84 protein-coding genes, 1 tRNA gene and 2 pseudogenes (1 of these 87 running past the window's edge) are annotated in these 99561 nt (G+C 71.6%); 59 read left to right on the top strand and 28 right to left on the bottom strand.

Annotated elements, in window-relative coordinates:
* The first annotated feature begins 538 nt into the window (after positions 1 to 538).
* The 4 genes from IEZ20_RS13065 to IEZ20_RS13055 all read left to right on the top strand — a co-directional run bounded on the left by IEZ20_RS13065 (position 539) and on the right by IEZ20_RS13055 (position 2602).
* On the top strand, positions 539 to 742 hold the full coding sequence (locus tag IEZ20_RS13065; protein WP_133917065.1) for a cold-shock protein: 204 nt from the start codon (positions 539 to 541) through the stop codon (positions 740 to 742).
* 268 nt (positions 743 to 1010) lie between these two features.
* Positions 1011 to 1247 (top strand): hypothetical protein, encoded by a 237-nt coding sequence (locus tag IEZ20_RS40595; RefSeq protein WP_308434661.1) that lies wholly within the window; start codon positions 1011 to 1013, stop codon positions 1245 to 1247.
* A complete protein-coding gene (locus tag IEZ20_RS13060; RefSeq protein WP_308434660.1) occupies positions 1237 to 1812 on the top strand; it encodes an ornithine cyclodeaminase family protein in 576 nt (191 codons plus the stop codon). The genes IEZ20_RS40595 and IEZ20_RS13060 overlap by 11 nt, the downstream gene beginning before the upstream one ends.
* Positions 1793 to 2602: a DUF4238 domain-containing protein gene (locus IEZ20_RS13055; protein ID WP_189297787.1), complete on the top strand. Its 810-nt coding sequence runs from the start codon at positions 1793 to 1795 to the stop codon at positions 2600 to 2602. Before IEZ20_RS13060 ends, IEZ20_RS13055 begins: the two co-directional genes overlap by 20 nt.
* Before the next feature lie 150 nt (positions 2603 to 2752).
* Here IEZ20_RS13055 and IEZ20_RS13050 read toward each other — a convergent pair whose 3' ends face one another.
* Both IEZ20_RS13050 and IEZ20_RS13045 read right to left on the bottom strand, forming a co-directional pair.
* Positions 2753 to 4234, bottom strand: coding sequence for an NADH-ubiquinone oxidoreductase-F iron-sulfur binding region domain-containing protein (locus IEZ20_RS13050; RefSeq protein WP_229896046.1), 1482 nt, complete (start codon positions 4232 to 4234; stop codon positions 2753 to 2755).
* Positions 4231 to 5061 carry a hypothetical protein gene (locus tag IEZ20_RS13045; protein WP_189297786.1) on the bottom strand — a complete coding sequence of 277 codons (831 nt, stop codon included), beginning with the start codon at positions 5059 to 5061 and terminating at the stop codon, positions 4231 to 4233. The genes IEZ20_RS13050 and IEZ20_RS13045 overlap by 4 nt, the downstream gene beginning before the upstream one ends.
* A gap of 816 nt (positions 5062 to 5877) precedes the next feature.
* Between IEZ20_RS13045 and IEZ20_RS13040 the strand changes: the two genes are divergently transcribed.
* The 7 genes and pseudogenes from IEZ20_RS13040 to IEZ20_RS40880 form a co-directional block, all read left to right on the top strand.
* The gene (locus IEZ20_RS13040; RefSeq protein WP_189297785.1) at positions 5878 to 6456 is read left to right on the top strand and encodes a TetR/AcrR family transcriptional regulator; all 579 of its coding nucleotides are present in this window, start codon (positions 5878 to 5880) and stop codon (positions 6454 to 6456) included.
* A 120-nt stretch (positions 6457 to 6576) separates the two neighbouring features.
* Positions 6577 to 7509, top strand: coding sequence for an MBL fold metallo-hydrolase (locus IEZ20_RS13035; RefSeq protein WP_189297784.1), 933 nt, complete (start codon positions 6577 to 6579; stop codon positions 7507 to 7509).
* Positions 7510 to 7696: 187 nt separating this feature from the next.
* A complete protein-coding gene (locus IEZ20_RS13030) occupies positions 7697 to 7906 on the top strand; it encodes a hypothetical protein (RefSeq protein ID WP_189297783.1) in 210 nt (69 codons plus the stop codon).
* Positions 7893 to 9284: an amidase gene (locus tag IEZ20_RS13025; protein WP_189297782.1), complete on the top strand. Its 1392-nt coding sequence runs from the start codon at positions 7893 to 7895 to the stop codon at positions 9282 to 9284. Before IEZ20_RS13030 ends, IEZ20_RS13025 begins: the two co-directional genes overlap by 14 nt.
* Before the next feature lie 169 nt (positions 9285 to 9453).
* On the top strand, positions 9454 to 10005 hold the full coding sequence (locus IEZ20_RS13020; protein WP_229896045.1) for a hypothetical protein: 552 nt from the start codon (positions 9454 to 9456) through the stop codon (positions 10003 to 10005).
* 51 nt (positions 10006 to 10056) lie between these two features.
* Positions 10057 to 10794: a YcnI family protein gene (locus IEZ20_RS13015; protein ID WP_189297780.1), complete on the top strand. Its 738-nt coding sequence runs from the start codon at positions 10057 to 10059 to the stop codon at positions 10792 to 10794.
* A 200-nt stretch (positions 10795 to 10994) separates the two neighbouring features.
* A pseudogene (locus IEZ20_RS40880) lies at positions 10995 to 11135 on the top strand (cobalamin biosynthesis bifunctional protein CbiET); the annotation flags it as partial.
* A gap of 119 nt (positions 11136 to 11254) precedes the next feature.
* Here IEZ20_RS40880 and metX read toward each other — a convergent pair.
* Both metX and IEZ20_RS13005 read right to left on the bottom strand, forming a co-directional pair.
* A complete protein-coding gene (gene metX, locus IEZ20_RS13010; RefSeq protein WP_189297835.1) occupies positions 11255 to 12400 on the bottom strand; it encodes a homoserine O-acetyltransferase MetX in 1146 nt (381 codons plus the stop codon).
* Positions 12397 to 13758 carry a bifunctional o-acetylhomoserine/o-acetylserine sulfhydrylase gene (locus tag IEZ20_RS13005; protein WP_189297779.1) on the bottom strand — a complete coding sequence of 454 codons (1362 nt, stop codon included), beginning with the start codon at positions 13756 to 13758 and terminating at the stop codon, positions 12397 to 12399. The genes metX and IEZ20_RS13005 overlap by 4 nt, the downstream gene beginning before the upstream one ends.
* Before the next feature lie 538 nt (positions 13759 to 14296).
* Between IEZ20_RS13005 and IEZ20_RS13000 the strand changes: the two genes are divergently transcribed.
* The 20 genes from IEZ20_RS13000 (at position 14297) to IEZ20_RS12905 (ending at position 38102) form a co-directional block, all read left to right on the top strand.
* Positions 14297 to 15325, top strand: a complete 1029-nt coding sequence (locus tag IEZ20_RS13000; protein WP_189297776.1) for an isopenicillin N synthase family dioxygenase — start codon at positions 14297 to 14299, stop codon at positions 15323 to 15325.
* A complete protein-coding gene (locus tag IEZ20_RS12995) occupies positions 15322 to 16620 on the top strand; it encodes an O-acetylhomoserine aminocarboxypropyltransferase/cysteine synthase family protein (protein WP_189297775.1) in 1299 nt (432 codons plus the stop codon). Before IEZ20_RS13000 ends, IEZ20_RS12995 begins: the two co-directional genes overlap by 4 nt.
* A gap of 35 nt (positions 16621 to 16655) precedes the next feature.
* The gene (locus tag IEZ20_RS12990; RefSeq protein WP_189297772.1) at positions 16656 to 18209 is read left to right on the top strand and encodes an ABC transporter substrate-binding protein; all 1554 of its coding nucleotides are present in this window, start codon (positions 16656 to 16658) and stop codon (positions 18207 to 18209) included.
* A 7-nt stretch (positions 18210 to 18216) separates the two neighbouring features.
* Positions 18217 to 19167 (top strand): ABC transporter permease, encoded by a 951-nt coding sequence (locus IEZ20_RS12985; protein ID WP_189297770.1) that lies wholly within the window; start codon positions 18217 to 18219, stop codon positions 19165 to 19167.
* Positions 19164 to 20006 (top strand): ABC transporter permease, encoded by an 843-nt coding sequence (locus IEZ20_RS12980; protein ID WP_189297769.1) that lies wholly within the window; start codon positions 19164 to 19166, stop codon positions 20004 to 20006. The genes IEZ20_RS12985 and IEZ20_RS12980 overlap by 4 nt, the downstream gene beginning before the upstream one ends.
* Positions 20003 to 20791, top strand: a complete 789-nt coding sequence (locus IEZ20_RS12975) for an ATP-binding cassette domain-containing protein (RefSeq protein WP_189297767.1) — start codon at positions 20003 to 20005, stop codon at positions 20789 to 20791. The genes IEZ20_RS12980 and IEZ20_RS12975 overlap by 4 nt, the downstream gene beginning before the upstream one ends.
* Positions 20788 to 21564: an ATP-binding cassette domain-containing protein gene (locus IEZ20_RS12970; protein ID WP_189297765.1), complete on the top strand. Its 777-nt coding sequence runs from the start codon at positions 20788 to 20790 to the stop codon at positions 21562 to 21564. Before IEZ20_RS12975 ends, IEZ20_RS12970 begins: the two co-directional genes overlap by 4 nt.
* Before the next feature lie 11 nt (positions 21565 to 21575).
* A complete protein-coding gene (locus tag IEZ20_RS12965) occupies positions 21576 to 22922 on the top strand; it encodes an LLM class flavin-dependent oxidoreductase (RefSeq protein WP_189297763.1) in 1347 nt (448 codons plus the stop codon).
* Positions 22919 to 24244: an LLM class flavin-dependent oxidoreductase gene (locus IEZ20_RS12960; RefSeq protein WP_189297761.1), complete on the top strand. Its 1326-nt coding sequence runs from the start codon at positions 22919 to 22921 to the stop codon at positions 24242 to 24244. The genes IEZ20_RS12965 and IEZ20_RS12960 overlap by 4 nt, the downstream gene beginning before the upstream one ends.
* A gap of 1 nt (position 24245) precedes the next feature.
* Complete coding sequence (locus tag IEZ20_RS12955) at positions 24246 to 25715, top strand: MFS transporter (protein ID WP_189297759.1); 1470 nt, start codon at positions 24246 to 24248, stop codon at positions 25713 to 25715.
* Positions 25716 to 26036: 321 nt separating this feature from the next.
* Complete coding sequence (locus IEZ20_RS12950) at positions 26037 to 26765, top strand: hypothetical protein (protein ID WP_189297757.1); 729 nt, start codon at positions 26037 to 26039, stop codon at positions 26763 to 26765.
* A gap of 199 nt (positions 26766 to 26964) precedes the next feature.
* Complete coding sequence (locus IEZ20_RS12945; RefSeq protein WP_189297755.1) at positions 26965 to 27579, top strand: sigma-70 family RNA polymerase sigma factor; 615 nt, start codon at positions 26965 to 26967, stop codon at positions 27577 to 27579.
* 203 nt (positions 27580 to 27782) lie between these two features.
* A complete protein-coding gene (locus IEZ20_RS12940) occupies positions 27783 to 28862 on the top strand; it encodes an ABC transporter substrate-binding protein (protein ID WP_189297753.1) in 1080 nt (359 codons plus the stop codon).
* Between the two features lie 2 nt (positions 28863 to 28864).
* Positions 28865 to 29935 carry a FecCD family ABC transporter permease gene (locus IEZ20_RS12935; RefSeq protein ID WP_189297751.1) on the top strand — a complete coding sequence of 357 codons (1071 nt, stop codon included), beginning with the start codon at positions 28865 to 28867 and terminating at the stop codon, positions 29933 to 29935.
* Positions 29932 to 30741 carry an ABC transporter ATP-binding protein gene (locus tag IEZ20_RS12930; RefSeq protein WP_189297749.1) on the top strand — a complete coding sequence of 270 codons (810 nt, stop codon included), beginning with the start codon at positions 29932 to 29934 and terminating at the stop codon, positions 30739 to 30741. Before IEZ20_RS12935 ends, IEZ20_RS12930 begins: the two co-directional genes overlap by 4 nt.
* Positions 30742 to 30895: 154 nt before the next feature.
* Positions 30896 to 32314 carry an MFS transporter gene (locus IEZ20_RS12925; RefSeq protein WP_229896044.1) on the top strand — a complete coding sequence of 473 codons (1419 nt, stop codon included), beginning with the start codon at positions 30896 to 30898 and terminating at the stop codon, positions 32312 to 32314.
* A gap of 16 nt (positions 32315 to 32330) precedes the next feature.
* Complete coding sequence (gene asnB / locus IEZ20_RS12920; protein ID WP_189297747.1) at positions 32331 to 34157, top strand: asparagine synthase (glutamine-hydrolyzing); 1827 nt, start codon at positions 32331 to 32333, stop codon at positions 34155 to 34157.
* 11 nt (positions 34158 to 34168) lie between these two features.
* Positions 34169 to 35431 carry a cytochrome P450 family protein gene (locus tag IEZ20_RS12915; RefSeq protein WP_189297745.1) on the top strand — a complete coding sequence of 421 codons (1263 nt, stop codon included), beginning with the start codon at positions 34169 to 34171 and terminating at the stop codon, positions 35429 to 35431.
* A 140-nt stretch (positions 35432 to 35571) separates the two neighbouring features.
* Positions 35572 to 36510: an L-tyrosine/L-tryptophan isonitrile synthase family protein gene (locus tag IEZ20_RS12910; protein WP_189297743.1), complete on the top strand. Its 939-nt coding sequence runs from the start codon at positions 35572 to 35574 to the stop codon at positions 36508 to 36510.
* 389 nt (positions 36511 to 36899) lie between these two features.
* Positions 36900 to 38102: a PP2C family protein-serine/threonine phosphatase gene (locus IEZ20_RS12905; RefSeq protein WP_189297741.1), complete on the top strand. Its 1203-nt coding sequence runs from the start codon at positions 36900 to 36902 to the stop codon at positions 38100 to 38102.
* 171 nt (positions 38103 to 38273) lie between these two features.
* On the opposite strand, the gene IEZ20_RS12900 is transcribed toward IEZ20_RS12905, so the two are convergent.
* On the bottom strand, positions 38274 to 40490 hold the full coding sequence (locus IEZ20_RS12900; protein ID WP_189297739.1) for a GAF domain-containing SpoIIE family protein phosphatase: 2217 nt from the start codon (positions 40488 to 40490) through the stop codon (positions 38274 to 38276).
* 6 nt (positions 40491 to 40496) lie between these two features.
* The gene (locus IEZ20_RS12895) at positions 40497 to 40898 is read right to left on the bottom strand and encodes an STAS domain-containing protein (protein WP_189297737.1); all 402 of its coding nucleotides are present in this window, start codon (positions 40896 to 40898) and stop codon (positions 40497 to 40499) included.
* A gap of 222 nt (positions 40899 to 41120) precedes the next feature.
* Here IEZ20_RS12895 and IEZ20_RS12890 point away from each other — a divergent pair, with 222 nt between their 5' ends.
* Positions 41121 to 41963 (top strand): RNA polymerase sigma factor SigF, encoded by an 843-nt coding sequence (locus IEZ20_RS12890; protein WP_189297735.1) that lies wholly within the window; start codon positions 41121 to 41123, stop codon positions 41961 to 41963.
* Between the two features lie 314 nt (positions 41964 to 42277).
* On the opposite strand, the gene IEZ20_RS12885 is transcribed toward IEZ20_RS12890, so the two are convergent.
* A complete protein-coding gene (locus tag IEZ20_RS12885; RefSeq protein WP_189297733.1) occupies positions 42278 to 42451 on the bottom strand; it encodes a CsbD family protein in 174 nt (57 codons plus the stop codon).
* A 139-nt stretch (positions 42452 to 42590) separates the two neighbouring features.
* On the opposite strand from IEZ20_RS12885, the gene IEZ20_RS12880 reads away from it, so the two are divergent.
* On the top strand, positions 42591 to 42761 hold the full coding sequence (locus IEZ20_RS12880; RefSeq protein ID WP_189297732.1) for a hydrophobic protein: 171 nt from the start codon (positions 42591 to 42593) through the stop codon (positions 42759 to 42761).
* Between the two features lie 163 nt (positions 42762 to 42924).
* Here the strand turns inward: IEZ20_RS12880 and IEZ20_RS12875 are convergent, their stop codons facing one another.
* A complete protein-coding gene (locus IEZ20_RS12875) occupies positions 42925 to 43503 on the bottom strand; it encodes a P-loop nucleotide/nucleoside kinase family protein (protein WP_189297730.1) in 579 nt (192 codons plus the stop codon).
* Between the two features lie 4 nt (positions 43504 to 43507).
* Positions 43508 to 44434: a LysR family transcriptional regulator gene (locus IEZ20_RS12870; protein ID WP_189297728.1), complete on the bottom strand. Its 927-nt coding sequence runs from the start codon at positions 44432 to 44434 to the stop codon at positions 43508 to 43510.
* 137 nt (positions 44435 to 44571) lie between these two features.
* Between IEZ20_RS12870 and IEZ20_RS40700 the strand changes: the two genes are divergently transcribed.
* From IEZ20_RS40700 to IEZ20_RS12850, 5 genes are all read left to right on the top strand, one after another.
* Complete coding sequence (locus IEZ20_RS40700; protein WP_373303926.1) at positions 44572 to 44652, top strand: putative leader peptide; 81 nt, start codon at positions 44572 to 44574, stop codon at positions 44650 to 44652.
* A 174-nt stretch (positions 44653 to 44826) separates the two neighbouring features.
* Entirely contained in the window at positions 44827 to 45963 is a 1137-nt protein-coding gene (gene sfnG / locus IEZ20_RS12865; protein WP_189297725.1) for a dimethylsulfone monooxygenase SfnG, read from the top strand.
* A 41-nt stretch (positions 45964 to 46004) separates the two neighbouring features.
* A complete protein-coding gene (ssuE, locus tag IEZ20_RS12860; protein WP_189297723.1) occupies positions 46005 to 46562 on the top strand; it encodes an NADPH-dependent FMN reductase in 558 nt (185 codons plus the stop codon).
* On the top strand, positions 46559 to 47755 hold the full coding sequence (locus IEZ20_RS12855) for an SfnB family sulfur acquisition oxidoreductase (RefSeq protein WP_189297721.1): 1197 nt from the start codon (positions 46559 to 46561) through the stop codon (positions 47753 to 47755). The genes ssuE and IEZ20_RS12855 overlap by 4 nt, the downstream gene beginning before the upstream one ends.
* A gap of 43 nt (positions 47756 to 47798) precedes the next feature.
* Entirely contained in the window at positions 47799 to 48968 is a 1170-nt protein-coding gene (locus tag IEZ20_RS12850; RefSeq protein ID WP_189297719.1) for an LLM class flavin-dependent oxidoreductase, read from the top strand.
* 61 nt (positions 48969 to 49029) lie between these two features.
* Here IEZ20_RS12850 and IEZ20_RS12845 read toward each other — a convergent pair whose 3' ends face one another.
* The 4 genes from IEZ20_RS12845 to IEZ20_RS12830 all read right to left on the bottom strand — a co-directional run bounded on the left by IEZ20_RS12845 (position 49030) and on the right by IEZ20_RS12830 (position 55106).
* The gene (locus IEZ20_RS12845) at positions 49030 to 50553 is read right to left on the bottom strand and encodes an MFS transporter (protein ID WP_189297717.1); all 1524 of its coding nucleotides are present in this window, start codon (positions 50551 to 50553) and stop codon (positions 49030 to 49032) included.
* 6 nt (positions 50554 to 50559) lie between these two features.
* Entirely contained in the window at positions 50560 to 51756 is a 1197-nt protein-coding gene (locus IEZ20_RS12840; RefSeq protein WP_189297715.1) for a type III PLP-dependent enzyme, read from the bottom strand.
* Positions 51753 to 53447 carry an IucA/IucC family protein gene (locus tag IEZ20_RS12835; RefSeq protein ID WP_189297713.1) on the bottom strand — a complete coding sequence of 565 codons (1695 nt, stop codon included), beginning with the start codon at positions 53445 to 53447 and terminating at the stop codon, positions 51753 to 51755. The genes IEZ20_RS12840 and IEZ20_RS12835 overlap by 4 nt, the downstream gene beginning before the upstream one ends.
* A gap of 72 nt (positions 53448 to 53519) precedes the next feature.
* Entirely contained in the window at positions 53520 to 55106 is a 1587-nt protein-coding gene (locus IEZ20_RS12830; RefSeq protein ID WP_189297712.1) for an IucA/IucC family protein, read from the bottom strand.
* A gap of 497 nt (positions 55107 to 55603) precedes the next feature.
* Between IEZ20_RS12830 and IEZ20_RS12825 the strand changes: the two genes are divergently transcribed.
* The 6 genes from IEZ20_RS12825 (at position 55604) to IEZ20_RS12800 (ending at position 62206) form a co-directional block, all read left to right on the top strand.
* Positions 55604 to 56362, top strand: coding sequence for a response regulator transcription factor (locus IEZ20_RS12825; RefSeq protein ID WP_189297710.1), 759 nt, complete (start codon positions 55604 to 55606; stop codon positions 56360 to 56362).
* Positions 56359 to 57849 carry a sensor histidine kinase gene (locus IEZ20_RS12820; protein WP_189297708.1) on the top strand — a complete coding sequence of 497 codons (1491 nt, stop codon included), beginning with the start codon at positions 56359 to 56361 and terminating at the stop codon, positions 57847 to 57849. Before IEZ20_RS12825 ends, IEZ20_RS12820 begins: the two co-directional genes overlap by 4 nt.
* Positions 57850 to 58079: 230 nt before the next feature.
* A complete protein-coding gene (locus tag IEZ20_RS12815; RefSeq protein ID WP_189297833.1) occupies positions 58080 to 58826 on the top strand; it encodes a response regulator transcription factor in 747 nt (248 codons plus the stop codon).
* Between the two features lie 154 nt (positions 58827 to 58980).
* Positions 58981 to 59634, top strand: coding sequence for a response regulator transcription factor (locus IEZ20_RS12810; RefSeq protein ID WP_189297706.1), 654 nt, complete (start codon positions 58981 to 58983; stop codon positions 59632 to 59634).
* Positions 59625 to 60893 (top strand): sensor histidine kinase, encoded by a 1269-nt coding sequence (locus IEZ20_RS12805; protein WP_189297705.1) that lies wholly within the window; start codon positions 59625 to 59627, stop codon positions 60891 to 60893. The genes IEZ20_RS12810 and IEZ20_RS12805 overlap by 10 nt, the downstream gene beginning before the upstream one ends.
* A gap of 38 nt (positions 60894 to 60931) precedes the next feature.
* Positions 60932 to 62206 (top strand): COG4705 family protein, encoded by a 1275-nt coding sequence (locus IEZ20_RS12800; RefSeq protein ID WP_189297703.1) that lies wholly within the window; start codon positions 60932 to 60934, stop codon positions 62204 to 62206.
* Positions 62207 to 62616: 410 nt separating this feature from the next.
* Here the strand turns inward: IEZ20_RS12800 and IEZ20_RS12795 are convergent.
* Positions 62617 to 62889, bottom strand: a pseudogene (locus tag IEZ20_RS12795) (winged helix-turn-helix domain-containing protein); the annotation flags it as partial.
* 79 nt (positions 62890 to 62968) lie between these two features.
* On the opposite strand from IEZ20_RS12795, the gene IEZ20_RS12790 reads away from it, so the two are divergent.
* Positions 62969 to 63042, top strand: a tRNA-Met gene (locus IEZ20_RS12790).
* A gap of 312 nt (positions 63043 to 63354) precedes the next feature.
* A complete protein-coding gene (locus IEZ20_RS12785) occupies positions 63355 to 64053 on the top strand; it encodes a hypothetical protein (protein WP_229896043.1) in 699 nt (232 codons plus the stop codon).
* 280 nt (positions 64054 to 64333) lie between these two features.
* Here IEZ20_RS12785 and IEZ20_RS12780 read toward each other — a convergent pair whose 3' ends face one another.
* Positions 64334 to 65083: a DUF4118 domain-containing protein gene (locus IEZ20_RS12780; RefSeq protein ID WP_189297701.1), complete on the bottom strand. Its 750-nt coding sequence runs from the start codon at positions 65081 to 65083 to the stop codon at positions 64334 to 64336.
* A 517-nt stretch (positions 65084 to 65600) separates the two neighbouring features.
* On the bottom strand, positions 65601 to 68258 hold the full coding sequence (mgtA, locus tag IEZ20_RS12775; protein ID WP_189297699.1) for a magnesium-translocating P-type ATPase: 2658 nt from the start codon (positions 68256 to 68258) through the stop codon (positions 65601 to 65603).
* Positions 68259 to 68894: 636 nt separating this feature from the next.
* Between mgtA and IEZ20_RS12770 the strand changes: the two genes are divergently transcribed.
* Positions 68895 to 69017, top strand: coding sequence for a hypothetical protein (locus tag IEZ20_RS12770; protein ID WP_444545257.1), 123 nt, complete (start codon positions 68895 to 68897; stop codon positions 69015 to 69017).
* 7 nt (positions 69018 to 69024) lie between these two features.
* Here IEZ20_RS12770 and IEZ20_RS12765 read toward each other — a convergent pair whose 3' ends face one another.
* Positions 69025 to 69645 carry a TetR family transcriptional regulator C-terminal domain-containing protein gene (locus IEZ20_RS12765; RefSeq protein WP_229896042.1) on the bottom strand — a complete coding sequence of 207 codons (621 nt, stop codon included), beginning with the start codon at positions 69643 to 69645 and terminating at the stop codon, positions 69025 to 69027.
* Between the two features lie 57 nt (positions 69646 to 69702).
* Between IEZ20_RS12765 and IEZ20_RS12760 the strand changes: the two genes are divergently transcribed.
* Both IEZ20_RS12760 and IEZ20_RS12755 read left to right on the top strand, forming a co-directional pair.
* A complete protein-coding gene (locus IEZ20_RS12760) occupies positions 69703 to 70152 on the top strand; it encodes an ester cyclase (protein ID WP_229896041.1) in 450 nt (149 codons plus the stop codon).
* The gene (locus IEZ20_RS12755) at positions 70149 to 70643 is read left to right on the top strand and encodes a DUF3237 domain-containing protein (protein WP_189297696.1); all 495 of its coding nucleotides are present in this window, start codon (positions 70149 to 70151) and stop codon (positions 70641 to 70643) included. The genes IEZ20_RS12760 and IEZ20_RS12755 overlap by 4 nt, the downstream gene beginning before the upstream one ends.
* Before the next feature lie 257 nt (positions 70644 to 70900).
* Here IEZ20_RS12755 and IEZ20_RS12750 read toward each other — a convergent pair whose 3' ends face one another.
* Positions 70901 to 71896, bottom strand: coding sequence for a hypothetical protein (locus tag IEZ20_RS12750; RefSeq protein WP_189297694.1), 996 nt, complete (start codon positions 71894 to 71896; stop codon positions 70901 to 70903).
* A 164-nt stretch (positions 71897 to 72060) separates the two neighbouring features.
* On the opposite strand from IEZ20_RS12750, the gene IEZ20_RS39645 reads away from it, so the two are divergent.
* Complete coding sequence (locus tag IEZ20_RS39645) at positions 72061 to 72369, top strand: hypothetical protein (protein WP_229896040.1); 309 nt, start codon at positions 72061 to 72063, stop codon at positions 72367 to 72369.
* A 168-nt stretch (positions 72370 to 72537) separates the two neighbouring features.
* Here IEZ20_RS39645 and IEZ20_RS12745 read toward each other — a convergent pair whose 3' ends face one another.
* From IEZ20_RS12745 to IEZ20_RS12725, 4 genes are all read right to left on the bottom strand, one after another.
* Positions 72538 to 74283, bottom strand: coding sequence for a RecQ family ATP-dependent DNA helicase (locus tag IEZ20_RS12745; RefSeq protein ID WP_268253044.1), 1746 nt, complete (start codon positions 74281 to 74283; stop codon positions 72538 to 72540).
* A gap of 160 nt (positions 74284 to 74443) precedes the next feature.
* Positions 74444 to 77377 (bottom strand): prolyl oligopeptidase family serine peptidase, encoded by a 2934-nt coding sequence (locus IEZ20_RS39640; RefSeq protein WP_229896039.1) that lies wholly within the window; start codon positions 77375 to 77377, stop codon positions 74444 to 74446.
* On the bottom strand, positions 77353 to 79134 hold the full coding sequence (locus IEZ20_RS12730; protein WP_189297692.1) for an N-acetylglutaminylglutamine amidotransferase: 1782 nt from the start codon (positions 79132 to 79134) through the stop codon (positions 77353 to 77355). The genes IEZ20_RS39640 and IEZ20_RS12730 overlap by 25 nt, the downstream gene beginning before the upstream one ends.
* A gap of 151 nt (positions 79135 to 79285) precedes the next feature.
* Entirely contained in the window at positions 79286 to 80473 is a 1188-nt protein-coding gene (locus IEZ20_RS12725; protein ID WP_189297690.1) for a carboxylate-amine ligase, read from the bottom strand.
* Positions 80474 to 80800: 327 nt separating this feature from the next.
* Here IEZ20_RS12725 and IEZ20_RS12720 point away from each other — a divergent pair, with 327 nt between their 5' ends.
* The 3 genes from IEZ20_RS12720 (at position 80801) to IEZ20_RS12710 (ending at position 82986) form a co-directional block, all read left to right on the top strand.
* Positions 80801 to 81079: a GlsB/YeaQ/YmgE family stress response membrane protein gene (locus tag IEZ20_RS12720; protein ID WP_189297688.1), complete on the top strand. Its 279-nt coding sequence runs from the start codon at positions 80801 to 80803 to the stop codon at positions 81077 to 81079.
* A gap of 283 nt (positions 81080 to 81362) precedes the next feature.
* On the top strand, positions 81363 to 82586 hold the full coding sequence (locus IEZ20_RS12715; RefSeq protein ID WP_189297829.1) for a PP2C family protein-serine/threonine phosphatase: 1224 nt from the start codon (positions 81363 to 81365) through the stop codon (positions 82584 to 82586).
* Positions 82587 to 82614: 28 nt separating this feature from the next.
* On the top strand, positions 82615 to 82986 hold the full coding sequence (locus IEZ20_RS12710; protein ID WP_189297686.1) for an STAS domain-containing protein: 372 nt from the start codon (positions 82615 to 82617) through the stop codon (positions 82984 to 82986).
* A gap of 108 nt (positions 82987 to 83094) precedes the next feature.
* On the opposite strand, the gene IEZ20_RS12705 is transcribed toward IEZ20_RS12710, so the two are convergent.
* From IEZ20_RS12705 to IEZ20_RS12695, 3 genes are all read right to left on the bottom strand, one after another.
* Positions 83095 to 85920, bottom strand: a complete 2826-nt coding sequence (locus tag IEZ20_RS12705; protein WP_189297684.1) for a SpoIIE family protein phosphatase — start codon at positions 85918 to 85920, stop codon at positions 83095 to 83097.
* A gap of 71 nt (positions 85921 to 85991) precedes the next feature.
* Positions 85992 to 86585 (bottom strand): DUF3291 domain-containing protein, encoded by a 594-nt coding sequence (locus tag IEZ20_RS12700; protein ID WP_189297682.1) that lies wholly within the window; start codon positions 86583 to 86585, stop codon positions 85992 to 85994.
* Between the two features lie 33 nt (positions 86586 to 86618).
* Entirely contained in the window at positions 86619 to 87335 is a 717-nt protein-coding gene (locus tag IEZ20_RS12695) for a helix-turn-helix transcriptional regulator (protein ID WP_189297680.1), read from the bottom strand.
* Positions 87336 to 87684: 349 nt separating this feature from the next.
* Between IEZ20_RS12695 and IEZ20_RS12690 the strand changes: the two genes are divergently transcribed.
* On the top strand, positions 87685 to 87885 hold the full coding sequence (locus tag IEZ20_RS12690; protein ID WP_189297678.1) for a hypothetical protein: 201 nt from the start codon (positions 87685 to 87687) through the stop codon (positions 87883 to 87885).
* 252 nt (positions 87886 to 88137) lie between these two features.
* A complete protein-coding gene (locus tag IEZ20_RS12685) occupies positions 88138 to 89625 on the top strand; it encodes a serine/threonine-protein kinase (RefSeq protein ID WP_189297676.1) in 1488 nt (495 codons plus the stop codon).
* Between the two features lie 373 nt (positions 89626 to 89998).
* Here the strand turns inward: IEZ20_RS12685 and IEZ20_RS12680 are convergent, their stop codons facing one another.
* Together IEZ20_RS12680 and IEZ20_RS12675 are read right to left on the bottom strand one after the other, a co-directional pair.
* Positions 89999 to 91279, bottom strand: a complete 1281-nt coding sequence (locus IEZ20_RS12680; protein WP_189297673.1) for a glycoside hydrolase family 6 protein — start codon at positions 91277 to 91279, stop codon at positions 89999 to 90001.
* A gap of 92 nt (positions 91280 to 91371) precedes the next feature.
* A complete protein-coding gene (locus IEZ20_RS12675; RefSeq protein WP_189297672.1) occupies positions 91372 to 92337 on the bottom strand; it encodes a glycoside hydrolase family 6 protein in 966 nt (321 codons plus the stop codon).
* Between the two features lie 424 nt (positions 92338 to 92761).
* On the opposite strand from IEZ20_RS12675, the gene IEZ20_RS12670 reads away from it, so the two are divergent.
* Entirely contained in the window at positions 92762 to 93775 is a 1014-nt protein-coding gene (locus tag IEZ20_RS12670) for a LacI family DNA-binding transcriptional regulator (RefSeq protein ID WP_189297670.1), read from the top strand.
* 77 nt (positions 93776 to 93852) lie between these two features.
* Here the strand turns inward: IEZ20_RS12670 and IEZ20_RS12665 are convergent, their stop codons facing one another.
* The gene (locus tag IEZ20_RS12665; RefSeq protein ID WP_506004955.1) at positions 93853 to 95493 is read right to left on the bottom strand and encodes a glycoside hydrolase family 43 protein; all 1641 of its coding nucleotides are present in this window, start codon (positions 95491 to 95493) and stop codon (positions 93853 to 93855) included.
* 400 nt (positions 95494 to 95893) lie between these two features.
* Here IEZ20_RS12665 and IEZ20_RS12660 point away from each other — a divergent pair, with 400 nt between their 5' ends.
* The 3 genes from IEZ20_RS12660 to IEZ20_RS12650 all read left to right on the top strand — a co-directional run.
* Positions 95894 to 97540 (top strand): glycoside hydrolase family 27 protein, encoded by a 1647-nt coding sequence (locus IEZ20_RS12660; RefSeq protein WP_189297666.1) that lies wholly within the window; start codon positions 95894 to 95896, stop codon positions 97538 to 97540.
* A 52-nt stretch (positions 97541 to 97592) separates the two neighbouring features.
* Positions 97593 to 99023 (top strand): glycoside hydrolase family 43 protein, encoded by a 1431-nt coding sequence (locus tag IEZ20_RS12655; RefSeq protein WP_229896037.1) that lies wholly within the window; start codon positions 97593 to 97595, stop codon positions 99021 to 99023.
* 97 nt (positions 99024 to 99120) lie between these two features.
* Positions 99121 to 99561: the 5' portion of a CE1 family esterase gene (locus IEZ20_RS12650; protein WP_189297664.1), read on the top strand. The gene runs 885 nt beyond the window's last position; 441 of the gene's 1326 nt are visible here — the first part of the coding sequence; it begins with the start codon at positions 99121 to 99123; its stop codon lies beyond the right edge, outside the window.

Below are 99561 nucleotides of genomic sequence, written 5' to 3'. Positions count from 1 at the left end.
CGGAAGGGCGGTTCCGGGGCTCGAAGGTGGTCGAAACGAGTGCTGTCCGGGACGCGCGGTTCGGGGTGATTCGACGGTGCGGTGCTGACTCCCGTGCTGGTTTGGTGCTGACCAAAAGCCCACGTCATCACCCGTGCTCACCCCTCCCGTGCTGACTTGGTGCTGACTACGCTCCGTTGAACTCGGAAATCTTGGGAGTGATCGGCTCAGGACCGTTGCGTGGTGGGTGACCGAACTGAGAGGCTGACCCGGCTCCGCCGCTCGGCTCTGCGCGCACCGGACGAGGCGCTGTGCGTGGTGCGCGTTCGTCCCAGCAGATGAGCACACGGAACAGACACGGCGCTGATGCTGCCGGGTGATCGCTGGCGGCTGCCGTCCTGCCGGTGTAGCGTCGTAATCGAGCAGTCGTGGTTCCGAAGTCCCGTTCGCCCGTGATCGCCATCACGGGCGTTCTTGCTGTTCAGCGCCTCTCCGGACCAAGGCGATCACCTCCCGGGTACGCAGGGCGCGTGCACGGTTTTCCTCCAGGGAGACAGCCATGGCCAAGGGCACTGTCAAGTGGTTCAACAGCGAGAAGGGCTTCGGCTTCATCGAGCAGGAGGGTGGCGGGCCTGACGTCTTTGCCCACTACTCCAACATCGCCAGCCAGGGCTACCGCGAGCTGCAAGAGGGCCAGAAGGTCGAGTTCGACGTCACCCAGGGCCAGAAGGGCCCGCAGGCGGAGAACATTCGCCCCGTCTGATTCGCTGTTTGGTGCGGCCCGGCGTCCCGACTGCGGGAGCGCCGGGCTTGGCGTATCCGGGGGTTGCCAGCGGCGGAGTGGGAAACCGGTCGGCGTCCTTGGCCGCCGCATCTCGATGTCTTTCGGTGTCGGTGTGCATGCCGATGTGCTGAGGCGCGTAGAGATGGATGTGCTCAGGAAGGCGGCGTGTCGGAGCCGAGGGGGCTGCCGTCAAAGCTTCCATGGAGCGGCCGTCGGCCGGATGACCGCGTTCCGGAGGTTGCGCCGCATGCTTGTTCTCGGGCGATCGCAGGTCGAGGCTCTGCTCGATGTGGACATACTGATCGATGTCTTGGCCGTGGCGATGGCAGACCTCAGTGCGGGCCGCGCGTCGGCACCCGACCGTGTCGCCGCCCTGGTGCCCGGGGTCGCGGCGACGCTGCCGCCGGTGACGGCGATGCGCGCCGCCGACGCGCAATGCCGGGACACGGCTGCCGACCCACCAGGCGCTGATCGTGGTGTTTGACCCGGACACCAGCGAGCCTGCGGCGTTGCTGGATGGTACGGCCGTCACCGCGGCGCGGACCGGCGCCAGTTCGGCGCTGTCCGCGCGGCTGCTGGCTCGCGAGGACGCTTCGGTGCTGGCAGTTCTGGGCACCGGGGTGCAGGCCCGGTCCCACGCCCGCGCCATGTGCCGGGTCCGCCCGATTCGCCAGATCCGCGTGGCCGGCCGGGACCCGGCGAAGGCAGCCGCCTTGGCCGACGAGTTGGCGTCCGTAGTGGAGACAGACGTCAGGACGGTGTCCACCTACGCCGAGGCGCTCGACGGCGCTGACATTGTCGCCGCGACCACCCACTCCCTCGAACCGGTGATCCGCCGCCCCTGGCTGGCGCCCGGGGTGCACATCACCTCAGCGGGGTACCACCCGGCCGGACGCGAGGTCGCCGATGCCACGGTCGCCCAGGCGCTGGTGTGCGCCGAATCGCGGCAGGCAACGCTTGCCCCTTTTCCGGCGGGCAGCAACGACCTGTTGATCCCGATCCGCGACCGGCCTGATCACGGCCGAGCACGTGTACGCGGAGCTGGGTGAACTCGTCACCGGCAGTGCACCGGGACGTGCTGCGCCGGACCAGATCACCCCCATGCAGGACAAGACCGGGCAGCGCGATGACACGATCGAGAACCTGTTGGCCGACCTCGAAGACCAGGCCGCGAGGGTGATCACGAAGATCATTGCCGAGCACTTGTGGCCGCTGCCCAGAGCCGACCGGGCGGTCCTGGGGGAGTGGGTCGCTGCCCAGTACGCGCGGATTCCGACGGTTCGTCAGGCGAACAACGAGATCGCCGACCAGCTCTTGAAGAAGGAGATCGCCATTGGCGGCAAATCCGAAGTCCGCCGTCGGATGGAGGCTCAGGGCGAGGCTCCGGCCTCGGACGAGGAGGTAAATGCCGCCTGGGCCGAGCTGAGCGACTTCTCCAGCTACTACGTCGAGCTGCCGGTCAATGACCACCTGCTCACCATGGGGCAGGCGATGGCCACCGCCTACAAGATGGTGATGGCCCGCTCGTGGCAGCTCTGCCGGTTCGAGCGCAAGACCCTACTGCTGCCCGATCACCCCGTCACCCTGCTCCGTGACGAAGATGAACCGGAGTGGAAGGGCGTCGGCCTCGCTAACTTTGCCGCGATCATGGTGCCCATCGACCGCCGGGCGGCCATCATCATGACGGCTCCCGATGGTCGGGATGGCGTATTCCCAGCCAGCGACGACGACCGGAGCGTCCTGACCTCTGATCCACATCGTCGCGTCTCACAGCGCGGAAACCCTTCCGCCGGGGGCGCACCCTCCGCTCCCTGGCACGCGGCTCACTTCGCCAGATGAAACAACGGTGTGCGGCCACGGCCATGTTCTTTCAGTCGTCCATTGCCTGGCGAAGACGTTTCGCGCGGGCCTCGTCGACCAGCGATCGGGGCCACGCCCGGCCTGCCACGGCGTCGGCGCCGACCATCACGAGGGGCTCACGGGGAGGCGTCACGCGCGATGGCGGAGACGCATGGCCAGGGCCGGGCACTGGTTGACGGCGCGGCGGGCGTCGTGCTGCTGCCATGGGGCGACCGGGATGGTGGTGGAGGTGGGGTAGCCGTGCGGGCCGAGCCGAATGAGGTCGGGGGCCAGCACCGCGCACAGACCGTGGCCGGTGCAGCGGGACCAGTCCACCTCCAGCCGGGCACCCTTCGCAGGCGGGAGGGGCAGTACGCCGCGCAAGGGACGGCCGCAGCCGGGGCCGGAGAGGTGGGCGTCGACGTCCTCGGCGAAGACGTCCAGCGCGGTGAGCAGGAAGCGGGCAGTGCCGTCCGGGTGGGAGCAGGCGCCACCGGCCTGGGCCGCGCGGATGGCCCGCCGGGCGTCCTCCAGCACCACGGGGTCGGCGGCACCGGCGGCCAGCAGGGCCAGGGCCTCGGCGGCAGCGGGCAGGCCGCTCTTGCATGGTCCGCACTGGCCGGCGGACTCGGCCGCCAGCCAGGCCGCGACCTGCGCGGTCTCCCCGAGCGGGCAGGTGTCGTCGGGGAGGGTGACGATCGCGCCCGCGCCGAGGGTGGCGCCGAGGCCGGCGAGGCCGGCGCGGGAGAGCGGCGCGTCGATGGCGTCCGACGGGTGCAGCCAGGCGCCGTGGTAGCCGCCCACCAGCACGCCGGCGCCCGGCTGGAGGCCGCAGGCGTCCAGTACGGGTCCCAGCCGGGTGCCGGCAGGGACCTCGACCACGAGCGGGCCGGCGCCCGGCCGGTTGACGGTGAGCAGGATCGTGCCGGGTTCGGCGGCGGTGCCGACGGCGGTGTAGGCGTCGGGGCCGAGCCGGGCCGCGATGGCGAGTTGGGCCCAGGTCTCGGCGTTGGAGAGCAGGGTCGGGCGGCGGCGCACCCCGCCCATTCCGCCGTCGGCCGCGCGGGCCTTCAGCGGCGCCGGTGCCACCGGCAGACCATTGACGCCGCGGATCAGGGCCCCGGATTCGCCGGAGACGAAGCGTTCGGGCAGGCATATGGTCCGGGCCTGGCAGGGAAGATCACGCTCGGCGAGGGCGGCCGGGACCGACATCTCGCCGGGGCTGCCCGCGGTGACGCCGATCACGATCTCCTCGGCGCCGAACGCGGCCGCGGCCAGGCAGGCGCCGTCCAGTACCAGATGCGGTGAGCGGGCGAGCAGCATCTTGTCCTTGGCGCTGGCGGGTTCGCCCTCCGCGCCGTTCACCACGATGACCGGCGGTGCTCCGGTGCGGTCGGCGGTGGCGAGCGTGGCCCGGGCCTTGCGGGCGAACGGGAAGCCGGCGCCACCGCGGCCGGTCAGGTGGACGGCTTCGGCCAGGGCGAGCAGACCGTCCCGGTCCGGTTGGAGGAGTGGCGGGTGGACACGCGTGTGGGCGGCGAGGTCCAGGCGCTGGTGACGGTCCAGGCCGGCAGTCAGCCGGGCCGGATCCAGCCGGCGCACCTCGGGCAGCTCCAACGGGGCCCTCTTCACTCGCTGCTCCCCGGTCGGGCCAGGGAGAGCGGCCTGGGCGCTGGTCTCGCGGTGTGCTTGGGCCGGCCGGGCACGCCGGCACTCCGCGCGGACCGGCGAGCCGCCGGCGGTGCTGTGGACCGGGCGGCCCAGGCGTTCGGGCGAACGCCGGTGGCGGACCGCGCGGCCAGGGCGGCCAGCGCTGCCGGGCGGACAGCAGCGGGCCGGTACGCCTTGGTGCCGCGCCGACGCCTGTTCAGACTCCGGTGGCGGCCGACGTAGGAAAGGGCACGGCCCAACAGTGCGAGCGCCACGAGGGCCCCGCACACCCCATAGCCCCAGAAGACCCATGCGTGCGCCTTGCGCCCCGCCGTCAGCCCGTGCGCCAGTGAGACCGGCCAGCAGACGTACGCCGTCGAGTGCAGCACCCGCCACAGCCAGGGGCGGCGGCCGGCGAACCGGCCGCGGAGCACGCCGGTAGCCGTGATCAGGACGAGCAGGTCGGCGGCGAGGGTGCCCAGGCTCACTGCGAGGGCGGCACCGCCGGTGAAGGGGACCACCGCCGTCTGCGGAGCGGCGTGCCGCTCGATGACCTTGACCGTGATGTGGATGGCCAAGAAGCCGAGCGCCGCGACAGCGCTTGCCCGGTGCACCGACTGCACGGCCACCCGCAGCCGAGGAGTCAGCACCAGCCGGTCGGTGGCGGCGAGCCCGCACGTGACCACGGCGGTCAGCGAAAGCAGGGTGAAGACACCGGCGAAGTAGTCCAGGAAGGCCATCATCCGGCCGGCCACTCCGGTCCACGCGACGCCGGTCGCAGGACGGGCGAGCAGGACGACGCTGGACATGGGGCACCTTCTTCCTTGCGCTCGGGTCACACCCGGCCCGTGGCGGGGCGGGATCGAGATTCCGAATGCCCACTCGGGAAAGGAGCCGCCGGGGAGCGTGGCACCGGAGGCACTGCACGACAAGGGCCATCGTTAGCCCGTAAACCGGCTTGATGGCAAAGGCCCCTGATACGGCCCACGACCGTAGCCAAGTGCGGCAGCGGCGCCGCTTTCTCAAGTGACACCTGGCATTCCGGAACCACGACCGTGCGTAGTAGACCCCGGGAGCGGCGTGACAAGGCTCACCGCGCGATAGCCATGGGCCGTGCCCAAGAGGCAGGCGATCGCCTGGCACAGGGGCCAGATCATCGGCCGGCTGCGTGACGCTCCCGCGGCGCGCACGACCCACCTGGTCCTCTGCGAACCGGACGCATCCACCGCCTTTCGCGACCAGATCCACCGGCGGCTGGGTTGCACGGCGATCGCAGGGCGACAATCTCCCTCAGATCTGGAGGCTCGGGCTCGCGCGGAGTCCGTGTCCGCTGATCCACCCGTACACGCCTCGTGATCGTCGCCTCCCAGGCGACGGGGCCCGGCGTCTCCCGCTCGGCCTGCAGCCAAGCCTCGCACGGTCATGCCGCAGCGACCATGAGGCAGTCGTCCGGGGCCAGTGGGCCGCCGTGGCCACGGTCAGGGGCCACCCGGCCTCGACCGTATGCTCCGAGCCGTGCCCCGGGTAATAGGGGGCCGCGTGCCACGGCCGGCGGTGCGGGAGGGCCACTCCGCTTCCGGCCGACCGTTCCGGCAGACGCAATTTCTTCGCATTAGGCTGTCCCCATGAGTGCCCGAGCGACCACACGCCCCGGTGGGCGCAGCGCCCGCGTCCAGCAGTCCGTGCACCAGGCGGTCCGTGATCTCGAGGCGGAGATGGGGCGGGACGCACTGACCGTGCCGCTGATCGCGGCCCGCGCGGGGGTCACGCCGTCCACTGTCTACCGCCGCTGGGGAGACCTGCGGGAACTGCTGTCCGACGTGGCTGTCGAGCGGCTGCGCCCGGATGCCCCGCCGGCCGACCACGGTGGCCTGCGCGCGGACCTGGAGGCGTGGACCGTGCAGTTCGCGGAGGAGATGTCCTCGACGGCGGGTCGCACGTACATCCGCGATGCCCTGCTGGGTGACCCCGGTCAGGGTAATGCGGCGCGCTGCTCCGACTACGCCGCCGAGCAATTGAAGGTCATCGCCGTACGCGCAGCCGGGCGCGGGGAGGCCGTGCCGGACCTGGAGACGCTGCTGGACGTCGTGGTCGCCCCGCTGATGTATCGGATCCTGTTCCGCCCCTCGGAGCTGTCCCAGGAGTACGTCGGCCGCTTGGTGGCGGCGGCGCTCGGTCGCGTCGGGTCCCCTTCGGGCACCTAAAAGCTAAGGGTTTGCGTTTTGAGGTGGCGCCACCCTAGAGTTCTTAATGCAAAGCATTCGCTTTAAGGCTCCCGTGTCACGCGCCGTCCGCGCACGGCCTGACCTGAAAGGGTCCCACCGATGAGCACCGCCACCCCTCGTCAGGCCACCCCCGCCACCAGCACGGGATGGAGCCTCGGCGACATCGTCGTACGCCGCGTCGACGAGATCGAGCTGCCTCGCGACACCGGAGCGTGGCTGCTGCCGGACGCCACCAGGGAGGTGCTGGACGAGGCGTCGTGGCTGCGGCCCGACTTCGCCGACGCCGATGTCCCGCGGCTGGCGAGCCACAGCTTCGCGGTGGAGGCAGGCGGGCTGCGGATCGTCGTGGACACCGGCATCGGCAACGGCAAGACCCGTGCCAACCCGGCCTGGAACGGTCTCGACACCGACTTCCCGGAGCGGTTGGCGACGGCCGGCTTCCCGCCCGAGTACGTGGACCTGGTGATCACCACGCACCTGCACACCGACCACGTCGGCTGGAACACCCGCCTCGCCGACGGGGACTGGGTCCCAGCCTTCCCCCACGCCCGCTACCTCACCAGCCGCACCGAATGGGACCACTGGGCCGCCACCGACCTGGACGAGGCCCGCGCCCAGATGTTCCGCGACTCCGTCCACCCGGTCCGGGAAGCCGGACAGTACGACCTCGTGGACGTGCCCGAGCAGGGACACGAGGTGGCGCCGGGCGTCCTCCTGGTCCCCGCCCCGGGCCACACTCCGGGGCAGGTCGCCGTCGAACTGCGCGGCAGCGACCGGCGGGCGCTGATCACCGGCGACAGCATCCACCACCCCGTGCAGCTGTCCCACCCCCACGTGCACAGCTGCGTCGACATCGACCCCGCCCAGGCGTTCCGCACCCGCGCCCGGCTGCTCGACGGCGTGGCGGACACCGACGCGCTGCTCCTGGGCACCCACTTCCCGCGGCCCACGGCCGGCACCGTCCGCCGGGAGCGCGGCCACTACCGGCTGCTCGCCGAGCACGGCGGCGAGATCCCGGCCGCCGAGGCCTGACCACACGACCGGTGCCCCGCGCACGGCGGTGTTCGGTGGCCCACGCGCGGACCACCGAACAGCCGCGCCACCGGACAGCCGCGCCACCGAGCAGCCGTGGCACCTGCGGTCGCCTGATGCCACTCCTTGGCCTTGAGCGCCTTCGAGTACTCCGCCGCCCCACCCTCGACCGGGAAAGAGAAGGTCCATGACCGCTGTCGAACTCACACCGCCGGAGGCCGCCCGCTGGGCCGCCCGCGCGGGGGTTGTGCTGCCCGCCGAACGCCACGCCGCGGTCGCCGCCGTCGCCAACCACATCCACGGCGTCGTCGCGGTCCTGCGCGAGCTGGACTTCGCGGACGTCCCGCCCGCCGCCGCCTACCGCGCCGGACAGGAGTCGCACGATGCAGCCGTATGAGCTGTCCCTCGCCGCCGCCGCGGACGCGATCCGTGCCCGGCGGCTCTCCCCCGTCGAACTGGTCGACTCCGTCCTCGATCGCATCGAGAAGGTGGAACCGCACCTCGGTGCCTACGTCACGGTCACCGCGGAGCAGGCACGCCGGGCGGCGAGCGAGGCCGAACACGAAGCGGCGCACGGCCGTTACCGGGGACCGCTGCACGGCATCCCGATGGGACTCAAGGATCTGATCGACGTCGGCGGGATGGCCACCACGGCCAGCTCCCGGGTGCGCGCCGGCCATCGCGCGACGGCGGACAGCACGGTCGCCGCGCGTCTGAACGCGGCCGGCGCGGTCCTGCTCGGCAAGACCCACACCCACGAGTTCGCGTTCGGCCTGACCACTCCGCAGACCCGCAACGCCTGGGACCGCGGCCGGGTCGCCGGTGGTTCCAGCGGCGGCTCCGCGGTCGCCGTCGCATCGGGCACCGCGACCTTCGCCCTGGGCACCGACACCGGCGGGTCGATCCGGGTGCCCGCCGCGCTCAACGGGGTCGTCGGGCTCAAACCGACCTACGGTCTCGTCCCCCGCCACGGCGTCACCTCCCTGTCCTGGTCGCTGGACCACGTCGGTCCGATCACCCGCACCGTCGAGGACGCCGCCTTGGTCCTGACCGCACTGGCCGGACACGATCCGCGCGACCCCGCCTCGTTGTCCGTGCCCGCCACGGACTACCGGCCCGGTCCCGGCACGGACTTGACGGGGCTGCGCATCGGCCTGCCGCGCACCTACTACTTCGACAACGTCGACCCGCGCGTGGAGACCGCCGTCCGGCACGCCATCGGGCAGCTGGAAACCCTGGGCGCACGACTCGTCGAGGTCGACATCCCGATGACCCGCTACATCCAGGCCACCCAGTGGGGTCTGATGGTGCCGGAGGCCGGGGCCTACCACGAGAACAGCCTGCGCACGGTCCCCGAGCTGTACCAGGAGGACGTCCGCATCCTCCTGGAGGCAAGCGAGTTGATGAGCGCCGGGGACTACGTACGCGCGCAACGCGCCCGCACGCTCATGCGCGCCGAGTGGACCCGGCTGCTGGATCAGGTCGACGTGATCGCCGCTCCGAGCGTGCCGATACCCGCGGTCGGCGCCGATGAGGCGACGGTCAGCTGGCCCGACGGCACGGTCGAGGGCGTCTCCGACACCTACGTGCGCCTCTCCGCCCCCGCCAACATCACCGGGGTGCCCGCCCTGACCGTTCCGGTCGGCCACGACTCGGTCGGCATGCCGATCGGCATGCAGCTGCTCGGCCGTCCCCTCGGCGAGCCCACGCTCCTGCGGGTCGGCCATGCCTACGAGCAGACGCAGCCGGCCCGGGAACTCGCCACGGTGGCCTGAGCGCGCCCGCCCTGACGCGGCCCGGTACCGGCAGCACGACGCGCTGCCGGACCGGAAGGGGGAGCGGACACGACTCGCGGGCGGAGGCGCGCATGCTCGGGCGGCAGGAAAGTTCCTCGCGGACGTGGCAGCATCTGTCGCCGTGAGTGTGTCCCCGGCAGTGCGGAGCGTGCGCGCCGCGGTGTTCGCCGCGCTCTGCGTGTTGCTCGCTGCCGGCGGGCATGCGCTCGCCACGGGCGCGGCCCCGTCGGTGTGGGTGCAGATCGCGGGTTCTGTGCCGGTATGTGCCGCCGGGTGTCTACTGGGGGGCCGCGAGCGGTCGCTGACCGGTATCGGTGGTGCGACGCTCGCCGCCCAGGGCGGGCTGCACCTCTTGTTCCACGCCGCCGGGCGGCATCACCCCGTGATGGTCATGCACGGTGTGCGGATGGCCCATGATCAAGCGCACCCGGTCACGCCTCACGCGACCGCCGCGCACGTCGGGGCTGCCCTCGTGCTCACCTGGTGGCTGCGGCAGGGAGAGGCCGCGCTGTGGTCGCTCCTGAGGCGGACGGGCGCCTTCGTTCCCGGCCTTGTCGCCTGGTGGCGGCTGGCCCGAGGGCCGGGGCGCGTTCCGGACGCGCCGTTCGTCCGGCAGCCCGGTGGGAAGTTCTGGTCACCGAGGATGGTGCGGCTGCGGTACGCCGTTCACCGGCGTGGACCGCCTGCGCGGACGGCGTAGCGCGACCGGACCCCGACCCACCCACCCCTCAGTACGGAGATCAGTCCACTCATGTCCCCGAACCGCACCACCCTGCGCCGTGCCGGCACCGTCACCGCCCTGACCGCCGCCGGGATCCTCGCCGCCGCCGGCGCCGCCTCCGCGCACGTCACCGTTCATCCCGACAGCTACGCCAAGGGAGCCACGGACGGTGTCCTGACCTTCCGCGTGCCCAACGAGGAGGACGGCGCGAGCACCACCAGGGTGCAGGTGTTCCTCCCCACCGACCACCCCGTCCTCGGCGTGCTCGTATCCCCGCAGGACGGCTGGACCGCGAAGGTCACCAACACCAAGCTCAAGACACCGGTCAAGACCGACGACGGGACCATCACCGACGCCGTCTCGGAGATCACCTGGACCGGCGGCAAGATCGACCCCGGCCACTACGAGGACTTCAACGTGGCGTTCGGCCGGCTGCCCGACGACACCGGCCGGCTGACCTTCAAGACCCTCCAGAGCTACTCCGACGGAAAGACCGTCCGCTGGATCGAGGAGCCGACCGGCGGCGAGGAGCCGGAGAACCCGGCGCCGGTCCTCGAGCTCACCGCCAAGGGCGCGGCGGAAGGCCGTACCGCGTCGGCGAGTTCTTCCGCACCCACGAAGAGCGCTGAGGACTCCGCGTCGGGCGCGTCCGACGATGCGACGGCACGGGGGCTGGGTGTCGCCGGTCTGGTCGTGGGCGTACTGGGCCTGGCTGCCGCCGCCTTCGCCGTAGCGCGCACGCGTTCCACGGGGGGCGGGGACGCGTAGCACGCGTGTTCGCCATGCGGCAGCACACGTCATGGTTCTCTGTTCTATGTCGGAACTCGGCCGTCGGCCCGCCTGACTTCCAGCGCGGGGCGGCTGAGACCGGTCGTCGCCGTACGACGGTTTCGCTGCTGCTTCTCGCCGACCGCCGCTGCCTTCCCGGCGGGCGGCGGTCGGGCCACCCCACAGAGGACCGACGTGCTCTCCGTGACGCCTCACGCGCAGCTGGTGGAGTTCTGCACGCGCACCCGCCCGACACGGTGGTCGTCGGGGGCGGACTCACCGCACCCGGCCTCATCGAAGCGTGCTGGGACGCGCTGCCCACCGGCGGACGGCCGGTCGCCCGGCCGGGTCGACATCGCCGTCTACGACGGCTCGCTGGAGGAGGGGTCCAGGGATCCGGCGCTGCCGCCGGAACTCGGCGGCTGAGTCGGTCGGCGGACCGGGAGCTCCCCGGACCCGCTCAGGGGACGAGCTCTCCCACGAGCGCGGCGACCTGCTCCACCTCGATGAGGAAGCCGTCGTGGCCGTAGGGGGATTCGATCAGCCGGAGGTCGTCGGCAGTGGGGATGCCCGACGCCAGTTCCGCCTGCTGGGACGGTGGATAGAGGCGGTCGGAGTCGACCCCGGCCACGAGCGTTCTGGCGGTCACCCGGCGCAGGGCGGCGCGCGGGCCGCCCCGGTCCCGGCCGATGTCGTGACTGTTCATGGCCTCGGACAGGACGACGTAGCTGCCCGCGTCGAAGCGGCGCACCAGCTTGGCGGCGTGATGGTCGAGATAGGACTCGACCTGGTACCGGCCGCCGCTCCAGGGGTCCTCCGTGCCCTGGGGCGTACGGCCGAAGCGTGCCTGAAGCTCCGGCTCGCTGCGGTAGGTGACGTGGGCGAGCCGTCGGGCCAGGCCGAGCCCGGTGTGCGGGCCGCGGCCGGTGTCGTGGTAGTGGCCCCCGTGCCAGTGCGGGTCGGAGCGGATGGCGTTCAGCTGGATGTTCGCCCAGGCGATCTGCTGGGCGCTCGCCGCGGCCGTGGTGGCGAGCAGCAGGAGCGCGCCGGTGCGCTCCGGATGCGCTACGGCCCATTCCAATGCCCGCATCCCGCCCATCGAGCCGCCGACCACCAGCGCCCACCGGTCGATACCCAGCGCGTCGGCCAAGCCGGCCTCGGCCGCCACCTGGTCGCGCTGTGTCAGGAAGGGGAAGTCGCCGCCCCAGCGGCGTCCCGCCGGGGTGAGCGACGACGGCCCGGTACTTCCTTGGCAGCCGCCGAGGACGTTCGGCGCCACAACGAACCAGCGGTCCGTGTCCAGGGCCCGTCCCGGTCCGACGAGTCCGTCCCACCAACCGGGGGTGGGGTGCCCGGGTCCGGCGGGTCCGACGACGTGGCTGTCCCCGGTGAGTGCGTGCAGCACGAGGACGGCGTTGGAGGCGTCCGGCGCGAGCCGTCCCCACGTCTCGAACGCCAGCCGCAGGACCGGAAGTTCACCGCCCGCCTCCAACGGAAGCGGCTTCTCGCGGACGTACCACTGGCGACGCCCGGGCGGGTCCCCCTCCCGCCAGGCCCCGGTGGCCGGCGGGAGGGGGACCTCGGAGGGCGTCAGTACGGTGTTCAGGACGCGCCCTTCGCCGCGCGGAACCCTGCCTCCAGGTCGGCCTTGAGGTCGGCGAGGTTCTCGATGCCGACCGACAGTCGCACCAGGCCGGGCGAGGTGCCCGTGGCTGCCAACTGCGCCTCGTCCAGCTGGCTGTGGGTGGTGGACGCCGGGTGGATGATGAGGCTGCGGACGTCGCCGATGTTGGCGAGATGGCTGAACAGCTCGACGGCGTCCACGAACCGCTTGCCCGCCTCGATGCCGTCCCGCAACTCGAACGAGACGATGGCACCGGCACCGCGCGGCAGGTACCTCTGCCCGGCCTCGTACCAGCGACTGGACGGCAGTCCCGGGTAGTGGACGGCGGCGACCTCGTCGCGCTGATCCAGCCACTCGGCCAGTGCCTGGGCGTTCGCGGAGTGCCGCTCGATGCGCAGACTCAGCGTCTCCACGCCCTGGAGCAGCAGGAACGCGGAGTGCGGGGAGAGCGCCGGGCCGAGATCGCGCAGCAGCTGCACCCGCAGCTTGATGGCGAAGGCGCCGGGGCCGAGGGCGGGCCAGTACTGCAGACCGTGGTAGCTGGGGTCGGGCTCGGTGAAGTCGGGGAAACGGTCGGCGTGGGCGCCGAAGTCGAAGGTGCCGCCGTCCACGACGACACCCGCGATCGCGGTGCCGTGACCACCCAGGAACTTGGTCGCCGAGTGCACGACGATGTCCGCGCCGTGCTCGATGGGCCGCAACAGGTAGGGAGTCGGAACCGTGTTGTCCACGATCAGCGGCACACCCGCCGCGTGCGCCACGTCCGCGACCGCCCGCACGTCCAGCACGTTGCCGCGCGGGTTGCCCAGCGTCTCCGCGAAGAGCGCCTTGGTGTTCGGCCGGATCGCCGCCCTCCAGGCCTCGGCGTCGTCCGGGTCGTCCACGAACGACACCTCGATGCCCAGCTTCGGCAGCGTGTGCCGGAACAGGTTGTACGTGCCGCCGTACAACGACGTGCTGGAGACGATGTGGTCGCCCGCGCTCGCCAGCGTCAGGATCGCCAGGGTCTCCGCCGCCTGCCCGGAGGACAGCGCCACCGCCGCGACCCCGCCCTCCAGCGCGGCGATCCGCTGCTCGAAGACGTCCTGGGTGGGGTTGTGGATGCGGGTGTAGATGTTGCCGGGCTCGGCGAGCGAGAACAGGTCGGCGGCGTGCTGGGTGTCCCGGAACACGAACGACGTCGTCTGGTAGATCGGCGTCGCCCGCGCCCCGGTCGTCGGGTCCGGCGCGGCACCCGCGTGAATCTGCTTGGTCTCGAAGGACCACGCGGAGGTGTCAGGTCCGGCGGAGGTTTCCTCGGGGGTGTGGCCGGCGGTCACGGAGTCGATGGGCTGGCTCATGGCGGTGCTCCCTGTGCGGAGGGTGGAGACGGGAAGACGCGAGGGAACCGCAACGCCGGCCGCCCCCCGGCGGAGGGCGGCGGTCAGCGCGAAGCGGTGAGAAAGATGCTGGTCAGAAGCCGGAGCGCGGCGTCAGCTCGCGGCGGAACAACCCGTGGTGGTGACACGCACGTAGTCCACGTGGCGGCGGGTCACGAGCACGGTCATGCAGCAAGGTAACCACAACGGCGGCGGTATCCACCAGCACAACGAGGGTGTCTCACGTTGCGGGATGCGTGGTGGACGCACCTTCCCGGGTGTGCTTTGATCCGGTCATGGAGACCACTGGCACGGCACACACGGTGCTGCTCGACCCGTTCTGGGTGAGCCGCCGCGCCGACCAGTTCGACCAGGTCTGTTGCTGATCGCCGTTTCCCGGCTCACGACCCGCGCCCTCTCTCTTTCTCTTTCCGTCTGATCCCGCTTCTGCCACTCAACGACCCACGTCGCCGGGCAGTTGTGAGGCGCAGTCGGCCTGCCGTGCCGCGAAGGAATCCCCATGGCCCAGCCCACAGCCCTGCCGGTCATCGACATCTCCCGCTTCCGCGCCCCGGACGCCGACCGTGACGCCTTCCTCGCCGACCTCCGTTCCGCCGCCCACGACGTCGGCTTCTTCTACGTCACCGGGCACGGCGTCCCCGCACCACTGCGCGACGAGGTGCTGAGCGCGGCCCGCGCCTTCTTCGCGCTGCCCGAGGAGCGGCGACTGGAGATCGAGAACCTCAACTCGCCCCAGTTCCGCGGCTATACGCGCACCGGAACCGAGTACACGGCGGGCAGCGCGGACTGGCGGGAGCAGATCGACATCGGGCCGGAACGGGAGGCGCTCGATGTCGGCCCGGACGATCCCGACTACCTGCGTCTGATCGGCCCCAACCAATGGCCCTCCGCACTACCGGAGCTGAAGGACACCGTGCTGCGCTGGCAGGCGGAGGCGCTACGGGTGAGCCGTGAGGTGCTGCGGGCCCTGGCGGCGGCGCTCGGACAGGACGAGGGCTACTTCGACCAGTGGTTCGACGACGACGCGGCCGTCCACGTGAAGATCGTGCACTATCCGCCGCGCGCCGCCGAGGACGCCGACCAGGGTGTGGGCGCGCACAAGGACTACGGCTATCTCGCGCTGCTCCAGCAGGACGAGGTGGGCGGGCTCCAGGTGCAGCGCGAGGACGGCGAGTGGCTCGACGCGGTCCCGGTACCCGACGCCTTCGTGTTCAACATCGGCGAGATGCTGGAGATCGCCACCCAGGGCTATCTGAAGGCCACGCAACACCGGGTCGTCAGCCCGCGGTCGGGCGTGCACCGCTACTCGATCCCCTTCTTCCTCGGCCCGCGCCTCGACGCGGTCGTCAAGCCGCTGAACCTCCCCGCGGAACTGGCGGCGCTGAGCCGTGGCGTCACCGACGACCCGGACAATCCGCTGCTCGCGGCCTTCGGCGAGAACGCGGTCGTCGGCTGGCTCCGTTCCCATCCACGGGTCGCCGAGCGCTGGTGGTCCGACGTCCTGGCGAAGCGGGAGGCACACCGATGACCCACTGGGCCTTCGAGACCCGGCAGGTGCACGCCGGAGCCGTCCCCGACCCGGCCACCGGCGCGCGAGCGGTGCCGATCCACCCGGCCACCAGCTACGTCTTCCGGGACACCGCGCACGCCGCCGCGGCCTTCGAACTGGCCGACCTGACCACCCACGCCTACACGCGGCTGTCGAACCCGACCACCGCCGTGGCCGAGGAGCGGATCGCCGCCCTGGAGGGCGGAACGGCGGCGGTGGCCGTGGCCAGCGGACAGGCCGCGACGAGCCTCGCCCTGCTCAACCTGGCGCGCGCGGGCGACCACCTCGTCGCCTCCTCGTCCCTGTACGGCGGCACCCGCACCCTTCTGGAGCACACGTTCGCCGACCTCGGCATCGACGTCACCTTCGTCGACGACCCGGACGACCTGGGTGCCTGGTACACGGCCGTACGCCCCACCACGAAGGCGTTCTTCGGGGAGACTCTCGGCAACCCGCGCGGCAACGTCCTCGACATCGAGGCGGTGGCCGGCATCGCCCATGAGACCGGCGTGCCGCTCGTCGTCGACAACACCGTGCTCACGCCGTACCTGCTACGGCCCTTCGAGCACGGTGCCGACATCGTCGTGCACTCCACCACCAAGTTCCTGTCCGGTCACGGCACCGGCATCGGCGGGGCCGTCGTGGACAGCGGCCGCTTCGACTTCGGTGCCGATCCCGACCGATGGCCGGGGCTGACCCGCCCGGATCCGACGTACAACGGGCTGTCGTTCTGGGATTCCTTCTCCGACCTCGGCCTCGCCTACGCGCTGCGGCTGCGCACCCGGCTGGTCCGGGATCTGGGGCCGGCCGTCTCGCCCTTCAACAGCTTCCTGCTCCTGCAGGGCCTGGAGACGCTCAGCCTGCGCATCGAACGGCACGTCTCCAACGCCCAGTCGCTGGCCGAGTGGCTGGAGCAGCAGCCGCAGGTCTCGCGGGTGCACTACCCCGGACTGTCCTCCAGCCCCTGGCACGTGCCGGCCAAACGGTATCTGCCGCGCGGCGCCGGGGCGGTCCTCGCCTTCGAACTGGCGGGCGGCCTGGAGGCGGGCCGGCGGTTCGTCGAAGGCGTCCGGCTGTTCAGCCATCTCGCCAACATCGGCGACGTACGCAGTCTCGTCATCCACCCCGCCTCCACCACCCACGCCCAGCTGGACGCCGGTCAGCAGGTCGCGGCCGGGGTCACGCCCGGCCTGGTGCGGCTGTCGGCCGGCCTGGAAGGCGTCGGCGATCTGATCGCCGACCTCGAAGCGGGCCTGCGGGCAGCCGTCGTATGAACCCCACCGCACGCACCCAGGGAGCACGATCCGCCATGCGCCGCACCACCGCCCTCCGGCTCGCCGCCACCGCAGTCCTCGCCGGCCTGGCCGCGACGGCGTGTGGCACCGGTTCGGCGGACGACCCCGCGAACGCCGGACAGACCAGCCAGGCCGCCGAGCCCGCCGCCATCGACACCGGCGCCACGGTCGACGTACGCCTCGTCCTGGAGCCGACCAGCCTCGACATCGCCTCCACGGCGGGCGCGGCCCTCGACCAGATCCTGCTCGACAACATCTACCAGGGCCTGCTGACCCGCGACGAGAACAACAAGATCGAGCCGAGCCTGGCAACCTCGTACGACACGTCGCCGGACGGGCTCACCTACACCTTCCGCCTCGCCAGGAACGCGACCTTCCACGACGGCACCGAGGTCACCGCGGCCGACGCCGTCTGGTCCTTGCAGCAGGTCACCGCGAAGGGCTCGAAGAACCCCGACGCGGCGGCGCTCGCCTCGGTCAAGAGCGTCTCCGCCTCCGACGACCACACCGTCGTCGTCACGCTCAAGCACCGTGACACAGGCTTCACCTGGGGTCTGACGGGCCGGGCGGGCGTCGTCTTCAAGAAGGGGACGGACTTCGCCTCCCTCGCCGGCAACGAGAACGGCACCGGGCCCTTCAAGCTGTCCGGCTGGAAGCGCGGTTCGTCCATCACCTTCGTCCGCAACGACGCCTACCGGGGGAAGAAGGCCAAGGTCGCCAAGGTCGTCTTCCACTACATCAAGGATGACAACGCGGCCAACAACGCCCAACAGACGGGGCAGACCGACATCGAGACCGCCGCGGACGCGACCCTGCTCCAACCGTTCTCCGACAAGAGCAAGTACACCGTGCTGCGCGGAGACACCACCGACAAGTTCACGCTCGCGTTCAACAACGCCTCCGGCCCGACCAAGGACGTGCGGGTACGGCGCGCCATCCGCCGGGCCGTCGACAACGCCGGTCTCATCAAGGCCCTCGGCGGCGCGGCCAAGCCGGTCGGCGGCCCCGTCCCGGCCACCGACCCCGGCTACGCGGACCTCACCGCGATCGACGCCTACGACCCGGACAGTGCCGAGAAGTTGCTCGAGCAGGCCGGTTACGGCAGCGGTCTGAAGCTCACCGTGCAGATCCCGAACATCTACCCGGCGGAGATCGGCGACTACCTCGCCTCCGAACTCAAGCAGGTGGGCGTCCAACTCACCGTGCGCCAAGTGGAGTTCCAGACCTGGCTCGACACCGTCTACACCAAGCACGACTACCAGCTCAGTCTCGTCGACCACGCGGAAGCCCGCGACCTGGACAACTTCGCCAACCCCGCCTACTACTTCGGCTACGACAACGCGAACGTCCGGAAGTGGTACGCCGCCGCCCAGACCGCCGCCGGCGACGCCGAGCGGGACGTCCTCCTGAAGAAGGCGGCCCGGCAGGTGGCCGAGGACGCCGCCGCCGACTGGCTGTTCGTCAACCAGACCCTCACCGTGGTCCGCAGCGGCGTCACCGGCGTGCCGCGCAACTTCACCAGCAACCGTTACGACCTCGCGGACCTCGCCGTGGCGAAGAAGAAGTGAGGCCCGCATGACCCTGTATGTGGTGCGCCGGGCCGCACTGCTGGTGGTGTCCCTGCTCGCCGCCAGCGTGCTGATCTTCCTGGTGCTACGGCTGCTGCCCGGCGACATCGCCCAGACCATCGGCGGCATCAAGGCCACGCCCGCTCAAGTCGCCGCCGTACGCCACGACTTGGGCCTGGACCGGCCGCTCGCCGCGCAGTACGCCGACTGGATCGGCGGAGTCGTCACCGGCGACTTCGGGCGGTCCGTCCTCGACGGTACGTCGGTGTCGGGGCAGCTCGCCGAGAAGTTCGCGGTGACCGGGCCGCTGGCCGTCGGCGCGGTCGTCCTCGCGCTCGCCTTCGCGGTGCCGTTGGGCATCGTCGCCGCCGTGCGCCGGGACTCGCGGCTCGGTGGCGCGGTGAACGCCCTCGGACAGTTCGGCATCGCGTTGCCGACCCTGTGGGTGGGGCTGCTGCTCGTCGTCGTGTTCGCCGTCCAGCTCCGCTGGCTGCCCGCGCAGGGGTTCCCCGTGGACGGCTGGGCCGAGCGGGGGCAGGCGCTGCGCAGCCTCGTCCTGCCCTGGCTGGCCCTGGCCCTCTCCGAGGGCGCCGTCCTGCTGCGGTTCGTGCGCTCCGCCGTACTGGAGGTCCTGCACCAGGACTGGCTGCGCACCGCCCGCGCCAAGGGCCACACACGCACCGGCGCGCTGGTGCGGCACGGGCTGCGCAACGCGGCGGTGCCCGTGGTGTCGGTGCTCGGCCTGCAGATCGCGGCGCTGGTCGCGGGGGCGGTCGTCGTGGAGCAGGTCTTCGTACTGCCCGGCGTCGGCCAGATGCTGATCACGGACGTCGGCAACCGGGACCTGGACAAGGTGCAGGGCGAGATCCTGCTGCTCACGGGGGCGGTGCTGGTCATCGGGTTCCTCGTGGACCTCGCGCACCGGCTGATCGACCCCCGGCTGCGGAGCGCCGTATGACCGTCTCCAGAGCGCTCCTGAAGAGCCGCAGCGGCTCGGCCGGCCTGGTCCTCGTCGGCCTTCTCCTCCTGTCCGCCCTGGTCTCCCTCGTCTGGACGCCGTACGACCCCACCCTCGCGCGTCCGCGGGACGGCTGGCTGCTGCCGTTCTCCGGCGGGCATGTCCTCGGCACCGACCGGCTGGGCCGCGACGAGCTGAGCCAGCTGCTGGCCGGCGCCCGCGGCACCCTGCTGACCGCCCTGCTCGCGGCGACGATCGCGGCCGTCGTCGGGCTCGCTCTGGCACTGGCGGCGGTGCTCGTGCCGCGCTGGATCGGTGCCGCCGTCGTCCAGCTCACGGACGTGCTGATCGCCTTCCCTGTCCTGTTGATCGCGATGATCCTCACCGCCGTGTACGGCGGCTCCACCTGGACCGTGGTCACCGCGGTCGGCGTCGGAGCGGGCGTCAACCTCGCCCGGGTCGCCCGCGCCGAGGCCGGACGGGTGCTGAACACCGACTACGTGCTGGCCGCGCACGCCGCCGGGTCCGGCACCTGGCGCACCGTCCGCAAGCACCTGCTGCCGAACATCGCGCCCACCCTCGTCGTGCAGCTCTCGCTGGTGCTGTCCGTGGCGGTGCTCGCCGAGGCGGCCCTGTCGTTCCTCGGGTTCGGCGCGCCGGCGCCCGCGGTCTCCTGGGGGCGCATGCTGCACGAGCAGCAGCAGTACATCGCGGCCCGCCCGCTGCTCGTCATCTGGCCGGGGCTCGCCGTGGCCGCCTCCGTGCTCGGGTTCAACCTGCTCGGGGACGGGCTGCGTGAGGCGGCCGACGCGCGCCTTCGCATCCGGGAGGCCCGATGAGCCTGCTGACGATCACCGACCTGAGCGTGCGGATCGGTGGTGCCACCGTCGTCGACGAGGTCGGCCTGGAACTCGCCCCCGGCGAACGGCTCGCGCTGATCGGCGAGTCCGGGTCCGGGAAGTCGCTCACCGCCCTCGCCGTGATGGGGCTGCTGCCGGACGGCGCCCGGGCCACCGGCAGCATCCGCCTCGGTGGCCGGGAACTGCTCGGCCTCGGCGACAGGGAGCTGTCCCGGCTGCGCGGCGAGCGCATGGCCATGGTCTTCCAGGAACCCATGAGCGCCCTCAACCCCTTGATGCGCATCGGGAAGCAGCTCGCCGAGCCCCTGCGGCTGCACCGCGGGCTGAACCGGCGCCAAGCCGCGACCGCCGCCGTCGAACTCGCCGCACAGGTGGGCCTGCCGGACCCGGACCTCATCGTCCGCTCCTGGCCGCACCAGCTCTCCGGCGGACAGCGTCAGCGAGTCGGCCTCGCGATGGCCCTCGCCACCCGCCCGGCGCTGCTCATCGCCGACGAACCCACCACCGCCCTCGATGTCACCGTCCAGGCCGACATGCTCAGGCTGCTCGACGAACTGGTCCACCAGCACGGCACCTCCCTGCTGTTCATCAGCCACGACCTCGCCGTCGTCACCCGACTGTGCTCACGAGCCGCCGTCCTCAAGGACGGACGGCTCGTCGAGGAAGGTGCCACCGGCACCCTCGTACGAACTCCCCAACACCCGTACACACAGCGGCTGGTGGCGGCCGCCCGTGCCACGGGAACCGAGGAGGTCACCCGATGACACAGCTCCTGAAGGGCACCGGCCTCAGCCGCACCTTCCGGTTGCCGCGCACCTCGCTGTTCACGCCTGCCGTTCACCGCCACGCCGTCCAGGACGTGTCGCTGGAGCTCCGGGAGGGCAACAGCCTCGGCATCGTGGGGGAGTCCGGCTCCGGCAAGTCGACCCTGGCCCGGCTCCTGCTCGCCCTGGACCGGCCCGACTCCGGAACAGTGCACTACCGCGGGCGCGAGGTGAAGCCGGGCAGGCTGCCCTGGTTCCGGCGCGAGGTGCAGGTCGTGCTGCAGGACCCGATGGGCTCCCTCGACCCGCGTGCCACTGTCCGCGACATCGTCGCCGAGCCGCTGGAGTGCCTCAGGCTGCCCGGCCCCCACGACGACCGGGTGGACGAACTCCTGCGCGCCGTCGGCCTGGACCCGTCCGTGCGCGGCCGGTATCCGCACGAGTTCTCCGGCGGACAGCGGCAGCGCATCGCCATCGCCCGCGCGCTCGCCCCCGGTCCGAAGGTCCTCGTCGGCGACGAACCGCTCAGCGCCCTCGACGTGTCGGTGCGCGCCCAGATCCTCGCGCTCCTCGACGACCTCGCGGAGGCCTACGGGCTGACGCTGCTGCTCGTCTCCCACGACATCGGCGTCGTACGGCGTCTGTGTACCGACGTGCTGGTGATGAAGGACGGCCGGGCCGTCGAACAAGGGCTGGCCGCATCCGTCCTCACCGACCCTCAACACCTTTACACACGTCGCCTGTTGGCCGCAGTACCCCGGCTGACCGCATGACCGGAGGCCGCATGACCGCAACCACCGAACGCCGGCTCGCCCTGGGGGCACTCGTCCACGGCTCCGGCGGCCACATCGCCGGCTGGCGGCACCCGGGCGCCCGCCCCGACGGGCAGCTCGACTTCGCCTTCCACGCCGACCTGGCCCGCACCCTCGAACGCGGACGGTTCGACGTGCTGTTCGTCGCCGACGTCGTCGCCGTCCGGGGCCACCAACTCGACTCGCTGTCCCGCACCGGCCGCGCCGAGCAGTTCGAACCGCTGACGCTGCTGGCCGCGCTGTCGCTGGTGACCGAGCACATCGGCCTGGCGGCGACGGCGGCCACGACCTACAACCACCCCTTCCACATCGCCCGCAAGTTCGCCTCCCTGGACCACCTCTCGGGCGGCCGCGCGGGCTGGAACGTGGTCACCTCCGTCGCACCCCTGGAGGCGGCGAACTTCGGCTACGACCGCCACCTCGCACACGAGCTGCGCTACCGCCGCGCGGATGAGTTCGTGCAGGTCGTGAAGGCGCTCTGGGACAGCTTCGACGACGAGGCGGTCGTACGGGACAAGGCGACCGGCCGCTACTACGACCCGGCCGGACTGCACACCCCGCACCACCGGGGCGAGTACTTCGCCGTCCGCGGGCCGCTGAACATCTCCCGCCCGCCGCAGGGCCATCCGGTGGTCTTCCAGGCCGGATCCTCCGAGACGGGACGGGAGTTCGCGGCCCGGCACGGGGAGGTCCTCTTCACGACGCAGCACGAACTGGGCGCCGCGCAGGCCTTCTACGCCGGCATCAAAGCACGGGCGGCCGCCCATGGCCGCGACCCCGCCCATGTGCTGGTCTGGCCGGGCCTCACCCCACTCGTCGCGCCCACGGAGACGGAGGCGCGGCGGCGGCTCGCCGAGCTTGAGGGCCTCATCCACGACGACGTCGCCCGGCGCCTCGTCCAGGACGGCATCGGTGACCTGGACCTGACCGACCATCCGGTGGACGGTCCGCTGCCGGACATCCCCGAGACCAACCGCAGCACATCGCGCCGCGATCTGCTGCTGAAGCTCGCACACGACGAGAAGTTGACGATACGTCAGCTCGCACACCGTCTCGCCGCGGGCTCCGCCGTCGCCGGTACGCCCGAGCAGATCGCCGACCACATCGAGGCCTGGTTCCGCTCCTACGCGGCCGACGGCTTCCACATCTCCTTCCCCTATCTGCCCGGCCCCGCCGAGGACTTCGTGGACCAGGTCGTGCCACTGCTCCAGGAACGGGGGCTGCTGCGCACCGAGTACGAGGGCGGCACCCTGCGCGAGAACCTCGGGCTGCCGCGTCCCGCCGCCCGTGACCGACACCTCCAGGAGACCGGACGATGAGCCGCCGGACCGGACACCTGCACCTCAACGCCTTCCTCAAGCCGCCGGGGGAGTACCTGGCCGCCTGGCGGCACCCGGACACCGTGGCGGGCGCGGGCGTCGACATCAGGGAGGTCCTCTCCTTCGCGCGGACCGCCGAACGGGCCGCCTTCGACGCGGTGTTCCTCGCCGACCTGGTCGGCGTGCCGTTCGCGAGCGAGGACGTCCTGAGCCGGGTCAGCGTGGTCAACGACTCCTTCGAGCCGACGACGCTGCTGGCCGCGCTCGCCGCCGGCACCTCCCGCATCGGCCTCATCGCCACCGCCTCGACCAGCTACAACGAGCCCTACCACGTGGCCCGCACCTTCGCCTCCCTCGACCACATCTCCGGCGGCCGGGCCGGCTGGAACGTGGTGACGTCCCTCAATGACGGAGAGGCCCGGAACTTCGGCCTCGACACCCACCTCGACCACGCCACCCGCTACGACCGCGCCGAGGAGTTCCACGACGTGGTGACGGGGCTGTGGGACTCCTTCGAGGACGACGCCTTCCGCCACGACCAGGCGAGCGGCGTCTACTTCGACCCCGCCAAGCTGCACGCGCTGAACCACGAGGGCACACACCTGAAAGTCGCCGGGCCGCTCAACATCGCCCGGCCGCCGCAGGGTCACCCGGTCATCGTGCAGGCCGGCGCCTCCGAGGCGGGCAAGAACCTCGCCGCCCGTGTCGCCGACGTGATCTTCTCCGGTATCAACGACCTCGGCCGGGCCCGGGAGTTCTATGCGGAGATCAAGGAGCGCGCCGCCGCCCACGGCCGCGACCCGGACCACCTCAAGGTCCTCCCGGCCCTGTCCGTCGTTACCGCCCCCACCGAGTCCGAGGCCCGCGACAAGCTGGCCCGGCTCACCGAACTGCTGCCCCCGCAGGTCGCCCTGGCCGACCTGTCCTACTGGCTCGGCGGCTTCGACCTCAGCACCTACCCGTTGGACGGCCCGCTGCCCGAACTCCCCGTCTCCAACCAGTCGCACACCGCCCAGCAGCAGATCTACGAGGACGCCCGTCGTGACAACCTCACCATCCGCGACCTCGTCCGGCGCGTCGCGAACGACGACCGCACCCTCACCGGCACGCCCCAGCAGATCGCCGACCACATCGGGGAGTGGTTCCACAACCGCGCCGCCGACGGTTTCAACGTGATCTTCCCGTACCTGCCGGGCACCTTGGACGACTTCGCCGAGCTCGTGATCCCCGAGCTGCGCCGCCGCGGCCTGTTCCGTACCCACTACACGGGCCGCACGCTGCGCGACCACCTGGGCCTGCCGCGGCCGTCCCGGCGGGCCTAGCATGCTTCCGGGAGAGGACAGCGCCGCACGACGGGTACTGCTGGTGTGCATGGCCGCGGGCGCCACGACCCTGCTGGACCAGGCCGTCCTGAACATCGCGGTGCCGAGCATGCGTCAGTCCATCGGGGCCACCGGGGCGGACCTCCAGTGGATCGTGGCCGGGTACTCGCTGGCCTTCGGCCTGGCCCTCGTCCCCGGGGGCAGCCTCGGGGACCTGCACGGCCGCAAGCGTCTCTTCATGGCCGGGGTGGCGGTCTTCCTGGCGGCCGGGGTGACGGCCGCGACCGGCGGCGGACCGGGGACCCTGATCGGTGCCCGGCTGGTGCAGGGTGCGGCGGCCGGGCTCGTCAACTCACAGGTGATCGGCACCGTTCAGGACGTCTTCCACGGTGTCGGCCGAGCCCGTGCGCTGGGCATGTACGCGGTCACCGGCGGCGTGGCCACGGCCCTCGGCCCGCCACTCGGCGGTGCGCTCGTCGCCGGGCTCGGCCCCGAGGCGGGCTGGCGGTGCTGCCTGTTGATGAGCCCACCGTGCGCCGTGCTCACTCTGGCCCTCGCGGCCCGCTGGTTGCCCCCGCCCCGGCGCACCGCCCACGACTCCCGGCTGGACGTCCTCGGCCTCGCCCTGCTCTGCGGCTGCACGCTGACACTGATGGTGCCCTTCATCCGCACTCCGGACAGTGGGGGAGAGGCGCTCCAGTGGGGCACTGCGGTGTGCGCGCTGGCAGCCGTGTTCGCCGTGCACCAACGCCTGCGGGTTCGACGGGGCCGTCCGCCGCTGGTGCACCCGGCGCTGACTTCGTCGAAGCCGTACATGCTGGGCACGGCCGTCGCCATGGCCCAGTTCGGCTCCTCGCTGGCCGCGTTCCTCGTGCTCACCGTCTTCCTGCAGGACGGGCTCGGCCTGTCCGCTCTGTTCACGGCAGCGGTCACGCTCCCCGGGGCAGTCGGGATGGGCGTCTCCTCGGCCTTCGCGTGGCGGCTGGTGCGGCGGATCGGGCCGCGTACGGTGACCGTCGGCCTGACCCTGGGCATCGGCGCCGCGCTGGCGGGGGCGGTGGCCGCGCTCCAGGTGCCGACGGCGGTGCTGCCCGTGGCTCTGGCGGGAACGCAGCTGATGTCCGGCGTCGCCGGAGGACTCACCGTCTCACCCAACCAGGCCCAGGTGTTGCAGCACGCTCCGCCGGAGGCCGCGGGAGTGGGCGGCGGCATCCTGCAGATGGCCCAGCGCATCGCGGCGGCCGTCTGCCTCAGCGCCGTCCCCGCGGTGTATCTGCACGCCGCTTCCGGTCCGTCGGGCGGCAGCCACCCCCGGGCCGGGTACGCCCTGGCCTCCTGCGTCTGCGCCGGCCTGCTCGCCGCCGCCCTGTTGCTGTCGCTGCTGCGCCGGGCAGCCACGCCGGCCCGCCCGTCGGCACTCGCGTCGACGAACCATGCCGGCGTGGTCCCCCGCCCCAGGGAGACGACCTGACCCTCCGTGGCGCGGCAGCCCTGTTGACCGTCTCCGTCGCCGTTCCGTAGGCCTCGGCGACCGGCCGTACGTCCACGGCCCTCGCTTTCCCGCGGTCGGCGTCCGGTCCCTGTCGCCGCGCGGTGTGGACGTGACGCTTGTGGGCCGGGGCCGGCCGGCGGCCGGGTGACCTGGTGCCGTCCCCAGATGTCGGGGCAGAGTGTCGTCGAGTTCCCGCCGGTCGTCGTGGGATGGATCACACCCTGCGGATTGAGTACGGTCTCCCGTGGATGTCCGTACCCACGCATGACGGCCGAAGCCCGGATGCGAGGATGAGGCGCCATGACAGCAGGGTGGTGTGCTCGCGCGATACGGGCCGCGGTGTTCGCGGCCGTGTGCGTGCTGCTCGCTGCCCTGGGCCACGTCCTGATGTCCGGCACCGACGTGCCCGCGTGGGCGCTGGCCGCCGGCGGGGCCGTCACCGGTGCCGTGGGCTGGTGCCTGGCGGGGCGGGAGCGCGGGCTGCCGTTGGTCGTGGCGGTCGTGGTCGCGGCCCAGACCGCACTGCACGAGGCGTTCTCCCACGCCCAGTCGGCCTCCAGCTCGTCCGGCGGCTCCGCATCCATGGACATGAGCGGCATGAGCTCCATGCACAGCTCCATGGGCATGGGCTCGATGCACATGGGCTCGATGCACATGGGCTCGATGCACATGGGCTCCATGGACATGGGTGCCCTGCACAGGGACCACACGGGCATGAGCCCCATGGATCACATGGGCCACTCCATGGACGGCGGTTCGTCGTCGTTCGGCATGCTCGCCGCCCACCTGCTCGCCGCGGTGTTGTGCGGCCTGTGGCTGGCGTACGGCGAGAAGGCCGCCTTCCGGATCCTGCGGGCGGCGGCCGGATGGCTGGCGGCGCCGCTGCGGTTGCTGTTCGCCCTGCCCGGTACCCCCGACCGCCCGCGAGTCCGCCCGCGGCGCCGCCGCTCGGACCGGGCGCCGCGTCTCCTTCTCCTCGTCCACGCGATCACCTCTCGGGGGCCGCCGGTGGGGACGGCTGTCGTCTGAAGACAGCTGGTTTCCCGAGGCTGCCCGGCTCCCCGTGTGCGCCTCGGGCCACGGCCGTACGACCGCACAGGCGCTGCACACCAGCACAGGCGTGGTAGCGCCACAGCGACGCCGTAGGGCCGTCTCTCCCCCTTTCACCGGACCGCGCGCTGTGGCGCGCCCCTGGTCCGGATCACGGTTGACCCGAGAAGGACACCAGGTGACTACCTCTGCCCTGCCCACCTCGCGCCCCCGGAGTGACACCCCGGCAGCACTCGACGAATCGATCACCGCATGGGCCCTGGCCGCCCGCGGCGGTGACGCGCACGCGGTCGAGCAGTTCGTGGGCGCCCTGCACCGGGACGTCCAGCGCTACGTCGCCTATCTGTGCGGCGACCCCCAGGCCGTGGACGACCTGGCACAGGACACCTTCCTGCGCGCGCTCGGCAGCCTGCACCGCTTCGAGGGGCGTTCCTCGGCGCGCGCGTGGCTGCTGTCCATCGCCCGCCGCGCGGTGATCGACAGCTACCGGTACGCCGCCGCCAGGCCGCGCCTCGCGGACGTACCGGACTGGCAGCTGGCCGCCGAACTGGCCCAGCCGTGCGACCTGCCCGGTTTTGACGACGGCATCGCCCTGCTGGACCTGCTGGCGTCGCTGCCCGATGACCGCCGGGAGGCGTTCACCCTCACGCAGCTGCTCGGCCTGCCGTATGCGGAGGCCGCCGAGGTGAGCGACTGCCCGGTCGGCACGGTCCGCTCCCGCGTGGCCCGCGCCCGGGCGGCCCTGATGGACCTGCTCGACGAGGTGGAGAGGACCGCCACGCCGGCAGCCTGACGCTCCGGGAGGGTGTCGGTGCCGACCGGGAAAACCCCGGCACCGACACTCTCGTCAGCACCTGGGAACCGCTCTCCCGAGCCGTGCCGCCAACTTTCCGGGAACTCCCTGGAACTCCCGGGAACTCGCGTGGTGTTCGCCCCGACTTCTGGAGCGGGTGACGGAGGTTCGCCCGCGTACCGAGTGGATCCGGGAGTTGTTCGATGCGTTCTCGAGTGTGGGGCGGTACGGCGGCCGTCGTGCTCGGCGGCCTGCTGGCGGCGGGCTGCGGCAGCGGGCAGAAGGACACCGGCAGCGGGAGCGCGGGGCAGGCCGAAGACTCCGTCCCGGGCGCCTACCCGGTGTCCGTCACCGACTGCACGGGCGCCAGGACCACCTTCTCCAGCGCCCCGAAGAAGATCGTCACCAGCAACGCCTCCAGCCTGGAACTGCTGCTGCGCCTCGGTGCCGGTGACAAGGTGATCGGCACCGGCTTCCCGCCGGGCAAGGGCACCTTGCCCCGCACGCTCGACGCCCAGGCGCAGAAGGTGAAGGTGCTCAGCCGGAGCGTCATCCCCAAGGAGAAGCTGCTCGGCTCCGGCGCCGACCTGTACGTCGACACCTTCGCCTCCATGGGCGGCATGGGCGGCGGAGGAATGGGGGACGCGCCGACGGCAGAGGAGTTCCAGGCCGCCGGAATCCAGCACATCTACCTGAAGTCCACCGCCTGCGCGGCACAGAGCAGGACCCCGGTGACCGACCTGTCCGCGGTGGAGGCCGACATCACCTCTCTCGGCGCGGTCACCGGCACGAGCGCACGGGCGAAGGAACTCGTCACCGGGATGAAGGAGAAGGTGGACGCCGTCCAGAAGGCGATCGCCGGCACGGCGGAGAACAAGCGGCCGACGTACTTCTTCTTCGACTACGACGCCGGCACCGAGCAGCCCTCCGTCACCTGCAACCGCCAGGTCGCCAACGCGGTCATCACCCTGGCCGGTGCCCGCAACGTCTTCGCCGACTGCGACGGCGACTACAAGCAGGTCGGCTGGGAGGACGTGATCGCCAAGAACCCCGACTGGATCCAGCTCGGGATCCGCAACCGGGGCAGCGAGGTGGCGAACAAGAAGGCATTCGACGAGGCCGAACAGTGGCTGAGGTCCCATCCGGCGACCAAGGGCCTCAAGGCAGTGAAGGAAGGCCACCTCCTGCGCGTCGGCTCCGAACGGACGACCATCGCGGGAGTCGGGAACGCCGACACGGTCGAGGAGATCGCCAAGGCCCTCTACCCGGGCAAGGTCGGCTGACCATGCCCTCCACGCTGGTGCGCCGAAAAGCCTCGGCTCCGGAAGAACGCAGTCTGCCCGCGACACCGCTGGCGGTAGTCCTCGCAGTGGCGCTGCCGGCCGCGCTGACGGCCGCGGTGGCCTGGGGATCGACGTCCATCCCGCCCGGCGAGGTGTGGGGCGTGGTGTGGCGAAGACTGTCCGGTGAGGCGCCGCGGCCCGGCACGAACGACCTGATCGTCTGGCAACTGCGCGTTCCGCGCGCCCTGCTCGCCGCTCTCGTCGGCGCCGGGCTCGGTGTCGTCGGTACGGCCGTACAGGCGCTGGTGCGCAACCCGCTGGCCGACCCGTATCTGCTGGGGATCTCCAACGGAGCCTCCCTCGGGGCGGTCGTCGCGATCGTGCTCGGACTCGGCGCGGGCGGGGCACTGGGCCTCGGCCTGTCCGGCGCGGCCTTCGCCGGTGCGCTGGCCGCCTTCGCGCTGGTGTGGGCGGTGGCCCGGCGCGGCGGGGGCTTCGCACCGCTGCGCCTGGTACTGGCCGGGGTCGCGATCGGCCAGTTCCTGTCCGGCTTCACCAGCTACCTGGTGCTGCAGGCCGGGGACGAGCAGCAGACGCACAGCGTGCTGTTCTGGCTCATGGGCAGCCTCAGCGGAGCGAACTGGCAGATGCTCGCCGTGCCCGCCGTCGCCGTGCCCGTCGCTCTGCTGTGGCTGCAGGCGCGTGCCCGCGGCCTGAACGCTCTGCTGATGGGCGACGAGACGGCGGCCGGACTCGGTGTCGACGTCACCCGGCTGCGCCGCGAACTGTTCGCCGTGACCAGCGTGCTGACCGGCGTCCTGGTCGCCGTCTCCGGCGCCATCGCCTTCGTCGCCCTGATGGTGCCGCACGTCTGCCGCCTGATCGTCGGCGGCGACCACCGGCGCCTGCTTCCGGTCTCGGCCCTGTTCGGGGCAGTGCTGCTGGTGGTGGTCGACATCGTCTGCCGTACGGCCATGGACACGCAGGAGCTGCCGGTGGGCGTGGTCACGTCGCTGCTCGGGGCTCCGGCCCTGCTGTATCTGCTGGACCGGCGCCTGGGGAGCGGCAGTTGAGGATCGACATCGAGGACCTGCATGTCGCCTACGCCGGCCGTACGGTCGTCGCGGGTGCCCACCTGATCGCCGCCGAGGGCGAGATCACCGGACTGGTCGGGCCGAACGGCAGCGGCAAGTCCACGCTCCTGCGCACCGTCTACCGGCACCTGAAGCCCGCCGCCGGGCGGGTACGTCTGGCCGGCACCGATCTGCGCGAGCTGAGCCCGGCCGAGTCGGCGCGGCACGTGGCCGCTCTCCCGCAGGAGCGGGGGAGCGACTTCGAGCTGAGCGTGCGCGAGGTCGTCGCCATGGGCCGCACCCCCTACAAGCGAGCCTTCGCCGGTGAGGACGCCACTGACCGGGACATCGTCGCCCGTGCGTTGGCCGACGTCGGCATGGACGAACAGGCGGGTCGCCGGTTCACGGCGCTGTCCGGCGGGGAACGCCAACGCGTCCTGCTGGCCCGTGCGTTCGCCCAGAGTCCTGACGTCCTGGTCCTCGACGAGCCGACGAATCATCTCGACATCCGCCACCAGGTCGGCCTGCTCGCCTTGCTGCGGGCCCAGCGCCGTACCACGTTGGTGTCGCTGCACGACCTCAACGCGGCTGCTTCCGTCTGCGACCGCCTCCACGTCCTGCACGCCGGATCGGTCGTCGCCTCCGGCTCGCCGCGCGAGGTGCTCACGCCCGCCCTGATGGCGCAGGTGTTCGGGGTGCGGGCGGCCGTGGTCGACCACCCCCTCACCGGGGATCCCTTGATCGCCTTCGACCACCGGGCACCCGCCGACGCGGAGCCCCGGGCACCTCGGAGACCTCTTCCCTGATATTCGCCGCGTGTCGCCGTCACCTCAGAGGCCGGATCCAGCCTCCCCGTCACATTTCTTCCGGACAGGTCCGGGAACTCACGTGCGGTCCCTCCCGACTTGTGGGACGAGGCTGCCTTCCGGCAGCCCGCCCACGAAGGCGAGGGGCAGAAAGGTGACAGACAACAGACCCGGTTCGGAACAGCCCGGACACATACCCGACGGCTCTGCCGGCGAGGACCGCTGGCTGCTGGTGGCCGTGGCGGGCATGCTCTCGTTCGTGGCGATGCTCGACATGAGCATCGTCAACGTGGCTCTCGCGGACATCGCCGACGGCCTGCACGTCTCCGCCGCGACCGCCCAGTGGGCCGTGCTCGGCTACCAGCTTCCCGTCGTCGCACTGCTGTTGCCTGTAGGCCGCCGGCTGGACGGTGTGGGAATGCGCTCCGCCGTACTCGTCGCGACCGCCGGCTTCGCACTGTGCAGCGCGTTGGCGGCCGCCGCTCCCTGGGCTGCCTGGCTGATCGTCGCCCGCATCGGGCAGGGCGTGTTCGGGGCAGTGCTGTTCGTGCTGATGCCGGTCCTCGCGATCCGCTCCGTACGGCCCGAGAGGCGAGGGCGGGCGATGAGCGTGCCCGCGACCCTGGGTCCGCTGGGGGCGCTGACCGGGCCGGCCGTGGGCGGGCTGCTCCTGGACCATCTGGGCTGGCACGCCGTCTTCCTCGTCAAGATCCCCTTCTGTGCGCTCGCCCTGGTCGTGGCCCGGCGCGCGATGCCGCCGGACGGCGCCCTGCGCCGGCCCGACCGGCGCTCGGCGGCAGAGGCCCTCCTGGTGGCCACCGGGGTGGCGGCTCTGCTGCTGGCGCTGACCCTGGCCTCGGACCGTCCGGCGTGGCTGGTGCTCGCGCTCGCGGCAGTCCCGCCGCTGTGGTGGTGGCTGCGCGGTCCGGGAGGGCGCCCGGTGACCGGCGTGCTGCGCGTCTCGGGACTCTTCCGGGCACACGGGGCGGTACTGACGCTGGCGGCCGGCTTCGCCGCCATGCACTACGTCGTCGCCCTGCACCTCCAGCGCGACGACGGCGTCAGCGCCACGACCACCGGGCTCACCGTGCTCGCCCACCCGCTCGGTATGGGCCTGGCCGGACCGCTCGGCGGACGCCTCGCCGACTGGTACGGCGCCCGGCCGACCGCAGTCGCCGGCGCTGCCTTCACCGCCGCCGGCCTGGTTCTCCTCGTTCCGTTGGGCGGCGACTGGTCACCGCTGGACGTCGCCTGGCGGCTGGCGCTGGCCGGCATCGGCATGGGCTTGAACGGAGGCCCGACCCAGGCCCTGGTCATGGGTGCCGCCCCACCGGAGCGGACCGCGACCGTCGGCTCGACCGTCCAGTTCGCCCGCAGCCTCGGTTTCATCCTGGGCCCGGCCCTGGCCACCGCCGCCTGGGGCCTTGCCGGACCTGCCGACGGCGTGCACGCCGCCCTCGCCGTGGCCGCTACCGCCGCCTGTCTCGCCGTACCTCTGTCGGCGCTGCCCGCCCGACGGCCGGCCGTCGGGCCGGAGAAGACCACCGACGCGGCGTCCGCCGCCCGTCGTTGAGCAAGGAGTCACCCGTATGTGCGGAATCACCGGCTGGGCGTCCTTCCACCATGACGCTCGCACCCAGGGCCCGGTCATCGAGGCCATGACCGCCACCCTCACGCCCCGCGGCCCCGATGCCGGAGGCGTCTGGCTGGGCGAGCGTGCCGCGATCGGCCATCGCCGCCTGGCCGTCATCGACCTCGAGGGCGGCGTGCAGCCGATGGCCGACCGCCCCGAGCAGCCGGACATCGTGCTCACCTACAGCGGCGAGGTGTACAACCACCACGAACTGCGGACCGAGCTGCGTGGCAGGGGTCATGTGTTCCGCACCCGCAGTGACACCGAGGTGGTGCTGCGCGCCTACGAGGCGTGGGGCGAGGACGTCGCCGACCACCTGGAGGGCATGTTCGCGTTCGCGGTCTGGGACGAGCGGGCACAGCGGCTGCTGCTGGTGCGTGACCGGCTCGGCGTGAAGCCGCTGTTCTGGGCGGCCGTCGACGGCGGTGTGGCCTTCGCCTCCGAACCCAAGGCTCTGTTCGCTCACCCCGGGATACGGCCCCGCGTGGACGCGGACGGGCTGCGGGAGGCGTACAGCCTGCTGTTCAACACCGGGCCGACGGTGTGGTCCGGGGTCCGGGAGGTGGAGCCCGGTGGGCTGCTGGTCCTTGACCGGCACGGCATCCGCGAACGCCGCTACTGGCAGCTCGAGGCCAGGGACCACGGCGACGATCAGGATGCGACGGTGGAGCGGATCCGTGCGCTGGTGGGCGCGGCGGCCCGCAGCCGGCTGGAGGCCGACGTCCCGCTGTGCAGCCTGCTCTCCGGCGGCATCGACTCCACCGTCCTGACCGCGCTGTTCGCCGACGAACTACGGCTGCGGGAGGGGACGGAGGCGAGGATCCGCTCGTACGCCGTCGACTACAGCGACCAGGCCGAACAGTTCACGGGCGACGTCCTGCGCACCGGTCACGACACCCCGTACGCCACCGAGGCCGGCGCCTTCATCGGCACGGAGCACAGCACCGTCGTCCTCGACCCGCGTGCTCTGCTCGACCCCGAGCACCGCAAGGCGGTCGTCGTGGCGCGCGACTCGCCGATCGGAGTGGGCGACATGGACACCTCGCTGTACCTGCTGTTCGGCGAGATACGGCAGCACTCCACTGTCGCCCTGTCAGGCGAGGCCGCAGACGAGGTGTTCGGCGGCTACCCCTGGTTCCACAACCCGAAGGCCCTCGCCGCGCGGACTTTCCCGTGGCTGCTGGTCACCGGCGACGAGGCCGCCATGCCTCTCAACCCCGAACTCGACCTCCGCATAGGCGAGTTCCGCGACGACACGTACCGCAGCGCACTGGCCGCCGTACCGCACCTCGACGGCGAGGGTCCCGCCGAGCACCGGCAGCGCGAGATGCAGCACCTGTCCCTGACCCGCTGGCTGCGCCAGCTCCTGCACCGAAAGGACCGCCTCAGCATGGCCCAGGGCCTGGAGGTGCGGGTGCCGTACTGCGACCACCGGCTCGTCGAGTACGCCTTCTCCACGCCCTGGGCGCTGAAGAGCTTCGACGGCCGCGAGAAGAGCCTGCTCCGCGTCATCGGTACGGGCCTCGCCCCGGACTCGGTGCTGTACCGGCCCAAGAACCACTACCCGACGACCCACCACCCCGACTACAACCGCGGCCTCCAGCAGATGGCCCGCGACGCGCTCGCCACCGAACAGGTCCGCGCCCTGGCCGACGAGACCCGGATCAAGCCCTGCCTGGACACCCCGCCCGACCGGCTGGAGTGGGGCCACCGCCTGCGTCTGGAACGCGTCGTCGACCTTGCCCTGTGGCTGGACCACCACAAGCCCGAACTCGCCCTCTGAGGAGCCTCCGCATGACCACCCAGGAGCCGATGCCCGGCACCCGTCCGGACATCCTGCCCGACCCGGTCCCGCTGATGGGCTGCCCCTACAAGGCCGACCCCTACCCCCTGTACGAGCGGATGCGCGAAGCCGGTCCGGTCCACCGCGTCCTCTTCCCCAGCGGAGTGCAAGCCTGGCTCGTCACCGGCTACGACGCCGCCCACGCCGCGCTGAACGACGACCGCCTCGGCAAGAACCACGACCGCGGCAACGACCGCTGGCGCGCCCGCGCCTCGATCATGCCCGAGCCCCAGCACTCCCAGCTCCAGGTCCACCTCCTCCACCAGGACCCGCCCAAGCACACGCGCATGCGCCGCTTCGTCACCGACGCCTTCACCCCACGCCGGATCGACAGCCTGCGCCCCCGCTTCCAGGAACTGGCGGATGCGCTGATCGACGCCCTGCCCAAGAGCGGGCCCGCCGACCTCGTCACCGGCTTCGCCGCCCACTTCCCCTTCCAGGTCCTCGCCGAAGTCATCGGCCTCCCGCAGGAACTCGCGGCCCGCTTCGACCGCGACTGGGGCAAGGTCGTCCAGCCGGTCGGCCCCACCGACCCCGGCCGCCCCCTCTACGAAGCCCGGCTGCACGGCCTGCAGAGGTACATCGCCGACGTCGTCGCCCACAAGCGCGAACACGGGGGCGACGACCTGCTCAGCCGCCTCGTCGTGGCCCGCGACCGCCGTGAGCTGTCCCAGGAAGAGCTGGAATCGATGATCTTCCAGCTCCTCGTCGCGGGTCAGGAACCGGTCACCCACCAGATCACCACGGCTCTGATCGCTCTCTTCCGCAACCCGGACCAGCTGGCCCACCTGCGCGACGAACCGGACCTGCGGCCCCGCGCGGTGGAGGAACTCCTGCGCTACGACAGCGCCTTCGAGCTCACCACCTGGCGCTTCTTCGACAAGGACAGCGATCTGCACGGCACCGAGGTGCCGGCCGGTGACTCCGTGATCGTCTCCCTGTGCGCCGCCAACCGCGACCCGCGCCGTTTCCCCGACCCCGACGTCCTCGACTTCGACCGCAGCCCCAACCCCCACCTCGCCTTCGGCCACGGAATTCACTTCTGTCCCGGCGCGGCCCTCGCCCGCGCCGAACTCCAGATCGCTCTGGGTGCCCTGCTCACCCGGCTGCCCGGCCTGCATCTCGCCATCAAAGCCGAGGACATCGAGTGGATCCCCGCCGTCCTCGGTCGCGGCACCAACAGCCTGCCCGTCGGCTACGACCGACGCCTCTGACACCGACGTACCGCTGACCGTGTCCGGCCACACAGGCCGGACCGGTCTCGGCTGACCCGAACCCGCTGACCACTGGCGCCTGGTGTGCATTCCCGCCACGGCGCCATGCCGACGTGCCCTCGTACTCCAGGAGGAACGACATGCCCCTGACGATCCCGTCAGACACCCTCCCCACCCGCATCGGCACCGAGATCCTCAACCTGCTCCTGCCGCATCACCGCACGACCGATCGCGCTCCCGTTCCCGCCCCTGCGGAAGCGTTCCCTCACCAGTTGCGCCGCATTGCCGACTTCGTACACGAGGGCGCCCCGGTCGTCTTCACCCTGCCAGCCTTCCCCTGTAAGTCCCCCAACCCCGCCAAGGTCCTCGGCCACCTCCCCGACCAGGGCGAACGCCTCTCCCTGACGTTTCTGAACACCCTGTGCACCGAGATCGAGCGGATCTACCCGCCCGGCGCCCGGGTGATCATCTGCTCCGACGGCCACGTCTTCGGCGACCTCGTCCACGTCCCCGACCACCACATCGACGCGTACGCCGACGACCTTCGCATACAGATGGCCCGACTGGGCCTGGACAGACTGTCCGTCTTCGACCTCCGCGACATCCTCGGCGACCTGCCGCACGACACCAAACGCGCCCGCGTCCACGACCGCTACGCCCCCACCCTGGACGCCCTGCGCGCCGAGGTCTGTGCCGACGACCAGACCCTCGCCCTCTACCGGGGCATCACGCGCTTCCTCGTCGAGGACACCGCCGACTGGACCGGCACCCGCTCCGCCCTTCAACGCGCATGCCGGCAACGCGCCTACGGCGTCATCCAGCGCAGCCGCGCCTGGGGCGACCTGATCGCCGAGCACCACCCCCACGCCGTACGCCTCTCGATCCACCCGCAACCCGTCGGCGCCCCGAAATTCGGCATCCGCCTCCTCGACGCCTCCGACGCCTGGACCACTCCCTGGCACTCCGTCGCACTCCACCGCGCCGACGGCACGTGGACGCTCGTGCCCCGGGCGACGGCGGCTCGGCTGGGCCGTCTCGTCCGACGCGACGGCAGACCCAGCCACTTCGTGCACAACTGATCAGGCCGGGGCCGCGGTGCGGGCACTGTGCCGTCAGCCGGTGTTCGCGGCGCGGGCGCTCCAGCACTCCTCGATCTTGGCCAGGCGCCAGTAGGTGATGCCGAAGGAGACTGGGTCGTCTCGGTCGACTCCGCCATCGTGCGCGCCCACGGTGGACCCTCCGGTGCGTCGGCCTGCAATCCTTGATAACTCGGCGCATGCGCACGATTACCGTGAGTGTTCCGTGTGGGCGCGCTATCAGGGGCCGTCCCGGCTGCCAAGCTCTGCACTCTCGCTCATCGGGCGAGTGTGCCGGGCGGGACTATCCGCCTCGACCACCCGGTGAGCTGGACGTATCCGGGCGAGTTCGCGGGGGAACCCGGTAGGGACGAGGCGGGGAGGTGCTTGCTGTGGCCGGTGACGAGGGCCTGGGCCTGGACGAGGTGTTGCGGGCCGCGGAGAACGCGGCTCCGGTGGAGTCCGTGGACGTGGTGGCGGAAAACCTGGAGAAGCGGTTCTCGGCGACGGAAGTGTGCTTCCTGCTGCTCGACATCCACGGCCAGGAAGCCGTCCGGCTGCCCAGAGCCGGCCGAGCGGGGCAGGCGCGCGGCCAGGCAGAGAGGATCGACCTGGCGGGCAGTGTCTATGAGCGGGTGCTGCGCTCGCAGCGTCTGCGCCAGGAGGACAACGGGGAGGGCGCATGCCGGCTGGTGGCGCCGGTGACCAACCGCGGCGACTGCGTCGGCGTGCTGGAGATGGTGGTCCCGCACGCGGATGCCGCGGTGCGTGATGCGGTGGTGCAGGCCGCGCACGCGTTGGCGTACATCGTGGTGACCGATCGCCGCTTCACCGATCTCTACCACTACAGCCGGCGCACCACCGCTGTCAGTCTGGCGGCGGAGATCCAGCACCAGTTGCTGCCGTCCGCGCCCTGCTGCGAGGCCGCCCACTTCACCCTGGCCTGCGCCCTGGCCCCGGCCGAGGACGTGGGCGGCGACACCTACGACTACGCCCTCGACCAGGACATCCTGCATCTGTCGGTCACCGACGCCATGGGACACGACACGGCCTCCGCGCTGCTGGCCACGCTGAGCGTCAACGCCCTGCGCGGGGCTCGGCGCGCCGGCCGCAACCTGCTGGACCAGGCCTACGCCGCCCACCAGGCCATCACCGACCACGCCCGCGGCATGACCACCGGCCAGCTACTCCGTGTTCGGCTCGACACCGGTGCCGGTGAGCTGATCAACGCCGGCCACCCCTGGCCCCTGCGGCTACGCGGCAACCGCGTGGAGGAACTGCCCCTGAAGGTGAACCTGCCGTTCGGGGCGCCCGTCCCCGTCACCTACGACATCCAGCGCTTCCACCTGGAGCCCGGCGACCGACTGGTGCTGATCACCGACGGCATGCAGGACCGTCGCGCCGCCACCGTCGACCTGCCGGCCCTCATAGGCGACACCCGCGACCAGCATCCCCGCGAAGTGGTCCGGGCCCTGACCGAAGCGGTCCACGACGCCTGCGGCGGGCACCTGCCGGACGACGCCACCACGGTGGTTCTGGACTGGCACGGCAGCCGCTCCGGAGAGCGCGACACCAACGGCGGCTCCAACACCTGACGAGAACGGGAACGGCCGCCGCCTTCGACCTCGCCGGGCGGTGGACGAAGCGGCCCTTTTCCCGGTCCGGCCGCGTGTGGCCAGAATGCCCCAGGCCTCCTGCGGCCGGCAGCCGAAGCCGGCCATCAGCACACCCCGCGCCATGTCGATCAGCCAGAGTGTTTTCCCTCCTCAGCCGGCCGGTGTGGCGGTCAGGACCAGAGCCGCTTGATCGTCGTCTCCACCCGCCGAGCCCGAGAACGCGCGCACCGCCCGGGTGACGGCATCGATGACCGTTTCGGGGCTGGTGTGGTGCTGAGCGACAAGAGCCTGAGTCAGGCGGTCTTCGCCGAACTGCTCACCGTGATCATTCCGGGCTTCGGTGAGCCCGTCCGTGTAGAGCAGCAGGCTCTCGGTGGGGCGAAGGCGCAGACGGTGGGGGACGAGTGGGAGGTGCGGGGTGATGCCGAGCAGCGGGCCCTCGCACGGGACGGGGTGCGGGGCGTGGGTGCTGGTGATGTGGAGGGGGAAGGTGTGGCCGGCGCGAACGAGGGTGATGTCGAGGCCGCTTTGGGGGACCGGCGTGAGATGGCCGTAGACGAGAGTGACGAAGCCGGTGCCGTGGCTGTGGGGGCGGTCGAGCAGGGCTTTGTTGATCGCCTGGACGACGGCCTCGGGGCCGGGGAGCAGGGGGGCGACGGCCCGGGCGGTGTGCCGGACGAGGGCGGTCGTGGTGGCGGCGGTGGCGCCGCGCCCGCAGACGTCCCCGAGCATGAACGCCCAGTTGCCGTCGCCGAGTGGAAAGACGTCGTAGAAATCGCCGCCGATCTCCAGTCCCTCGCCCGCGGGGTGGTAGTAGGTCGCTATCTGGGCGTCGCGCAGGGCGGGTACCTCGGGCAGAAGGAGACCGGCCTGGAGATCGCGGGCGAGAGCGACGCGTTGGGTGTACTGGCGGGCGTTGAGGGCGGCTGAGGCGGCGCGGCGGGCGAGTTCCTCGGCGAGGGCGACGGTGTGCCCGTCGAAGCTGTTCTCGCCGGTGGTGAGCAGGGTGAGGGCGCCGAAGGTGCGGCCGCGATCGAGCAGCGGGACGCACAGGTAGCCGGTGACCTCGAGGTCGTGCCAGGGGCCGGGGCCGGTGGGGGTACGGCGGGCGACCTCGCTCAGGCCGGAGGCCAGGACGCGGGCGACCGCGTCGTCGCCGGCGTCGTAGACCGGGATGTGGGAGGCGAGCAGTCGGTCCTCGTCCGCAGTGGGCGCGGCGGTGGCGACGCGGCGCACCCGGCCGGCCTCGACGACGTCGACCGCGCACAGCGGTGCCAGCCTGGGCGCACACAGGGCGGCCAGCCGTTGGAGGGTCTGGGTGTGATCCAGGTCGGCGGTCAGGAGTGTGCTGGCTTCCAGCAGGAAGGCGAGGTCGGCCCGGGCGGCCTTCTCCTTCGCCTCGGCGGCCCGCCGCGCCTCCTCGGCCTGGTGGCGTTCGACGGCCAGAGCCGCGGTCTCCGCAAACACCCTGGCCAGAGCCAGATCGGCTTCCTGAGGCGCACGCGGGGTGCGGTGGTACATGGCGAAAGTGCCCAGCAGCGAGCCGTCGCGGGCCAGGATCGGAGTGGACCAGCAGGCCGCCAGCCCTGCCCGGTCCGCGAGATCGCGGAAGTCGTCCCAGAACGGGTCGGTGGAGATGTCGGTGACGATGACCGGCGCGCGGCGGTGGGCGGCGGTGCCGCAGGAGCCGACTCCCTCGCCGGTGGCGATGCCGTCGATGGCCTGGTTGTAGAAGTCGGGGAGGCTGGGCGCGGCACCGTGGCGCAGGTGCCTGCCGTCGGCGTCGGCGAGCAGCACGGAGACGAGCACCTCCTCGGGTGCGAGGTCCTCGATGGCGCGGGCCATTCCCTCCAGCACCTGCTCCAGCGGAGCCTGCCTGGCGATCTGCTCCAGCAGCACGCGGTGCTCGGCCGCGAGCCGCTGGGCGTGCATGAGCTGGGTGGTCTCCACGCCGATGACGCGTACGCCGATGACGTTGCCGCCCGCGTCCAGCCGGGGCTCGTAGGTGAAGTCGAAGAACGCCTCCCGCGCATCCGGGCCGGTACCCAGGACGACACGGGCGCTACGGCCGACGTGCCGCTCACCGGTCCGGTACACCCGGTCCAGCAGGGCGAGGAAACCTTGGCCGGCGAGTTCCGGCATCAGCTGCCCCAGCGGCACTCCGGTGCGCGCACGCGTTGCGCCGCCGATCGCGGTGAAGGCCGGGTTGGCCGCTTCCACCATGTGCGCCGGACCGGCCAGCGAGGCGAACACGGCCGTGGACTGGCCGAACAGGACCCGTAGATCGCGTTCGTCGTCCCCCGGGCAAGGCTCGTCGACGTCCCGGGAAAGACCAGGCGCGGGCTGCTGTTCCGAAACGTGCGTCATCGCCCGCTACCTTCCATTCGCCGAACGCAGCGAGGGACGGTCCTCGCCGGCAGGCTCTCGAACCGTGCAGCCGGCGCTCACGGCATGGTGCAGGGTGTCGTGTACCCCGATCGCCTGATCCAGCCCTGTCAGGGCGAACACACGCGCGACGGAGGATGGCACGGCGGCCAGTCGCAGCACGCCGCCCTGCGCGGAAAGCCGCTGGTGGATCCGGATGAGGAAGCTGATCCCGGAGGAGTCGCAGAAGGTGAGCCCGGTGCAGTCGACCACCACCAGCGCGGGCGGGGGCGCCTCGCTCAGTACCTGATCGGCGGCCTCCCGCAGCTGGACGGCACTCTCATGGTCGAGCTCGCCGCGCAGAGTGAACACGCACGCCCGCGCCATCGGTCCGACCTGCACCGAGAACACCCTCTGCAGCCTCCATCCCCTCACCGGACAACCCGATGAACGATCATAGGAGCCACCGGACGAGCTCCCTGGGCCCTTACCGGCGGCAACCGCCTCGTCGGCGCATCGGTCCACCGGTACACCAAGGAATGAGCATGACTCCGGGGTGACGGGGTACGCGCGGCGTCGTCGGTCGTTTTGGCGGGCAGCAGTGGTGAGATCAACCGTGGGAGGGGAAGCAGCATGGCACGCAGCGCGCTGGCGATGCAGACTCGGACGATCGAGTTGCCGGAGGTCGCAGATCCGTCCCAGGTGGCACCCAAGGACGCGCGCGAGCTGTCGAAGTTGTTCTTCGACCGGTTGGCGGTGACGGAGGAGGGTACGGCCGACTACCAGTACGCCCGGAACACGCTGATCGAGATGAACATGTCCTTGGTCCGCTACGCGGCCGGTCGGTTCCGCAGCCGGGGCCCGGAGGAGATGGAGGACATCGTCCAGGTCGGCATGATCGGCCTGATCAAGGCGATCGACCGGTTCGAGATCTCCCGCGAGGTGGAGTTCACCTCCTTCGCGGTGCCGTACATCGTGGGCGAGATCAAGCGGTTCTTCCGCGACACGACCTGGGCCGTGCACGTGCCCCGGCGTCTCCAGGAGGCCCGCGTCCAGCTTGCCAAGGCGACCGAGGAACTGCGCAGCCGTCTCGACCGTGATCCGACGGTCAAGGAGCTGTCGGAGCTGATGAGCCTGCCCGAGGACGAGGTCCGCGAGGCCCGTCTCGCGTCGAACGGCTACAACTCCTCGTCCCTGGACGCCGCGATCAACGGCAGCGAGGACGGCGAAAGCGCCCTGCAGGACTTCATCGGTACCGAGGACGCGGCGCTGGAGCTCGTGGAGGACTTCCACGCCCTCGCCCCGTTGATCGCCGAACTCGACGAGCGTGACCGGAAGCTCATCCACATGCGCTTCGTCGAAGAACTCACCCAGGCTCAGATCGGCGAACAACTCGGAGTGTCGCAGATGCACGTCTCCCGCCTGCTGTCCCGGTGCCTGGCCCGACTGCGCGAGGGCATGCTCACGACCAGCTGACCCCTTCCGAGGTGCCGTTCGGATGCCCGCCACCGTTGTGGCGGGCATCAGCCGCGTCCGGTGTGCGTCACCGTTTGAGCGGCAGCGTCATCGGCCACCGGGCATCCAGCAGTTGTGGAGCGCTGTCGAAATCGATCTCGCCGCACGCCATGATCACCGTGAAGTCACGGTGATGGCTGGAGCCGTCCCGAGAGAACGAGTTACCGCCCGGATCCTCCTTGAGCCCCCAGCCTCTGCCTGACCTTGCCCTAATGCGCGTCCTCATGAAACCGGAAAGGGCCCCCTTGCAAGGGGGCCCTTTCCATCGACGAAGGTCAGTGCTTGAACGCGTCCTTGGCCTTTTCCTTGGCTTCGCGGGCGTCGCCGGAACTCTTCTCTGCCTGCCCCTCGGCGGCCATGCGATCGTTGCCGATGGCGCTTCCCAGGGCCTCCTTGGTCTTGCCCTTGGCCTGCTCGGTCTTCGCCTTCGCCTTCTCGTTGGCAGTCACAGAACAACGCCTCCTCGTAGCTTCAGGACCGCGGTCGCGGTAACCGGCTGGTGCCCCTGCTTTCCCTTCATAAACAAGGCCTCGATGTCGAATATTGAAGAAAAGGCAGGGAAGGCGGGCGGGCAGGAGGTCGATAACTATGGTTCCCCTGCTTCTGGTCCTGCTTCTCGCGGTCGTCCTGTTCGGTGCTGGTTTCGCCGTCAAGATCCTTTGGTGGGTGGCCCTCGCCGTCCTGGTCGTGTGGCTGCTCGGTTTCGTCGCGCGCTCCACCAGTGCCGGTGGTGGGCGCGGTCGCTGGTACCGATGGTGAACTGAGCCGCAACGGCGCCCGCGGGGCCCATACCGGGACGGTATGGGCCCCGCGGGCGCCGTCGGTGAGCGTGTACGGCTGTGCCGCGGGAGCAGCGGCGGCCCTGACATTGGTCGGCCTCCGTCGGAGCAGGCCCTTGTGCTACGGCGGGAACCGGGTTCCGTCAACGGGCTTCCGCCGGCGCTCCCTCGCCCTCCGGCGGATGCCGGACGGCGGGGGTGGGCGGCGCGAAGCCGGTCCAGGCGGTGCGGGCGCCCCGGAAGAGCAGAGCCAGTGACTGTTGCGGGCTCTGTCCGGCGGTGTCGACGACGACGCGCTCGCGGTCCCACGGCTCGTACTCCCGGTCGACGACCTGCTGCCAGTCGGGCAGCGGCAGATCGGGAATGTCGGCCGAGCGCGAGGTCACGCGGCGCCGGTGCTCCGCCGTATCCGAGCACACCACTTCCACCTCGACGACACGCACGCCCGCCGCCACGGCCGTGTCCCGCCAGGCGTCACGGGTCACACTCAGCGGATTGACCGATTCCGCGATCACGGTCAGCCCCTGCCGCAGATGTTCCTCGGCCAGGGCATATCCGACGGTGTAGCCCACGGGACCAAGCGGGCGCTGGGCCGCCCCGGAACGGACGATCGCCTGCTCGATCGTGTCGACCCGCAGATGCACCGCACCGATCCGGGCCGCCAGGAGGCGGGCGAGCGTGGTCTTGCCGGTGCCGGGCAGGCCGCCCATGACGATGAGCACAGGATCATCCCTCCGTCAGCCGTCGGGGAGAAGCACCGTGCCCCTGGGCGTTGCGCACGAAGAGCTCGTGCAGATCGCGGACCGCCCGCGGAACGGAGCCGGAGTGGCGGCGCTGCAGTACCAGCAGTACGTCGGTCGCATCCCCCGCGAGTGGCCGCACAGAGATCGCGCCCCGCCGCTCCAGCGGGTCGCCGACGACGCTGAAGTCCGGCAGCACCGTGGCCCCCAGCCCCTCGGCCACCATCAGCTTGCCCATCTCCGCGCCGTCGGTGGAGTACGAGAAGGACGGAGTCCGGCCGCGGAGCAGCCGGTGCACGAAACGGTGCATCACATAGCCGGACCGCATCACGACCAGCGGCTCGGCCAGAAGACTGTCCACGTCCACCGCATCCAGGGCCGCCAGCGGACTGTCCGGACGCACGCACACCACCGGCCGGCCGCACAGCAACTCCGTCGTCTCGAAGCCGGGCGGAATGTCGTCGCCCCGGAGGTAGTTCACCAGCCCCAGGTCGAAGGCGCCCTCCAGCAGGCCGCGATGGATGTCGGCCTGCTGCGCGCCGACCAACTCCACCTGGGTGACCGGGTGCGAGGCCCGGAACTCGCGCACGGTCGGGATGACCAGCGGCACGGTAGCCGTGTTCACCGTGCCGAGCCGGACCATGCGGCTGATGCGGTGCTGGTCGCCGGCCGCGCCGCGCAGCCGGTCGACCGCTTCGAGCACGCTCATGATGTGCGGCAGCAGCTCGCGTCCCTCGTCGCTGATCTTCGCCCCGGACCGCTTGCGCTCCAGCAGGTCCACGCCGAGCTCGCGCTCCAGATTGCGTACGGTCTCGCTGAGCGCCGGCTGGGACAGGTGCAGCTCCTCGGCGGCGCGCCGCAGCGAACCGAGCCGTGTGACGGCGGCGATGTATTCGAGCTGTTCGATACGCACGGACAGGAGACTGCGCCCTCCCGGGACCGGGTTCAAGGGAATCCCTGTCACAACCTCGTGAATACCGACTCTCACCATGTGGAATCACATCCGGGAATTCTTGACCGGCCGGACTCCCTCCTGGTTCGATCGGTGGCATGAAGCGACAGGACCTCACGCGGCGACTCCACGTCGACCTTGCGCGTGTTTCCAGCGCCTTCTGTCGCTGTCGGGCCTGAGCGCCCCCGAGGGAAACCCTCCCACCCGCTCCCTCCGCGACTTCCTTCCCTGGATTCCGGTCCCGGCTCGTTTCCGTCGTGACGACGGCTTTCCCGGAGACCCCGCTCCAGCGTGCCTGAATTCCGCGGAGCCCATTCGTCCTGCCCGCGCAGCATTTTTCGCCAGGAGCTCCCATGCCCGCGTCCTCCGCACACCCCGGATCCGCTCCCGTCCGCTTCGCCTACTGGGTGCCGAACGTCAGTGGCGGTCTGGTCACCAGCACCGTCGAGCAGCGCACCGACTGGGGCTACGACTACAACCGCGAACTCGCCGTCCTCGCCGAGAACAACGGCTTCGACTACGCGCTCAGCCAGGTCCGTTACATGGCCAGCTACGGCGCCGAGTACCAGCACGAGTCCACCAGCTTCAGCCTCGCCCTGCTGCTCGCCACCCAGCGGCTGAAGGTCATCGCCGCCGTCCACCCCGGCCTGTGGCACCCGGGCGTCCTCGCCAAACTCGGCGCCACCGCCGACCACCTGTCGAACGGCCGCTTCGCCGTCAATGTCGTCAGCGGCTGGTTCAAGGGCGAGTTCACCGCGCTGGGCGAGCCCTGGCTGGAGCACGACGAACGCTACCGGCGCTCCGAGGAGTTCATCCGCGCCCTGCGGAAGATCTGGACCGAGGACCACGCCGAACTCGCCGGCGACTTCTACCGGTTGCGCGGCTTCTCCCTCAAGCCCAAGCCGCTGAACACCCCCGAGCGTCCGCACCCGGAGATCTTCCAGGGCGGCAACTCCACCGCCGCGCGCGCCATGGCGGGCCGCGTCTCCGACTGGTACTTCTCCAACGGCAAGGACTTCGACGGGGTCACGGAGCAGATCGATGACGTCCGTGCCTCAGCCGCCCAAGCGGGCCGCACCGCACCGAAGTTCGGCCTCAACGGGTTCCTCATCGCCCGCGACACCGAGGCCGAAGCCCGCGAGACGCTCCGTGAGATCGTCGCCAAGGCCGACACCCAGGCCGTGCACGGCTTCCGCGACGCCGTCCAGCAGGCCGGCCCGTCCACCGGCGACGGCAAGGGCATGTGGCAGGACTCGACGTTCGAGGACCTCGTCCAGTACAACGACGGCTTCCGCACCGGCCTGATCGGCACCCCCGAGCAGATCGCCGAACGGATCGTCGCCTACAAGCGGCTCGGCGTCGACCTCTTCCTCCTCGGCTTCCTGCACTACCTGGAGGAGGTCGAGTACTTCGGCAAGCGGGTGCTGCCCCTGGTGCGCGAACTGGAGGCACAGGAAGCCGCGTCCGAGCCCGCCGCCGCCCACGCCTGACCGCGGCCCGCACACGAAACGACGAACCGAAAGGTCCTCCCATGGCCACTGTCCTGTCCGTCTCCGGAAGCCCCTCCGCCACCTCCCGCACCGCTCGGCTGCTGCGCCACCTGGACGAACGGCTCATCGCGCAGGGGCACGAGGTGATCGCGCTGGACGTTCGTACCCTGCCTGCCGAGGCGCTGCTCGGGGCCGACTTCGCTCACCCGGCGATCGTCCGGGCCGCCGCCCTGTTCGAGCAGGCGGACGGGGTGGTGGTCGGTACCCCCGTCTACAAGGCCGCCTACTCCGGACTGCTGAAGTCCCTGCTCGACCTGCTCCCGCAGTACGCCCTGGCGGGCAAGACGGTCCTCCCGCTGGCCACCGGCGGCACCACCGCCCACGTCCTGGCCATCGACTACGCCCTGCGCCCGGTGCTGGCCTCCATGGGCCCTGCGCACATCACGCCGGGCTGGTTCACGCTCGACAGGGACATCACGGTGGGCGAGGACGGCACGCTGACCGTCGCGCCGGGATCGGCCGAGGCTCTGGCGCAGGTCACGGACCAGTTCTCGGCCGCGCTGGGCGAGCGGACGACACTGCTGGCGGCCGCCGGATGAGCGCTGCGCACGTCATCGCGGACGACGCCGAGGCCCTTGCCGTGGCCGCGGAGCTGGCCGCGGACTTCCGCAAGGGCGCCGCCGAGCGGGACGCGCGGCGCAGGCTCCCGCACGGGGAGCTGGAGCGGCTGTCCGCCTCCGGGCTGCTCGCCGTGACCGTGCCCGCCCGGTTCGGCGGCGCGGACGTCCGTGCGGACACGCTCGCCGAGATCTTCCGGCTGCTGGCCGCCGCCGATGCCAGCCTGGCCCAGATCCCGCAGAGCCACTTCGTGTACGTCAACGTGCTGCGCCGGCAGGGGACCGGCGAGCAGCAGGAGTTCTTCTTCGGCGAGGTACTGGCCGGCAAGCGGTTCGGCAACGCCCAGTCCGAGGCGGGCACCCAGCACGTCCAGGACATCCGCACCCGCCTCGCCCGGCTCCCGGACGGGTCGTACGTCCTCGACGGCGTCAAGCACTACTCCACCGGCGCGCTGTTCGCCCACTGGATCCCCGTCCTCGCCCGCACCGAGGACGACACCCTGCACGTGGCGTACGTCCCGCGCGACGCGCCCGGCGTCACGGTCGTGGACGACTGGGACGGCATGGGACAGCGCACCACCGCCAGCGGAACCGTCCGCCTGGAGTCGGTGCCGGTGCCCGCCGACCGGGTCGTGCCGCACCACCTCACCTTCCAAGGCCCCCAACTCTACGGTGCGGTGGCTCAGTTGCTGCACGCGGCCATCGACGCCGGCATCGCCTCCGGGGCGCTGGCCGAGGCGGTGGAGTTCGTCCGTACGAAGAGCCGCCCCTGGTTCGAGAGCGCCGCCGAGGGGCACGCGACCGCCGCGGAGGATCCGCTGTTGATCCAGCGGTTCGGCGAACTGGCGATCAGGGAACGGGCTGCCGAGGCGTTGCTCCGCGAGGCCGCCCGCGCGGTCGACGACGCCCGCGCCGACCTGACCGACGACTCGGCCGCCGCGGCCTCGATCGCGGTGGCCACCGCGAAAGTGGCGGCGGCCGAGGCCGCCGTGGAGGTCGCCAGCGCCCTCTTCGAGGTCTCCGGCACCCGCTCGGCCCTCGACTCCCTGGGCCTGCACCGCCATTGGCGCGACGCGCGCACCCACACCCTGCACGACCCGGCCCGCTGGAAGGTCCAGCACATCGGCCGTTACGTGCTCAACGGCACCAAGCCGCCCCGGCACGGCCTCCTCTGACGAACGCTGACGAACGCTGACGAACACCGATCGGAGCCCCCACGTGTCCCTCACCTTCCACTGGTTCCTGCCCACCAACGGCGACAGCCGCCACGTCGTCGGCGGCGGCCACGGCACTCCCGCCACGGAGTCCGGGCGCGACCGGCCGCCGACGGTCGCCTACCTGAGCCAGATCGCCCGAGCCGCCGAGGACCTCGGCTTCACCGGGGCACTCACCCCGACCGGCGCGTGGTGCGAGGACGCGTGGCTGACTACCGCCATGGTCAGCCAGAACACCGAGCACCTGAAGTTCCTCGTCGCCTTCCGCCCCGGCTTCGTCTCGCCGACGCTCGCGGCGCAGATGGCCTCCACCTTCCAGCGGCAGACCGGCGGACGGCTCCTGCTCAACGTCGTGACCGGCGGCGAAAGCCACGAGCAGCGGGCCTACGGGGACTTCCTCGACAAGGACGCGCGGTACCGCCGTACCGGCGAATTCCTGGAAATCGTCCGGGGGTTGTGGGAGGGCAAGACCGTCGACCTCGCCGGCGAGCACCTCCGGGTCGAGGACGCCAGGCTCGCCCGGGTGCCCGACCCGGTGCCCGAGGTGTACTTCGGGGGCTCCTCGCCGATCGCCGGAGAAGTTGCCGCCAGGCATGCGGACGTCTACCTCACCTGGGGTGAGCCGCCCGCAGCCGTCGCGGAGAAGATCGCCTGGGTCAGGGCGCTGGCCGCCGAGGAGGGCCGCAGCGTCCGCTTCGGAATCCGGTTGCATGTCATCACCCGCGACACCTCCGAGCAGGCCTGGGCCGAGGCGGAGCGGCTGCTGGCGGGCTTCGACGCGGAGACCGTGCGGCAGGTTCAGGCCGGGCTTGCCCGCAGCGAGTCGGAGGGACAGCAGCGCATGCTGGCCCTGCACGGGGGTGGGAGCCGGGACGGGCTGGAGATCCATCCCAACCTGTGGGCGGGCATCGGTCTGGTGCGGGGCGGGGCGGGGACCGCCCTGGTCGGCAGCCACACCGAGGTCGCCGAGCGGATCAAGGAGTACGCCGCGTTGGGGATCGAGGAGTTCATCTTCTCCGGGTATCCGCATCTGGAGGAGGCGTACTGGTTGGGCGAGGGCGTGCTGCCGAAGCTTCAGGCGCAGGGTCTGTGGCGGCACCCGTACGGGCAGCAGGTGGCCCCCGCCGCCCAGGTCCCGTTCGCCGGTGCCGGGAGCGCGCGACGCCCCGTGTGATCGCCGACGCCACCGGCCCCGCTCCCACGGAGGCGCCGAGGTGCGACGGCTTCGACCTCACCTACGTCACCACCCCTGGCTCCTTCGCCGACTTCGCCGACCTCGTCGTCCCGGAACCGGGCAGCCGCGGCAGGATCGCGGCCCCGTCCGCCGGCGCCACGCTTCGCGAACGCCTCCACGGCACGGCCGGCGGCTCCCCGCGGCCGTCGAGGGATATGGGGGGCGGTGACGTGACCGCGGTCAGCGGAGTTCCCTCTCGGGTGGTGGGGGAGCGGGCGGTGATCACGGACGACAGGCCGATGGCGGCCACGGCGGAGATCGCGCCGCCGAGGATGAGGCTGAAGCGGGCGCCGAGGGTGTCGGAGACCAGGCCGACCAGAGGGGCGCCGACCGGAGTGCCTCCGAGCAGGACGAGAAGGTAGACGGAGACGATGCGACCGCGCATGCCCGGGTCGGCGTTCAGCTGAGTCATGGCGTTGGCCGTGGTCATCACGGTCACGGAGGCGAACCCGGTGGGCACGAGGACGAGCAGGAAGGTGGCGTAGCCGGGCACGAGTCCGGACAGCGCCTCCAAGGCTCCGAAGACGACCGTGGCGGTGACCAGGCGGCGGGCGGTGGGAGGTTTTCGCTTGCCGGCTCCCCTGAGCGCACCGACGAGGCTGCCGATGGCGTAGGCGGCGGACAGGTATCCGAAAGCGGCGGAACCCGCGTGGAAGACGGTGATGGCGATCAGCGAGATGGTGACCTGGAAGTTGAAGCCGAAGGTGCCGACGAAGGCGATGACCGTGATCGGCAGCAGGAGGTCGGGACTGGCGCGGATGGCTCGGAAGGCGTCCGACAGACGGGCGTTCCCGCGGTTCTTCTCCTGGGGCGCGTGGAGTTCGTCGGCGCGAACGGCGATCAGTCCGTAGAGGACGGCGAGGTACGAGGCCGCGTTGGCCAGGAAGACGGGTCCGGTGCCCGCGGCCGCGACCGTCAGGCCCGCCACCGCCGGCCCGATCGCGCGGGCGACGTTGAACTGCGCGGAGTTCAGGCTGACGGCGTTGGCCAGGCGTTCCTTGCCGACGAGCTCGGACACGAAGGCGTTGCGGGCCGGGCTGTCCAGCGCCGTGGCGGTGCCCAGCAGGAAGGCCAGCAGGTACACGGCCCACAGGTTCACCGCACCGGTGACCGTCAGGACGCCCAGGACCAGCGACTGCACTCCCATGGCGGACTGGGTGACGATCAGCAGGCGGCGCTTGGCGAAGCGGTCGGCGAAGACGCCCCCGGAGAGACCGAACAGTGTCTGTGGCAGGAACTGCAGGGCGGTGAGTATGCCGACGGCGCTGCCGCTGTTGCCGGTGAGCTGGAGGACCAGCAGATCCTGGGCGCCACGCTGCATCCAGGTACCGACGTTGGAGACGAGCTGCCCGATCAGGTAGCGGCGGAAGTCGCGGGCCCCGAGCGTGGCGAGTGCCTCGCTCGGAGCCCGTCGCTTTCCGCCCCTGCGGGCCCTGCGGTGCCGGCCGCTCACGTCGAGGGCGGCACGTCTGGCGGGGAGGGCCTGCGTCCTGTCGCTGCTGCGGACACGGCGGTGCTTGCTCATGACCTTCTACGGGTGGGAGCCGACGGGTACGGAGACGTGGTCGAGGTGGTGGAACCGCGGCGCGGGGTGCATCAGGAACTCGTGGTGGGAGATGTTCCAGGCGTACGCCCCAGCCAGGGCGAAGGCGATCCTGTCGCCGACGCGCAGCCGCTCTGTCCGCACGCCGTCGGCCAGGACGTCCTTGGGCGTGCACAGCTGACCGACCAGTGTGACGGGTTCGTCCTCGGCCCGGGGGCGTTCCCAGGGCCGGTCCCAGGTGTCGTCGGGGATGACGGTGAACGGCTGGTCGTGCTGTTTGGCGGCCGGTGTGCGCAGGTGGTGGGTGCCGCCGCGCAGCACGGCGAAGGCGTGACCGTGGCTGCGTTTGATGTCGAGGACCTCGGTGACGTACCAGCCGCAGTACGCGGTGACCGAACGGCCCGGTTCGATGCGCAGGGTCAGGTCCGGGTGGCCCTCCAGCAGGCGGCGCAGGCCGGCGCCGAAGGCCGCCCAGTCGAAGCGCCGGTCGGGACGGGTGTAGTCGACCTCCATGCCACCGCCGAGGTTGACCTCGCTCAGCTCCGTGCCGTGCCGGTCCGCCCATCCCCTCGCCCAGGTCAGGACCTGGCGGGCGAGGTCGAGGTGGGTGGCGGCATCCAGCCCGCTGGCGAGGTGGACGTGGATGCCGCGCAGCCGGATGCGGGGGTCGCCGGAGGCGAGGGCGAAGCAGCGGTCCAGGTGACTCGGGTCGAGGCCGAAGGGGCTGGGCCGGCCGCCCATGGCGAGGGCCACCGGGCCGAGGGCGATCGGGAGGTTGACCCGGAGCAGGACGTCCACGGCGCGTTCACCGAGCATGCCGGTGAGCTGGTGGAGCTCTTGTTCGCTCTCGACGTGCAGGCGGTCCACTCCGGCGCACAGTGCCTGTTCGAGTTCGGCCGGCGTCTTGCCGGGGCCGCCGAAGGCGATCGGCGTGCCGGGGCAGGTGGTCCGGATGTGGTGGAGTTCGCCGCCGGAAGCGACCTCGAAGCCGTCGACGTGGTCGCGCAGAACGTCCAGGAGCTGGGGGTCGGAGTTGGCCTTGGCGGCATAGAAGAGCCGGACGCGTTCGGGCAGGGCGGCACGGACGGCGGCCGCGTGCTCGCGCAGGTCCCGCAGGTCGTAGACGTAGGCGGGGAGTTCTTCCGCGGCCAGCTCGGTGACGTACGGGAAAAGTCGCTGCCTCACCGGGTCACCTCGCGGGGGAAGCCCTCGCCCAGCGGGCTGGGCAACGGGACGTAGCCGGCGTGCCGGTCGGCCTGCCGCGACCAGCGCAGCAGCAGATTGGCCTTGGCGGGCAGTGGTACGCCCGAGAGCAGGGCGCGCAGCCGGGGCGGCTCGCCCGCACCGCGGGAGTAGGCGTCGAGGTGGTCGCGGACCAGGCCCCACAGAGCGGGTTCCAGGGCGGGGTCGGTATCGGCGAGGGCGGCGAGGACTTCGGCTGTGTGGTTGACCAGGAGGCAGTAGGCCACCCGGTTCCAGCCGCGCTCGGCATCGTGCGTCATCGGAGTGCGCACGTCCTCGGGCAGGCCGGCGAGGAACGGACGGTGGTGTTCGGGGACGAGCTTGGTTCCCTCCAGGTCGCGGAAGATCACCTGGGCGGGGATGCCGTCGCCGCTCACACCGACGACGACGTTCTGCAGATGGGGTTCGAGGACGATGCCGTGCTCGAAGTAGGCGGTCAGGACGGGGGGCAGCAGCAAGCCGAGGTAGGCGTCCCACCAGGTGAGCGCGTCACCGTCACCGAGGGCCAGGAGGCGGGAGACGTGAGCCGGGCTGGTGGGGTGCTCGTCGGCGATCGCGGCGGCCAGCAGCGGGGTCACGCCCGGACGCAGGTGTTCGCGCAGGCCGGTGCGGACGATGACGCCGAAGCCCTCCACAAGGCAGAGGTCGTCGCCGAGGGCGAGGGTGCGGTAGCCCGGCTCGGCGAGCAGCGAGCTTCCGTCATGGGCGTGGCCGATGTCGCCGAAGACGGGGCCCAGGAGCCGGTTGAGGGCCACGGCACCCGCCAGCTCGTACGCGGCGTTCTTGCGGACACAGTTGGTCAGCCGGACGTTCAGGCTGAACTTCAGGAACGTGTCGGCGTCCGGCTGGTACAAGGTCCGCACCGAAGCGGTGGGGACGAAGGCCGGGCCCACGACGCCCGTATCGACGATCGAGCCGGCGGCCAAGGCCTCGCGCAGCGCCGGATGGTCGCCGAGCATCCGGTACTGCCAGGGGTGCACCGGCAGGGTGACGTAGTCCCTACGCCCGGACGGATGAAGGGCGTCGAGCCCGCTCAGGTCACCTTCCTCGCGCACCAGACTCCGGTGGACGGCGAGGTAGCGCAGCGGGAAGCGGGTGCCGGTCTCCGGACCGTAGTCCAGCCAGTCCTCGGGGTCGCCGGTGCGCGACTTGGGCGAGGGGTGGAAGCGGTGCCCGAAGACCAGGGACTGCTCGGACTCCAGGTACGGGTCCTGCGGCAGAGCCGCCGTGGCGCGCCGCTCCAGGATGGTGTGGATGGTGTCACGGCTGTCGGAGACCTGGGCCAGGAACTCGTCGTTGGACACGCCGGTACGCAGTTCCAGCTCCTCCTGGATGTATCCGGCGAGCTCGTGCCACCCGATCGCGGACCAGTCCCCGCCGTCGTACCGCTCGACCGGACCGTCGAAGCGGTGCGCGCCGATCAGGGAGATGCGGCGCAGGGGGACGCGGAGCAGGACGTCGCGGCGGGGCAGCCGCAGCAGCAGGTGGTCCTGGTCGACGGTGACCTGGCGCTCGGGCGCGGAGACCTCACGGATCAGGCAGTTGAGCAGGGTGTGGGCGGTGACGGCGTCGGCGACCCGGGCGGGACCGTCGTTGGTGGCGAGAACGGCGCCGGTGGTGCTGGGTACGGTCATGCGGAAGGACTCCAGTCGGTGCAAGGAGATGTGCGGGGAGGCCGGCCGGGCCCGGCAGTCGGAAGCGGGCTGTCAGCGGTGGCGGGCCAGGGGGTTGGGGACGGGAGTCCACTGGGCGGCACCGGAGGCTTCGGCCAGTCGCATCGCGATGGTCGCCTTCAGCGGCAGCGTGTCGCCGAAGAACACCTCCCGGTCCCCGCTCGCATCAGGAAGGCCGGCGAAGACCTGGCGGCCGACGGCGGCCACCGCCGCCCACAGCTGCTCGGGGCCGGCGCCGCGCGTTCGTGACAACACGGAGACCAGCTCGCTGAAGACGCCGCTGAGCAGGCCCCCGAACAGCTTGGTCCGCAGCGCCCTCTCGTCGTTCCCCGCCCGCGTCCCGGACAGCGGCGGAAGCGAGAAGCCGTGGCGGGCGAGCCGCTCCGGGTGGATGCGCACGCCGTCCAGGTCCCGGTAGAGCACCCGCACCGGGCGTCCGCCGCGCAGGGCGACGAGCGTGTTCTGACCGTGGGCCTCCAGCGCCACCCCCATGGACAGCAGCGTCAGCGCGGGCGGCAGGACGAGTGCGGCGAACTCCGCCAGCCAGGTGACCGGGTCGCCGCTCACCATGCGGGCGCCGGTGGCGTGGACGGCGGTGAGCGGGACGGCGATCTCGTCCGGCCCGAGGTGCCGTTCACTCGACTCGCGGATCATCGCCGCCAGGCTCGCCGACGGCTTGCCGTTCACACGGACGGCACCGCCGGCGAGTTCGCGCAGGATGCGCAGGCTCTCGCCGTGACCGGCCTTGTCGACTACGGCGGTGACCAGCTCGGACAGGGGGGCTCCGTCGGCCACCTCGGCCGGAGAGATGGTGCGCCGGTAGTTGGTGACCTGTACGTCCAGTGCCGTCTTGATGTGGCAGCCGGGCAGGGCGTCGAGGGGAGACATGGTCCGCATCGACAGCAGCGGGCGGGCGGCGATCGTACGGTTCACGACCGGGAGGTCGGGCCGGCGTGCGAGTACGTGGTCGCGCTGCCAGGGGTGGACCGGCATCAGGACGGTGTCGCCGTCGCGCAGTTCCTGCGGCCAGTCGCCGGTGGCCTGCCAGCGGTCGGCCGGTACGGCGACGAGCGCCAGCTCGATGACGGGGTGGTGCTCGGGCGCGTAGGCGAGCACCTCGGCGACGGACAGTCCGGTGCGGGTACGGCAACAGGGGTGCTGGGGGTGGCCGTCGACCACAGCCTGTTCGGCGTCGGCGGAGTCCCGTACCTCGCGCGGCTCGTGGTTGGCCGCGCGGGCCAGGGCCAGGTTGGCGATGCTGTTGTCGAGCTCGACGGCCAGACGCGACGCGGCCTCCGTGTGGGCTCCGAGGGCGGCGAGGAGCCGGGCCGGCTCGTCGACCGGACCATCGGGCCCCTGCACGGCGAAGTCGGCGGGGACCGGGGCGAATCGTTCGGCCGCAGACGCCGGGCCCGTGAGCCGCCCACCACCGGTGAGGCGGACGACCAGCGTGCCTGCGTCGCGGTCGCGGTCCGCGATACCCGGGAGGGGTTCGCGGGCGAACGCGCCCCAGAGCCGGCCGAGCACCGTGGCACGTGCCCCGGGGAGCGCGGCCATGAAGGGTTCGACCAGATCGGGGCGCTCGTGGCGCAGTTCGTCGGTCGTGCTGCTGTGCGGCATGTTTCACCGTCCCGTCGCGTAGGAAAGCAAGGGAGAGGCTGCGGAGGCGAAAGGAAGCGCGCATGCGAACGCCGTCCGCGATCAGCCGCCGACAACGTTACGGGATCGTTGGTTAACTGATCGCCAGAGAGAAGGAAGGCCGGCATCAGAATCGATCCAGTATTCCGCCCGCCCCGCTGTGCCGGAAAATGGAGTTGTCGGCAGCTGATCGGCGGCATGTCCGGAGTTGCTCGCACCGGCGAACGAAGCGGCTGTGCCCGGCTGCTGCCCGACTCGGAGGCGATTGCCAGGCGATGAAGCCCGCGCTGTACGTTCTTAACCGTCTGCTTGCCTGGCGCTGTCAAACGTTGACGTTCTGCTGTAGCAGGGTCCGTAGGGTCGATTGCCGGGCAGGAGACGGTAAAGGAATACAGTTGTTCAAGTTCGCCGAGAGTAATTAACGCGACATTCGGCGGCTTTCCCGCCGCCGTGGCCCGAGAGCTTGTGATTCTGTCGGCATGCGTCTCTTACTGATCGAGGATGATGACCGGGTCGCCGGTCCGCTGATGGAGGGCTTGAGCCGTTTCGGGTTCACCGTCGAGCACGCCCGTACCGGTGCCGACGGACTCGCCGCGGGGGAAACGGAGATGGTGCTGCTGGATCTGGGACTGCCCGACATGGACGGCATCGACGTCTGCCGGACGCTCCGACTGCGCTCCCAGGTCCCCATCATCATGATCAGCGCGAGAAGCGATGAGGTCGACCGGGTTCTCGGTCTGGAGCTGGGAGCCGACGACTACCTGTCCAAACCGTTCGGAGTCCGGGAACTGGTCGCACGGATCCGCGCCGTCTTCCGGCGTGCCGGAACCGCTGCCGCCGAACCCGTTCCGGCCGTTGCCGCTTCGGGAGGCGGCCGTCCCGATCCGGCGGGCCGGACCCAGCACATCGGCCCGCTGGCCATCGACCGGCGGGGCCGCCAAGTCCACCTGCACCGGACCTCCGTCGCCCTCGCGCCCAAGGAGTTCGACCTGCTCGCCTATCTCGCCGACGATCCCGGCGCCGTCCGCACGCGACAGCAGATCCTGGACGCCGTGTGGGAACCGAACTACTTCGGCCCCACCAAGACTCTGGACGTCCACGTTGCCGCACTGCGCCGCAAACTGGGTGACCCTGCCTGGATCGACAACATCCGCGGCGTGGGATTCCGGCTCGCGCGACCCGCCGACACCGCGGCCGCCACGCAGGTCGACCCGTACGTCCGAGGAGACAACCGGTGACCCGCCGCCTCCTGCTCAGCTATCTCAGCCTCACGCTGCTGGTGCTGTTGTGTCTGGAAGTGCCGTTCGGCTACGTCTACGCGCGCGGGGAGAGGTCCCGCTTCACCGGCAACGGCCAGCAGGCCGCCGGCATGCTCGCAGAGGTGCTGGAGGAGAAGGTCGAGCGGCGGGGCGCCTCCGACGTCCCCGAAGTGGTGACGAGCTTCGCACGGCGCACCGGCAGTCACGTCATCGTCGTGGACAACAAGGGAAAGCTGATCGCCGACTCGCGCAACGTGGTGGCTGCCGGTACGGACCTGTCCGCGCAGCCGGACATCGCAACCGCTCTGGCCAACCGGTCCAGGTCCACCACCCGGCAGGATCCGGCCCTGGACGAAGACGTCTTCCTCGTCACCGTGCCGGGCGCCTCGGGCGGCACCGTCCGCTGCGTCGTACGAGCGTCCTTCCCCCTCACCGCGGTGACGTCCAAGGTCCACGACGCCTGGCTGGCGCTGGCGGCCGTGGGGCTGGGAGTGCTGGCGGCCGTCGCGCTGATAGCTCTCGCGCTGGCCCGCTGGATCACCCGCCCGGTGCGGGCGCTGGAGCACGCCACGACGCAGCTCGCCGACGGCACCCTGAAGGACCTGCCGGCCACCGACCTCGGGCCCCCCGAGCTGCGGCGCCTGGCCGCCAGCTTCGTTCGCACCGCGACCCGGTTGCAGCATCTGCTCAAGGCCCAGTACGCCTTCGCCTCGGAGGCGTCCCACCAGCTGAAGACGCCGCTGACCGCGCTGCGGCTGCGACTGGAGAACTTCGAGCCCTACCTCGACCCACAGGCACAACCCAGCCTCGACGAGGCGGTCGGCGAGGTGGAACGGCTCAGCCGAATGGTGCACGGCCTGCTCGCCCTGGCCCGGCTGGAGAACACGGCGACCACACCGGAGGCCACCGACCTGGACTCCGTCATCGCCGACCGCGCGGCCGTGTGGGCGGCCTTCGCCGGTGAGCACCACGTGGACATCGTCGTGGCCGGGCCGAGGATCGGCCAGGTGTGGGCCCTCCCCGACGCGCTGGAGCAGATCATCGACAACCTGCTCTCCAACGCGCTGCGGGTCGCGCCGCCCCAGACCACGATCACCTTGGCCACCGCCTGGGCGCACGGTGCACCCGCAACCGTCGAACTGCATGTGATCGACCAGGGCCCGGGCATGAGCGAGGAACAGCGGCGACGCGCCTTCGACCGCTTCTGGAGGGCGCACGACGCCGACCACGAAGGCACCGGGCTCGGCCTGCCCATCGTGAAGCAGCTCGCCCGCGCCTCGCGCGGCGAGGTGACCCTGCAGGCCGCACCCGGGGGCGGGCTCGATGCCGTCGTCCGCCTCAGGACCGCCGGCACACACCGCACAGCCCATCCGCGACGGCCGCGGTCGGTGATACGCGCAAGACAGGACGAGGCACCGCCCTTGCCCACCGAGCGCCCGCTTGCCGTGTCCGACTGGCAACAGTGAGCGCTGCTGCCGAAGACCGGCCATCCCCTGACACCGTGCCGGAGGGTCTTCACGCCCGAGCTGCCTCGCGCCGCCGCAGGGTCGTGCCGTTCGGCTCACACCAGGCTCCCAAGTCCGCATTCCCGCAGGCACCACGAACGATCACGGACACATCCATGACGACCAACACCGATCCCTCGTGTACCGCGGGGGGCGAGCAGGTCCTCCCGGCCGAACCCACACCGGAGACCATGCGACTCCTCCTCGTCGAGGACGACGACCGGATCGCCGGCCCCGTCCTGGAAGGGCTGGGCCGCTACTGCTTCGCCGTCGACCACGTGAAATCCGGGGCTTCGGCCTTGTCGGCCCCCGCCGCCGACCTCGTGCTTCTGGACCTCGGACTACCCGACATGGACGGCATCGACGTCTGCCGGGCCCTGCGCGCCCGGTCTGCCGTCCCCATCATCATGATCACCGCACGAAGCGAGGAGACGGACCGCGTGGTCGGTTTGGAACTCGGAGCGGACGACTATCTCTCCAAGCCTTTCGGTGTTCGCGAGTTGGTGGCGCGGATCCGGGCCGTCACCCGCCGCACCCACCCCGACAGGCTCGCCCCGCTGAATACCGGCACTGCCATGACCGGCGTGCCGGCCCACAGCTCCCCACATGCCCGACTCCCCGAGGAGCGCGGCGTGCAGCGCCTGGGCCCGCTGACCGTCAACCGGCGGACTCGGGGCGTCAGCGTCGACAGCCGCCCGCTCACCCTCACTCCGAAAGAGTTCGATCTCCTGGCCCAACTGGCCGGCGATCCCGGCGCGGTGCACTCCCGCCAACAGATCCTCGACACGCTATGGGGCCCGGACTACTTCGGCCCCACCCGCACACTCGACGTGCACGTATCGGCGCTGCGCCGCAAACTCGGCGACCCGGCCTGGATCTCCACCGTCCGCGGCATCGGCTTCCGGCTGACCGTTCCCGGCGACAGTGCATACACCTGAGGCGGCGCACCGGCGGTCGTCGCGCAGTCGACCGATGGCCGCGGCTGCCTTGGGCGCTCGCATCGCGGATCTCGGTGCAGCGGGCTGTACCCGATCGTCAGGCGGCTGACCAAGGGAGATGGAGAACTGGGACGGGAGTGTCTAGGGTCGGCGCGTGGCTTTCATCATGGTGTGTGAGGACGACGCGGCGGTCCGCGACGTCCTCAGGCGCGCCCTGGAGCACGACGGGCACACCGTCTCCGTCGCCGCCACGGCCGACAGCCTGCTGCGGCAGCTCGAACCGGCGCCCCACTTGGTCGTCCTGGATCTCGGCCTCCCGGACGCCGACGGCCGAGACGTCTGCCTGGCCCTGCGGGCTCGCGGCGTCGACGCGCCGGTGCTGATGCTCACGGCCCTGGACGGCCTGCATCACAAGGTGGGCGGCTTCGAGGCCGGCGCCGACGACTACATGACCAAACCCTTCGACATCCCGGAGCTGCTGGTCCGCGTCCGGGCGCTGCTGCGCCGGGCCACCGTGGCGCCCGCCCCGCGCGAGGTCGTCCTCGATCCGGCGAAGCACGTGGTGACCCACGATTCTGTGAGCATGAGCCTGACCCCGACGGAGTTCCGGCTGCTGGGCCGCCTGATCGCCTCGCAGGGCGACGCGGTACGCCGCCACGCCCTCGTCGCTGCCGGCTGGCCGCACGGGGCGCAGGTCAGCGACAACACCCTCGACTCCTATGTGCGCCGGCTGCGGGCCAAGCTGAGTGCGCTGGGTGTGGCCGAGCGGCTGGCGACCGTCCGCGGCGTGGGCTACCGATGGCAGTGACGGGATTCCGCAAGCGGGTCGTCGCACTCACCGTGCTGATCGCCACCGCCGTGGTCGCGGTCCTGGTCGTGGTCTCACACGTGCTGCTGAGCCGGGTGACGGACGCCGACGCGCACGATCTGGCACGTACGCGCGCCGAGGCGGTCGCGGCGAACGTCATCGCCAAAGGCGGCCGTGTCGTAGTGACGGAGAACGGCAGCGAGGCGCTGGACGAGGTCGCCTGGGTGTATGCCGACGGCCGCCTGCTCGACGGGAACGTGCCGCCGAGCCTGGTCGACCGCGTCGGGGAGCTGGCGGGCTCGGGGCGATCGCAGACCGTGTCGGCCGGCGACTACCTCCTGTACGCGCGGAAGGTCCCGGTCGACGGCCACCACGTCATGGTGATCGTCCGGGTGGACCTCACGCCCTACGAGACGTCCGAGCAGCGCAGTCTGACCTTGTCGCTGATACTGGGCGGCCTCGCGATCCTCCTCGCCGGCGGTGTCGCCCACCTCGTGGTGCGCCGCGCGCTGCGGGTCGTGCACGAGATGGCCGCCCTCGCCGACGAATGGGGCCATCACGAACCCGGGCGCCGCTTCGACCTCGGAGTCCCCCGCGACGAGTTCGGGGAACTGGGGCGGACCCTGGACCATCTCCTGGAGCGCGTCGACAACGCGCTGGCGGACGAGCGCCGGCTCACCGACGAGATCGCCCACGAGCTGCGGACACCGCTCACGGTCCTGCGGGCCGAGGCACAGCTGGCGCAGTTGTCCGGCGGATCGGTGCCGCCGGAAGCGGTGCTGGGCGAGGTCGACCGCCTCGATGCGGCGATCACGACCATTCTGCGCGCCGCGCGCGCACGGACGGACGCCGGTACCCGGTGCGATCTGCGCTCCGCCGCGCGGCAGGCGATCGCCGGCCGCGCGGTCGAGGTCGCCATTCCCCCGAAGGTCGAGGCCGCCGTGGCGGCCGACGTCGTCGTGTCGCTGCTGTCGCCCCTCCTGGAGAACGGCCTGCGGCATGCGCGGTCGCGAGTGTCGATCACCGCGCGCGTGAAGGGTGAGGCAATCGTGGTCGATGTCCTGGACGACGGCCCCGGATTCGATCCCGCGGAGGTCGACCGGGTCTTCGAAGCGGGTGTGACCGGCGGCGACGGGTACGGACTGGGGCTCCCAGTGGTCCGGCGCCTGGCCGCCTCGGCCGGTGCGGAGGTCCGCGCCATCGCGGACGGTCGCGGTCATGTCGAGGTGACGCTCCCGGCCGCCCGTTCCACCGCGTAGTCAGGTTACGTGCAGGTTCCCCGCGTGAACCTGCCCGCATGACGACGACAACCGAAGCACGCACCCGCAGTGGGCGGCTCATGCTCAACAAGGTCCCCGAGGTCACCCTCTGGTTCTGGGTGATCAAGGTCCTGTGCACGACCGTCGGTGAGAGCTTCGCCGACTGGATCAACATGAAGCTGGGTGTCGGCCTGGTCAACACCGCCTGGATCTTCACCGCGGTGTTCGTCGTGGTCCTGGCCGTCCAGCTGCGGCTGAAGCGGTACGTTCCGTTCCCTTACTGGCTGACGGTGGTCGTCGTCAGCGTCACGGGCACCCTGTACACCGACATCCTGACCGACCAGCTCAACGTGCCGCTGTGGATCAGTTCCGCGGTCTTCTCGGTGCTGCTCGCGGCGGTCTTCGGCGTGTGGTGGGCGCGTGAGCGCACGCTGTCGATCCACTCGGTCACCACGCTGCCGCGGGAGTCGTTCTACTGGCTCGCCGTTCTCGTCACCTTCGCGCTCGGCACCGCGACCGGCGACTGGACCCTGGAGCTGACCGGATGGAGCCCGGGCGTCTCCGTGGTGCTGCCGCTCGGCCTCATCGCCGCGATCACGGCGCTGTGGAGGTTCGGTGCGAACCCGGTGCTGTCCTTCTGGCTCGCCTACATCCTGACCCGCCCGCTGGGCGCGAACATCGGCGACTGGCTCGCCTCGCCCAAGGTCGCCCAGAACCCGGGCGACCCGACCGGTCTCGCGCTGGGCACGTTCACCACCAGCCTGATCTTCCTCGGCCTGATCCTGGCGACGGTGGTCTACCTGACGGTGACGCGCTCGGACGTGACCGAGACCCACGAGGCGACCTACGACGCACCGGCCACCGGCAACCCGGGCAGGGAGCGCACCGCGCTGGCCGGCTTCGTTCTGCTCGCCGTCGCCACCGCGGGCCTGCTGGTCTGGGCCCACGGCCAGCCGCATGTCGGCCCGGCGCCGGAGGAAGACAACACCTCCGCCGTCCAGATGGCTCCCGGCCAGGCGGTGAAGAAGTTCCCGCCCGCCAAGGTCGCCGCGCTGAAGACCCTCGCCTCCACCTCGCTCAAGGACGCACGCTCGGGGAACGCGACGGGGGCGCACGCGGCCGCCCAGTCGCTGCGTGACCTGTGGGACGCCGACCAGGCCTCGCTGCAGCCGCTGGACCAGACCGGCTGGACCTCCATCGACGCCCAGATGGACAAGGTGCTGGGGACCTTCGGCATCGACCACTCGAACCCGCCGATGCCGCCTGCGCAGCAGGAGAAGGAACTGAAAGCCCTCTTGACGGACATGGGCTGACGGACCGCACAGCGCCCGGCCGGCCCACCCGGCCGACAGGCGCGGTATGCCGGGCGGCGCGGAGGACCGCGCCGCCCTGGCACACGCCGGCGAGCTGCGGACAGCGCGGGCGGCCAGTGCATGTGCCCATGCATGTGCCCATGCATGTGCGCAGATTCTCGTGGGACGGCCGCTGACCGGATGGCACCGGCCGAATAAGTGCAGACCCTCCAGCGCGAACAGGCGAGGGCCTGTCCACTCTTCGTCGGCGGCCCCGTCGCTCCGGCCGCAGCGCTCGAGGCGACAGCCATGCCCTCGGAGCGCGGTGATGCGAGACAACCGGCAAGGGCGGCCGGGCGGCCGGACTCCTCGGCGGCCTGGGGGAGACGTCGGCGCAGGCCGGCCATGGTGACGTCCGAGGTCTTGGTGGGGCCGAACCAGTTCTCGTCCCACACCTGTGCCAGCAGCGTTTCTCGCGAGACGGCGGTGCCGGGGTTGCTGGCGAGCAGGGCGAGCAGGTCGCATTCCTTCGGCCGCAAGGAGATCTCCGTGTCGTGGAGGGTGCAGCGGCGTGCCGTGGTGTCGATGACCAGGTCGCCGAGCCGTAGTGGGGGCTGCGGCTGCGAGGCGAGCGCGGGGAGGGGCCGGCAGGACCGCGAAGCCGAGCTCGATGCGGGTGAGCAGTGGCCATGTCGGTCGATCATGGCAATCGGGCCCGCTCCGAGCGCAGGCGAAAGTCGATTGGGCCGATCCCGATCGATGCCGTACAGTTCACCATACCGACGCGGGGTGGAGCAGCTCGGTAGCTCGCTGGGCTCATAACCCAGAGGTCGCAGGTTCAAATCCTGTCCCCGCTACTGAAACGTGAAGGCCCGGCATCCACCGGGCCTTCACTGCGTGTGGGCCCAGGCCCTGCTGTCTGCCCATGGTCGGCGGGGTCTGATCCGTCGGCGCAGCCTGCCGGCAGCACAGCCGGCCGTGTCTCGGTCGTCCCGACCAGTGCCGCGATCCCACTACCTGGCCGCCATGCCCCCATGCGGTGCCCGCGCTCAGTAGCGGGGGACGGCAAGGGCGCCGTCCACAGTCGGTGAGGCGGAGGGAACAGCCGACGGGCTCGGTGCGGTTCCGGACGGTCACGAGCACGGTCATGCCCCGAAGGAGCGCGCCTCGTGACGGCAGGCAGACACGGATTGACGTTCTGGTTGGCTGCGGAGGCGGACGTCGCGCCAAGCATCAGCGCGCAGGCCGCCGCGCTCACCGCCGCCACGGCCTTGCTGAAACACTTGCCGATGCGGGGGCCCTGTCTCTGCGCTGTACCGTCTTCGGAGACGATCACCGGGAGGGGCGGGATGACCCATGATCTTCAGTTCGGTTGGGAACTGAGTGGCAGCGGCTGGGCGACGTGCCTCATCAAGGATGGTTCTTCGGAGCGGAAGGACATCGTCAGCTACTGCACGGATGCTCTTGCCGATTTGCTTCACGGTGTGGCGGGCCTGTACGGCCCCCTACCTGTCCAGCGCTTCTCCTTCGACCTCGAACCGGCTGAAGTGAGGTGGGTCCTGCGAGGCAGGGGTTCGGAGGTTGATGTGGCGATCCACCGCTTCCCTGACATGTCTGCGAGCTTGGATGCGCCCGACCAGAAGGGCACACTCGTCTGGGCCTCTACCCAGCCGCGAGACCTTCTGGGACACGTCGTCCTGGAAGCCGCTCAGTCAGTGCTTCAGGCCCATGGCGAGGACGGCTATCGGGCGAAGTGGGTTCGGCACTCCTTTCCCATCGCCGCACTGCAAGACCTCCGTCGGTTGCACCTCCAGCACGACAGGTGTGAACTGCGGCATGGTGTTGCCACTCCACAGGCCGCTGGATGAGGCCTCACCACACAGGACACGGTCTTGGTGGCTTCCTCAACGAGTCGCCACACAGGACACGGTCTTGGTGGCTTCCTCAACGAGTCGCCACACAGGACACGGTCTTGGTGGCTTCCTCAACGAGTCGGCATGCCACTGGTCGTCACCACGGGTTTCCTTTCCGACGGGAGGCCGCTTTGGGTGACGGGGAGCCGGAGGTGGTGGCCACCGTCAGTCCCAGGCCCCAGGTCAGCCTGCCCTGCCCACCCTGAACGGCACAGCCTCCACAGGGCCGGCGCCATTACCCCTGTGAGCTGGGCCCCGCCGCGTCCAGGGCGGCAGCGGCCTGGTCGGCGAGGGTGACGGCGACCAGTCGGGCTTGTAGATCAGGGCGGGCCCCTTGAGCGGGCGTGAGCATGAACCTGCCCTGGAATCGGCCGCCTGCGCTGGCCCGCAGTTCGATTTCTTGCTGAGGCCAGCCGCGCTGGTCGATGTCCCAGCGTTTGCGGCCTACGGTGACGCTTCCGTCTTGCTCCAGACGGGCGGGGTGGCCGAGGAGGGAGCCGTACTCGAACCGGCACTCCCGAAGGTGCAACAGCTCGCTGAGTTGCCGCTTGACGTGATCGACCACCGCGTCGGCGGATCTGGTGGTCTGGGCGAGTTGGGCGGTGTCGTGGACACGGGCCAGGTAGTCGGCATCCGTGACGACGAGCACCTCCAGCCGCCGGGCGCGGGCGGCCAGCTGCGACACGGCCAGGCCCGCCGCCAGCAGCAGAACGGCCGTGGTGATGTCGGCACCGCGTTTGATGCTGAAGCTTTGGTACGGACGGGTGAGGAAGAAGTCGAACCACGCGGCCGACGACAGGGCCGCCAGGGCGCCGGCGAGGCGGTTGCCGGCGACGGCGATCGCGACGACGGCCACGACCATGATCAGGGCCAGGTCCGTGCTGGACACACCCGCCCGGAACGGCACCAGGACGAGCGCCAAGAGCAGCGGACCGGCCACGGCTGCTGTCAGCGCGATGCGATCACGAAGCGGAAACCCGGTCACCGGCGTACCTCCCACCCCTTGCTTACCACGCTGTGTCCCTTATGTCCGTGCGGCTGCAGGTGTCCCCCCGCCGTATTCGAGGAGGCCGGGGCGCGCCCGCGATGACTTCTGCACCACGACCGGCAGCGTCATCGGTCGGGGACGGGCCGCCGCGCCGGCCGAAGTCCTGCTCTGACCGGCCCGCCAGCTGATCGGCCGGTCGCCTGATGGGAATGACTCGCCAAGGAGGTGCCCGAACGCATCAAGAAGTCGAGGTCGCGGCCGAAACTCGCAGGCACGGGCCCGGGACGTGTGACTGACCAGCCGGCCTTCCCATGGGCATTGCCTTCCGTCGAACCCGCCCTCGCGGCAGGTGATGCTGAAGGAACGGGCTGGTGGGGCACTCCCGAGGTGTTCGTTTCCGGTCCGGTGCACCTGGCCGTCGACGCCAACGCGTCGCCTCATGATCGAAGCGCCGCGCGACTGGGAGAAGTCGGAGAGTGCGGTGACGCGGTGATGCCCGTCGGGTGGGGACCGTTCACTGGCCGGCGGCGGGGGCTTGCGGGTGCGGCAGTCGGGTGATGGTGCTGAACCGTGCTGCACGGCGGCGCAGATGCCGGTGACCGGGGGCCGGTTGCGGGCGTGCCGGCGCACGCGCGGTCCGGTAGAAGATCCGCTTGGCGAATTCGACGAGGACCAGGTAGACGACGACCATGGCGGCCACGGCGGCGAAGAAGCCGGCCGGGAGCAGTTGGAAGCCTAGGACACGGGCCAGTGGGGTGGCCGGCAGGGCGGCACCGAGGGCGACGACACCCAGTGCCGTGAGGGTGAGGGGCAGGCTCGGGCGGCTGCGCCAGAAGGGGACGCGACGGGTGCGGATGGCGAAGATGACCAGCGTTTGTGTGGCGAGGGACTCCACGAACCAGCCGGTGTGGAACTGGGCGGCGTCGGCGTGGAAGACGCCCAGCATCACGGCGAAGGTGACGAAGTCGAACAGGGAGCTGATCGGCCCGAAGCAGATCATGAAGCGCCGGATGAAGGCGATGTCCCAGTGCGCGGGCCACCGCACCTGCTCCTCGTCGACCTCGTCGGTGGGGATGGCGAGCTGGCTGGTGTCGTACAGCAGGTTGTTGAGGAGGATCTGGGAAGGCAGCATCGGCAGGAAGGGCAGGAAGAGTGAGGCTCCGGCCGCGCTGAACATGTTGCCGAAGTTGCTCGAGGTGCCCATCAGGACGTACTTGATGGTGTTGGCGAAGATACGCCGTCCCTCGGCGACTCCGTCGGCCAGGACTCCAAGGTCCTTCTCCAGCAGGATCACGTCGGCGGCGTCCTTGGCCACGTCGGTGGCCGAGTCCACCGAGATGCCCACGTCGGCGGCGTGCAGCGCGAGGGCGTCGTTGACGCCGTCGCCGAGGAAGGCGACGTCGCCGCCGGTCTTCCGCTGGATCCGCACGATGCGGGCTTTGTGCTCGGGGCTGACCCGGGCGAAGACGGTCGTGCGGCCGATGGCGGCGGTGAGCCGCTCGTCGTCGATGGCGTCCAGGTCGGTCCCGGTCAGCACGGCGGCGTCGGTCCAACCCAGGTCGTGGCAGACCTTGACGGCGACTGCGGGGTTGTCCCCGGTGACGATCTTCACCGTGATGCCGAGCGCGTTCAGCCGCTTCAGTGCCTCGGCCGCGTCGGGTTTGGGCGGATCGAGGAAGACCAGCAGTCCGGCCAGGCGCAGGTTGTGCTCATCGGCAGCAGAGGGTGCGGTACCGGCCTCGGCGGGACGGCTCGCCACCGCGACGACGCGGTTCCCGGCGGCGAACTCAGCCTCCAGGGCGTGACGGGTGGGCCCAGGCACCTGTACGCAGCGTTCCAGTACCGCCTCCGGAGCGCCTTTGGTGATCAGCACGGCGTCACCGGAGGGATCGGTGACGGTGACGGAGGCCATCCGCCGCTCGTGGTCGAAGGGCAGGACGCCGGTCGGCGTCCAGCCGCTCAGCGACGAGCGCCGGGCGGCCGCGGCCGGGGAGTCCCACAGAGCGTCGTCGAGCGGGTTTCCCCCCACGGGCCGGCCCCGGTCGTCCACGTCCGTCTCGGTGCACAAGAGGCCGAGGCGCAGCACTTCTTCCGCGGAGGTACCGGCGACGGGTACGGCCCGCATGAAGTCGATACGTCCCTGGGTGAGGGTTCCGGTCTTGTCGGTGAACAGCACATCGACGTCGCCGAGGTCCTCGATACACACCAGCCGCTTGACCAGCACCTTGCGTCGGCTCATGCGCCGGGAGCCCGCGGCCAGGCTGGTGGAGACCACCGCGGGCAGCAGTTGCGGGGTGATGCCCACCGCGATGGCCAGGGAGAACAGCAGGGCCTCGATCAGCGGCTTGTGGAGTGCGACGTTGATGAGGAAGATCGACGTGGTCAGTGCCCCGGCGACGTAGACCAGGAGCATGGAGAAGCGGCGCAGCCCCACCTGGAACTCGGTCTCCAGCTGGTGTCCGCTCAGCCCCGCCGCGATCTTCCCGAACTCGGCCTCGGCACCGGTGGCGACCACGACACCGCGGCCGCTTCCACAGTGGACCACGGTGCCCATCAGGGCGCAGCAGGTCAGATCCGCCAGTGCCGTGCCTGCCGGCACGGCAGCGGTGTCCTTCGCGACCGGCAGTGACTCACCGGTCAGCACCGACTCACTGCACTCCAGCCCCGCGGTCGCAAGCAACCGCAGATCCGCGGGCACGATGTCGCCGAGCCGCAACTCGACCACATCACCCGGGACCAGGGCGGTGACCTCCACCTCCTGCGGTCGCCCGTCGCGCAGTACGACCGCCCGGTGCCGGATCTTCGCGTGCAGCGACTGGGCGGTCTTCTCCGCCCGGAACTCGTTGGCGAATCCCAGACCGACGGAGAGCGCCACGATCACCCCGATGATCACCGCGTCGCTGCGCTCCCCGACGAAGTACGACACCACGGCCGCGGTCAGCAGCAGGCCGAGCAGCGGGGACCGCACCTGATGCCACAGCACCAGCCACGCCCGGGCCCGGTGGGAGTGGACGGCGTTCGGTCCCCAGCGCTTCAGCCGTCGTGCCGCCTCCTCCGACGAGAGGCCGTCGGCGGTCACCTCGAGATCGCGGAGCACCTGCGCAGTGGGCAGGGCGGCCGCCGAGACGGCACGCCCCCCGGCCACCGGCCTCGCCCCGACAGCGGTCACCATCAACGACCACCGCCCGGCCTGCTGCCCTCCCACAGAGGGGAACGCGTCGGCACACAGCCGAATGAACGTCCGGCGGTGCCGAGCGGACGGGAGGGCGGGCCCGTGCACGGATCATCTGGCAGTGACCTCACACTCCCACCTTCCACCCTTCGCCGCTCACGCCTCCATGGGCCAATCGGGCCCTGTCCGGGGGACCTGCCGCCCACCGTGCGGCGTGCTCCGGTCATTCGGCGCGGCGGCCATGAGACCGCCCGACGAGTGAGGCAGCCCGTGGTCAGGAGTCGGTGCCACCGCGTAGCCGTGATCACCGCTCCCGCGGGGAGACGTCATGGAGCATTTCCTGTTCCCGCGAGCCCGGCCAGGTCGGCGAGCGTTCGCACGGTCCCGCGTTCAAGGTCCATGAGGGCGTTCTCGCCCATGCCGCAGGTCGCGTTGACGGCGCCGGCCGGCAACTCGGCGATGATCCCGGCCGGTGCGGGCGGGGTGTTGACCCAGGGGGAGAAGCGGGGTGGCCGTTGCCCGTCGGGAAGGGCGCGATCTCCTCGCGCACGAAGTCCAGCACCTCTCCCACGGTGTCGGCGCGGTCGAAGAAGGCGTTGATCACAACAGCGCGGCGTTCGTCGCGCAGCCGAAGCGATGATCAAGGCCGCGATGATCCGGCTCGTGGCCGCCCGCCTGGCCGGCGAGGAGATCGAACCACGCGGTCCCGTCGAGACCGAAGCAGCCCGCCGCCTCACCGACGACCTCAAGGATCAGTGACCATTTCTCAGCCGGACGCGGCCAGCGGCGCGAGGAGGCTGTCGACGACGCGGCGGACCTTCGCGGCCGCCGTGTCGTCGCCCAGGCGCATCGCGGTGTTCGCGGCGGTGAGCACGGCGTCGATCTGGAACGCTGTGAGATCGGCATCGAGGCCGGCACCCGTCCCCGCATCATCGACGGCGTGCCGCAGTTCGGCGGCGATGCGGTCGCGCCAGGCCCGTTGCTGGCCGGCCAGCATGTCCCGCACCGGGCCCGGCCGGCTGTCGAACTCGGGCAGGTTCGCCGCCCAGAAGCAGCCGCCCGGGAACAGCGGCTGCTCGGCGTAGGCGAGCCAGTGCTCGACCAGGGCGCGCAGCCGCTCGGCGCCCTGGGGCCGGGCCAGCGCGGGGCGGATCACGGCCTCCTCGAAGGTCTCGCGCGCCGACTCGATCACGGCCAGTTGGAGCTTCTCCTTCGTGGCGAAGAGCGTCTGGATGCTGCTCTTGCCCACGTTCAGGTCCGCCGCGAGCCGACCGAAGCTGAGCCCGTCGAGCCCCTCCAACGACGCCGTGTCGACGGCGTGCCGCACGATCGTCCGTCGCGACCGCTGACCTCGAAGCAGGCGCCCGTCCTGCACATCCTCGCTCACCGGCCTCATTGTGCCACCCCCTTGCGAAAAACGTACGTACGACCGTACGTTTTCTGCGTGAACACCCATCAGATGTTCGAGCTCGCCCAGGCGCTGGCGCACGCCAAGAGCCGCCAGGACCTGCCCGCGGCGCTCCGGCTCCTGCACCAGGACGTACTGCTGGAGTCGCCACCCTTCGGCACCAAGGCCCGCGGCCTGCCCGACAACGAGAAGGCGCTGGCACGCTTCTTCGCGTCCTTCCTCGACTACGAGGTCACCCTCGACGGGCACGCCGGCAACGACGACACCCTGGCCTGCTGGGGAACGGCACGCATGACGATGACCGGTGACCGGTTCGGCGTGACACCCAACGGCAGGCGCGCCGAACTGCCGGTGTTCCTCCAGTTCACCTTCGCTGACGGCCTGATCGCCGGCGAGCGGTTCTTCCTCGACCTCGCGGAGCTGTGCGCCCAGTCGGGCGTCTCCACCGACCAGGTCCGGCACACCCTGCTGGGAGGCAGCGCATGACCCCCGACCCCCGCACGAAGGCCATCGGCGAGATCACCACGCGCCACCTGTTCGACCTCGTCATCGACCTGAGCCCCCGACTGGACTTCGGCACCGGCCCGCTCGGCCGCAGAACCCTCTTCGGCGACACGGGAGGCACCTTCCACGGACCGCGCCTGCACGGCGACGTGCTCCCGATCGGCGGCGACTGGGCACTGCTCCGCCCCGACGGGACGCTGTCACTGGACGTGCGCCTCACGCTGCGCACCCACGACGGCGCCCTGGTGTACATGACCTACGGCGGCCGCTGGGTCACCCCGCCCGAACTGCGCGCCGACATCGCCGATCCGGCCAAGAGGTACGACATCGACCCGGCCCGGTACTACTTCCGCACCAACCCGCTTTTCGAGACGGGGTCGCAGGAGTACGCATGGCTGAACGACATCGTCTGCGTCGGAGCGGGTTACCTCATCGAAGGCGGGATCGCCTACAAGGTCGCCCAGGTCGAATGAGCGGCAGTACGCCGGCGGCACGACGGGGAGGGCGCCGGGGTGCTCGGGCCGGCGCGGAGCCCTCGGTGGGCGGGTCAGCGGGCGCCGCTGGTCCGCTCGCCGTCCGGCAACGTGCTGCGGGACTGCGTGGGTCACCTGGATGACGACCTCGCGTGGCGCGATCGGGTGGGTGTCGCCCGACCGGTACTCGATCAGGCCGTGGGCACTGAACGACTTCCTCGGCGAAGCCACCCATGTGCGGCCCGTGCGTCGTGGAGCTACGAAGACTTTTTACACAGTTGAGGATCCTTCAAATCCCCGTGATCACACTTCCAGCGCACGACCTTTGAAGGGTCGATTTCAATATATTGACCGACACCTTTGCCTGGTCCGCCTTCGGACACCAACGGCTCAGAAGTGATCCGCGCTCGATGCTGCTGGCCATCGTCGGTCGTGAAGCTGGCTTCGATGTTCCAAGCACAGGAAGATCCGGGTTCCGCAACACCGAGGACGCTCAGTGTCTGAGCGTCGGCCCCGCCTCCGAGGGTGATGGTGTGGTGATCGAAGAACAGCTTCCCCCAATTGGGGTCCTCATAGTCGTCGATGAGTGCGTTCACCGGCCCCTTTTGCCCTTGCAGCTTGAAGGCCACCGCCTTGATTAAATTGTCCCCCGGAGAAGGTGTGTCGACCGTTGCAAGCATCTTGGACTTGCGGCACTTGATGTCGGTTGCAGTCATGCCGGTTACCGTGATCATGGAGCTGCTGTCGCTGACCAGGTCCACGAAATAGACCTGCCCGGATCCATAGTCCCATCCGCGCCACCACTGCGCCACGGATGTACCCCCCTGGACCGCCAAGCCGCTATCGAATTCCCCGCTTTTAAAGCGACTGAGTTGCCGAGGCGTCAATTTCTGTGGAAAGTATGTCGCAAAGGGCATCTCGTAAGAAGAGTCGGGCTTGCGGCGGATCGAGGCATGGATGTAGCCCTTCTCGGCATTGATGGTGTCTTCGGCGTGATCGCTGGTTCGCGCCGAATCCTCCGCGGTGCAGTGTGCAGTAATGACAGCAGCTAGGGCGCCGAGGAGGAACAGTGTTAACCCCTTGACGTGGAGGACGCCCCAAGCGGCTATACGACGCCCTCTGGTGAGGTTTGAAGAATCCGGGTGAACTGTGTCGGCAACGAACCTTCCTTCACGCCTGATCCATTGCCGTGTTCGAGCCCACCGACTCGGTTCCGTCAATTGCGGCTGCTGGGCATCGTCCTGATCGCTCACAAGCCCCTCCATTTCTCGGGCGTAGTACTCTAGCGAGGGAAATGGGCGGCCGCCAGACCGCTGGCTGACGAGCCCGTTATCCCGTAGAATTTCTGTTCTTCACCAGGGGAGGACGGTGCCGAGGTGAGTGAGAAGAGTCGTCCTCCTGCCGTGTGGGGCAGCGAGTGAAACAGGGTAAGCAGTACGCCGTTGCCGCTTCCGGACAGTGGTCCGACGAGGAGGACGGCCGTCGCAGGTTGCCCGCGGGGGAGGTGCACGCCTGGGAGCCGGGCCGGAACGAGACCGTGTGCGGGTTGTCTCTCAGTCGCTCGCAACTCGTGCGGTTCCCGCACGTCCGGTGGCCCGACACCTTCCCGGAATCCGGCGGCGCGGCCGACCGTGTACAGCGGGTGTGCCGGCGCTGCGCCTCGGTGGCCGGACGCCGAGGCAGCGACGCGCGCCCACGCTGGCACCGCGTCCGCCCCCGTCCCTGAGACCGCCCCCGCCACCGTCCCCGGCGCCGCGTCCGCCCCGCCCCTGGCACGGCGTCGGCCGCTGTCCGCCCCGGCGCCTGTCCGGGGAACCGGTCGGGTGTCGCTGAGGACGCGGGTGGTTTCGTTCGCCCCTCTCGACCCCGCCGTGAGGGCCCGTCCGCCGGGTGTTCAGCGGTCGTGGGTGTCGGTGCGGGGCGGCGCGGTGGGTTCCGGTCGGCTGTCGTCCGGGCCGTTCACCACGGTGAGCAGATCGTCCCGCGCGGCCAGGGCGGCCAGGGAGAGTGTGCGGTAGCCGACGTCGTCGAAGAGGACGGTGATGCGGTCACCGTCCTCGCTCAACACGGTGCCGCGGCCCCACTCGTCGTGCCGCACCGCGGCTCCGGGAGGATAGGCGTCGGCGTCCGGATGCCGGCCGGTGCTCGTCGCGTCGCTGTCGCCGCTCTCCTGCTCGTGCTCGTCGCACATGTCGCAGTTGCCGCAGGGGGCCTCGTACTCCTCGCCGAAGTAGCCCAGGAGGAAGCGCCGCCGGCAGCCGGTGGTCTCGGCGTACGCCCGTGCCATGTCCACTCGTGAGCGGTCCATGCGCTTGTGGGCCTCGGCGGTGTCCACGGCTCGCCGCACCGCGCGCGACGGTGCCGTGCCCCGGACCGGACGGATGGCGCCCGACGCGTCCGTCACCAGGGCGCCGGCTTCCTCCAGCAGGTTGACGGCCGCGGTGACCCTGGCGCGCGACATGTCGGTGTCCCGGCGCAGCTCAGCGATGTCCGGCGGGGCGTCGCGGCGGGCGTGGACCGCCCGTACGACCGCGTCCACGGCCTCCGGACGGGGCGTGCGGCTGCTGAAGTACGCCTGCATCCCCGTGTCCTCGGTGCGGTAGTGCAGTACGGCGAGGGCGGGCCGTCCGTCGCGGCCGCAGCGCCCGATCTCCTGGTAGTAGGCGTCGAGGGAGCCCGGCAGCGACGCGTGCAGCACGAACCGTACGTTCTCCTTGTCGATGCCCATCCCGAAGGCCGAGGTCGCCACCACGACATCCAGGTCACCGCGGAGGAACGCCTCGTGGACCCGACGACGTTCGGCGGCGCGCAGGCCCGCGTGGTAGGCGCCGGCGGCAAGACCGAGGGAGGCCAGCTCCGCTGCGTAGGACTCGCTGTCCTTGCGCGTCGCCGCGTAGACGATGCCGGGCTTGGGGGCGGCTGCGGCATCCTCGACGACGCGGGACCGCCGCTCGTCGTCGTCGAGGTGCCGGCGCGCCTGGAGCCTGATGTTGGGACGGTCGAATCCCGTGACGAGCTGCCGCGGCCGTTCCATGCCGAGCCGTTCGACGATGTCCTGCCGTACCGGAGGCGCGGCGGTCGCCGTGAGCGCGAGGACGGGCGGCCGGCCCAGCCGCCGTACCGCCTGGGCCAGGCGCAGGTAGTCCGGCCGGAAATCGTGGCCCCACGAGGACACGCACTGGGCCTCGTCCACCACGAGAAGGGCCGGGTGCGCCTCGGTCAGCCGCTGTACGACCTCGTCCTTGGCGAGTTGCTCCGGGGACAGGTAGACATAGCGCACCGAGCCCTCGCGCACCGCTGCCCAGACGTCCTCGGTGTCGGCCGCGCCGAGGTCGGAGTTCACGGCGACGGCACCCGGGCCGCGGTCGCCGCCGGGCAGTCCGGCGATCTGGTCCCGCTGCAGGGCCAGCAGCGGTGACACGACGACGACCGGCCCGGACAGCAGCAGGCCGGGAACCTGGTACACGGCGGACTTGCCCGATCCGGTCGGCATGACGACGAGGCAGTCCCGTCCCTCCAGCACCCACTCCATGGCGGTGAGCTGCTCGGGACGCAACTCCGCCCAGCCGAACACCTCGGCGGCCGTCTCGCGCAGCCGCCCGGCCCACCGCCTGCGGGTCGCTGCTCCTTCCTTCGTCACGCCACACTCCTCGCTCCGTGGCAGGGCTGTCCTGCCTGTCCCGGGCCGGCGGCCACGCGAGAGTGCGTGCGCGCCGTACCCGGACTTCCCGCTGGTACCCCGCGGCCGGCCCTGACGCGCGGGTGCCGGCACCCGTCGCCTGGCGCACACCTCCCGACGGTCAGGTGCCGAGGTGCCGTTGCAGCCAGTCGGCGGCGGCACGGCGGAAGAGCCGGCGGTTGTCGGCGCGGAGGAACTCGTGTCCCTCGTCCAGCAGCGTCAGCAGTTCGGCGGTCACACCGCGCTCGCGCGCCGCCCGGAGGAACTGCTCCGATTCCCCCGGCGGCACATTGGTGTCGTGCTCCCCGTGCACGGCGAGCAGCGGTGCCCGCAGCGCGTCGATGCGGTTCATCGGTGACAGCGCCCGCAGCAGCTCACGGTCGCGTTCGGGGTGGCCGTACTTGTGAGCCGCCGACTGGGCGATCCACGGTTCGGTGCCCTCGAAGAACGTCGTGAGATCCGACATGCCGCACACCGCGACTCCGGTGCGGAAGAGGTCCGGGTGCCAGACCAGGGAGGCGAACGTGAGGTAGCCGCCGTACGAGCGGCCCATCACCGCCAGCCGGGCGGGATCGGCCGGGCCGGCCAGCACCGCGTGGGCGGCGCAGTCCGCCACGTCGTCGATCGCGGCGAACCGTCCCCTGCCCAGGTCCGCGTCGACGAACGACCGGCCGTATCCGGAGGACCCGCGGACGTCGGGTGCGAAGACATCGATGCCCCGCCCGAGGATCTCGTGGTACAGCGGGTTGAGGACGGGGCGTTCCTGGTCCTCGGGGCCGCCGTGCAGATGGATGACGCACGGCGCCGGTTCGCCGGGGCCGCGGCCCGGCGCGCGGTAGTACCAGCCGTTCAGCGGCAGGCCGTCCCGGGCGGTGGGACGCAGGGGGACCGGTCGCACGGGCGGGCGGCCCGGGGGAACGGCGTCCTCGTCGCGCGACGACCACGGGGTGCGCACCGGGGTCGCCCCGTCGGGCAGCCACCAGATGCCCGGGCGACGGCGGGACCCGGACAGGGCCAGCAGCAGCCGGGGGCCGGCGTCCGCGATGCGGGTGACCACCTCGTGCGGCAGGGACACGGACCGGGACGAGCCCGTGCCGGCGCCGGGCAGAGTGAACGGGTCCCGGTCTGCGGACGGGCTCGTGCCCGCCCCGCGCCGACTGAACGCGTCCCGGCCCGGAGATGGGCCCGTGCCCGGAGATGGGCCCGTGCCCGCCCCGGACCGCGTGAACGTGTCCTGGCCCGGCGATGGGCCCGTGTCCGCCCCGGGCCGAGCGAACGGGGCCTTGTCCAGGGACGGGCCTGTGCCCGCACCAGGCAGAGTGAATGCGTCCCGGTCCCGGCCGGCCCGACCGGAGTCTCCGGCGTCTGTCCCGGCCCGACCGGAGCCGGCGGCGTCTGTCCCGGGCCGTGCGGATGCGTCGCGGTCTCGTCCGGGCCGAGCGGAGTCTCCGGTGTCTGTCCCGGGCCGATCGGAGCCGTCGGTGTCTGTCCCGGGCCGTGCGGATGTGTCGCGGTCTCGTCCGGGCCGAGCGGAGTCTCCGGTGTCTCTCCCGGGCCGACCGGAGCCGTCGGTGTCTGTCCCGGGCCGTGCGGACGCGTCCCGGTCCAGTCCGGGCCGACCGGAGTCTCCGGCGTCTGTCCTGGCCCGGGCGGACCCGTCGGTGTCTGTCCCGGACCGAGTGGTCCCGTAAGCGTCCGCCCCGCGTCGAGCGGTCCCGTCGGCGTCCGCCCCGCGTCGAGCGGTCCCGTCGGTGTTCGTCCCGGGCCGGCCGGCCGTGCTCGTGTCCAGGACCTCCACCTCGCTCACGCCGCGGACGTTCCAGGCGAGCACGGCGGAGCTGCCGTCGCGGGCGCACCGCAGCAGCTCCAGGTCGCTGCCCTCCCGCGAGGCAGCGGTCGACCAGCCGCGCGGTCGCCCTTCCGGGTCGAGTTCCGCGGCGAGCAGGACCGCGAACTCCCGGTGGGCGTTGCTGCGCAGCCAGAGGGTGTCCGCGCGGGGTGAGAAGCTGCCGATCCACGGGTCCCCGTCGGCCACCGGCATGACACAGGTCGTCACCAGGTCGGCGGTGCGCAGCACGACCGCCTCGCGCCGGCCGCGGGGCCCCCGGCGCAGCAGCGCGAGCGCGCCGTCGCGGCTGAGGTCGCACACGCGGAGCGTCGCCGCGTCCTTCTCGACGGCGAGCAGGGCGGGGGCGGCCACACCGTCGGGGTCGATGAGGTACGCCGACAATCCGTCGCCGAATCCGGCTGCCGGAGCGGTCGTGCCGCCCGGTGCACCGAGCGTCGACGTCTCCACGGTGAGGAGGGGGGACGGCAGTGCGGGGCCGGGGGCCGTATGGGGTGCCGGGCCGAGGAGCCGGGTGTGGCCCGTCCGGCCCTGCCACGGGGCCGGCAGCAGGCCGTCGGCCGGGCCGGGGCCGGACGGACCGGCCTCGGCCGTGACGTCCGGGGCGGGTACGGCGGTGGGGACCGCGACGGTGACCGCGACCGCCGACCCGTCGTGCGCCCAGCAGCCCAGGTGGGCGGAGCTGCCCGGCTCGGCTCCGGCGAGGATGTGCCGGTCGCTGCCGTCGGGGCGGACGCACAGCACCCGTGTGTGCTCCCCGCCGCCGGGGGCCGTGGTGTAGGCGATCCAGCGGCCGTCGGGCGACCAGGACACCTCCGTCACGGGGTCGGGTCCGTCGTCGAGCAGGTGCACGGCCTCGCCGTCGACGGGGCCCGTCCAGAGCTGTGGCACACCGCCCCGGTCGCAGATGAAGGCGACGTGGGTGCCGGCCGGATCGGCCGAGGGGTACCAGCAGCCGTGCGCGATCAGCCGCGTCGTCGCCTCGCGCGGCCCGGAGGCGTTCGGCAGCGGGACGCGGGCGGGTGCGGCGATCGCGGCGGTACGGCCCTCCCGGGCCGGCGTGGCCGACGGAACCGGCGTGGCCGGCGGGGGCGGGTGGGCGGTCTGCTGCGGGTGGCCGGCGGAAGGCCGCTCGGCACCGGCCCCGCCGACGTCGGGCGGCCGTACCGTGAGCGGTTCCCCGGTCAGATTCCGTGCGTCTGCAGCCATATCTCCAGCAAAGCCACTTGCCACAGTGCGTTCGCTCCGCGCTTGGTGCGGTGTCGGTCGGGGGCCGCCAGGAGTTCGGCGACGTAGGAGTCCTGGAAGAGACCGCGCCGCTTCGCCTCGGGGGCGCCCAGCGCCTCACGCACCCTGTCCAGGACGGGGCCGGCCATGTGGGTGATCGCCGGGACCGGGAAATAGCCCTTGGGGCGGTCGACCACCTCGCGGGGCAGCAGTTTGCGGCCGGCCTCCTTCAGGACGCCCTTCCCGCCGTCGGCCAGTTTCAGTTCCGGCGGGCACGCGGCCGCCAGCTCGACCAGTTCGTGGTCCAGGAACGGCACGCGGGCCTCCAGGCCCCAGTCCATCGTCATGTTGTCGACCCGCTTGACCGGGTCGTCCACCAGCATGACATGGGTGTCGAGGCGCAGGGCGGCGTCGAGCGCCGTCTCGGCCCCCGGCACCGCCATGTGCTCCCGGACGAACCGGCCGGAGACGTCGTGCCGCGGCAGCATGTCCGGTTGCAGCATCGCGGCGAGGTCGGCGTGCGGACGGTCGAAGTACGTCTCGGCGTACCTGTCCGGTTCGTCCTCGCGGGCCGCGGAGGCCAGCTCCGGGTACCAGCGGTAGCCCGCGAACACCTCGTCGGCGCCCTGGCCGCTCTGGACCACCTTGACGCTCTTGGACACCTCCTCGGACAGGAGGTGGAAGGCGACCACGTCGTGGCTCATCATGGGCTCGCTCATCGCCGCGACCGCCGCGTCCAGGGCCGTCGACACGCGCTGCGAGGGAACCACCAGCTGCCGGTGATCGGTGGCGAACTCCCTGGCCACGAGGTCGGAGTAGCGGAACTCGTCCCCTTCGTCGCCGCCCTCCGACTCGAAGCCCACGCTGAACGTCGCCAGGTCCCGCTGCCCCTCGTCGGCCAGCAGGGCCACGATCAGGCTGGAATCCAGTCCTCCGGACAGCAGCACACCGACCGGAACGTCGGCGACCATCCGCCGCCGTACGGCGGTGCGCAGAGCGTCCAGTACCGCGTCCCGCCACTCGGCGGCACCCATGCCGGCGTGCTCCTGGCGGCGCGTGTACGACGGCTGCCAGTAGCAGTGTTCCTGGTAGGTGCCGTCCGGCTCGACGACCCGCACGGTGGCCGGGGGAAGCTTGCGCACCCCCGCCAGCACGGTCCGGGGTGCCGCCACGGTCGCGTGCCAGCTGAGGTACTGGTGCACGGCGGCCGGGTCCAGCGAGGTGTCGACGTCACCGGCCGCGAGCAGCGCGGGCAGCGAGGAGGCGAAGCGCAGCCGCCCGGGCGTCTGTGCCAGGTACAGGGGCTTGATGCCGAGCCGGTCGCGGCCCAGGACCAGACGGCCGGTCCGGTGCTCGACGAGGGCGAAGGCGAACATGCCGTAGAAGCGGTCGACGCAGGCCGTGCCCCACTGCCGGTACGCCGCGAGGACGACCTCGGTGTCGGAGGTCGACCGGAACCGGTGGCCGAGGGCCGTCAGCTCCGCGCGCAGTTCCTTGTAGTTGTAGATGCACCCGTTGAAGACGCCGGTGATCTCCTGCTCGGTGTCGGTCAGAGGCTGAGCCGCGCGCTCGGAGAGGTCGATGATCTTCAGACGGCGGTGCCCCAGGGCCACGGCGTCCCGTGACCAGATCCCTTCGCCGTCCGGTCCGCGGGCGGCGAGCCGGTCGTTCATGCGCTCGACGGCCGCCAGGTCGGGACGCGTGCCGTCGAAGCGTATCTCTCCGCTCAGGCCGCACATGCGCCATCACCTCCCCACTGCGCGTACGGGTCGCACGGGGTGCGCGGGGGAGAGGTGCGCGGCGAGCCGTCCGTCGGTAGGGGGCCGGGACTGATCCACACGGTGGTGCATCTCCTTCGCAACAAGAGGGGGTACGGAATGTGGCGGGTGCTCAGCGGCCGGCGATCCTGGCTCGGCCGGCCACGGAGGGGCGGGCGACGGGCCCCGGGGAGGTGAGGTGGGGGGCGGGGGCGGCGCGCCGCCGGCGCGGATGGTCGTCGCCCCGGGTCTCCGCGATCGCCAGGTCGGTGCAGGCGAGCAGGTCGTCCGCTTCGGCGGTGCGGCGCATGCGGTGGGCGGCGCTGCCGGTCGCGAGCGCCCGCTCCGCGAGGTCCCGGACCGTGGACCAGTCTCCGGCGGCCTCCAGCGCCGGCCGCACCCGTTCCAGCAGGCGCCGGACGACCTGGGCGGCAGGTGCCTCGTGACCGGTCTCGGCATCGATCAGGGCCCCTTCCAGGCCCGACCGTGCGGCCCGCCAGGCAGCGGCGCGCAACCACTCGTGCCGCCCGCTGCAGGCGGGCGCGTCCGCCGCCTCCAGCCGCTCGCGGGCCTCGGTCACCAGGGCGCGGTAGAGCCCGGCGACCAGCACGACCGTCTCCGGCCGGGGGCAGGCGTCGCAGATGCGCAGTTCGAGGGTCTGCTGGTGGGCGGACGGCCGGATGTCGTGGTAGATCATTCCCGCGTCGCTGATGACACCGGAGTCGATCAGGCTCCGCACGGCCGCGTCGTACTCGGCGGCGTCGGCGAAGCATCCCGGCGGGCCCGCGGTGGGCCAGCGCTGCCACACCATGGTCCGCCAGCTGGCATAGCCGGTGTCGGCGCCCAGCCAGAAGGGAGAGCTGGCGGACAGGGCCAGCAGGACGTGCAGCCACGGGGACACCTCGCACATGAGGCGCACGGCCAGGTCACGGTCGGGCACGTCCACGTGGACGTGGGTTCCGCAGATCAGCTGCTCGTCGGCGATCATGCGGTACTCGTCGACCATGTGGCGGTAGCGGCGCCCGCCGGTCGGGCGGGTGTCCTGTGTGCGGGCCAGCGGCACGGTACCGCTGGCCACCACGGCCAGCCCGTGTGCGCTCGCCGCGGCGTCGAGCCTGCGTCTCGCGTGGATCACATCGTCGTACAGGTCGGCGAGGGACTCGTGCACACCGCTGTTCGACTCGACGGCCGCCTGCTGCAGTTCGGTCGTGAAGGTGCCCGTGGGGAGCTTTTCCAGCATGGTGCCGGCTCGCGGCGCGAGCCGGCCCGTCTCCACCTCGACGATGTGGAACTCCTCTTCCACTCCGATGCGAACGGTCACGGCACTCCTAAGGTGACGGGCGAACGCTGACTGCCTCACCCGGGGATCGACCCGCCCCTCCGGTGCGCCGGAGGCGGGCTGTGCACCTCCGACTTCCCACCAGGCCCGTTGCTAAGCAGGAGTGCTCCTCGGAGGGTGTGGTCTCACAGATGAGCGCGCTGGTTCCCGTTCCGGGCGGCGGGCCGTGCCGGCCGCCGGGCGGCGCCGCGTCTCCTCGGGTCGGAAGGCGGCGGGAGTCCGCGGATTCGGCGGAAGGACGTTTGTACGAGCGCAGACGGTACAGGCGAGGAACTAACACGGTCTTTACACGACGAGACGGAGAAGCACATGGGCATCATCGCGTGGATCATCATCGGCCTGCTCGCCGGCGCCATCGCCAAGGCCATCATGCCGGGCAAGGACCCCGGCGGCATCATCATCACCATGCTCATCGGCGTGGCCGGCGGTCTGCTCGGCGGCTGGCTCGGCAAGGTCATCTTCGGCGTCGACTCCATCGACGGGTTCTTCGACCTCTCCACCTGGATCGCCGCGATCGTCGGCTCCCTCATCCTCCTCGCGCTCTACCGCCTCATCACGGGCAACCGGCACTCGCACCGCCACGCGTGACCCCCTGACGCCGCACCCGTCCCCGCAACCTCCGGCGGCTCCCCCCGTGCGCCGTCGACCGGCGCGGGGGCCTGGGCCGAGCCGTTGCTCCCCGGGCAGGGTGCGGCGCCGAGGCGTGGCAGCGGAGCACCTCGGCGGACCGCGCGTGCCGTTCGGGAGCGGGTACCCGTCCCTGGGGTGTCCGAGGACGGGACACGACCCGAGCGGCCAGGAAAGAGGCGCGAAGTGGCACGTGTGCGCATGGGGGCGCGGTCCGTGCCCGTCCGGCGAGGGGGCACAGGTGGTGACTGACAGCGGTGCGGCGTCGCTGTTGCGGCTGATGCAGGCCAGCCACACGGCCACGCTCGAAGAACTTCCGGGGATGATCGCCGAGCACGCCGCCGAGGCGGGCATGTACGACGTCGCCCTCTTCGTGGTGGACATCCGGGAGACGGTGCTGCGGCGGCTCACAGGTCACGGGCCGGCTGCCGGAGACGACGGGCAGGAGTTCACCGTGGCGGGCAGTCTGCCCGGCCAGGCCTACCGGCGCGTGGAACTGCTTTCCGATCCCGGACGGGAGGGGACGGGTGACCGGCCGGGCGGCCGGCGGTGGTGGGTGGCCGTCACCGATGGTGTGGAGCGCCTGGGCGTGCTGCGGGCGGACACCGACACCGACGACGAACCCGTCCGCCGAGCCCTGCGCGACCTGGCTTCGTTGACGGCCCTGCTGTTGCTGAGCAAGCGGTCGTTCAGCGACTCCTTCGCGCGTCTGGTGCGTACCGAGCCGATGAACGTGGCCGCCGAGATGCAGTGGAACCTCACCCCGCCACCCGCCTACGCGGGCCACGACGTCACCGTGGGCGCGGTGATGGAGCCCGCCTACCAGGTGGGCGGCGACGCCTTCGACTACGCGGTGGCCGGCAGCACCCTCCACCTGAGTGTCTTCGACGCCATGGGCCACGACACCACCGCCGGCATCACCGCGAACGTCGCCGTGGCCGCCTGCCGCAACGCCCGCCGCCAGGGTGCCTCGCTGGCCCGGACCAGCCGGATGGTGGAGCGGACGCTGATGGAGCAGTTCGGCACCAGCCGCTACGTCACGGGCATCCTGGCCGACCTGGACATGGACAGCGGCCGGCTGACCTGGATCAACCGCGGTCACCACCTGCCCCTCCTCATCCGCGGCAACCGCTGGACCACCCCCCTGGCCTGCCCCCCGGCCGGTCCGATGGGCGCCGACCTCGGTCTGTCGGTCACCGTGGCCACCGAGCAGCTCGAACCGGGCGACCGTCTGCTGCTGTACACCGACGGCGTCGTCGAAGCACGCGACAGGTACGGGACGGAGTTCGGCAGGGACCGGTTCGTCGACTTCATCCGCCGTCATCACTCGGGCCGGCACACCCTGCACGAGACCCTGCGCCGGCTGATGGCCGCCGTCATGGAACACCATGACGGCAAGCTCGACGACGACGCCACCGTTCTGCTCGCCGAGTGGCGCAGCGGCCGTCAGCAGGAGCTGACTCCGTGAACCCCGGCCCACGCGGAAAGAAGCGGCGATGAACACCGACCGGCCCGCCTCCCGCGAACAGCGGCACCCGCTGCAGGTGCACGTCCGCCGGCTGCGCACCGACCGTCACCTCGTCAGGGTCGTGGGCGACCTCGACCTGCACACCGCCTCGCACCTCGCCGACGTTCTGCAGCCCCTGGTGCTCACCGGTGGGCACAGCGTGCTCGTGGACCTGTCCGACGTCGCCTTCCTCGACTCCGCCGGGCTCACCTGCCTGATCGCGGTCTACCGCACGGCCCGGAGCACCGGCGCCCGCGTGGCGCTGATCGCGCCCAGCGAACGCGTACGGCGCATGCTGGCGGTGACCGGAACGGACCAGGTGCTGCACAGCTACGCCAGCCCGGACGCCGTCCCCGACTGACCCCCACCGACTGACCCGACCGGTACCGGCCCGCGCGACGACAGGGGGACCGGACCCACCTCGAGTCCGCCACCGACCGGCACGGCGCGCGCCCTCCCGGCCGGCGGCTCAGCCGAGGTCGTCGAAGAGAGCCAGCAGTGTCTGCTCGTCCGCCTCGGGCGCGGGCTGCTCCGGCTGCGGAATCTGCTCGGCCCACACCGTCTTGCCCTGCGGCATGTAGCGGGCACCCCAGCTCTTGGTGAACTGCGCCACGAGGAACAGGCCGCGCCCGCCCTCCTCGGTCGTGGCCGCGCGCCTGATGCGCGGAGAGGTGTTGCTGCCGTCCGAGACCTCGCAGATCAGCGAGTCGTCGCGCAGCAACCGCAGGCCCACCGGCCCGGGGCCGCCGTACCGCACGGCGTTGGTGACCAGCTCGCTGACCACCAGCCCGGTGTTGAAGTCCAGCTCCGACATGCCCCAGGCGGCGAGCTGGGCCCGGGTCAGCGCCCTGGCCCGGGCCACGGCCTCGGGATCGGACGGGAATTCCCAGGACGCCACCCGGTCCTCCGGCAGGGCGTGCACACGGGCGAGGAGCAGGGCCGCGTCGTCGTACGGGCCGTCGGCCAGCAGGGCGTCCGTGACCCGGTCGCAGGTGTCCTCCAGCTGCGGACCGGCGAGCTTCAGCGAGGCCAGCAGTTGCGCGGTGCGCGCTTCGGTGTCCTCGTAGCCGCGGCTCTCCTTCAGCAGGCCGTCCGTGTACATCGTCAGCAGGCTGCCCGCGGGCAGGTCGACGGTGGCGGACTCGTACGGGTGCAGCCCGCCGAGTCCGAGGGGCGGGCCGGTCGGGAGGCCGATCAGCCGTGCCTCCCCGTCGGGCGTCAGCAGGGCGGGCGGCGGATGACCGGCCGTGGCCGCCGTGCACCGGCAGGACACCGGGTCGTAGACCGCGTACAGGCAGGTCGTCCCCGTGGCCGGGTCCTGTTCGTCGACGTCCTCGTCGGCGGTGCGGCTGACCAGGTCGTCCAGGTGGGCCAGCACCTCCTCCGGCAGCAGGTCGAGACCGGCCAGCGTCCGTACCGCCGTGCGCAGCCGGCCCATGGTCGCTGCCGCCTGCAGCCCGTTCCCGGGCACGTCACCGACGACCAGCGCCACGCGCATGCCGGACAGCGGGATCGCGTCGAACCAGTCCCCGCCCACGCCCGACCTGGCGTCCGCGGGCAGGTAGCGGGAGGCGAGGTCCACGGTGCTCAGCCGGGGCAGGGCATGCGGCAGCAGGCTGCGTTGCAGGGTGAGGGCGGCGCGGTGCTCCCGGCCGTAGCGGCGGGCGTTGTCCATGCCGATCGCGGCGCGGGCCGCCAGCTCGCCCGCCAGCGTCAGGTCGTCCTGCTCGAACGGCCTCGTCCTGCCGCGGCGGTAGAACCCGGCAAGACCGAGGACGGAGCCCCGCGCGGACAGCGGAGCGCCCAGGTAGGAGTGCTCGCCCGTGCCGAGCAAGCCGACGGGGTGCACCCGGCCGGCCGGGTACCCGGCCAGGGCGGCGGTCACCACCGAGTCCGTGACCGGCTCCCCCGTCTCCAGGCACCGGGCCTGGGGCGTACCGGCGGGGTAGCCGCTCGGCTCGTCCACCCCGCCGGCCGCAAGGTCGCGGGAGTCCTCGCCGGCCCAGGCGGCGACCCGGCGCAGCGGTACGTCGGGACGCAGCGGCCCGGGCGGTGGCTCTTCGCCCGCCAGGACGCTTTCGACCAGGTCGACGACGACCAGGTCGGCGAAGCGCGGCACGCTGATCTCCGCCAGTTGCTCGGCGGTGCGCCGCACGTCGAGGGCGGTGCCGAGCCGGACCCCTGCCTCGTTCAGCAGGGCCAGCCGTGCGCGCGCCTCGGCGGCGAGCCGGCCGACGCCCGGTTCGCCCACGAGCAGCAGCCACGCGTCGGTCGCTCCGGCGGCGGCCGGTTCCGCCGCCTCGGCGGGCCGCTTCAGGAGCGGCGTGCGACGACCGGAGGCGGTCGCGGTGGCCGCGGGTGCCGTACCCGAACCGCCGGCCTCCTCGAAACTGACCTCCACCGCCGCACCCTCCGCGTCGCCGTGGTGCAGCTCCCGTCGGCGCAGGACGGCCACGCGACGGCCCGCGAGCGGCACTTCGGCGAACGCCTCACCGGGCGAGGAGATCAGCTCGACGGCACGCTCCAGCAGGACCTGGCGCTCCTGCGAGGCCAGCCGGGGAGGCGGTCCGCCGCGCCGGGACAGCTCTCCCGAGCCGAGGTCCAGCTCGGCGTGCCCGCCACGCTCCATGGCCCGGCGGAACGAGTGCGTGAGTGCGAGTTCGCGGGCCGTGCCCAGCTCCAGCAGGCGTTCCCCGATGCGTTCGGTGGCGTTCTGGAGGACCAGTGCCATGCCGGGGTCGGCCAGCTGCCTGGGCACGGAGAGGTTGACCGCGCCCCGCACGGTGCCGCCCACCGGGTCGCGCACCGGCGCGGCCATGCAGGTGAGTTCCTTGAGGTCGTGCAAAAAGTGTTCGTGGCCCACGACCACGAACGGCGCCCTGGTGCTGAGCACCATGCTGACGCTGCTGGTTCCCATGAACCGTTCGTCGACATTGGCGCCCGGCACCAGGGAGGCGGCGTCCATCAGTCTCAGCCCCGCCGGGTCGCCCCACCGGTCCACGATGTGCGCCCGCGAGTCGGCCAGTGCGACGGTCACCGGTACGCCCGAAAACCGTTCGTACAGGCGGGTCAGCACCGGCTCCGCGGCCCTGATCAGCCGGGAGTCGGGATCCAGGTCGCTCTCGATCGGCAGGGCCGCCCGCTCGCGGTCGATGCCGAGAGACTGTGAGCGCTGCCAGGAGGCAAGGATCTCCGGGCGCACTCCGGCGACAGGAAGTGCCCGGTCGCCCTGATCGGCGACCAGGGATTCCCGGTCGCCCTGATGGTTGCCCCCAGGGGTTGGGTACGACTCCACGGCTCCAGGATAATCGGGCAAATGGGGCACCTGTCGTGGTGTGGCCGCTCGGCCGCGCTCAACCGGCGGGTTCAGAAGCGCGCTTGCCCGCCCGCGCCCGTGGACGCGACCTGAACCGCCGCCGAGCCCGCGGCCGGCGCCGGCCGGACGCTCCGGGTGGTCTGCCCGGGCTGCGCCGGCCGCATCGCCGCAAGGTGCGGGGCGGCCTCGGCCGCGGTGTACGCGGAGGCGAAGGTGAACGCGCGCGGGGACGGCCCGTGCGCCCGCAGGTCCGCCAGCCGCTCAAGGGCCTCGCCGACGGTCGGGAGGTGGCCGGCGCGGACCCACCAGAGCACCAGGTGCGCCTCGACGTGCCGCTCGAACCACTCGCGCCGCCGCCGCACGACCTCCAGGTGCCCGCTGCGGTAGGTGAAGTCCCACAGGGCCTCCTGGGTCTCCCACACGGACAGGTTGACGATGACGTTCTCGCCGGCCGGGCGCAGGCCGGTGGCGTCCGCCGCCCCCTCCTCCACGAGCCGCCACACGAAGCCGGGCGCGCCGTCGGCGGCGGAGTTGACCGGGTCGAGCATCTCGACGAACGGCGTCATGCGCGGGTCGTCGAAGGGGTGCAGGAGGGTGGCGACGTTGAGCTGGGCGAGGTGGGCGGCAGGCGCGGATGCGGTCATGGCCCTCATCCCAGCATGCCCCCACTTTCTATGTCAATCGTCGTTGTTTTTAGAATTCTCGACCACTACGCAGCACTCTCCTGGACGGGCGTCCATGCGGGCGCGGACGGGACCGTCCGTGCCGAGCAGCCCCTCCAGCAGTGCGAGATTCATGCCGCAGACGAGTGGCGGGAAGCGCTCGGCGACGGCGTGGAAGGGGCAGTTGCGCATCCGGACGACGGGCGGGGCTCCCGCGGCCGTCCCCTCACTGTCTTCGGCGGCCTGGACGCCGTCGGCGCTCTCGGCGCCTTCCAGGTGCGGTTCGTAACCGCGGGCGGCCAGCACCCGCATGGCCTCTTCCAGGCTGCCGCAGGGCGCCGCCGAGCCGCGCAGCGCCTCGCCCCGGCGGTGTGCGGCCGCGCAGAGCCCGGCGTCCAGCCCGGCCTGTTCGGCCGCCTCGGCGAGCAGCTCGGCGGCGGTGCGGTAGTCGCGGGCGGGCAGCGACACCGACCGCTCGACCCGGGCCCGTGTGTACACCTTGGCGGGGCGGCCGGCCCCCGGCCCCGAGCGGCCCGTCAGGCGGCGGCTGGCGCATTCCAGCAGCCCGGCCTCGGTCAGCTTGTCCAGGTGGTGCGCGGCGAGCGTGCGTGCCACCCCGGCCGCCTCGGCGGCCTCGTTGCGGCCGACCTCGCGGCCCTGGGCCGCCACGTACTCGTACAGGCGGCGCCGCACCGGATCCTGCAGCAGTGCGATCGAGTCGATGTCCTTCACCCGGCCAGTCTATGAACAATCCCGGTTGGAGATAGAAAGGCGGGTTCGTTCCGGCTGCCGCCGTCCGGGGGACGCCCCCGCCGGAGGGCTGCACGCAACCGGCGGGCGGCCCCCTCCTGTGTGTGCGGTGTGGCTTTCCGAGGCGTGTGTGCGGCGTGGCTTCGGGGCTCACGTGAGCCGGTGCGGAACGCGGTCCGCCGGTAGCGGTGATCGTAGGGAGATCGACCGAGGCCCACGCCGGACTCCTTGGCAGGGCGTGACGCGCACGGTGAGACTGGCAGCCGGCCGGCCGAGCGTCACCGGGACGGGCTCGGGCAGCCGAACCCCGCCATTCCGTGAAGGAGTTCGCATGCCCCTGTCGAGCAAGCGCGCGCTGGCCTCCGTGTTCGTGGCCACCGCCGCCTTCAGCGCCCTCGGCCCGCAGGCCATGGCCGCGCCCATGCCCTGGGAGACCAGCAGGACCCCCACGGCCGTCACCCACGACGTCTCCACGGCGGCCCGGGGGAGCGGCACGATCACCGTGCGGTGCACGCCTCCCTGCTACCAGTAGGCGGCCGCGCCCCGAGCGCCTGCGCCGGAACCGAGCTGCGGGTGCTCGCGACGTCGCGCGCACCGGGGACGCGCGCGCACTCTCGGGATCCCGCGCACGCGCACTCACAGCCCCGCGCGCACACTGACAGCCTCATCGATCGAGTCGCGCAACGCGGCCCAGGGGTACTTCGGCACCTCAGGGGTACGCGAGTGCGGCGCCCCCTTGCAGGCGCACCCGTGGGAAGCACCTGGACAAGCAGTGGGAGATGAGATGAGGCTCCGCCAGTCGGCTCTGGCGCCGTTCCGGTGTTCCGCACAAGTGCTGGGCGGGCGCTACCGCCTGGACGGGGTCATCGGCTCGGGCGGCGCCGGCGACGTCCACCGTGGCTTCGACCTCCGGCTGCGACGACCGGTGGCCGTCAAGGTCTTCCACGTCGGTACCGGCGGCGGGGAGGACGACTTCCACAACGAGGCGGTGATCCTTGCCCGTTTGCAGCACCCGGGCCTGGTCACCGTCTACGACGCCGGCCGGCACGACGGGCGTGCCTACCTGGTGATGGAACTGATCGAAGGCCCCACGCTGAAGGCGCGCATCGCCGGGGGACCCCTGGCGCCCGGGGAGACCGCTGCCCTCGGGGCCGGCCTCGCGCGCGCCCTGGCACACGCGCACGACGCGGGGATCGTGCACCGCGACGTGAAGCCGTCGAACATCATCCTGGACCCGTCCGGCCGCCCGCACCTGACCGACTTCGGCATCTCCCTGCTGCTGGACGCCACCACCCGTACCACCACCGGCACACTCATCGGCACGGCCGCGTATCTCTCTCCCGAGCAGGTGCTCGGCCGGCCCGTCGGCCCGTCCGCCGACGTCTACGCCCTCGGACTGGTGCTCCTCGAATGCCTCACGAGCCGGCTCGAATACGACGGTGCCCCCCTGGAGGCCGCGATCGCGCGGCTCCACCGGCGGCCCGAACTGCCCGAGTCCCTGCCGGAGGAGTTCGCCGCCCTGCTGGGGGACATGACCGCCCTGGACGCGCAGGCCCGCCCGTCGGCCGACGACTGCGTCCGGGCCCTGGCCGCCCTGGCGGCCCTGGCCGAGCCGAACGGTCCCAGGGCCGTCCCGCACGCGGCCGAGGTCACGAGCCTGGTTCCCGAGCAGGCACCGGCGTGGGCCGACCGCACGCACCCGCACGCCCCGCACGCCCCGCGCGCCGGCGGCACGGCCGTACCGAAGGCCCCGCCCGCGCGCGGACGCTACCTGGTCGCCGGTACGGCCGCCGCGCTGGCGGCTGCCGTGGCCGCCACGGTCGCCGTATCCGACGGACCCGCGCACCACGCGGCGGCACGGGCGGTGAGCAGCCCCTCCACGAAAGCCGAAGCGCCGGGTACGTCCGCTCCCGGCGACGAGGCGGGATCCGCCCCGGCCGAGCGCACCGCCCGCGACGTTCCCGCCGGGCGGCTCCACGCCCCCGGTCCCGATCAGCCTCCGAGCCCCGCCTCCGCCTCCGCCTCCGCCTCCGCCTCCGCCGCGAGGAGCCGGGAGCCGGCCACCGACACGGCCGTCCACGGCCCCACCACTCCGCCCGCACCCAGCACCGCGCCGGACGCGCCGGGCAGGGGGGTCGTGCGAACGTCCGAAACGGCAGCGCGTGGCAAGAAGGGGGCGGACCACCCCGGCGAGCGGTCCGACAAGTCCCGGAAGGCTGACAAGGGTCACGAGGGTCACCCGAAGAAGGCCCGGAAGAAGAACCCGAGTTGAGAGTCGCCTGCGCAGACGCCCAGTGCCACCTTGCGCAGCTCGAAGCGGGCCAGGGAGTCCTGCCAATCCCGTGCGGTGGGCTCGCGGTATTCCTCACCGGGCCGCGGCGACCGGCGGCGTGCGATGAAGGACCGGTGGCGGTTGACGGCATCTCCGGGGTAGACCGCGGCAGGTCCAAGAGACGTGTCGACCATCCGGTGACCGCAGACGCGTGCGGCGATATGCGGAGGCGGAGCGGAGCGGAGGGCCTCGGTCACGAGGATTCTCCGGACGTCGTGCGGCGTGTACCGAAGTTGCTCGTGACCGGGCCCGGTCAGTCCGCTCGCGGAGACAGCGGTCCGCGCCTGCGCCCCGCGCGGCCCGCCCCCACGGCTCAGCGGTTGAACGTCAGGCGCGGTGCCGCGTTGCGGGCCAGTGTGTGGGCCTGGTCGGGCCACCAGGCGCCGGCGGGCGGGTCGACGATGCCGTACTCGGGGTCGATGGTGCCGCCGGTGTTGCGCGTGCAGCTGCCGTCGGACTCGCCGGGGATCTTGATCCACAGGTAGGCGTCGACGAGCGGGACGCCGGTGTCGGCGGTGGGGCGCGGACCGAGACCGCGGCCGGGCGCGTTGCACCAGGCCTCCGGATCCCCGCTGTACTTGCCCGGCTCCGGGGTCCAGGCGCCCAGCCCGTTGCGGCTGGTGTCGACCACGAAGTGCCGCAGCCCGCCCGCCGGCGGGGTGCCCACGTTCTGGTCGTACCAGGCGTCGGTCCACCGCCAGGTGGCGGGGTCGGCGGAGGAGACGCTGCCGCCGGGAGTGCCGTCGTTGGGAGCGGCGGACGAGTAGTACTGGCTGGCGCACCAGTCGGTGTGGCCGCGTGCCGGTTCGGGTCCGTCGGTGGCGAACCACATGCACTTGGCTATCCAGGTGCCGTACCTGGTGTTGTGGTCGGTGGGGTGGGTGTTGGACACGTTCAGGGCGAAGCCGTCGCCGTACTCGACCCCGGCGTCCAGCAGCCGCTGTGCCATGTCGCCGACGGAGCGCCACTGGACGTTGCCCGAGTCCAGGTAGACCGCCGTGCGCGGTCTGGCCTTCAGGGTCTTGACGGCGTACGCGAGGTCGGCGACGCGGGCGGCCGTGAGTTCGCCGGTCGGGTCGGTGGCAGGTCCGCAGTCCTTGGGGAGCAGGGCCACGCCGTCGGGTTCGACGACGACCACCGCCCTGGAGTCGCCGATGCCGGCGGCGAAGGCGTCGATCCACTGCCGGTAGGCGGCGGAGTCCGCGGCGCCGCCGCTGGAGTACTGCGTGCAGTCCCGGCCCGGGACGTTGTACGCGACCAGGACGGGGGTCCGGCCCACGGCCCGGGCCCGGCGGACGAGCCGGTCCGCCTTGGCGCGCACCTCGTCGGGCGTGCCCTCGGTGAACCACTCCGCCTGCGGCCAGCTGGCGAGCCTGGCCATGTTCGTCGCGTTCTCGACGTCACCGTTCCTGAAGTCCACGAGCGCCTGCTTCGCGGCCTTGCTGTGCGGGTCCACGTAGAACTTCGTGGCCGGGGTGAGCCCGTTCCGGACCGGTGCGGTCTGCGCCTGCGCCTGCGTCGTGGTGAGGGCGGCGCACGCGGTGAGCGCCGCGAGGACGGAGACCGCGCGGCCTCGGAAGCTGCGTGTTCTCAAGGTTGCTCCTGGGGTCGGTGGGGGATGCGTGTGATGCGGGCGCGCCGGTGGCCGTGTCCGGTGCCGCGCGGGCGGCGCCGGCGGCTTCCGCGTCAGTAGCCGTAGATCATCTTGTAGGCGACCTCGGGCAGGAACTGTCCGGCCGAGGAGCCCGCTCCCACGCCGCAGTTGCCGTCCGACTCGCCGGGGGTCTTGATCCACAGGAGCATCTCGGCGCCTCCGCCCAGTCGGGTGGGGGTACCGGTGCGGCGGCCGGAGGGGTTGCACCACTGCCCGTTTGAGCCGTTGCCGTTGCGGCTGGTGTCCACGACGAACGGCTTGGTGTAGCCGTAGCGGGCGCTCAGTTCGCTGTTGACGGCGTTGCCGTAGGCGGTGTTCTCGGCCGTCGTGAAGTAGTTGGAGATGTTGAGCGAGAAGCCGTGCGCCTGCCGGAGGCCTGCTTCGTGGAGGCGCTGGGCCATGGTCGCCGGGGCGGCCCAGCCCGGGTTGCCGGCGTCGAGGTAGACCCAGGTGTTGGGTGCCTGGCGGTTGAACTGGGTCAGGGCCCCGGTGAGCATGCTCTGGCGTTCGGCGATCTGGGCCTGTGTCATGCAGCCGTAGTCCCCGAGGGAGTCCGGTTCGAGGACGACGACGGCCGGACGGCTCGCGATCCCGCCGGCGAACTGGGCGATCCAGGTCGCGTAGGCGGACGCTGAGGCGGCTCCGCCCGCGGAGTGCCCGCCGCAGTAGTCGCGGTTGTAGATGTTGTAGGCGACCAGGACGGGCAGTTTGTCCTTGGCGTCCGCGGCGCCCGCGTACGCCCCGGTGGCGGTGCCGATGGAGCCGCTCCAGGAGCCGAACCAGCGGGCCATCGGGGTGCCCGCGATCGAGGCGTCGATGGCGGGGGCCCGGCCGTCGCCGGGGTTGGCGGCGACCCACCGCTTCGCGCTGGAGTCGGGGTCCACGTAGAAGCCGTTGGTCAGGGTGGTCGGGTCGGCGGCGTGGGCGGCCGGTGCGATGGCGAGCACGAGCGGCAGGGCGCAGAACGCTGCGACGAGGGTGCGGAGCCGGCGGCGCATGACGGTACCTCGGTTTCCTGGCAGGGATGCGTCACGCGCTCTCGTCCCGAGCGTGCGACGCGCTGAGGAAGTGCGGTGGTACGACGTCCCGTTGCGGTCGGCGCGCTCACCGGCCGGGACGTCACGACCAGGGCCCGCAGTGTGCCCTGGGAGCGCTCCCATTGGAAGCGGTCCCAGTCGCACCGAGGACTACTGGGGTGTGGTCGGTATCGTGTGGCGGGTCGGCAGAGCTGTCAAGAGCCGAGGTGCCGCCCCCCCCTTCCTCCGGCGGATACGAGGATCTAGAGTCCTCGGAACTGGAAGCGGTCCCAGACTCGCTGAACGCCGGTTCCGTGCCGGTCCGCCGTCCTGCACCGGAGGGCCGGCGGCGGCGCGGGCCGGGGTGGGACGCTTCCCGTCCGGTCGAGGGAAAGGCTCGTGCACCATGGCAGAAGACGCGCCGCGTCGGCACCCGACGCTCGACGAGGTGGCCGGCCTGGCGGGCGTGTCCCGTTCCGTGGCGTCGCGGGCCCTCAACAACGCCCCGCACGTCAGCCGCGCCAAACGCGAGGCCGTCGAACGGGCCGTCCGGCAGCTGGGTTACGTACCCAATCCGACCGCCCGCGCCCTGGCCACCCGTCAGACCGGAGCGGCCGCCCTGGTCGTCTCGGGAGAGGATCCCTCGATCTTCGCGGATCCGTTCTTCGCCCAGGTGATCGTCGGGGCCTCGGCCGCCCTGGAAGAGGCCGACCTGCACCTGATGCTGTGTCTGGCCGCAACCGACCGGGGCCGCAAACGGGTGGAGGAACTCCTCCTGTCCAGGGGCGCCGACGGCGTGATGCTGATGGCGCTGCGCGAGGACGACCCCCTGGCGCGGATGGCCGAGGAGGCGGCGATGCCCGTCGTGTTCGGCGGACGCCCGGTCGGTCCGGCGCCCCGGTGGTACGTGGACGTCGACAACGCCGGAGGGGCGCGTGAGGCGACCGAGTACCTGATCTCGCTCGGCCGGACCCGCGTGGCCGCGATCTGCGGGCGGCTGGACACCGAGGCCGGGCGTGCCCGGTACCGCGGCTACCGGGACGCCGTGCTGGCGGCCGGCCTCGATCCGTTCGCGCCGCAGGAGGGGGACTTCACGGAGCCGAGCGGGGCCGCCGCCATGGCCGCGCTGCTGGCGGACCACCCCGACGTGGACGGGGTGTTCGCCGCCAACGACAACATGGGGGCGGGAGCGCTGCGTACGTTGCGGGAGGCCGGCCGGAGGGTCCCCGCCGACGTCGCCGTGGTGGGCTTCGACGACCTGACCGTCGCCCGGATCGCCGATCCGCCGCTCACCACCGTCCATCAGCCCGTCACGGCTCTCGGACGGGAGATGGCGCGGATGCTCGTCGCGCTCATCGACGGACAGGACCCCACCCCGCTGATCCTCCCCACCCGCCTCGTGCCCCGCTCCAGCGCCTGACGGTGGTGCCCCGGACCTGCGCACCGGCGAGCCGTCGGGGCCGGACGCGGGCGGTCGGTGCGGGGGGCCGGGCCGGTTCAGGGCACCGACAGCTCGAACCGTGTGACGCGGACCGCGCCGCCGAGTGCCTGGGTGGCGTGGTTGAAGAGGGCGAAGCGGTATCCCATGAAGAACCGCCAGTCGTTGCCCATGGAGAAGGCGGGCCCCAGACGGGTGAAGGTGACGCCGTCGGTGCTGAAGGAGAAGGTGCCGGGCCGTGCCGCGCCGGGGCGGATGTCCGCGGCCGCGCGCAGCCAGATCCGGCCGCCGGAGACGGGCGCGCTCGCGACCTCGGTGCCGGTGCCGGTGGTGTTCCAGTTGCCGTCCATGGTCAGTCCGGTGACCATCACCACCCGCGTCGCGCCGCCGTCGCGTTTGAGGCCGATCCAGGCGGAGGAGTCACGCAGCAGGGCGAGTCCGGCCCGGTCGCCGTCCCGCATCGCGGAGTGGTCGAGCTGGACCGTGGCGGTGGAGGTGGGGCCCTGGATGCGGTGCGTGAGGGTGTTGCGGGCCCAGTAGAGGTCGTTGGTGACGGTCGCGGTCCGCAGGGTCAGGCCGTTGCCGGCCGACCACTTGGAGTTGTCCGGGTTGTGGTTCCACTCCCACCTCGGGTTCAGGGCCGTACCGTCGAAGGTGTCGACGCCGGTCATGGGGGTGATCTGGCGGGGTGGGGCAGGCACGGCCGGGCTGGGATAGGAGGTGCCCCAGGCGCCGTTCACCAGTGTCACGACGGGCCAGCCGTCCGGGGTCCAGGTGACCGGGGCCAGGACGGGCATCCGGCCGCCGGGGTACGCGTCGACGAAGGCCATGTAGTACCAGGCGCCGCTCGCCGTCTGCACCAGCCCGCCCTGGTGCGGGACGCCGCCGCCGGGGATCGGTCCGCGCAGGTCGAGGAGGACCTGCCGCATCGTGTACGGGCCGAAGGGGCCGCCGGACGACTGCAGGACGTACTGGCCGTTCGCGGGGCGGGTCAGGAAGATGTAGTACCGGCCGTTGATCTTGTAGAAGCGGGAGCCTTCGAGGGTGCCGACGCTCGCGGGCGCGGTGAAGACCTGCTGGGTGCGGACCTGGCCGCTGCCGTCGGGGGAGAGCTGGGCCACGCTGATGGTGGTGTTCCCGTACGCCACGTACAGGGTGTCGTCGCTGTCGACGAGCAGCCCGGCGTCGTAGTAGGGCGTGCTGATCGTCGTCAGCCTGTTCCACGGTCCCTCGACGGTGGTGGCGGTGTAGACGTGGGTCCGGGCGAAGTCGATCTGGCCGAGCCAGTAGAACGTCCTGTTGCTCGGCCGGTAGGCCAGCGAGGACGCCCAGATCCCCCTCACGTAGCCGCGGGCCCCGTTCAGGTCGTACTTGGCGCCGAAGTCGAGCACGGGCACCGAGTGGCCGGCGATCTCCCAGTTCACCAGGTCGTACGAGCGCAGGACGGGGGCGCCCGGTGAGTAGTGCATGGTCGAGGCCGAGGCGTAGTAGGTGTTTCCGACGCGGATGACGTCGATGTCCGCGAAGTCCTGCCAGATCACCGGGTTCGTGAACGTCGCGGCCGCGCCAGGGGCCGGCTCCCGGGCGGGGGCGGAGGCGGCGCGGGCCGCTCCGGCCGGGGGGAGGAGGGCTCCGGCGGCCAGGCCGGTGACGGCGGCCAGCGTGCGGCGACGGGAAAGGGATGGATGAGGCCGTGACATATCCATCGGGCGGCGTTCCCCTCGTGTCGTGGGGTGGTGTGGGAGTGGCGCCAGCGGTTCGTAATCTCGAACATTCATCGAAATGCCGACCACCCTGGATGATAGGGAGTCGGCGACACCCGTCAATACCTCTCGCACGGTTCGGGGAGCGGGTCGAAACATTCGATGCGGAGGCTCCGGTCGTTCGCGGTGTCGGCAGACGACTGAGGGGCGGCCCTCCCTCTTCCGTTCGCGCGTTCTGTTGACATGCTGCGCGACCTGTCTACCATCCCTGACACTCCCTGTTTCCGAATGGTTTCCGAAATTTCGAACCTCCCTCCTCTCCTGGATGTCATGGGCAGGACATGGACGCCGCTGTGTCCACCCGCCCACGGCACCCTTTCGCCGAAGGAGCCCCTTGGTGCTCAGACGATCAGGCGCACGACTGCTCCGCGTCCTCGCGGCCGCCGCGCTGGCGGCCGCCGCCTCCCTGACGGCCTCCGCCCATTCCACCGCCTCGGCCGCGCCGGGCAGCCCGGCGCTCACCCCGCCCCTGGGATGGAACAGCTGGAACAGCTTCGGGTGCGGGGTCACCGAGACCCGGGTCCGTGAGGCCGCCGACGCGATGGTGTCCTCGGGCATGCGGGACGCCGGCTACCGGTACGTGGTGGTCGACGACTGCTGGTTCGACCCGCAGCGGGACGCGGCAGGCAACCTGCGGGCCGATCCCGCCAAGTTCCCGAGCGGGATGAAGGCGCTCGGTGACTACATCCACGGCAAGGGCCTGAAGTTCGGCATCTACCAGGTGCCGAACGAGCGCACCTGCGCGCAGGCCACCGGCGGCTACCCGGGGTCCACCGGGAGCAGGGGCCACGAGGCCCAGGACGCCGCCACCTTCGCCTCATGGGGCGTCGACTACCTGAAGTACGACTGGTGTTCCTCCAGCGGAACCCGTGACGAGCAGGTCGCACGGTTCACCCTCATGCGCGACGCCCTGCGCGCCACCGGGCGGCCGATCGTCTACAGCATCAACCCCAACAGCCTGCACGCCATCACCGGCGCCACCTACAACTGGGGCGAGGTCGCCGACCTGTGGCGGACGACCGAGGACCTGCTGGACATCTGGCAGAACGGCAACACCAACAGCTACCCGATGGGCGTCGGCAACGTCCTGGACGTCACCGCGCCGCTGGCGGCACAGTCCGGCCCGGGGCACTGGAACGACCCGGACATGCTGGTCGTCGGCCGTCCCGGCCTGACGCTGACCGAGTCCCGCTCGCACTTCGCCCTGTGGGCCCTGCTGGGCGCCCCGCTCATGGCCGGCAACGACATCCGCACCATGTCCGCCGACGTGAGCGCGATCCTGCGCAACCCCCGGCTGCTGGCGGTCGACCAGGACGCACTGGGCGCGGGCGGACGCAGGGTGCGCGACGACGGCGCCACCGAGGTGTTCGCCAAGCCCCTGTCGGACGGCTCGGTCGCGGTGGGCCTGTTCAACCGGGGCGCAAGCGCCACGAAGGTCGCCACGACGGCGGCCCAAGTGGGCCTGTCCGGCAGCTCGTTCACCCTCACGGACCTGTGGACCGGCGGCACGTCGAGCACGTCCGGGCAGATCTCCGCCGACGTCCCCGCGCACGGCACGGCCGTGTTCCGGGTGACCGGTGGCACCCCGCTGGCCGCCACCACCTCCCGTCTGCGGGGCGGCGCGTCCGGCCGCTGCGCGGACGTGGACAACGCCTCCACCGCCGCCGGGGCCACCGTACTGCTCTGGGACTGCCACACGGCCGCGAACCAGCTGTGGACCACGTGGGCGGGCGGCGAGATCCGCGTCTACGGCGACAAGTGCCTGGACGCCTACGACCAGGGAACCACCAACGGCACCCGGGTCGTCACCTGGCCCTGCAACGGCCAGGACAACCAGAAGTGGACCATCGGCTCCGACGGGTCGGTCCGCAACGTCCACGCCGGACTGTGCCTCGACACCGACGGGGCCGGCACCGCCGACGGGACACGGCTGGTCCTGTGGACCTGCAACGGCCAGGCCGGCCAGAAGTGGAGCCGCGCATGAGGGACACACCGGCCGGCGGAGCATCCCCGGCCCGCCGCCCCGGGAGGCCCCGATGACCGCGGCCCGCCCGTCACCCGCCCCCCGTACGAGGTTCGTCCGGGCGGTCACCTGGACCGTGAGCCTCCTGCTGGCGTTCGCCGTCGTCCCCGCCGCGGTGCGGCCCACGGCGGCCAGGGCCGACAACCCGATCGTGCAGCACGTCTACACCGCGGACCCGGCACCGCTGGTGTACAACGGGCGCGTCTACCTCTACACCGGCCACGACGAGGACGGTTCCACCTACTTCACCATGAAGGACTGGCGGGTGTGGTCCTCCGCCGACATGGTCAACTGGACCGACCACGGCTCACCGCTCAGCCTGGCCACGTTCAGCTGGGCGTCGTCCGACGCGTGGGCGGGGCAGGCCGTGCAGCGCAACGGCCGGTTCTACTGGTACGTGCCCGTCAAGAACCGGGCCACCGGCCGGATGGCCATAGGCGTGGCGGTCTCGGACAGCCCCACCGGCCCGTTCCGGGACGCCCTGGGCCATCCGCTGGTCGAGAACGGCGAGATCGACCCGACCGTCTTCATCGACGACGACGGCCAGGCCTACCTGTACTGGGGCAACCCGAACCTGTGGTACGTCAGGCTGAACCCCGACATGACCTCGTACTCGGGCAGCGCCACCCGGATCCCGCTCACCACCGCGGGGTTCGGCACCCGCACCGGCGACCCCGACCGTCCCACGCTCTACGAGGAAGGCCCCTGGGTCTACCGGCGCAACGGCCTGTACTACCTGGTGTTCGCGGCCAGGTGCTGCTCGGAGTTCATCGCCTACTCCACGGCGCCCGGCCCGACCGGCCCCTGGACCTACCGCGGGACGGTCATGCCCACCCAGGGCAGCAGCTTCACCAACCATCCGGGGATCGTCGACTTCAAGGGCGGTTCGTACTTCTTCTACCACAACGGCGCGCTGCCGGGCGGCGGCGGCTTCACCCGCTCGGTCGCGGTGGAGAGGTTCTCCTACAACGCCGACGGCACGATCCCGACGATCGGCATGACGAACGCCGGCGCACCCCAGGTCGGCACCCTCGACCCGTACGTACGCCAGGAGGCGGAGACGATCGCCTGGGGGTCCGGGATCGAGACCGAACCGGCCGGTGAAGGCGGAAGGGACGTCGGCTGGACCGACGACGGCGACTTCGTCAAGGTCAAGGGCGTGGCCTTCGGAACGGGCGCGTCCTCCTTCACCGCGCGCGTGTCCTCCGGCAGCGCGGGCGGCACCGTCGAACTGCGCCTCGGCTCACCGAGCGGGACGCTCGTGGGCCGGTGCGATGTGCCGAACACCGGCGGCTGGCAGGCCTGGACGTCGGTGACCTGCCCGGTCAGCGGTGCCACCGGAACCCAGGACCTCTTCCTGCGGTTCACCGGCGGCAGCGGCTACCTGCTCAACATGGACTGGTGGCGTTTCACCCCCCGCGCCACCGCGGCCGCACCACGCTAGCCCGGCGGCGAGGCCCGCCCTCGCGGCCCTGCGCACACGGACGCCCTCGGGCCCCTGTCCGGCCCGGGGCGAGGCACGACAGAAGGCGAGTCGCATGATGAAACGGACACGATCCCTCTTATGGACGGCCGTGGTCGCGGTGCTCGTCGTCCTGGGCACCGGCGGGACGGCACTGGGCCGCGGCCAGGGCGTGAGCGCCCCGCTCACCACCGCGTCCCGGACGGCCCCCAGCGCCGCGAGCCAGGGATGCGGCAGGACCCCCACGCTGACGAGCGGAACGCACACGATCCAGAGCGGCGGCAGGAACCGGAGCTTCATCCTGCGGATCCCGGACGGTTACGACCGCGACCGCGCCTACCGGCTGGTCTTCGGCTTCCACTGGCTGGGCGGCACCTCCACCGACGTCGCCACGGGCCGCACCGTGGAAACGGGCACCTGGGCCTACTACGGACTCCAGCGACTGGCGGACAACAGCGCGATCTTCGTCGCACCCCAGGGCCTCGACAACGGCTGGGCCAACGCCGGCGGGGAGGACGTC

Origin of the sequence: Streptomyces cinerochromogenes, from assembly GCF_014648635.1 — a bacterium.
GTDB classification, from domain to species: domain Bacteria; phylum Actinomycetota; class Actinomycetes; order Streptomycetales; family Streptomycetaceae; genus Streptomyces; species Streptomyces cinerochromogenes.
The sequence above is the reverse complement of the archived record's forward strand: the minus strand, read 5'-3'. Positions and strand labels throughout refer to the sequence as shown.

What these genes read in the sequence shown, in the direction of transcription:
- IEZ20_RS13065 (WP_133917065.1), top strand. Translation starts at nt 539, where the DNA reads ATGGCCAAGGGCACTGTCAAGTGGTTCAACAGCGAGAAGGGCTTCGGC.
- IEZ20_RS40595 (WP_308434661.1), top strand. Translation starts at nt 1,011, where the DNA reads ATGCTTGTTCTCGGGCGATCGCAGGTCGAGGCTCTGCTCGATGTGGAC.
- IEZ20_RS13045 (WP_189297786.1), bottom strand. Translation starts at nt 5,061, where the DNA reads ATGTCCAGCGTCGTCCTGCTCGCCCGTCCTGCGACCGGCGTCGCGTGG.
- IEZ20_RS13040 (WP_189297785.1), top strand. Translation starts at nt 5,878, where the DNA reads ATGAGTGCCCGAGCGACCACACGCCCCGGTGGGCGCAGCGCCCGCGTC.
- IEZ20_RS13035 (WP_189297784.1), top strand. Translation starts at nt 6,577, where the DNA reads ATGAGCACCGCCACCCCTCGTCAGGCCACCCCCGCCACCAGCACGGGA.
- IEZ20_RS13030 (WP_189297783.1), top strand. Translation starts at nt 7,697, where the DNA reads ATGACCGCTGTCGAACTCACACCGCCGGAGGCCGCCCGCTGGGCCGCC.
- IEZ20_RS13025 (WP_189297782.1), top strand. Translation starts at nt 7,893, where the DNA reads ATGCAGCCGTATGAGCTGTCCCTCGCCGCCGCCGCGGACGCGATCCGT.
- IEZ20_RS13015 (WP_189297780.1), top strand. Translation starts at nt 10,057, where the DNA reads ATGTCCCCGAACCGCACCACCCTGCGCCGTGCCGGCACCGTCACCGCC.
- IEZ20_RS13005 (WP_189297779.1), bottom strand. Translation starts at nt 13,758, where the DNA reads ATGAGCCAGCCCATCGACTCCGTGACCGCCGGCCACACCCCCGAGGAA.
- IEZ20_RS13000 (WP_189297776.1), top strand. Translation starts at nt 14,297, where the DNA reads ATGGCCCAGCCCACAGCCCTGCCGGTCATCGACATCTCCCGCTTCCGC.
- IEZ20_RS12995 (WP_189297775.1), top strand. Translation starts at nt 15,322, where the DNA reads ATGACCCACTGGGCCTTCGAGACCCGGCAGGTGCACGCCGGAGCCGTC.
- IEZ20_RS12990 (WP_189297772.1), top strand. Translation starts at nt 16,656, where the DNA reads ATGCGCCGCACCACCGCCCTCCGGCTCGCCGCCACCGCAGTCCTCGCC.
- IEZ20_RS12985 (WP_189297770.1), top strand. Translation starts at nt 18,217, where the DNA reads ATGACCCTGTATGTGGTGCGCCGGGCCGCACTGCTGGTGGTGTCCCTG.
- IEZ20_RS12980 (WP_189297769.1), top strand. Translation starts at nt 19,164, where the DNA reads ATGACCGTCTCCAGAGCGCTCCTGAAGAGCCGCAGCGGCTCGGCCGGC.
- IEZ20_RS12975 (WP_189297767.1), top strand. Translation starts at nt 20,003, where the DNA reads ATGAGCCTGCTGACGATCACCGACCTGAGCGTGCGGATCGGTGGTGCC.
- IEZ20_RS12970 (WP_189297765.1), top strand. Translation starts at nt 20,788, where the DNA reads ATGACACAGCTCCTGAAGGGCACCGGCCTCAGCCGCACCTTCCGGTTG.
- IEZ20_RS12965 (WP_189297763.1), top strand. Translation starts at nt 21,576, where the DNA reads ATGACCGCAACCACCGAACGCCGGCTCGCCCTGGGGGCACTCGTCCAC.
- IEZ20_RS12960 (WP_189297761.1), top strand. Translation starts at nt 22,919, where the DNA reads ATGAGCCGCCGGACCGGACACCTGCACCTCAACGCCTTCCTCAAGCCG.
- IEZ20_RS12955 (WP_189297759.1), top strand. Translation starts at nt 24,246, where the DNA reads ATGCTTCCGGGAGAGGACAGCGCCGCACGACGGGTACTGCTGGTGTGC.
- IEZ20_RS12950 (WP_189297757.1), top strand. Translation starts at nt 26,037, where the DNA reads ATGACAGCAGGGTGGTGTGCTCGCGCGATACGGGCCGCGGTGTTCGCG.
- IEZ20_RS12940 (WP_189297753.1), top strand. Translation starts at nt 27,783, where the DNA reads ATGCGTTCTCGAGTGTGGGGCGGTACGGCGGCCGTCGTGCTCGGCGGC.
- IEZ20_RS12935 (WP_189297751.1), top strand. Translation starts at nt 28,865, where the DNA reads ATGCCCTCCACGCTGGTGCGCCGAAAAGCCTCGGCTCCGGAAGAACGC.
- asnB (WP_189297747.1), top strand. Translation starts at nt 32,331, where the DNA reads ATGTGCGGAATCACCGGCTGGGCGTCCTTCCACCATGACGCTCGCACC.
- IEZ20_RS12915 (WP_189297745.1), top strand. Translation starts at nt 34,169, where the DNA reads ATGACCACCCAGGAGCCGATGCCCGGCACCCGTCCGGACATCCTGCCC.
- IEZ20_RS12910 (WP_189297743.1), top strand. Translation starts at nt 35,572, where the DNA reads ATGCCCCTGACGATCCCGTCAGACACCCTCCCCACCCGCATCGGCACC.
- IEZ20_RS12900 (WP_189297739.1), bottom strand. Translation starts at nt 40,490, where the DNA reads ATGACGCACGTTTCGGAACAGCAGCCCGCGCCTGGTCTTTCCCGGGAC.
- IEZ20_RS12890 (WP_189297735.1), top strand. Translation starts at nt 41,121, where the DNA reads ATGGCACGCAGCGCGCTGGCGATGCAGACTCGGACGATCGAGTTGCCG.
- IEZ20_RS12880 (WP_189297732.1), top strand. Translation starts at nt 42,591, where the DNA reads ATGGTTCCCCTGCTTCTGGTCCTGCTTCTCGCGGTCGTCCTGTTCGGT.
- IEZ20_RS40700 (WP_373303926.1), top strand. Translation starts at nt 44,572, where the DNA reads ATGAAGCGACAGGACCTCACGCGGCGACTCCACGTCGACCTTGCGCGT.
- sfnG (WP_189297725.1), top strand. Translation starts at nt 44,827, where the DNA reads ATGCCCGCGTCCTCCGCACACCCCGGATCCGCTCCCGTCCGCTTCGCC.
- ssuE (WP_189297723.1), top strand. Translation starts at nt 46,005, where the DNA reads ATGGCCACTGTCCTGTCCGTCTCCGGAAGCCCCTCCGCCACCTCCCGC.
- IEZ20_RS12855 (WP_189297721.1), top strand. Translation starts at nt 46,559, where the DNA reads ATGAGCGCTGCGCACGTCATCGCGGACGACGCCGAGGCCCTTGCCGTG.
- IEZ20_RS12845 (WP_189297717.1), bottom strand. Translation starts at nt 50,553, where the DNA reads ATGAGCAAGCACCGCCGTGTCCGCAGCAGCGACAGGACGCAGGCCCTC.
- IEZ20_RS12835 (WP_189297713.1), bottom strand. Translation starts at nt 53,447, where the DNA reads ATGACCGTACCCAGCACCACCGGCGCCGTTCTCGCCACCAACGACGGT.
- IEZ20_RS12830 (WP_189297712.1), bottom strand. Translation starts at nt 55,106, where the DNA reads ATGCCGCACAGCAGCACGACCGACGAACTGCGCCACGAGCGCCCCGAT.
- IEZ20_RS12825 (WP_189297710.1), top strand. Translation starts at nt 55,604, where the DNA reads ATGCGTCTCTTACTGATCGAGGATGATGACCGGGTCGCCGGTCCGCTG.
- IEZ20_RS12815 (WP_189297833.1), top strand. Translation starts at nt 58,080, where the DNA reads ATGCGACTCCTCCTCGTCGAGGACGACGACCGGATCGCCGGCCCCGTC.
- IEZ20_RS12805 (WP_189297705.1), top strand. Translation starts at nt 59,625, where the DNA reads ATGGCAGTGACGGGATTCCGCAAGCGGGTCGTCGCACTCACCGTGCTG.
- IEZ20_RS12800 (WP_189297703.1), top strand. Translation starts at nt 60,932, where the DNA reads ATGACGACGACAACCGAAGCACGCACCCGCAGTGGGCGGCTCATGCTC.
- mgtA (WP_189297699.1), bottom strand. Translation starts at nt 68,258, where the DNA reads ATGGTGACCGCTGTCGGGGCGAGGCCGGTGGCCGGGGGGCGTGCCGTC.
- IEZ20_RS12770 (WP_444545257.1), top strand. Translation starts at nt 68,895, where the DNA reads ATGATCAAGGCCGCGATGATCCGGCTCGTGGCCGCCCGCCTGGCCGGC.
- IEZ20_RS12755 (WP_189297696.1), top strand. Translation starts at nt 70,149, where the DNA reads ATGACCCCCGACCCCCGCACGAAGGCCATCGGCGAGATCACCACGCGC.
- IEZ20_RS39640 (WP_229896039.1), bottom strand. Translation starts at nt 77,377, where the DNA reads ATGGCTGCAGACGCACGGAATCTGACCGGGGAACCGCTCACGGTACGG.
- IEZ20_RS12730 (WP_189297692.1), bottom strand. Translation starts at nt 79,134, where the DNA reads ATGTGCGGCCTGAGCGGAGAGATACGCTTCGACGGCACGCGTCCCGAC.
- IEZ20_RS12720 (WP_189297688.1), top strand. Translation starts at nt 80,801, where the DNA reads ATGGGCATCATCGCGTGGATCATCATCGGCCTGCTCGCCGGCGCCATC.
- IEZ20_RS12710 (WP_189297686.1), top strand. Translation starts at nt 82,615, where the DNA reads ATGAACACCGACCGGCCCGCCTCCCGCGAACAGCGGCACCCGCTGCAG.
- IEZ20_RS12700 (WP_189297682.1), bottom strand. Translation starts at nt 86,585, where the DNA reads ATGACCGCATCCGCGCCTGCCGCCCACCTCGCCCAGCTCAACGTCGCC.
- IEZ20_RS12690 (WP_189297678.1), top strand. Translation starts at nt 87,685, where the DNA reads ATGCCCCTGTCGAGCAAGCGCGCGCTGGCCTCCGTGTTCGTGGCCACC.
- IEZ20_RS12685 (WP_189297676.1), top strand. Translation starts at nt 88,138, where the DNA reads ATGAGGCTCCGCCAGTCGGCTCTGGCGCCGTTCCGGTGTTCCGCACAA.
- IEZ20_RS12675 (WP_189297672.1), bottom strand. Translation starts at nt 92,337, where the DNA reads ATGCGCCGCCGGCTCCGCACCCTCGTCGCAGCGTTCTGCGCCCTGCCG.
- IEZ20_RS12670 (WP_189297670.1), top strand. Translation starts at nt 92,762, where the DNA reads ATGGCAGAAGACGCGCCGCGTCGGCACCCGACGCTCGACGAGGTGGCC.
- IEZ20_RS12665 (WP_506004955.1), bottom strand. Translation starts at nt 95,493, where the DNA reads ATGTCACGGCCTCATCCATCCCTTTCCCGTCGCCGCACGCTGGCCGCC.
- IEZ20_RS12655 (WP_229896037.1), top strand. Translation starts at nt 97,593, where the DNA reads ATGACCGCGGCCCGCCCGTCACCCGCCCCCCGTACGAGGTTCGTCCGG.